The 86,340-nt window shown below is 56.4% G+C and carries 85 protein-coding genes; 10 read left to right on the top strand and 75 right to left on the bottom strand.

What is annotated here, in order from left to right; translation table 11 throughout:
* From VLY20_03290 to sucC, 20 genes are all read right to left on the bottom strand, one after another.
* Positions 1 to 760: DUF4388 domain-containing protein (locus tag VLY20_03290; GenBank protein ID HUK55664.1), on the bottom strand; the 760-nt coding region annotated here is incomplete at its 3' end.
* Between the two features lie 6 nt (positions 761 to 766).
* Positions 767 to 1,009, bottom strand: coding sequence for a phosphoribosylformylglycinamidine synthase subunit PurS (gene purS / locus VLY20_03285; GenBank protein ID HUK55663.1), 243 nt, complete (start codon positions 1,007 to 1,009; stop codon positions 767 to 769).
* Positions 1,006 to 2,301, bottom strand: coding sequence for an adenylosuccinate lyase (gene purB, locus VLY20_03280; protein HUK55662.1), 1,296 nt, complete (start codon positions 2,299 to 2,301; stop codon positions 1,006 to 1,008). The genes purS and purB overlap by 4 nt, the downstream gene beginning before the upstream one ends.
* Positions 2,298 to 2,807, bottom strand: a complete 510-nt coding sequence (locus tag VLY20_03275) for a M17 family peptidase N-terminal domain-containing protein (GenBank protein ID HUK55661.1) — start codon at positions 2,805 to 2,807, stop codon at positions 2,298 to 2,300. The genes purB and VLY20_03275 overlap by 4 nt, the downstream gene beginning before the upstream one ends.
* Before the next feature lie 20 nt (positions 2,808 to 2,827).
* On the bottom strand, positions 2,828 to 3,247 hold the full coding sequence (nusB, locus tag VLY20_03270; GenBank protein HUK55660.1) for a transcription antitermination factor NusB: 420 nt from the start codon (positions 3,245 to 3,247) through the stop codon (positions 2,828 to 2,830).
* Between the two features lie 38 nt (positions 3,248 to 3,285).
* Positions 3,286 to 3,756 carry a 6,7-dimethyl-8-ribityllumazine synthase gene (ribH, locus tag VLY20_03265; GenBank protein ID HUK55659.1) on the bottom strand — a complete coding sequence of 157 codons (471 nt, stop codon included), beginning with the start codon at positions 3,754 to 3,756 and terminating at the stop codon, positions 3,286 to 3,288.
* A gap of 27 nt (positions 3,757 to 3,783) precedes the next feature.
* Complete coding sequence (locus tag VLY20_03260; GenBank protein ID HUK55658.1) at positions 3,784 to 4,998, bottom strand: bifunctional 3,4-dihydroxy-2-butanone-4-phosphate synthase/GTP cyclohydrolase II; 1,215 nt, start codon at positions 4,996 to 4,998, stop codon at positions 3,784 to 3,786.
* A 194-nt stretch (positions 4,999 to 5,192) separates the two neighbouring features.
* A complete protein-coding gene (glnA, locus tag VLY20_03255; GenBank protein HUK55657.1) occupies positions 5,193 to 6,602 on the bottom strand; it encodes a type I glutamate--ammonia ligase in 1,410 nt (469 codons plus the stop codon).
* A 105-nt stretch (positions 6,603 to 6,707) separates the two neighbouring features.
* The gene (glnD, locus tag VLY20_03250; GenBank protein HUK55656.1) at positions 6,708 to 9,332 is read right to left on the bottom strand and encodes a [protein-PII] uridylyltransferase; all 2,625 of its coding nucleotides are present in this window, start codon (positions 9,330 to 9,332) and stop codon (positions 6,708 to 6,710) included.
* Positions 9,333 to 9,377: 45 nt separating this feature from the next.
* Entirely contained in the window at positions 9,378 to 9,716 is a 339-nt protein-coding gene (locus tag VLY20_03245) for a P-II family nitrogen regulator (GenBank protein ID HUK55655.1), read from the bottom strand.
* Positions 9,717 to 9,833: 117 nt separating this feature from the next.
* A complete protein-coding gene (locus tag VLY20_03240; protein ID HUK55654.1) occupies positions 9,834 to 11,234 on the bottom strand; it encodes an ammonium transporter in 1,401 nt (466 codons plus the stop codon).
* Positions 11,235 to 11,276: 42 nt separating this feature from the next.
* Entirely contained in the window at positions 11,277 to 12,113 is an 837-nt protein-coding gene (locus VLY20_03235; protein ID HUK55653.1) for a hypothetical protein, read from the bottom strand.
* A 289-nt stretch (positions 12,114 to 12,402) separates the two neighbouring features.
* Positions 12,403 to 12,630 (bottom strand): helix-turn-helix domain-containing protein, encoded by a 228-nt coding sequence (locus VLY20_03230; GenBank protein ID HUK55652.1) that lies wholly within the window; start codon positions 12,628 to 12,630, stop codon positions 12,403 to 12,405.
* 379 nt (positions 12,631 to 13,009) lie between these two features.
* A complete protein-coding gene (locus VLY20_03225) occupies positions 13,010 to 13,387 on the bottom strand; it encodes a hypothetical protein (GenBank protein ID HUK55651.1) in 378 nt (125 codons plus the stop codon).
* A gap of 165 nt (positions 13,388 to 13,552) precedes the next feature.
* Complete coding sequence (gene nifA, locus VLY20_03220; protein ID HUK55650.1) at positions 13,553 to 15,106, bottom strand: nif-specific transcriptional activator NifA; 1,554 nt, start codon at positions 15,104 to 15,106, stop codon at positions 13,553 to 13,555.
* Positions 15,107 to 15,119: 13 nt separating this feature from the next.
* Complete coding sequence (locus VLY20_03215) at positions 15,120 to 15,464, bottom strand: P-II family nitrogen regulator (GenBank protein HUK55649.1); 345 nt, start codon at positions 15,462 to 15,464, stop codon at positions 15,120 to 15,122.
* Between the two features lie 148 nt (positions 15,465 to 15,612).
* The gene (locus tag VLY20_03210; protein HUK55648.1) at positions 15,613 to 16,314 is read right to left on the bottom strand and encodes a hypothetical protein; all 702 of its coding nucleotides are present in this window, start codon (positions 16,312 to 16,314) and stop codon (positions 15,613 to 15,615) included.
* A 26-nt stretch (positions 16,315 to 16,340) separates the two neighbouring features.
* Positions 16,341 to 17,288: a succinate--CoA ligase subunit alpha gene (gene sucD, locus VLY20_03205; protein HUK55647.1), complete on the bottom strand. Its 948-nt coding sequence runs from the start codon at positions 17,286 to 17,288 to the stop codon at positions 16,341 to 16,343.
* 90 nt (positions 17,289 to 17,378) lie between these two features.
* On the bottom strand, positions 17,379 to 18,572 hold the full coding sequence (locus tag VLY20_03200) for a two-component regulator propeller domain-containing protein (GenBank protein HUK55646.1): 1,194 nt from the start codon (positions 18,570 to 18,572) through the stop codon (positions 17,379 to 17,381).
* Entirely contained in the window at positions 18,572 to 19,735 is a 1,164-nt protein-coding gene (gene sucC / locus VLY20_03195) for an ADP-forming succinate--CoA ligase subunit beta (GenBank protein HUK55645.1), read from the bottom strand. The genes VLY20_03200 and sucC overlap by 1 nt, the downstream gene beginning before the upstream one ends.
* A 306-nt stretch (positions 19,736 to 20,041) precedes the next feature.
* Between sucC and VLY20_03190 the strand changes: the two genes are divergently transcribed.
* From VLY20_03190 to VLY20_03180, 3 genes are all read left to right on the top strand, one after another.
* Positions 20,042 to 20,296, top strand: coding sequence for a hypothetical protein (locus VLY20_03190; GenBank protein HUK55644.1), 255 nt, complete (start codon positions 20,042 to 20,044; stop codon positions 20,294 to 20,296).
* A gap of 206 nt (positions 20,297 to 20,502) precedes the next feature.
* Positions 20,503 to 21,372 carry a carboxypeptidase-like regulatory domain-containing protein gene (locus tag VLY20_03185; GenBank protein ID HUK55643.1) on the top strand — a complete coding sequence of 290 codons (870 nt, stop codon included), beginning with the start codon at positions 20,503 to 20,505 and terminating at the stop codon, positions 21,370 to 21,372.
* Positions 21,373 to 21,516: 144 nt separating this feature from the next.
* A complete protein-coding gene (locus tag VLY20_03180; GenBank protein HUK55642.1) occupies positions 21,517 to 26,358 on the top strand; it encodes a multicopper oxidase domain-containing protein in 4,842 nt (1,613 codons plus the stop codon).
* A gap of 125 nt (positions 26,359 to 26,483) precedes the next feature.
* Here VLY20_03180 and VLY20_03175 read toward each other — a convergent pair whose 3' ends face one another.
* The 13 genes from VLY20_03175 to VLY20_03115 form a co-directional block, all read right to left on the bottom strand.
* On the bottom strand, positions 26,484 to 27,284 hold the full coding sequence (locus VLY20_03175) for a C1 family peptidase (protein HUK55641.1): 801 nt from the start codon (positions 27,282 to 27,284) through the stop codon (positions 26,484 to 26,486).
* Between the two features lie 505 nt (positions 27,285 to 27,789).
* Positions 27,790 to 28,539 (bottom strand): proteasome-type protease, encoded by a 750-nt coding sequence (locus tag VLY20_03170; GenBank protein ID HUK55640.1) that lies wholly within the window; start codon positions 28,537 to 28,539, stop codon positions 27,790 to 27,792.
* A gap of 69 nt (positions 28,540 to 28,608) precedes the next feature.
* Complete coding sequence (locus VLY20_03165) at positions 28,609 to 29,409, bottom strand: transglutaminase family protein (GenBank protein HUK55639.1); 801 nt, start codon at positions 29,407 to 29,409, stop codon at positions 28,609 to 28,611.
* Positions 29,409 to 30,341 carry an alpha-E domain-containing protein gene (locus tag VLY20_03160; GenBank protein HUK55638.1) on the bottom strand — a complete coding sequence of 311 codons (933 nt, stop codon included), beginning with the start codon at positions 30,339 to 30,341 and terminating at the stop codon, positions 29,409 to 29,411. The genes VLY20_03165 and VLY20_03160 overlap by 1 nt, the downstream gene beginning before the upstream one ends.
* Positions 30,342 to 30,344: 3 nt before the next feature.
* The gene (locus tag VLY20_03155; GenBank protein HUK55637.1) at positions 30,345 to 31,793 is read right to left on the bottom strand and encodes a circularly permuted type 2 ATP-grasp protein; all 1,449 of its coding nucleotides are present in this window, start codon (positions 31,791 to 31,793) and stop codon (positions 30,345 to 30,347) included.
* Positions 31,794 to 32,055: 262 nt separating this feature from the next.
* Positions 32,056 to 33,672, bottom strand: coding sequence for an FAD-binding protein (locus VLY20_03150; GenBank protein HUK55636.1), 1,617 nt, complete (start codon positions 33,670 to 33,672; stop codon positions 32,056 to 32,058).
* A 14-nt stretch (positions 33,673 to 33,686) separates the two neighbouring features.
* Complete coding sequence (locus VLY20_03145; protein ID HUK55635.1) at positions 33,687 to 34,391, bottom strand: 4Fe-4S dicluster domain-containing protein; 705 nt, start codon at positions 34,389 to 34,391, stop codon at positions 33,687 to 33,689.
* A 54-nt stretch (positions 34,392 to 34,445) separates the two neighbouring features.
* Positions 34,446 to 36,692, bottom strand: a complete 2,247-nt coding sequence (locus VLY20_03140) for an aconitate hydratase (GenBank protein ID HUK55634.1) — start codon at positions 36,690 to 36,692, stop codon at positions 34,446 to 34,448.
* Between the two features lie 111 nt (positions 36,693 to 36,803).
* Positions 36,804 to 38,630 carry a citrate/2-methylcitrate synthase gene (locus VLY20_03135; GenBank protein HUK55633.1) on the bottom strand — a complete coding sequence of 609 codons (1,827 nt, stop codon included), beginning with the start codon at positions 38,628 to 38,630 and terminating at the stop codon, positions 36,804 to 36,806.
* On the bottom strand, positions 38,627 to 39,910 hold the full coding sequence (locus tag VLY20_03130; GenBank protein ID HUK55632.1) for an ATP citrate lyase citrate-binding domain-containing protein: 1,284 nt from the start codon (positions 39,908 to 39,910) through the stop codon (positions 38,627 to 38,629). The genes VLY20_03135 and VLY20_03130 overlap by 4 nt, the downstream gene beginning before the upstream one ends.
* Positions 39,911 to 40,041: 131 nt before the next feature.
* Positions 40,042 to 41,283 (bottom strand): hypothetical protein, encoded by a 1,242-nt coding sequence (locus VLY20_03125; GenBank protein ID HUK55631.1) that lies wholly within the window; start codon positions 41,281 to 41,283, stop codon positions 40,042 to 40,044.
* A 52-nt stretch (positions 41,284 to 41,335) separates the two neighbouring features.
* On the bottom strand, positions 41,336 to 41,620 hold the full coding sequence (locus VLY20_03120; GenBank protein ID HUK55630.1) for a GYD domain-containing protein: 285 nt from the start codon (positions 41,618 to 41,620) through the stop codon (positions 41,336 to 41,338).
* A 201-nt stretch (positions 41,621 to 41,821) separates the two neighbouring features.
* Entirely contained in the window at positions 41,822 to 44,053 is a 2,232-nt protein-coding gene (locus VLY20_03115; protein HUK55629.1) for an NADP-dependent isocitrate dehydrogenase, read from the bottom strand.
* Positions 44,054 to 44,276: 223 nt separating this feature from the next.
* Between VLY20_03115 and VLY20_03110 the strand changes: the two genes are divergently transcribed.
* Positions 44,277 to 44,636, top strand: coding sequence for a hypothetical protein (locus VLY20_03110; protein ID HUK55628.1), 360 nt, complete (start codon positions 44,277 to 44,279; stop codon positions 44,634 to 44,636).
* 1 nt (position 44,637) lies between these two features.
* Positions 44,638 to 44,892, top strand: a complete 255-nt coding sequence (locus VLY20_03105) for a hypothetical protein (protein HUK55627.1) — start codon at positions 44,638 to 44,640, stop codon at positions 44,890 to 44,892.
* Positions 44,893 to 44,899: 7 nt separating this feature from the next.
* Here the strand turns inward: VLY20_03105 and VLY20_03100 are convergent, their stop codons facing one another.
* The 6 genes from VLY20_03100 to VLY20_03075 form a co-directional block, all read right to left on the bottom strand.
* Positions 44,900 to 45,823, bottom strand: a complete 924-nt coding sequence (locus tag VLY20_03100; protein ID HUK55626.1) for a phosphoribosylaminoimidazolesuccinocarboxamide synthase — start codon at positions 45,821 to 45,823, stop codon at positions 44,900 to 44,902.
* Positions 45,824 to 45,921: 98 nt separating this feature from the next.
* A complete protein-coding gene (locus VLY20_03095; protein HUK55625.1) occupies positions 45,922 to 47,289 on the bottom strand; it encodes a transketolase C-terminal domain-containing protein in 1,368 nt (455 codons plus the stop codon).
* A 75-nt stretch (positions 47,290 to 47,364) separates the two neighbouring features.
* The gene (locus tag VLY20_03090; GenBank protein ID HUK55624.1) at positions 47,365 to 48,129 is read right to left on the bottom strand and encodes a carbon monoxide dehydrogenase beta subunit family protein; all 765 of its coding nucleotides are present in this window, start codon (positions 48,127 to 48,129) and stop codon (positions 47,365 to 47,367) included.
* A gap of 18 nt (positions 48,130 to 48,147) precedes the next feature.
* Positions 48,148 to 48,447, bottom strand: a complete 300-nt coding sequence (locus tag VLY20_03085; protein HUK55623.1) for a 4Fe-4S dicluster domain-containing protein — start codon at positions 48,445 to 48,447, stop codon at positions 48,148 to 48,150.
* 26 nt (positions 48,448 to 48,473) lie between these two features.
* A complete protein-coding gene (locus VLY20_03080) occupies positions 48,474 to 49,181 on the bottom strand; it encodes a 2-oxoacid:acceptor oxidoreductase family protein (protein HUK55622.1) in 708 nt (235 codons plus the stop codon).
* Complete coding sequence (locus tag VLY20_03075) at positions 49,178 to 50,071, bottom strand: thiamine pyrophosphate-dependent enzyme (protein HUK55621.1); 894 nt, start codon at positions 50,069 to 50,071, stop codon at positions 49,178 to 49,180. The genes VLY20_03080 and VLY20_03075 overlap by 4 nt, the downstream gene beginning before the upstream one ends.
* A gap of 279 nt (positions 50,072 to 50,350) precedes the next feature.
* Here VLY20_03075 and VLY20_03070 point away from each other — a divergent pair, with 279 nt between their 5' ends.
* The 3 genes from VLY20_03070 to VLY20_03060 are packed head-to-tail and all read left to right on the top strand — an operon-like array spanning position 50,351 to position 54,106.
* Positions 50,351 to 51,448, top strand: coding sequence for a long-chain fatty acid--CoA ligase (locus tag VLY20_03070; GenBank protein ID HUK55620.1), 1,098 nt, complete (start codon positions 50,351 to 50,353; stop codon positions 51,446 to 51,448).
* Complete coding sequence (locus VLY20_03065; protein ID HUK55619.1) at positions 51,445 to 52,875, top strand: acyl-CoA reductase; 1,431 nt, start codon at positions 51,445 to 51,447, stop codon at positions 52,873 to 52,875. The genes VLY20_03070 and VLY20_03065 overlap by 4 nt, the downstream gene beginning before the upstream one ends.
* Before the next feature lie 10 nt (positions 52,876 to 52,885).
* A complete protein-coding gene (locus VLY20_03060) occupies positions 52,886 to 54,106 on the top strand; it encodes an aspartate aminotransferase family protein (GenBank protein HUK55618.1) in 1,221 nt (406 codons plus the stop codon).
* 6 nt (positions 54,107 to 54,112) lie between these two features.
* On the opposite strand, the gene VLY20_03055 is transcribed toward VLY20_03060, so the two are convergent.
* The 17 genes from VLY20_03055 to VLY20_02975 all read right to left on the bottom strand — a co-directional run bounded on the left by VLY20_03055 (position 54,113) and on the right by VLY20_02975 (position 69,082).
* Entirely contained in the window at positions 54,113 to 54,445 is a 333-nt protein-coding gene (locus VLY20_03055) for a hypothetical protein (protein ID HUK55617.1), read from the bottom strand.
* A 35-nt stretch (positions 54,446 to 54,480) separates the two neighbouring features.
* Positions 54,481 to 55,278 (bottom strand): 3-methyl-2-oxobutanoate hydroxymethyltransferase, encoded by a 798-nt coding sequence (gene panB / locus VLY20_03050; protein HUK55616.1) that lies wholly within the window; start codon positions 55,276 to 55,278, stop codon positions 54,481 to 54,483.
* Between the two features lie 5 nt (positions 55,279 to 55,283).
* Entirely contained in the window at positions 55,284 to 56,129 is an 846-nt protein-coding gene (gene folD / locus VLY20_03045; protein ID HUK55615.1) for a bifunctional methylenetetrahydrofolate dehydrogenase/methenyltetrahydrofolate cyclohydrolase FolD, read from the bottom strand.
* Between the two features lie 66 nt (positions 56,130 to 56,195).
* Entirely contained in the window at positions 56,196 to 56,789 is a 594-nt protein-coding gene (locus VLY20_03040; protein HUK55614.1) for a 5-formyltetrahydrofolate cyclo-ligase, read from the bottom strand.
* Positions 56,790 to 56,886: 97 nt separating this feature from the next.
* Positions 56,887 to 57,312: a hypothetical protein gene (locus tag VLY20_03035; protein ID HUK55613.1), complete on the bottom strand. Its 426-nt coding sequence runs from the start codon at positions 57,310 to 57,312 to the stop codon at positions 56,887 to 56,889.
* A 28-nt stretch (positions 57,313 to 57,340) separates the two neighbouring features.
* Positions 57,341 to 58,441 (bottom strand): hypothetical protein, encoded by a 1,101-nt coding sequence (locus tag VLY20_03030; protein HUK55612.1) that lies wholly within the window; start codon positions 58,439 to 58,441, stop codon positions 57,341 to 57,343.
* Between the two features lie 42 nt (positions 58,442 to 58,483).
* Positions 58,484 to 59,293, bottom strand: a complete 810-nt coding sequence (locus VLY20_03025) for a hypothetical protein (GenBank protein ID HUK55611.1) — start codon at positions 59,291 to 59,293, stop codon at positions 58,484 to 58,486.
* A 110-nt stretch (positions 59,294 to 59,403) separates the two neighbouring features.
* Complete coding sequence (locus tag VLY20_03020) at positions 59,404 to 61,110, bottom strand: HD domain-containing phosphohydrolase (protein ID HUK55610.1); 1,707 nt, start codon at positions 61,108 to 61,110, stop codon at positions 59,404 to 59,406.
* A 36-nt stretch (positions 61,111 to 61,146) separates the two neighbouring features.
* Complete coding sequence (gene trpA, locus VLY20_03015) at positions 61,147 to 61,953, bottom strand: tryptophan synthase subunit alpha (GenBank protein HUK55609.1); 807 nt, start codon at positions 61,951 to 61,953, stop codon at positions 61,147 to 61,149.
* A gap of 5 nt (positions 61,954 to 61,958) precedes the next feature.
* The gene (gene trpB, locus VLY20_03010) at positions 61,959 to 63,152 is read right to left on the bottom strand and encodes a tryptophan synthase subunit beta (GenBank protein ID HUK55608.1); all 1,194 of its coding nucleotides are present in this window, start codon (positions 63,150 to 63,152) and stop codon (positions 61,959 to 61,961) included.
* A 59-nt stretch (positions 63,153 to 63,211) separates the two neighbouring features.
* Positions 63,212 to 63,820, bottom strand: coding sequence for a phosphoribosylanthranilate isomerase (locus VLY20_03005; GenBank protein ID HUK55607.1), 609 nt, complete (start codon positions 63,818 to 63,820; stop codon positions 63,212 to 63,214).
* A 12-nt stretch (positions 63,821 to 63,832) separates the two neighbouring features.
* Complete coding sequence (trpC, locus tag VLY20_03000) at positions 63,833 to 64,615, bottom strand: indole-3-glycerol phosphate synthase TrpC (protein HUK55606.1); 783 nt, start codon at positions 64,613 to 64,615, stop codon at positions 63,833 to 63,835.
* Positions 64,616 to 64,649: 34 nt separating this feature from the next.
* Positions 64,650 to 65,663 (bottom strand): anthranilate phosphoribosyltransferase, encoded by a 1,014-nt coding sequence (trpD, locus tag VLY20_02995; GenBank protein ID HUK55605.1) that lies wholly within the window; start codon positions 65,661 to 65,663, stop codon positions 64,650 to 64,652.
* A gap of 116 nt (positions 65,664 to 65,779) precedes the next feature.
* Positions 65,780 to 66,253 carry a phosphate-starvation-inducible PsiE family protein gene (locus VLY20_02990; protein HUK55604.1) on the bottom strand — a complete coding sequence of 158 codons (474 nt, stop codon included), beginning with the start codon at positions 66,251 to 66,253 and terminating at the stop codon, positions 65,780 to 65,782.
* Between the two features lie 13 nt (positions 66,254 to 66,266).
* Entirely contained in the window at positions 66,267 to 66,830 is a 564-nt protein-coding gene (locus tag VLY20_02985; GenBank protein HUK55603.1) for an aminodeoxychorismate/anthranilate synthase component II, read from the bottom strand.
* 42 nt (positions 66,831 to 66,872) lie between these two features.
* Positions 66,873 to 68,417, bottom strand: coding sequence for an anthranilate synthase component I (gene trpE / locus VLY20_02980; GenBank protein HUK55602.1), 1,545 nt, complete (start codon positions 68,415 to 68,417; stop codon positions 66,873 to 66,875).
* An 89-nt stretch (positions 68,418 to 68,506) separates the two neighbouring features.
* Positions 68,507 to 69,082: a response regulator gene (locus VLY20_02975; GenBank protein HUK55601.1), complete on the bottom strand. Its 576-nt coding sequence runs from the start codon at positions 69,080 to 69,082 to the stop codon at positions 68,507 to 68,509.
* 117 nt (positions 69,083 to 69,199) lie between these two features.
* On the opposite strand from VLY20_02975, the gene VLY20_02970 reads away from it, so the two are divergent.
* Positions 69,200 to 69,907: a DUF420 domain-containing protein gene (locus VLY20_02970; protein ID HUK55600.1), complete on the top strand. Its 708-nt coding sequence runs from the start codon at positions 69,200 to 69,202 to the stop codon at positions 69,905 to 69,907.
* Between the two features lie 63 nt (positions 69,908 to 69,970).
* On the opposite strand, the gene VLY20_02965 is transcribed toward VLY20_02970, so the two are convergent.
* The 14 genes from VLY20_02965 to VLY20_02900 all read right to left on the bottom strand — a co-directional run bounded on the left by VLY20_02965 (position 69,971) and on the right by VLY20_02900 (position 82,265).
* Complete coding sequence (locus VLY20_02965) at positions 69,971 to 71,047, bottom strand: patatin-like phospholipase family protein (protein ID HUK55599.1); 1,077 nt, start codon at positions 71,045 to 71,047, stop codon at positions 69,971 to 69,973.
* A gap of 71 nt (positions 71,048 to 71,118) precedes the next feature.
* Positions 71,119 to 71,901 carry an enoyl-CoA hydratase-related protein gene (locus tag VLY20_02960; GenBank protein HUK55598.1) on the bottom strand — a complete coding sequence of 261 codons (783 nt, stop codon included), beginning with the start codon at positions 71,899 to 71,901 and terminating at the stop codon, positions 71,119 to 71,121.
* Between the two features lie 9 nt (positions 71,902 to 71,910).
* The gene (locus tag VLY20_02955) at positions 71,911 to 73,122 is read right to left on the bottom strand and encodes a 3-hydroxyacyl-CoA dehydrogenase NAD-binding domain-containing protein (GenBank protein ID HUK55597.1); all 1,212 of its coding nucleotides are present in this window, start codon (positions 73,120 to 73,122) and stop codon (positions 71,911 to 71,913) included.
* Positions 73,123 to 73,144: 22 nt separating this feature from the next.
* Positions 73,145 to 74,350 carry a thiolase family protein gene (locus VLY20_02950; GenBank protein HUK55596.1) on the bottom strand — a complete coding sequence of 402 codons (1,206 nt, stop codon included), beginning with the start codon at positions 74,348 to 74,350 and terminating at the stop codon, positions 73,145 to 73,147.
* Positions 74,347 to 76,032, bottom strand: coding sequence for a long-chain fatty acid--CoA ligase (locus VLY20_02945; GenBank protein HUK55595.1), 1,686 nt, complete (start codon positions 76,030 to 76,032; stop codon positions 74,347 to 74,349). The genes VLY20_02950 and VLY20_02945 overlap by 4 nt, the downstream gene beginning before the upstream one ends.
* A 294-nt stretch (positions 76,033 to 76,326) precedes the next feature.
* Positions 76,327 to 76,731: a hypothetical protein gene (locus VLY20_02940; GenBank protein HUK55594.1), complete on the bottom strand. Its 405-nt coding sequence runs from the start codon at positions 76,729 to 76,731 to the stop codon at positions 76,327 to 76,329.
* A 32-nt stretch (positions 76,732 to 76,763) separates the two neighbouring features.
* Positions 76,764 to 77,288 (bottom strand): hypothetical protein, encoded by a 525-nt coding sequence (locus VLY20_02935; protein ID HUK55593.1) that lies wholly within the window; start codon positions 77,286 to 77,288, stop codon positions 76,764 to 76,766.
* A 7-nt stretch (positions 77,289 to 77,295) separates the two neighbouring features.
* Positions 77,296 to 78,318 carry an adenosine deaminase gene (add, locus tag VLY20_02930; GenBank protein HUK55592.1) on the bottom strand — a complete coding sequence of 341 codons (1,023 nt, stop codon included), beginning with the start codon at positions 78,316 to 78,318 and terminating at the stop codon, positions 77,296 to 77,298.
* Positions 78,315 to 78,731, bottom strand: coding sequence for a CBS domain-containing protein (locus VLY20_02925; protein ID HUK55591.1), 417 nt, complete (start codon positions 78,729 to 78,731; stop codon positions 78,315 to 78,317). The genes add and VLY20_02925 overlap by 4 nt, the downstream gene beginning before the upstream one ends.
* A gap of 49 nt (positions 78,732 to 78,780) precedes the next feature.
* Positions 78,781 to 79,590 carry a class I SAM-dependent methyltransferase gene (locus tag VLY20_02920; protein ID HUK55590.1) on the bottom strand — a complete coding sequence of 270 codons (810 nt, stop codon included), beginning with the start codon at positions 79,588 to 79,590 and terminating at the stop codon, positions 78,781 to 78,783.
* 51 nt (positions 79,591 to 79,641) lie between these two features.
* Positions 79,642 to 80,307, bottom strand: coding sequence for an MBL fold metallo-hydrolase (locus VLY20_02915; protein ID HUK55589.1), 666 nt, complete (start codon positions 80,305 to 80,307; stop codon positions 79,642 to 79,644).
* A gap of 5 nt (positions 80,308 to 80,312) precedes the next feature.
* Complete coding sequence (locus VLY20_02910; GenBank protein HUK55588.1) at positions 80,313 to 80,627, bottom strand: antibiotic biosynthesis monooxygenase; 315 nt, start codon at positions 80,625 to 80,627, stop codon at positions 80,313 to 80,315.
* A 40-nt stretch (positions 80,628 to 80,667) separates the two neighbouring features.
* Complete coding sequence (locus tag VLY20_02905; GenBank protein ID HUK55587.1) at positions 80,668 to 81,696, bottom strand: LOG family protein; 1,029 nt, start codon at positions 81,694 to 81,696, stop codon at positions 80,668 to 80,670.
* Between the two features lie 89 nt (positions 81,697 to 81,785).
* Entirely contained in the window at positions 81,786 to 82,265 is a 480-nt protein-coding gene (locus tag VLY20_02900) for an acyl-CoA thioesterase (protein ID HUK55586.1), read from the bottom strand.
* A gap of 130 nt (positions 82,266 to 82,395) precedes the next feature.
* Here VLY20_02900 and nadA point away from each other — a divergent pair, with 130 nt between their 5' ends.
* Complete coding sequence (gene nadA / locus VLY20_02895) at positions 82,396 to 83,505, top strand: quinolinate synthase NadA (protein HUK55585.1); 1,110 nt, start codon at positions 82,396 to 82,398, stop codon at positions 83,503 to 83,505.
* Positions 83,506 to 83,668: 163 nt separating this feature from the next.
* Here nadA and msrA read toward each other — a convergent pair whose 3' ends face one another.
* The 5 genes from msrA to VLY20_02870 form a co-directional block, all read right to left on the bottom strand.
* Entirely contained in the window at positions 83,669 to 84,199 is a 531-nt protein-coding gene (gene msrA, locus VLY20_02890; GenBank protein HUK55584.1) for a peptide-methionine (S)-S-oxide reductase MsrA, read from the bottom strand.
* Between the two features lie 42 nt (positions 84,200 to 84,241).
* A complete protein-coding gene (locus VLY20_02885; protein HUK55583.1) occupies positions 84,242 to 84,709 on the bottom strand; it encodes a thioesterase family protein in 468 nt (155 codons plus the stop codon).
* Entirely contained in the window at positions 84,710 to 85,147 is a 438-nt protein-coding gene (locus tag VLY20_02880; GenBank protein HUK55582.1) for a hypothetical protein, read from the bottom strand. It lies immediately after the preceding gene.
* A gap of 65 nt (positions 85,148 to 85,212) precedes the next feature.
* Positions 85,213 to 86,007 (bottom strand): sulfide-dependent adenosine diphosphate thiazole synthase, encoded by a 795-nt coding sequence (locus VLY20_02875; protein ID HUK55581.1) that lies wholly within the window; start codon positions 86,005 to 86,007, stop codon positions 85,213 to 85,215.
* 104 nt (positions 86,008 to 86,111) lie between these two features.
* The coding region (locus tag VLY20_02870; GenBank protein ID HUK55580.1) for a phosphomethylpyrimidine synthase ThiC at positions 86,112 to 86,340 on the bottom strand (229 nt) is incomplete at its 5' end.

Genomic DNA, 86,340 nt, shown 5'->3' with positions numbered 1-86,340 from the left:
TCATGGAGGTGAGGAGTGTTAGATCTTTGCGTTGCGCTGCCGGCCCCGAAGCCATTCCGGAAAGAGTCGCGGATATAATTTCTTCCGGCGGCTCCGCTTTAGGTAAAGGGGTTGTGGATGGTTTTGATGAGGGCGTCGCATCGATCGAGGGACGGGAGGAAATGCTCTCGGAAGGTCGTACAGACGGGACGACTTGCGTCTTCTCGAGATCGTCGGGGACATTCTTTGCAGGAGCCGCCGCGGCCGATTTGGGTGGCGCCGGCTCCGCCATTGGCTTCTGTTCTTCATCCTGGAGCCGGGCGCCTTCTAATAACAGGAATTCGGTGTTCAGCCCCTTCCGGAGAACGACTTCTTCATCCGTCGCCGGCCCGAGTTCAAAATGAAACGATCCGGTATTCCAACTCAGCAGATCTTTGACGATCAAAATAATATGCTCACGGATTTCTCGTTCAAGAGTTTCCTGATCGATGGCCCCCATCTCCATCAGAAGGGTCCCGATCGGTTTCATGGAGCCGCGGCCCTTCTGAATCCGCAGAGCATATTCAAGGTCATCATTGGTGACGAGGCTTTTTTTGACGAGCGTATAACCGAGTCGGCTGCGGGTATCCGAGGTGGCATAGATAACCTGGCCTTGATTAAACACCAGCCGTCCCGTTCCCTCTTTTCGAATCAGGTTCAGCACGCCCGACCGCTTGCTCAAGCTGATTATCTGAAAGATATCGCTCAATCCCAGATCTTCTAATCGTCCTTCAAGGCTCATGCGCCGTTATCCCTCGACATCAAAACGAAAGTCTTCGATCACGGTATTGGCTAATAATTTTCGACACATCTCGGCGACCTGCCGTTTGGCATCCTCAAGAGGCATGGACGACAGCTCCATTTCGATATATTTCCCGAGCCGAACATCTTTGACACCCGTATACCCCAGATGGTGGAGCGATTGTTGAATCGTTTTCCCTTGAGGATCCAAGATACCGTTCTTTAAGGTGACGTAAATTCTGGCCTTCATGAAGAGAACACCCGTTTATAAATCAGATCAATATGCCGCAGGTAATAGGCCGGTTCAAAACAATCGTCGATCTCCTGCGCCTTCAAATACTTTTGAACAAAACGATCCGCCTTAATCATATCCCTAAAGCGACCTTCTCCCCGCCAAGCGGCCATGGCCGATCGTTGCACCGCTTCATAGGCCTCTTCCCGCCCAGCGCCGTGCTTGGCCAGTTCCAAAAGAATCCGCTGAGAATAGATCAGGCCCCCCGTCCGTTCCAAGTTGGCCTTCATATTTTCAGGATACACCAACAACGTATCGATGATTTCCGTCAATCGGTTCAGAAGATAATCGACCAAGATCGTGCTGTCCGGAATGATGACCCGTTCAACCGATGAATGGCTGATATCCCGTTCGTGCCATAAGGCCACATTTTCCATGGCGGCCTGGGCATTTGATCGAACAATACGGGCCAATCCAGACAGATTTTCGGCCCCGATCGGGTTCCGCTTGTGCGGCATGGCCGAAGAGCCCTTTTGCCCTTCTGAAAAAAATTCTTCCACCTCTAGAACTTCGGTCCGTTGAAGATGACGAATCTCCGTGGCAAATTTATCCACGCTGCTGGCCACGAGGGCCAGGGTCGATAGGTAGTGGGCATGGCGGTCCCGTTGAATGATTTGATTGGAGATCGGATCCGGTTTTAATCCGCAGCCCTGGCAAACAAACTCTTCGACGGAGGGGTGGATGTGGGCATAGGTTCCCATTGCACCCGACAATTTTCCATAGCGGGTCAATTCTTTGGCCTGCGACATCCGCTCCAGTTGACGCTGGATTTCGGCGTACCAAAGCGCGAGCTTCAAACCGAAGGTGATCGGTTCACCGTGCACACCGTGAGACCGGCCCACCATGACGGTTGATTTAAATTCCATGGCTCTACGTTGCAATACATCCCGTAACCGCTCCAGATCCTCAACGATCAGATCCGCCGCTTCCTGCATGAAAACAGCCATGGAGGTGTCCAGGATATCCGACGACGTAAGGCCCAAATGAATAAAGCGGGATTCCGGTCCGACTTGTTCAGCCAGCATGGTTAAAAAAGCAATGACGTCGTGTTTGACGACCTGCTCGATCTCCTCCATGCGTTTTGGATCCACTTTGGCTCTTTGACGAATGACCGAGACGACCTCCCTGGGAACTTCTCCGCATTGGGCCAGGCCCTCACAAGCCAGGAGTTCGATCCGCAGCCATGTTTCCAGTTTATGCCGGGTCTCCCAAATGGCTTTCATCCGGGGCAATGTATACCGATCGATCATGCGCTTCCTATCAGGTCGAAGACGTGTTGACGAACCCGTTGGGCTTTCTCTTCATCGGAAACGAGAAGGGACATTTCCAAGGGGCGGTCCGGATCCGCACGAAGGCTTTCCAAAATCACCTCCAGGGCCTTGGCATCTTCCAAGGCTCGGCCGGTTTGGCCGAACAATTCTATGGCACAGTCTTTGATATGAAGTTGAGAGAGGGTCCGCCCGATGTGTGAGCAAATATCGTGAAGAACCTTCTGTGTCAATTCCTTTCTCTTCCCTAATCCGATGATGAGAACCTTGTGGGCGTGCAACTTTCGCTGCGCGGCCAACAGCGTCGTCTCTTTTAAACCACCGCGGATCCGGTCGCGAAGGATCAAGCGAGAAAGGATTCCATTGTAGATCCAGTCCAATTCGGCGGCAAGACCGGTCAAAGGACGGTCGTCTTGAAAGAATCCCGCCACAAGCATCTCGGCATTGACCTTGGTGACTTTTTGGGCAAGGACCTTGATCGGCGACATGGGCGTTGTTCGCGGGAGTGTCAGACCCCCTTTTTTGCGAGCGACTCCTCCTTGACGATATGATCCAGAATCCCATTCACGAATGCGCTCGATTCCTCATCCGAATACCGTTTCGCAATCTCAATCGCTTCGTTGATCGTTACCTTGATTGGAATATCCGACAACATCAACAACTCGAAGATGGCGCACCGAAGGATGTTCCGGTCGACGATCGACATCCGGTTGAGGGCCCAATGCAGCGTGTGCTTTTGAATTAACCGGTCGATGTCGGGCTGATGATCGAGAACGCCTTTCACCAAATGGTCCGCAAAGGTTTTGGTTTCCATCGGTGCGGGATGGAGATCCCAGAATTGTTTCCGCCAATCCGGGCCGTCTTTATTCACATCCAGCTGAAAAAGCATCTGGAGGGCCAGCTCTCTTGATTTCCTTCGATAACCCATGCGAATCTCAAAGAACCTACCGGATCAATCGGCCCGCTCTATTTTAAATCCTTAAGGAGCCCCACCATCTCAAGTGCCGTCTCGGCTGCGTCCCCCCCGCGGTCGAGTCGTTTGGGATCGGCCCGTTGCATGGCCTGTTTCTCCGTATCGGTGGTCAATACGCCGAAACTAATCGGAATGCCCGTTTCCAGCATCACCTGCAACAAGCCCTGGCTCACGGCCCGACTGATGTATTCAAAATGGGCGGTCTCTCCGCGGATGACCGCGCCTAGGCAAATGACGGCATGGAAAGCTCGGGAATGAGCCAACCGTTTTGCCGTCAACGGGATCTCAAAAGCGCCCGGAACCTTGGCGATCTCGATGTCTTCTTCCCTGACACCGCGCTTGCGCAAGTTTCTTAACGCGCCTTCCAAAAGCTTTGCGGTTACTTCGGGGTTAAATTTACTGACAACAATTCCGAAGCGATGACGATCACCTTTGAGGCGACCTTCATGGATTTTGACCATCATCCGACCCAATCGCCAACGGCGGGTATATTACACCTTGTCCAAGAGATGGCCCAGTTTCTGTTTCTTGGTTCTCAGATATCGCACATTCCGATCATGCGGGGCCATCTCGATGGGCACCCGTTCGACCACGTTGAGTCCGTAGCCATCGACCCCGACAATTTTCCGGGGGTTGTTTGTCATGAGACGAATCTTGCTCAATCCAAGATTGACAAGGATTTGCGCTCCGATTCCATAATCTCGAAGATCGGGTTTAAAGCCGAGTTCCAAATTGGCTTGAACCGTATCCATCCCTTGGTCCTGCAGACCGTACGCCTTAATCTTGTTGAGGAGACCGATCCCGCGTCCTTCCTGATTGAGGTAAAGGAGCACTCCTCGGCCAGCCTGTTCGATCATCCTCAGCGCCCGATGAAGCTGCTCGCCGCAATCACACCGATTGGATCCGAAAACATCTCCGGTCAGACAACCCGAGTGGACACGAACCAGCACCGGTTCCTCCGTGTCGATCGTCCCTTTGAGCAGAGCGATATGGATGCCTTGGTCAAGTTCGTTTTCGTAAGCGACGAGCTTGAACTCCCCATAACGGGAGGGAAGCATGGCCTCGCTGACCCTTCGAACAAGGGATTCCCGCTGCATCCGATATTGGATCAGATCCTTGACCGTGATTATCTTCAGATCATAGTGCCGTGCAAACTCCATGAGTTGGGGGACCCGTGACATCGTTCCGTCCTCGTTCATAATCTCGCACAGCACCCCGGCCGGATAAAGATCGGCCAATCGGGCCAAATCAACGGAGCCTTCCGTCTGTCCCGCCCGCTTCAGAACGCCTCCTTTTTGGGCTTTGAGCGGGAAAATGTGACCCGGTCGTGCCAAATCCGAAGGCTTCGTCTTGGGATGAATCGCGGCCAGGATTGTTTTCGACCGATCCGCGGCCGAGATTCCCGTGGTGACCCCTTCTCTCGCATCGATCGAAACCGTAAAGGCCGTTCCGAAGGTAGCTGTATTCTCAGTAACCATGGCAGGAAGTTGCAATTCGTCCGCCCGTTCCGGGGTAAGGGTCAAACAGATCAACCCACGGCCGTATTTGGCCATGAAATTGATCGCATCCGGACTGACCATCTCGGCGGCCATGACTAGATCGCCCTCGTTTTCGCGATCCTCATCATCTACAAGGATCACCATTCGACCCTGTTTAATATCGTGTATCGCCGAATCAATCGGATGAAACTTGAAATCGGAACTCATGTTTTTTTGAAGACCGCCTCGAACGTTATTCCAATCTGTTGTGGAAAATTTTCCCAATGACTTTATAACTATATAAGATAAAAGGCGTTTTGTCAAACAAAAAATCCCCTGGAACGGTCTTACTTCCAGGGGATTTTTCCCGTGAGCGGCCAAGTTGGGTAAATGCCGAGTCCTATCTTCCTCAAGCGACTGTGTTAAACGTCGTAGTAAAGGAAAAACTCGTAGGGATGAGGTCTTAATCTCATTGTATCGACTTCCTTTTCCCGTTTGTACTGAACCCATGTCTCAATAACGTCTTTCGAGAAGACACCGCCCTTCAGGAGAAAGGCATGATCCTTTTCCAGATTCCTCAAGGCGTCATCCAGGCTGCCCGGCATGGTCGGGATTTTGGCGGCCTCCTCGGGCTCCAGGTCATAGAGGTCTTTATCCATCGGAAGGCCTGGATCGATTTTGTTTTCGATGCCATCGATGCCCGCCATCAACATCACCGCAAATGCAAGATAGGGGTTGCAGGAGGGATCCGGGAAACGGACCTCGATCCGTTTAGCCTTTGGATTGGCGGAATACATCGGGATTCGTACGGAGGCCGAACGGTTCCGGCTGGAATACGCGAGAAATACCGGAGCCTCAAATCCCGGTGTGAGACGCTTATAGGAATTCGTGGTCGGATTGGTGAAGGCCGCGATCGCGGGAGCGTGCTTTAGTATCCCGCCGATGTAATGCAGACATGTTTTGCTCAGCCCGGCATATTCTTTGCCCGCGAAAAGGGGTTTTCCATCTTTCCAGATGGATTGATGCGTATGCATTCCCGTGCCGTTGTCCCCAAAAAGCGGCTTCGGCATGAAGGTCACTGTCTTCCCGTGTCGCTTGGCTACGTTTTTGACGATATATTTGTACAACAGCATCTTGTCCGCCATTCGGACGAGGGAATCATACCGGATATCGATCTCGGCCTGTCCGGCCGTGGCCACCTCGTGATGCTGCTTTTCGACCTGAACCCCGGCCTTCTTCATCTCGACGATCATTTCCGTCCGGATGTCCTGCTGACTGTCCGTGGGAGGAACCGGGAAATATCCTTCTTTATGGCGGGGTTTATATCCCAAATTGACTCCGTCTTTTCCGGCGTTCCAAACGCCTTCTTCCGATTCGATAAAGTAGTACCCGCTGTGCGTGTTCTGATCAAAACGGGCGCCATCGAAGATAAAGAATTCCGCTTCCGGACCAAAGTAGGCCACGTCCCCGAGTTTGCTTTTCAAAAGATAGGCCTCGGCTTTCTTGGCAATATATCGAGGATCACGACTATAGGACTCTTGCGTAATCGGATCCAGAATATCGCAGACCATACTCAGGGTCGGCGTCTGACAGAACGGATCGATCATCGCCGTATTCGGATCCGGAATGACCAGCATATCGCTGTTGTTGATGGCCTGCCAGCCCCGGATGGACGAGCCGTCAAAACCGGACCCCTCTTTAAAAAGGGCCTCCGTCATTTCCTCCACCGGGATGGTAAAATGCTGCCACGTTCCGGGAAAATCCACAAACTTTAAATCCACCGCTTCGATGCGATTTTTTTTGGCGAATTCTAATACTTCTTTGACGTTCATGAAAACCTCCTTCGATTATATTATTCTGGCTCCTAATCCAATCGCTTCAGGGTCGTCGTCAACCCCAAGGGACCGTTGTTTACCATTACCCTTTCCTCGGGATCGTCATTGAACCCGAGAGGTTTCCAAAAACCGTTCAATGCTCTGCGACAAAGTTTCTTTAAGATGCCGGATTCTATCAGGATCCACTATCTTTTGTCCAGTCTGGTCCGCCACGTGAAACACGTCCACGATCTGGTCCAGATGCGTTGCCACTTTGGCCGTCTGAATGGACAGGCCGAGAACAAAAAGAGATTGGGCAATCACGGACAGCAAGCCCGTTCGATCCGGAGCGAATACTTCGATGACGGTGTATTTTTCGGATGAGCCGTTATCCACCGCAATCTGAACCGGGGCGATCACCGGAAAAACCTGCGAGTTCGAGCGGATTCGGGTTACGATGTTCGCGGGTTGTTCCGGCTGTTTTTCGCCAAGGAGCACAAGGGTGATCTCATCTTGGAGCTCCCGAAGACGATCGGGAGCGGCCGGACCTGGAAAATCCGGATCCTGAACTTGAAAAGTGTCCACAACGACATTGTTCGACCACGTGGTGATCGTCGCGCCAAGGATTTGGACACCCTTGGCGGCGAGAACGGACGTGATCTTGTAGAAAATACCCGGCGTGATGTGGTTGAACGTGTAAACGCTGTACTCGGTCAAATTTCGCTCAAAATTATTTTCGGCGAAAACCGCGACGCTCTGCGGTTGAAGTTTATAAACCCGATCGAGGTCCAACGCAATGCGATCCGGAGGTGTCGCGATGAGATACCGCGACGTCATAGACGCCAATTGGCTCTCCAGCCAGTCGGGTTCATAAAGGTTCCGGAGCCGGAGTTGAAGGGTCTGCCGGATCTGTTTGATTTTTTCTTCTTCGGCGACCGGCGTGGCTTCTCCGGTCAAAATCTCCAACGTTTTTGTAAAGAGTTCGGAGAGCAGATCCTTTTTCCAGGCGGTCAGGGTACCGGGTCCGACCGCCGTAACGTCGGCCATCGTTAAAACGTAAAACATCCGGAGGGTCTCCGGCGTTCCGACCGTTTTTGCAAACTGCAAAAGCACATGATCATCGGCCAAATCCCGGCGAAAAGCCACATGCGTCATTAATAGATGCTGACCCACCAGAAAAACGAGTTGCTCCGTTGCGGCAGGATCAAACCCCAGCCGTGTCCCGGTTTCCAAGGCAAGCGACGCGCCGATTTGCGAATGATCACCGCCCAAACCCTTTCCGAGATCGTGCAGCAGCAGAGCTAGAAAAAGAACCTCTGGAGGACGGCCCTCCCGGAAAAACGGGGCTGTTCCACTTTCCTGAAGCAAGAATCTTTCGGCCTCTTCGACCGCTCGAAGACAGTGCTCATCCACTGTGTATTTATGGTAAAGGTTGAACTGCATCAACCCTCGAACCCGCTTGAATGCCGGCAGGATTTGCTCGAGGATCCGGAACCGGTGGAGACCGCGAAGCGTCGCGGAAATTTTTCCGGAAGACGATAATATCGAAAGGAACGCTCCGTACGACTCCGGGTTGGAAAAATGAGTCGGATCCCACTGTCCCATCATGTCCGTGAGTTGGCGCTGGGTTTCGGCGGATAACCGAGCATTATTTTCCTGGGCAAGACGGAACAGCGTTAATACCTGATCGCCGTGACTTAGCACCTCCAAACGAAATTCGGAAAGGATCGAAATCTCTTCTCCGGAAAGGAGGAAGCGGCGGTCGATATGCCGACGCGACCATCGGTTACGAAGCCGATCCCAGATGCCTTCGGACACCATTCCGTCAAGGTATCTTCCGGTGATCTCCGCTATGGCGCCCGTCTGGTCATAATATCTTTGCATGAACTGTTCGACGCCCAAAAGATGAAGGTTGTCGTGGTACCCCCAGTTCATCGCCAGGCGGACCTGCTCGTCAAATGTGAGGGTATCCTGACAACGACCGGAAAAAAAATGAAGTTCGTTCCGGATACGCCACAAAAACTCTTGGGCCTCCGTGAGCGTACGGAAATCCTGTTTCGACAAGATGCCGTGTTCCTTCAGTTGCTCAAGAGAAGACGTTCCATGCCGGGCCTGTGCCGCCCATCGGAGCAAATGCAGATCCCTTAATCCGCCCCGACTTTTCTTGATATGGGGCTCGAGAAGGTGAATCGTGGTGCCGTATTGTTCGCATTCGATATCCCGACTCCGGATTTTGGCCTTGACAAAAAGAGTCGGGCGGTTGTGCACCACCTTGCGCCGATATCGCGACCGGAATTGGTCGAACAGTGCCCGGCTCCCCGTCAAAAAACGGGCTTCCATTAACGACGTGCGAACCGTCAGATCGGCCTTGCCGATCGCCACGCAGTCGTTCACGGTTCGCGTGCTGTGTCCCACCTGAAATCCGACGTCCCAAAGATTTTGCAGGATGGAGCCGGCGATGCGCTGGATCGGTCCCCGAATGGAAGACCGGTGGAGGAACATGATATCGATATCGGAATAAGGAGACCGCTCTCCCCTCCCGTACCCCCCCAGCGCCGCGATCGCCAACCCATCTTCAATCTTCCAGCGTTCCCGCGCAGGCACGCCACCCAAAACATCCCGGCAGATCCGTTCAATCACTTCGTCCGTCAGATCCGTCAAGGCCGCAATCACCTGCTCGCCGGTCGCACCTTGGGCATGGTGCCTCTGGATTTCAACGAAGCGTTCTTTCAGAGAATTCTTAAGCATGTCTATTTCATTTTAAGCCTCCGCGGTCATCATATCACAAACCGATTACAAAGCGGAATCTCCCGACTCGCCGGTCCGGATGCGAACCGCCTGGGACAGATCGGTGACAAAAATTTTCCCGTCGCCGATGGTTCCGGTCTTGGCCTTGCTCATAATGGATTGGATGGCCCGATCCGCCACCGCGTTGCTAACCACCACCTCGATCTTGATTTTGGGGACGAATTCGATCGTATACTCCGCCCCACGGTAGGTTTCCTTGTGGCCTTTTTGACGACCGAACCCCTTCACTTCGCTAACGGTCATTCCCTGGATACCGATCTCCGACAGAGCCTCCTTCACTTCATCAAGTTTGAAGGGCTTGATGATGGCCTCGATTTTTTTCATCGCGTTTCTCCTTTAGTTAGCGTCGACCCGTTGGACACAGGCACTTCATGATCCTCCGGACCGCCCACGCATCCGGCATCCGCACGGGCAAGCCGGATGCATGCTTTTTTATCCATGTTAGAGGACGTAACCGTTTTCGTTGTGCTGACTGAGATCCAACCCCATCCGCTCTTCATCCTCCGAGACCCTGACGCCCATGATTATATCAACTACCTTGAGAATAATAAAGGTACCGACGATGGCCAGGATCCAGGTCGCGGCGACGCCCATGATCTGCGGAATCATTTGGTGGGCGTTTCCATAAAACAGGCCGTCGTTCCCACCCGAGTTTATGGCTTTGGAAGCGAAAAGGCCCGTGGCGAGCGCTCCCCATGTTCCGCCGATTCCATGGACACCAAAGACATCGAGTGAATCGTCATAACCCAGCTTTCCTTTCAGAATGACCGCGGCAAAGTAACAGAAAACGCCTGCCCCGATTCCGATGATGATCGAGGGAATGGGCCCGACGAATCCCGAAGCCGGCGTGATGGCCACCAGCCCCGCCACCGCGCCGCTGGCCGCACCCAAGACGGTCGGCTTTCCGCGATGAGCCCATTCCGTAAACATCCAGCCCAGAGCGGCCGCGGCGGTGGCGGTATTCGTGACTACAAACGCGCTCGTGGCCAATCCGCCCGAGGCGGCGATGGCGCTTCCGGCATTGAACCCGAACCAGCCGAACCACAGCATAGAGGCTCCTATTAAAGTTAAGGGTATATTATGGGGAGCCATTACCTCTTTTCCATACCCCAAGCGCTTACCGAAGTAGAGGGCACAGACCAGACCGGAAACCCCGGAGCTGATATGCACCACCGTTCCCCCTGCAAAGTCCAGCGTTCCCATGTTGTGCAGGAAGCCCCCGATACCCCAGACCCAGTGGGCCAGCGGATCATAGATAAAGGTGGCCCATAACAAAATGAAAACTATAAAGGCGCTGAATTTAATTCGCTCGGCGAAAGACCCCACAATCAGCGCCGGTGTAATCACGGCGAACATCGCCTGGAAAATCATGAAACATTGATGGGGTACGGTCGCACCATAGTCCGGATTGGGGTCGAACCCAACGCCGTTAAGGCCTGCCCATGCGAGACTCCCGATGATATGTCCCTTGTCCGGTCCGAAAGCCAGGGAATACCCGTACAGGACCCATTGCACGCTGATCAGACAGAGGATAATGAAACTGTGCATCATGGTTCCGAGCGCATTCTTTCGACGCACCATTCCTCCATAGAAAAGGACCAGACCGGGAGCGGTCATGGCGAGAACTAAAGCGGAAGAAGTCAGAACCCATGCTGTATCGCCTGAGTCGACTTTAGGCGGCGGCGCAGGCGCCGCTGCGGGCGCCGCGGCCAGCGGCGCTTCAGAGGGGGCGCCTGCTGCTCCCGGTGTTGAGGGAGGCACTGTTTCCTGGGCCGAGCCAAGCCCGGGGATGAGTGCAAAAACAACCAGGAGCAGCAGGACACCAGTGAGTCCGAACAACATTCTGTGATTTCGCATGACTTGGTTCTCCTTTTTTGTCATTTTTTAGAAATTGATGTCGAGTTGGGTGGACCATTTCCACTTGCCGTTGATGGTTTTGTCGTTGAAAAAGACCGGACCGGTCAGGATATCGATATCCTTGGTCCAGTTGATCCCCAGGCCAACACCCCACCCGCCAATGAAGTTCTGTCCGCTCGCATAATCCGCCAAGGCCGTGAACTTGCTGTACTCGTTTCCTGCCGCGTCCTTCACGTTCCAGAATCCCCGGTCCCACGCCGCCATGACGCCGCCGGTCTGTTTATCATTCGCAAGATCTCCCTGCTTATGCAGGAGAGCCGAACCCGGATCGCCCAGGTAACCGCCGATATGGACCCGCCCCAGAACGGGGATCGTCTTCCCAATAATCAGATCGCCAATATTCATATTGGTTATCTGCTTGACGGTCCCGATATCAAACATCCCCGCGTTAATGCCGGGCGAGCCCGCAAAGAGGGCCCCTTCCGGGATACCAAACTTAAAGTTAAACAACAGGCCATCGGCTCCGGAGGGACAGGTCTTGATTGGAGACCCGTTGTCAAAGGCCCCGGCACAGATAAGAGGGTTCATCGGTTCCAGAAGGTCAGCCCCAACTTCCAGGTTTATTTTCTCGAATGGAAGGACCCCCACCGTTAACCCGACATCCGTGGGGAAGTTCCCTGTTTTACGGCTTCCCCCAACGGTAAAGTAGTTGTCGATCCCCAGATGCCATACCCCATACGGCTGAACATCCATGATGGCCGGGGTCCAGAATTCGGTTGAAGGAGTGGCGTGAGCCAATCGAATGCCTATCCCCAGAACAAAAACAGCCACCGATAGCGAAAATATTAAATTGAGACGCTTCATGGTTCCTCCTTCGTAGTCGGTTAATGAACGAATCGAACTGTCTTAGGTTCTTAATAATATGCCCCGGTAGGCTTCGTTGCCGAGGGGAAGATGTAGGATACGGCACCGTATCCGACGGGTGTTCCTGAGTCTTTAACTAAGCAAGACAGATGCCATCACACCACAAGAAACATTTATTTTAAAAACTCTTTGATATTACGATTGTTTCGAAGATCATAACCCGGGAACCGAATGACATATATTTCGACATTCTTGTTTGGGTTTCCATTGTAAAAGCTTTTGTCATTGACTAACCTTCTGTTTCTTTTACGGGAATCAATTGATCGACAATTATGTCTCTGTTCGACAATTTTGTCTTTATCTGCAAATGATATTTTTTCATTTTATAGCGAATAACTCTTTCGCTGATTTTAAGTTCCTTGGCCGCACGAGCTTGAACTCCATGAGTCTTTTCCAAGGCAGCCGAGATCATCCGTCTCTCCAGGTTTTCCACTTCTTCTCTCAACCCTTTAGGCACTTGATATAACCTCCATCTCGACATCCCCGCCGGTCGACAAACCTTTCTGGGTTTTGACATGACGAAACGAGTCCGATGTCGAAATTTTTATAAATAAATGGAACTAGGATAAGGAATATCAAAGTATCAAATAAAATTCAAAAAGATCCGGGAACTTATTAGAGTTCGGTTTTAAAGAACGTCAGTGCGCTGCCGACTCTTCAAATAACCCAGAGCCTTTCCAAGGGAACTACCGGTAAAGGCCCAGACCGCCGTCAAATACCGAGCCATCAACGGGAAGCCCTGGTATTCCGCTTCAAGTAACTTTAGAGTCAATGAGTAAGTCGTAAAGATCACGTTCATGGTAAGTGGATTAAAAAACATCTCTTCACGAATCAACTTAAAGGACGGCATCATCATGTTTATGCCCCAGAACGAACGTCGATATTTCGTTCATGGGTCCTTCTGGTATCGTGCATACAAATCCCATCGAGGAAAGCTCCTGTTCAAGACGCCGGCAGTTTCGTTCCGGAACGCCGATTAAAATCTGCCAAGACGCGTGGCTCAAATGCACGATCGCTTCGGCCTGATGTGCCAACTCGATAATACGAACAAGTTCTTCGCCTTTTAGTCGATCGGCGGAATCCTGGAGGACAAAGTGAATTGCTCTTTCAACCGCCTCGGATGTAGATATCATCGTCGCACCTCCTTTTGATTTAGTGATAAAAGCAACTCTCATGCCAATCAACACACGAGTGAAAAATAAACAGGATTCCATGAAAAACCGATTGTATGTCAATGAGTTTTGACGGAACGGGACAAAAAAATGGGCTGACGGGATTTAAGGGGTGAGGTTACGTTTTTGTTTTGGGAATGACCAATGGATTACAAAATGGTAGGTATGATAACCCATGGTCCAATACTCAGACAATCGTGATCATGGTCACCCCGCTTCTATTTTATATTTCTTCATTTTGTACCCGATCTGCCGTGGAGTGATGCCGAGAATCTTGGCCGCTCGGGATTGGACCCAGCCGCATTTCTTCAGAGCATCGATCATCTGTTGGCGCTCCAAATCCTGGACGGTGGTGCGAAGCGTCGGTCGGTCCATCGGAGCCGAACGCGTCACCTCACGGACATCCCGAAAATAGGTGGCGATGCTGGAAGGCATCGACTGGAACGTGATTTCCATCGACTCGGCCATGATCACCATCCGTTCGATGCAGTTCTCCAACTCGCGGACATTCCCGGGCCAATGATACTGAATCATGACGCGGAGAACCTCCGGCGCGATCCGGACCTGCTTGTGATGCTCTTTGTTGCAGCGCAGCAGAAAATATTCGATCAAAAGCGGGATGTCCTCCTTCCGCTCGCGCAATGACGGAAGAAAGATGGGCACGACATTCAGCCGGTAATAAAGGTCCTCGCGGAAGCTGCCCTCCTGGATCGCGGCTTCAAGATTCCGGTGGGTCGCGGCGACCAGGCGGACATCCACCGATAGGGTTTGCGATCCCCCAACGCGCTCGAATCGTTGTTCCTGCAGCACCCGTAAGAGTTTGACTTGCGTCGGGAGAGGGATGTCGCCGATCTCGTCCAGAAACAGCGTTCCTCCATCGGCCAACTCGAACCGTCCCTTCCTCAACTGTGTCGCGCCGGTAAACGCCCCGCGTTCGTGTCCGAACAACTCGCTCTCAAGCAGGGTTTCGGGCAATGCCGCACAGTTGACCTTGATAAACGGCCGGTCGGCCCTCGGACTGTTATAATGGATCGCCCGTGCGATCAATTCCTTTCCGGTCCCGGATTCGCCCCGTAGCAACACAGTCGCCTTGGATTTGCAAACCTGGAGGACAGACCGGAACACTTCGTCCATCACTTTACTCTGACCGACAATATTGCCGATCCTGTAGCGGTTTTTCAGTTCGCTCTGCAGCTGAATGTTCTGTTCGAGAAGTTCTCGTTTTTCTCGCGAAACGGTCTGCTGCAGTTTTACGGCCTGGCCGATCAGCGACGCCACCACGGTCAGGACGCGGATGTCATCGTCAAAATCGGGCGATTCGTCCTTAAAAAGGCGGTCCACGCTCAAGACCCCGATCGTTTCAGCATGGGCCTTTACGGGCATGCACAGAAATGCGATCCGTTCCTTCGTCAGATCGCCGCGAGAACGTGTCCGGTTCAGAAAGAGCGGTTCCCGACCCACATCCGGGACAATCATCGGCTCGCCTTTCTCGAAAACGCGTCCGGTCACTCCTTCACCGATTTTGAATCGGCCGCGGGCGATCTCCTCCGGTGTAAGTCCATGCGCGGTTTCGATCACCAATTCGCCCGTCTCGGGATCGAGCAGGGTCAAGGTGCCGCGACGCATATGGAGGACGGAAGCTAGAATTTCAAGAATCTTCTGGGAAATTTCCTTCAGGTCCAGCGATGAAGCCAGTGCGCGGCTGATCTCGTAGAGAGCCGTCAATTCCGCAATTTTGCGGGGGGTGCTTTGAGTATTCATTCCATTCCGCCGTTTACATGGAAACAGCGGCCTCGCCGCGCTCCTGGGTCCGGATACGGACGCCTTCCTCCACGGGGAGCACGAAGATTTTTCCATCCCCCGTTCGGCCGGTCGAGGCCGAGTGGATCAGCACCTCCACCACACGCGGGGCGTCCTTGGCCGGCACAAAAACCTCGATCTTCATCTTTGGGACGAAATCGAGGGAATACTCCGCCCCCTGATAGACCTCGATATGGCCGCGCTGTCGCCCGAAACCTCGAACCTCCATGATCGTCATGCCCTGGATGCCGATCCGGATCAAACCTTCCTTCACTTCACCCAGTTTTTCCGAACGGATATATGCCTCGATTTTTTTCAATGCAATGCCCCCCAATTAAAAAGGCGCCCTCTCAAAGATCGAAGAAGACGCCCTTGTCCTTAACACATCGTTGTGTCGTATGCTTTATAACACAGGAATCGAAGTTCAGTCAAGAAGTTTATGGATGGATCGCCTTGGAAGCGTCCGGTTAGAACAGGAGGCCGACACGGATCATGACGTTGTTGCAATCGCCGGTACCCAGCTCGGTATCGATCCGAAAAATTTTCCGATCGGAAAAGTCCATCCCGATAATTCCCCCCAGTGAAGAGTCCTGTTTGAGTTTGCTTCCGGGTTGGTTTTCCGACGTCCGCTTATCGTTCCGGCTTGAAAATCTCACGCCGGTGTAAAACCGGAGATCCGGTTCGGGATCACGGATCAGATCTTTGGATCCGATGAATAGACGGGCGTCCGCTTCCGACCATCGGTCCTCCAACGCGAGCGTCGAGTTATTTTGATCGAAGGTTGAAACCTTGCCGAACTGATACTGTGCCGAGACACCGGCGAAATATCCACCCCCGAAAAGAGCCGAGCTCCGAAAGCCGATTCCCGAGAGCGGGCGCATTCTGCTGTCCAAGTCGGCTTCTTCAAATGTGATGTTTCCCAGACCGACCTTTGCATAGAGATCCAGTTGTTCCAACAGACCGTAGCTCAACTCAACCGCCTGACGGGTCACCCGCTCCCGGTCTTTTTGACCGTCGACTTTCATGTCCCGGCTGGAGAGTTCGCCTTCAAGATCGACTCCCAGGCGCCCTTTCCCCGTCATCAGCGGTGCACTCTCGGCCCAGGCGATGTTCCCGCTGAACAGCAGTCCCAAAATCACGCCAGCCCACCGGCGTCTTGTACGGCCCACGGGTTTTTCGTCCTCGCAAATGGAGGTTACTTACGCGGCTTCCGTCTCGGCCGACCGGTTTTCGCCCGGCGGACCTTTCCTTTTCTAAGAAGACCTTTCACGGTTTCCCCGATCACGGCCGGATTCTGGACGACGGTTACGCCGGCCGCTTCCAACGTTGCGATCTTCTGGGCCGCGGTTCCCTTTCCACCCGAGATAATCGCGCCGGCATGACCCATTCGGCGGCCGGGTGGAGCCGTCACCCCTGCGATAAATCCGACCACGGGTTTCGTGACGCCATCCTTGATATACTCGGCGGCGCGCTCCTCGGCATCTCCGCCGATCTCGCCGATCATCACGATCACCTCGGTGTTCTTGTCCTTTTGAAACAGTTCCAGGACATCCACGAAATTCGTGCCGTTGACCGGATCTCCGCCGATTCCAACGCAGGTGGATTGACCCAATCCGAGGCCGGTCAACTGCCAGACCGCTTCATAGGTAAGGGTGCCGCTGCGCGAGACCACGCCCACCCCTCCTTTTTTATGAATGAAGCCCGGCATGATTCCGATTTTGCATTCATCCGGAGTAATGATTCCGGGACAGTTGGGCCCGATGAGCCGGACCAACCGATCCGGGATGCCCCGAACCGGTTTCCCTGCGATGAAGCGCTTGGCGCGGATCATGTCGGCCAGCGGGATGCCCTCCGTAATGCAGACGATGAGACCGATGCCCGCATCCGCGGCTTCCATGATCGCGTCCGCCGCAAACGCCGGCGGCACAAATATCATCGAAACATCCGGTTCCGTCGCCTCGACCGCTTCGAACACGGTATTGAAGACCGGGACCCCTTCAAACTCCGTATTCCCTTTGCCCGGGGTGACACCGCCCACGATTTTCGTTCCATATTCGCGACAGGCCGCGGCATGGAAGGATCCTTCCCTTCCGGTCATTCCCTGAACAATCACCTTTGTGTTTCGATCAACCAGAATGCTCATACCCTCTCCTCGTAAGGCGTAAAGGCTAAGGCCTGAAAATTGAAACGATCGTGGAACTATCGACTCGTCTCTGCGTTTCCCCCCTTACGTCTATCGCCTTGCGTCTTTGTTCCCCTCCACCGACTTTGTCCCTAATTCCACGACGCCGCCCCGCTGGGCGATCCAAACATTCCCATCCGGGTCCGGCGCGACCGCATAGACATCGTCGCCGATCAAACCGTCCGCCCGGGTATGGCTTCTCCATTCGGTTCCGTTGAAACGGGACAGCCCATGATTCGTCCCGGCCCAGATCACGCCCGACCTGTCGCGTTCAAGCGCATATACAATGTTTCCGGCAAGTCCCTGCCTGGTGGAATAATTCGTCCAGTGCTCTCCGTCAAAGCGGCCGACCCCTCCACCCCAAGTTCCGAACCACTTGTTTCCTCGCGGATCGATCAGGATCGCAAAAATATAATTTTCGTTGTAGGTCTCTTTACCTTTTTCATCCAAGACGCTTAGGTCATGAAAATGACCCGCATAACTGCGATTTGGAGGAAGCTCGACGCCGCTATTTTCCCGCGAGGCCTCCAAAGCCTCCCCGGCAGTCTGCTTGTGCGCAAGCGCCAGCTCGTTCGGGGCACCCAAGCCGTCTTTGTGCGTATAGGTGACCCAGCCTTTCCCCTTCGGGGCCGTGGGATCAAAATGGTTCGCGCCCTCTTCGGTGCCGAACCAGAGCGAGCCGTCCCTGTCGACGGCCAGACTGTAAACCCACTTGTTGACCAGTCCGTCTTTGACGTCGTAGGTTACGAAGCGGGAGCCTTCCGGGGCTCTCGGATCGTAGCGATTCACACCGTTCCAGGTGCCGATCCACATCGAGCCGTCCGGATGGAAATCGATGTCATACACCCAGGGGTCCGCCAACCCGTCCGACGTGCCGTAGGCCATCCAGCGCTCTCCGTCCAATCGAAGCAACCCGCCGGCATCGGTCCCGAACCAGGGCGTGCCCTTGGGATCCACATTGATCGTGAAGATATAGTTGCTCGTCAGGCCGTCCGCTTTGGTATAGGTTTTGACGAGAGTGGCGTTGAGACGGTTCACTTTGAGGATTCCGGCCGAGGTCCCAACCCAAAGAAAGGAACCGTCCACTTTCAGCGCGCGGACCACGGTTCCTTCGCCCGTCCCAAAACTGGCCAATACCTTGTACTCTTTGAGCGGCGGCGTTTTGGCCGCACAGCCCCCGATGACGGCCGCGCCGGTCAAAATCGCGAACGGCGCGACCCATTTCCACCGCGATGGAAAAAGCATCAGCCCCGGATGAGGCTGGCGATCTTTTGGGCCCCCTCCCACATCGTTCGCGCCACAACAAGGTTCAACTCGGATGCGGCCAGCATTTGCCGGGCCTCTTCGGCGTTCGTTCCTTCCAGTCTCACAACGAGGGGAACCCGGATCGAGACCTCCTTGGCCGCATCGATCACCCCGCCCGCAATCCGCTCACAGCGAACAATTCCGCCGAAGATGTTGATGAATACGCCTTTGACATGCGGATCGGACATTAAAATCGTAAAGGCCTGCTTTACGGTTTCCTTCGAAGCGCCGCCGCCGACGTCCAAAAAATTGGCCGGAAAAGAACCGGCCAGTTTAATGGTGTCCATGGTGGCCATCGCGAGGCCGGCCCCGTTAACCATGCAACCGATTTCACCATCCAGCTTCACATAGTTTAGACCGTACTGGGAGGCCCGGACTTCAAGAGGATCTTCCTCATCGAGATCGCGGAGCGCCTTGATATCGTCGTTTCGGTAGAGCGCGTTGTCGTCAAACGTCACCTTCGCGTCCAGGGCGATCAGTTTTTGATCCCGGGTGATCACGAGCGGATTGATCTCGATAAGGGAAGCGCTTTTTTCCATGAAAAGACGGTAAAGGCTCCCCATCATCTGATTAAACGGGACTTGAACTTCTCTTTCGAGGCCCAAGCGATAAGCCAGCATCCGGCCGTGAAAGGCCTGGTAACCGGATGAGGGATCGATCGCGGCTTTATAAATTTTCTCCGGTGAATGCGCCGCGACTTCCTCGATTTCCATTCCTCCCGCACGGCTTGCAATAAAAACCGGCCAGCCGGAGGTCCGGTCCACCAGAAGGCTTACGTAAAGTTCAGTCGCGATGTCGGCGCCTTCCTCGATCAGGAGACGCTGCACCTTCCGGCCTTCCGGACCGGTTTGATGTGTGACAAGGACCTTCCCCAATAGTTGTCGTGCCAGGATCCCAACTTGGGCGCGATCCTTGGTCAGTTTCACTCCGCCGGCCTTGCCCCGTCCGCCGGCATGGATCTGAGCTTTGACGACATATACGGGGGACCGGAGTTCATCGGCCCACGTTCTTGCCTCTTCCGCCGAAGCGACGCTTCGGCCGCGGGGCACCGGGATGTTGTATTGGGCGAACAACTGTTTGGCCTGAAATTCGTGGATGTTCATCGGATGATATCCTGGGATTAATCCTGATTGTTTATGTTAACGGGACGGCATTCTATCAGAGGATAAGGGCCGAAAGCAACTGGGATTCTCGGGCGGATTCGAAACGCGATTTTTTTCTTTCCATCGCTCCTTACAGTAACTTACAACGATAAAAAGGGATGATGATCCCAATGTGATTTCGGGTTTGCGACAAACCATGGCCGTTTGGATTTCCGCCCCGCCGGTGCTCACCAAACCGAATCGGCCGGCCTCCGCTTAGATGCCCTTGTGGATATCTTTGACCTTCAGATAAGGAACCGCTTTGGCATGAAAGAAAATCCCATATCGATACCCCTGCGCTCGCCTATTCTAAAGGTCCGGACGACGCAGTTCACCGCCGGCGCGTTCGCCGGAGGTCTGGTCGGCTGGCTTCATAACGGAACGGCGTACCCGACGGCCATGACCATCGCGGGTGTCAGCCCGGCCGGCGGGCTTCGCCTGCTGGTGTCTTCCTGGCTGTTGGCAAGTGTTTGCCGTCGATTGTTATTTCAACCTCAAAATCCTCCTTCGAAAACCCATTAAATTCAACACGAACCACCATTGAAAATATAATAATTTTCCACTCAAACATTTCTCTTGACTTGGGAAATAGCCTGTGATGTAATGCATTTATTTTGCACACAAAATAATTTCCCTCCTGATCCAATGCGTCATTGCCGGCACGGCGGGGTCTTCATGCAAACGTGCCTCGGGGCATGGATCCGTAAGGTTTATCCGGGAAAAGCGCCATGAAAAATATTCTGTCCCTTTGCATCGCTCTGACAGTGGCAGTGGGGACTGTCGGATCTCACGCCCTGGCTTATGAAGAAACACCTGTAAAAAACGGCGGGACCATCACGGGCCAGGCGATCCTCAAAGGTCCCGTTCCCTCCCCTCGCATTTTCCTGTTGTCCCTCTCCCCGTTCGGATCCTATTGTCAAAAGATTTCGGACGGCCACGGCCGGATCGTTCTGGAGGAATACGCCGTCGGACCGGATGGGGGAATGCGGGATGTCATCATCGCCGTTCAGGATGTCAAGGCCGGAAAACCTTTCCCGCCCATCACCGGTCGGTTTGAAGCGACCGATTGTATGTTCCACCCTGCGGACGTTCCCACCAACGAGCTCTACACCACGGATGAACACGGTCATACCCAACATATTCATCCCATGGTCGGCGTGATCGAGAATCATCGACCGATCTCGGTCGTCAACAAGGACCCTATCTTTCACAACGGGCAATTCTTTCAGAGGGAGCGGGGCAATATCCTGCTGAACTTTCCGCTCCCCGTCTCCGGTAAGCCCCGGGGAGGAGTTTTGAATTTCGGCCCCGGCATGAAGATCGGCCAGATGATCTGCGGGATGCATGAATTTATGCAGACCTGGGGTTTTGTCGTGGACAATCCATATTACGATAAAACGAGCACCGATGGAAGATTCAGCATTGATCAATTGCCTCCGGGAACCTACCGGGTCCTGGCCTGGCACCCGCATTTCAAGCCGATTGAAAAGATTGTGCAGGTGCCGGCCAACGCCGCGGTCACGGTCGATTTCGAGTTTGATGCCGCCCAAATCAAACGTCGGACCTTTGAAACCGATCAAGGGCTCCGTGTTCATTAAACAGCGCAATGCCGATTTACTCAGGGCCAATATGTCATTATGAAAGGAGCATGTATGCTAGGGGCATGGGTTAGGGTCGCGAAAGGGGTCTCTGCGCTTTTATTCGTTTTTCTCCTTCAACAAATCGCCATTGGGGCGGAAGACATGCCGAATACATCCGAGCCACCGCCGGATCAGAGCCAGACCAATCCGGCATGGATGCAACGGCTGAAGGCGCAGTTCATGGTCGAGGACGCCATCGAAGGGCGACCGGACAGCATGACGCAGATGGACACGCTCGAAAAGATGGACATGCAACAATCCGGGCACGACCCCCTTGGAAAAACCAAAGGGGCCTTTACGGCGATGGAAGGTCCAGGCCACCAACTCGACATGTTCACCGGCATGTTGAAACAGGGCGTGCTGCTGGGTCCGACCGGAAATAACGAGGAGACCGTTACGCCCGGCGGCCGCTGTCCCGAAACGGCTCCGGTGAAGACCTTCAACATCTCAGCGATCAATGTCGAAATCACGTTGAATCAATGGCTGGATTATTATCCCGGCTACATGTACGTCCTCGATGAAAACCTGCCCAAAGTTCGCGAGGAAGAGGCCCGGAACAAGGCCGCGCGAGAAAAGGAAAACGATCACGGGGCCGTGTCCAACGGGCTTCAGGGCGATGTGATCCAGCCTCTGACGATACGCGCCAATCAAGGCGACTGCGTCATCATCACTCTTAAAAATCAAACCACCGGCGGAGATCCCGTGGGACTGCACATACACGGCTCCAGCACGATCATCCAAAAAACCGGGAAACCGGCCATCGCGACCAATCCAGACACATCGGTTCCTCCGGGTAAGAGCCAGACTTATGAATGGTACATTCCTCCCGACTTCCAGGAAGGCGCCCTCACCTTTCACAGCCACGGAAACCGGGAACAGACCGGCCTCGGTATGGTCGGCGTTCTGGTTGTGGAGCTGGCCGGCTCGACTTATCTTGATCCGTTTACGGGTGAGCCGCTCAAGAGCGGGTGGGAAGCCATGATCGCGAACTCGAGGATTCACGATTTCCGGGAATACATGATTATGTACCATGAAGTCGGAGACGAGGCTTTCCGGCCGCTGAGCAAAAACGGCGAGATGATTCCGCAGCGCGACCCGATCACGGATGCCTATCGACCCGCCGCCCGCGCATTGAACTACCGCAGCGAGCCGTTCGGGACCAACAACCTGGCCAATCAGAAGGCGCGCTTCGGATTTGAAGATGAGGCCGAGGCCTATAGCGCCTACGTTTTCGGAGATCCCGCCACACCCATCCCGAGGGCTTATCTGGGCGATCCGACCAAATTCCGCCTGGTTCATGGCGGCTCGGACATTTTTCATTCCCACCATCCGCACGGCGGCACGATCCGATGGCCGCGGGATCCGAAGGCGGAACAGAGCGAATTTGATTACGGTCGAATGGGACCGATAAAATTTCCACGAATGCGCGGAAAGAGCGAGCTGGTGGATGTCCAGGTCATCGGACCTCAAACGGTCTTCAATCTGGAGCCCGAATGCGGCGCCGGGCTTTGCCAGCATCTCGCGGCCGATTTTCTGTACCACTGTCACGTCGCGCATCATTATGTCGCCGGGATGTGGGGATTCTGGCGGGTCTACAATACCCTGCAGACCGCAGGATACCAGCAGGACATCATGCCGCCGCTTCAGGAGCTGCCGGACCGAAAAGGAAAGGTGAAACCTGCGGTGGATTCCATCCAACTGATTGGAAAAACCGTCGATTGGTTCGGGAAGAAATACACGATTACGCAGGATCGGACGGACTGGTCCAGCGATCCGGTTGAGGTTTCCATCCGTGACTGGGTCACGGCGATGCTGCCCACCCAGGGTCAGCCCGGCCATGTCTCGGATGAACGGGGTCAGATTCTCGCCCATGATGCGACGGTCTTGGATTGGGCCTGGAGCGAGACGGCTAAAGGTCTCCTGGCGATGACCGAGCCTGAAACGACCCAAGTATGGCCGAAGTACCGCCCGCCAACTGAACACATGGGCATCAAGGTCGGCCCGGGCCAGCGGAGAAAGATCGCGTTTGATCCGGTCACCGGGAAGATCGCGTGGCCGGCTCTGCAGCCGCATTTTGGAAAACGGCCGCCGTTTGCCCGAAATCACGGACCGGCCCCGTGGCTGGAGCCCTTCCATGTCAAAAGCGGCGGGATGGTCGAAAAGGACGATGTGTTCAACCCCTACGCCGATCCCGGGGGCCCCAAGGGCGCGGGCGGCGTCGGCGGCATCGAGACGACCCGGCCTGCACGGCCGGGTGAGCAAGGTCCGTGGAGCCTCTGTCCGATTCAAAGCGATAATATGGCCCAACGAAAGCTTTATCGGATCAATGTCATCGGACAACTCCCGATCACACTGGCAAAGGGCGACGGAAAGAATCCTCCGGTCGTGGACAACGACGGCTTGCTCTACGTATTAAAAGAGGAGGAGGCGGCCATCCGGGCCGATGAGAAACTCCGGGTTCCGCTGGTGTATCGAGCCAACGTCTACGATTGCATCGATGTGATCCTGACGAACGGCGGCTGGAAAGACAACGAGGAAAACGGCTATGCCAGCAAGCTCAATATCCATCCGCATTTCTGGCAGTTTGACAACCAAGCATCGGACGGAGTTATTACCGGCTTCTCCTATGAACAGGCGGTTCGGCCGTACAAAGATGAGTTGATCGATGGGAAAAAGGGCCTTCCGCCGGCGATGAATGGAAACCTGGCGGATCGGGTCAAGCCAGGGGCGAGTTCCGTCGTTCTCACAAGCGAGAAGGCGGCGGCGCGCTATCATGTGGGAACCGATCTCGGTGTCGGAATGGATCAGGTGACGACGTTCGAAATTCGAAGGATCAAGTCGATTTCAGGGAAAAAGATCACCTTTACGGCTCCCCTATCCTACACTCATGCCAAGGGCGAAATCGTCAGCGTGGAATTCGTCCGCTATCGGTATTACCCCGATGCCGATTTTGGGACGACCTACTGGCACGACCACGCCTTCGGGGCCATCACGTGGCAACATGGAGGATTCGGGAGCACGATTATCGAGCCTCCGGGATCGACCTATCACGACCCGGTCACTGGAAAACTCAAGCGAAGCGGTTATGTGGTGGACATTCACACCAACGAACCTCACTCAACCGACGCCATCGGCAGCTTCCGCGAGATGGTCCTACACATCCAGGACACCGTGTTTTCCACGGCCAACACCGTCAGCACCGGGAGTCCCCCGGAACTCTTGAAACAGGCGGCCGCCGCCGCGAACACCCTGCTCTATCCGATAGAAAAACAGAAAAACATCAAACTCACCCCGAATATCTATATCAACGGCGGTTCGCACACCACGGGCAGCGCCTTGAACATGCGGGTGGCGCCCATCAGCCGACGATTAGCGGTCAATCCGGACCCGTCCCTGCTTTTTTCCAGTCGCGTGCATGGAGACCCGGATACCCCGCTACTGCGGGCCTATTTGGGCGATCCGATCATGATCCGGGCCTTGGTCACGGCGACCAATGAAACCCATACGCTTCACGTCACGGGTCATTGGTTCCGTTTCCAGCGGTATAATTCCGATTCCCAACCGCGAAGCGCAATCCATATCGGGATTGCGGAACGGCACGACCTTTCCATTCCGGAAGCCGGCGGCCCGCAACATTTGCCCGGAGACTACCTCTATTACAACGGTCGGATTTCCCACCTGACAGAGGGAAGTTGGGGAATTATTCGGGTCCTGGACAAGGAGAGGAAAGACCTTCAGCTGCTGCCCGGGCACGAAGATATTCCCCCGGCCGCCAAATCGGTCTGTCCGGATAAGGCCCCGGTGAAGAAATTCGAGGTGCTTGCTATCGACAAAGGACTTGTCTATAACCCGCGAGCGCAGGACCCGATCGAGGTTGACTTCGACCGCAAAGAACAAGTCTCCAATCCGAATGGTAAAATCTTCGTCCTTGCCAATGAAAAAACCAAGGTCGCCGCGGCCGGATTCCAACCCATGCCGCTCACGCTGCACGTCAACATCGGTGACTGTGTGCAGGTGACGTTGAAGAACGAACTCAAGCGGGGCAAGGTCTCGTTTCATGCCGATAACCTGGCTTACGACCCTCTCGACTCTCAGGGAATCAACATCGGTTTCAATCCGGGCGACCAGACCGTGGCTCCGGGAGCTTCCAAAGTTTACACGTTCTACGCCCCTCCCGAACTGGGGGAAAATGCGGCCTTGGTCCAGGACTGGGCGGACGGCACGATGGCCCAGCAACGCGACGGGCTTTTCGGCGCGATCGTTATCGGCCCGAAAGGATCCGTCTACCGCGATCCGGAAACCGGAACGGATATCTCCATGGAAAACAGCTGGAGGGCCGATGTGATCGTGGACAGGTCCATCCCGGAAAATCGCAATCGACCGAACTACCGCGACTTCGCCCTGTTCTTCCAGGACGAGGACAACATCCTGGGAACAAGCTTTATGCCTTATCTTGAAAAGGCCGCCGGCCTTGTGGGGATCAATTATAGAGCGGAGCCCTACGAGTTGCGTTTGGACAACGGTTGTGACCAGACCAATTTATTCACCTGTGTTTCCGACGGAAAAACGGGAGATCCTGTGACGCCCATTCTTGAGGCCCATGCGGGTGATCCAATCGCCATCCACGTTTTCGGAGCGTTTAACGAGCAGAACGGCGTCTTCGGAGTGGAGGGCCATCAATGGCCGGAGGAACCGTTCATGCCCAACGCCTCGATGGTCAGCAACAACGAGTTCGGCGGCGGGGAACTTCTCAACGCCTATTTCAACGCCGGAGGACCTTACCGTCTTCCCGGGGATTACCTCTATATGAATCACCGGATGGCTTACATGGAAGGTGGGGAATGGGGTTTCCTTCGGGTCTTGCAGTCCGGGGACCCGCGGATCCTTCCGTTGAACGGAGGGGTTAAACCCGGCCCTCCAACGGCCGAACTTAAACTAAATTAACGGCTTGAAAGACAACAGGGTGGGCGCTGCATTTCTCGCGCTCACCCTGTTTTATTATCCGCACCAATCATCCGCCGGTGAAAAACTCAACATGGCTTTCAGGAGCTTTCCGCCAGGCCCGTTCTCTACATCCGTTCTCCGCGCCGGATGGTCCAAAAATCATCCGAAAGATCCCGATCCGCCACGTATTCGTACGGCAAGGTAAAATACCCCTTCATTCCCCAGTCGGCGCCCCAGGAATTGCGAATGAGAAGCCTCCTTTTGGTATCGTCGTATCCCACCGCAAGCACCGCATGTCCGCCGATCGCACGTTCCCCGGATATCGGCATGTTCACGAGGCCGGTGTGCGCCACGGCGGTGGATTCGAAGCTTTCATAAACCGTAAAACCGAATACAAACGGAAATCCTTCGGCCAGGCAAGCCCGCATATCGTTCACGGTGAGGAGACGATGGTAAGAGGTAATTTGATGATCCACCGCTTCTTTATAGCAGACGGGGCTCGGCTTCACGGCGAATTTTGAAATAATGTACGGCCATTTCTTCTCCGAACAGACCCCTTGTCTCTTAAGGGTTTTGATCCCGTCCCGGATCATCGCCCCGGAGTCCGATTTCGTCGAATGCTCGATCCGGCGCTCGTTGTAGTAAATAAAAAGCCGACTCAGGTTCACAAAGAAGACCTTGTCTTTTTTCTCCAAGAACTCCAGCGCACCGGCCAGGGCGTTGCCGGTGCAACTGCCTAATGCGCCCTGATTTTCGACAGGCGAACAGGCATGCCGTAAATCGACGACCGGAGGGAGGACCGCCGGTGCCACACGAATCGCATTGAAGAGATAGTCGCGGTGGTCCGGCAGATCGGGCATCCAGCCGTAGCCGAGATCTTGTGTTTTGACTTTGGTTGTTGGAAGCGCTTTCCTTTCTTTGGCCATGGAAACCCTCCTTTAAGTCGTGAAGACAAACCGGATAGAACAATACCTGTTGATGGTATGAAGCGGAAACATGAAATCATATGCGCAGCAGAAATCGTATCCGCCTTTTATCATCGCGGATGAACGGCTCAATCGGAAGGGAGAATCAAAAAGGGTGTTCCACGCGAGTATTTTAGAACAGCGGCAAGAAAGGTGACGGGCCATGAGGCTCTCCTCTCCGTTCGGCGGATGGGATCGTGTTTGTTCTGGAAGGCAGGACGACCCGCGCCGGGGGAACGATTTACGAAGAATTATACCGATTTTATTTGAACCGGTCAATATGCTTCATTAACGTCGACCGGGCTCGGACAAAAGTGCCCGGAACTATTTTAATGAAAAGGAGTTCAAGGAATGGAAGGGCGGATGGATCGCGTCAACCGAAGGTGCTTCTTGCCGGGCCGACTTTCAGGCGGGCATCGACCGCGGGCTGCCGGCGGTTCCGTCTTTAAGCCGTTTTAAATGAAAATCAAACCGGATCAAGCCGTTCTTGCCAGGACGGGTCCGGCATGGTGGCAAAGGCTTCCCGCAGACCTTCGCCCCAGAGCCGTTTGATCTCGTTGAAGTACGGATCCTGTTGATCGATGCAGCGTCGGAAATCCACCCGAAGCCGATCGCGCTCGTAGCAGAGCAAATCGATCGGGAGGCCGACCGAAATGTTGCTCCGAATGGTGGAATCAAACGACAGCAGCGCACATTTGGCCCCCTCCGTCAGAGTACTCTGACGGGTGATGAGCCGATCGATGATCGGCTTACCGTACTTGATCTCGCCGATCTGGAAGTAACAGGTTTCCGGCGTGGATTCGATGAAGTTTCCGGCCGAATAAATATGGAACAGGCGCGGCGCTTCGGCCCGGATCTGGCCGCCCAGGATGATCGCGGCATTGAAATCCTCGCCGTGCTGTTTCAGATGGCTTCCGTCCACGTCGTACACTTTCCGCAGGGCCCCGCCGATGATTCGAGCTACGTGGAACAGGGAGGTCGCGGTCCAAATCGTCTCCTGGCCGTTGGAGACATGGGCGTCTTCGCTCAAGATGTTGATCACGCCTTGGGTCACGGACAGATTGCCGGCGGTCAGCATCACGAGCACACGGTCCCCCGGTTTTTCGTAGACCGTCATTTTCCGAAAGGTGGCGACGTGGTCCACACCACCGTTGGTACGCGAGTCCGAAGCGAAAACCAGACCCGACTCAAGCCACATCCCGATACAATAGGTCATGCGATTTCCTTTCTATTTTTATAGGGGCGGAGCCTTTCCTTCTCGCCCACCGGAGGAATCGTCGCCCATTTACTGCTGCGCCGTCGCCACATGAACACGGACTTCCATCCGTTCGTCCCCGCCGCCGAACCGGACTCCTCTCACGGGACACGCGTCCAGATAGTCCCGTCCGATCGCGAGACGAAGATGCATTTCGCCTGCCGGTCGTCCGTTCGAAACATCGAAACTGAGCCAGCCCATGCCATCGACCCACGCTTCGGCCCAGGCATGCATCGCCACTTCCGGGTGATGATCGGGATCGGAGTAGACATACCCGCTTACGTACCGCGCCGGAACCCCGAGAGCCCTGCAACAGGCGATAAAAAGATGGCTATGGTCCTGACAGACTCCGCTTCCCTGCGATAAAACATCGGCCGCGGTCGTCTGAACATGCGTGGTTCCTTTCACGTAGCGGACGCGGCTTCGGATCCGTTCCATCAGGGTCTGGAGAGCGGCGAAGGGATTCGAACCGATTTCGTTCCGGTGTTGATCGGCAAAATTTCTCAGCGGCTCGTCAACCGCCGTCAACGGTGTTTCCGTCAGAAATATTTCCGGCGGAAAGCGCTGATCCACGGCCGAAGGAAAGGTGACGTTTCCGGACGTCTCGACCAGACCTTCAACGCCGATTTTGATCTCGTCATGCCGTCCCTCCATGATGAGCAGCCGGGTCACGTTTCCATACGCGTCAAAATATTCCGGCGCGTCGGCGGGCAGACTGAGCCTCCATTCCTGAACCCGCTGCCGCCGGTCCGAATGCGGAATCAAACGGAGAAGCTGAATGCTGCGTGTGAGCGGAGCGCTGTAACGATAAATGGTCTGGTGACGGATCATCAGACGCACGGCGTCCCCTGAAACCACCGGTCGATTTCGCCCGCCAGCCCATGGAGCTTCCGGGCGACCTCGGCCAGATGGACGCTCAGCTCCTGCCCGAAGAGGTCGGTGTCCCGGGTTTCATGAAACAGGATGTGCAGATCCGTCGCGACGTCCGCCGCTTTCCCGCCCGTCCCGTTTGAATACCCGCAGAGGAAGGTGTTGATCCGCTCCAGGCAGGCATGCAGGGAACACTGGGTCTCTTCATTTAAGACCAGCAGTTCGATCACCTGCCGCGGCGTGACCCCGTTGCGATACAATTTCCGGTAGGCGTCCACGGCCCCGGCCCACCGGAGAAGAGCCATCGATGAATAATAGGCCGCGTCCCCCTTGGCGCTTTTGAACAGAAACGGATATCGCGCGTGCAGGATCCGGGTGAGGTAATCGGCGCGCTCCAGAAAAATCCCCAAGCCGATCCATTGGAACACTTCGTCGCGATCGAGCTTGGTCTGGATCACGCTCCGGAATAGCTGGGTCCCTTCATTCACGCGAGCCAGAAGGGGCAGGGTCCCGTTCGATATCAGACGCGACGGATCGATCTCGCTCAGGTCGAGCCAGAGGGCGTTCAGGCTTTCCCATGCCTCGAGGGAGATCGTTCCGCATGTGGCGCGGCCGTTTTCCCGGGCCGATCGGAGGGACGACAGAATGCTGGATGGATTTTCAAGATCGAGGATCACGAACCGTAATAGTTCGAGCGTGGAGGCGGAACCGCAGGGTTCCGGAAACCGGTCGCGCTGGCCCAGCATTTCCAGCAGGCTTTCCCATTCCTCAAGGGCATATCCCTTGGGAAGGAGAGCGGCGTGGTAAGCCCCCTCCACGGCCCGCGCGGTATCTTCCGCCCTCTCGATATAGCGTCCCATCCAGTAAAGGTGATCGGCTATCCGGAGGAGCATGGCTCAGTCCTCCAGCACCCAGGTGTCTTTCGTGCCCCCGCCCTGGGAAGAATTCACAACAAGGGAGCCCTCTCGCAAGGCGACGCGGGTGAGACCCCCGGGCACCATCTGAATTGTGCGGCCGCTCAGGATGAATGGGCGGAGATCGATATGGCGCGGGGCGATTCCGGATTCCACGAAGGTGGGACAGGTTGAAAGCGCCAGGGTCGGCTGGGCGATGTAGTTCTCGGGATTTCGAAGGATCCGTTGGCGAAAAACCTCTCTCTCCTTGACCGAGCTGGCCGGTCCGACCAGCATACCGTATCCTCCCGAACCGTGAACTTCCTTCACGACCAGTGCATCCAGATGGGCCAGCACGTAGGCGCGCTCCTCCGGATCGCGCAGCTGATACGTCGGCACGTTTTTCAAAATGGGCTCCTCTCCCAGATAAAAACGAATCATCTCCGGGACGAAAATGTAAACCGCTTTATCGTCGGCCACGCCGGTTCCAACGGCGTTGACCAGGGTCACGCCACCGGAACGATAGACCGAGAGAAGCCCCGGCACACCCAAAATTGAATCGGGTCGGAAAACAAGGGGATCCAGAAAATCGTCATCGACCCTCCGGTAGAGGACATGAACCCGAGCCGGCCCTTCCGTCGTCCGCATATAGACCGCGTTTCCCTTGACGAAGAGATCCTGCGCCTCGACCACTTCGATTCCCATTTGCTGCGCCAAAAACGTGTGCTCAAAATAGGCGCTGTTGAAGGGACCCGGCGTGAGGAGCGCCGCACGAGGATCCCGAACCCCTTCCGGCGCGACCGAGCGGAGAGTCTCGAGCAGGAGGTTGGGGTAATGTTCCACCGGCGCGATCGGCTGGCGCGCGAAGAGATCCGGCAAGAGCCGCATCATGATGCGACGGTTGGCCAGCATATACGAGACGCCGGAAGGGGTCCGGAGATTGTCTTCCAGGACATAAAACTCGTTCTCACCCGTGTGAACCAAGTCGACGCCAGCGATATGAATGTAGAGGTCGCGCGGCACGTCGATGCCGTACATTTCAACCCGGTATTGCGGGTTGCGGAACACCATCTCGGGCGGGATCCGCCCCGATTTGATGATCTCCTGCTGATGGTACACGTCGTGTAGAAAGGCGTTGAGGGCGCAAACCCTCTGACGGAGGCCGGCCGCGAGAATCTTCCACTGTTTCGCCGGAATGATCCGCGGAATGATGTCGAACGGGATGAGCCGTTCGGCGCCGGCGGATTCGCCATATACCGAGAAAGTAATTCCTTGACGGTGAAAAAAACGATCCGCTTCCCGCCGTTTCTGCGTCCGCTGCGATGCGGAGAGCGCCCGGAGGCTCTCATCCAAAAGACGATAATGATCTCGAACCGAACCGTCCGGCGCATGCATCTCGTCGAAAGGACGCGACGGCGAGGTGGATTTCCTCGAACGAGGTTCCGCCTTCATTTTTCCCACGAGCACGGTCGTTTGCTCCGGGTTCATCGCATCCTCCCTGGCTCCAAATTATGCCGCGCAGCTGACCACTACTATTAAGAGCAAAAGTCATGCCCTGATTTGCCTCGAATAGAATCGCGAAAACGGCTCCTGAGCGACAAAACTGTCGCGGGCAAGACAAATTTGAATGGAGAGGGACAGGTATTGTATTGGTTAATGCAAGGGAGGAATATGCCGGTTTAGACCGAACGGGCAGGAAATCGGTCGGGAGGGATTACGGCTTGACGGCCGCGGCGGGGGCGGTTTCTTCCCGACGGACGTAATCGGGAAGGATGATCGGCGCCACCCGGGTCGGTTTGATGTTATTCTTCTCCAGTTCCTTGCGGAACCGCGTCACATGGGACAGCGTCAGCGTTCCGGCCGGCATCTTATTGGCGCGCTTTACGGCCGCCAGACCCGCCCGCTTTCCAAAGACGATCAGGTCGAGCAGTGAATTTCCCATCAAACGGTTTCGTCCGTGCAGCCCGCCGGAGGCCTCCCCGGCGACGAACAGGCCCGGAACCTGGGACTGCCCGTCCACGTCGATCGCAACGCCGCCGTTCTGATAATGCAGCGTGGGATAGACCAGGACCGGTTCTTTCCGGATATCGATTCCGTAGCGCTGGAACTGTCGCACCATCGCCGGGAAGCGTTTGGAAATGCTTCCCTCGCCCATGAGCATATCGATCATCGGCACGTCCAGCCAGACACCGACGCGTCCGGCCGGGGTCTTCACCCCCCGGCCCTCGGCGCATTCCCGAATGATCGCGGCGGCGACGACATCACGGGTGTCCAGTTCGTTGATAAACCGCCGGCCGTCCCGGTTGACGAGATGCCCGCCATCGGAGCGGATCCCTTCCGTCACCAGCGCCCCGGCCAACTGCTCCGGATAGACCGAACCGGTGGGATGGTACTGAAAGGTATCCATATGGCTGAGCCGTGCGCCGAGCCGGTAGGCCAGAACGAGCGCGTCGCCCGTCGCGCCGAAATGGTTGCTCGTCGGAAAACCCTCGATATGGAGACGTCCGCTTCCGCCGGTCGCCAGAATGACCGATCGGGCCGCGACCACGATGAGCTGTCCATTGTCCATATTCTTGAGCACCGCGCCGGTGCAATTTCCATCGGCATCCGAGAGCAATTCGACGACGGGCGAAAACTCCAAAACCGGGATCTGCCGATTCAAAACCTCGTCCTTCAGCACGCGCATGATCTCGAGACCGGTATAATCACTGCAGGTCAAAAGACGGGGTTTGGTGCTGCCGCCGCCCTTCTTCGTTCTGAGATTTCCGTTTTCGTCCCGGTCGAACAGCACCCCAAGCTGGATCAGCCATTGGGCGGCCATCGGGCCTTCTTCCACCAAAACCTTGAGCAGGTTGGGATCGTTTTTATGATGCCCGCCGCGAAGGGTATCGAAGAAATGCGTGACGGGCGAGTCGTCGTCCGTGATTGCAACCTGCATCCCTCCTTGAGCCATGACCGTGTTGGAGTCGCCCAGTCGCAATTTGGTCACGAGCATCACCTCCGAGCCCTGCGCCTTGGCGGTCAGGGCCGCGGTCGCCCCGGCCCCGCCTCCGCCAACGACGAGAACATCGACCCGATACCGGGGCGTCAGCTCCAGATCGTCCGGAAGGAGGCTGTCCGATTCCAGAAGCTCGGCCACCTCCCGTACGGTCCGCTCGCCCGCGTTGGGGCCGATTCGGATGCGGTGATACTCTTCCTTTTTATAATCCGGGTGGAAGGCATGGACCAGCCGGTCCTTTTCTTCCGGTGTTTGGCTCGTGATCGTCTGCTTCCGGCGCTCATCGCGTCCCTGGAACACTCGATCCTTCGATTCGGCGATCATCTCGGTCATGCGCTGGCTTTCTCTTACTTTGAGGGTTGAGCGGCGGCTTTGAGGTCTTCTTCGTTCATCGAAAGGATCCGTTTCCACTCCGGGGCATACTTCCCGGTCTGAATTTCGGTAACCCGTTTGGAGAGGTTTTCCGGCGGCTTGGTCAGCAGGGCGCCCTGCACCCGGCTGGCATAAAGAGCGACATGATTGGGCGCGATATCGGCAATGCAAACCGGAATGCATTGTCCGCACATCACGCAGTCCATGAACATTTCCGAGACCTTCTCGAAATCGCCGAAGACCGATTTCCAGACGCCGTCCCGGACGTCGATGCCCTGCGGGCAGGCCTCGGTGCAGGCGTTGCAGTTCCGGCAGAGCGTCGCCTCGGGATAAATTTTGAAAAGGTCCTGTTTGGGATCCTTGAGTTGATCGAGATCGTAAAGCGCCTTGCGGCCGGGATAATAGGAAAAATTCAGATAGAAGGACATCCCGTCCTCGACCACCGTCTGGCAGGCCAGGCCGTTGCGGAGGCGGACATCATCCCGCGTCCGGTACGTCACGGCGCAGGCGCCGCAAAAACCGCCGAGGCACCCCGCGCCGCGGACGACCTCGTGGCCGGTGTACCACATCGCCCGCAGCATGGTCAGCCCCTCCGGCACGGAGTAGGGCCGTCCCATGATTTCCACCGTGATCGTCCGCCCGTGGGCGCCGATCGTGCTTTCATTCACGCGTTCAGCCATGATTCCTTCCGATCCGCAAGCGGCCACAATTCCCGGTCGTGAGGCGGCGCGTCCTTAACTTAATGCATTCAATGCCGATCCGGCCTTGAACCAGTTGATCTGTTGCTCCGTCAGACTGTGGTTGGCCTTAATCTTTACATCTTTTCCGTCCGCATTGTGAATGATCACGTCCACCGGTTTTGCCGGCGCGAGACCGGTCAATCCAATGACGCTGACCCGATCGTTCTGCATGAATTTATCGTAATCCTTCGGATCGGCAAAAGTAAGCGGCAGGATGCCCTGTTTCTTCAAGTTGGTCTCGTGAATTCGGGCGAAGCTCTTGACCAGCACGGCCAGCACGCCCAGAAACCTTGGAGACATCGCGGCATGCTCGCGGCTGGAACCCTCGCCGTAGTTTTCATCTCCGACCACGATCGAGCCTATCCCCTTCGCCTTGTACCGCCGGGCGATCGCGGCGATGGTGAGATTGGATTCCCCCGTCAGAACGTCCGCACCCCTGCCGGGCTCGGTGCCGAAGGCGTTGTTCGCGCCCAGGAACATGTTGTCGCTGATCTTGTCCAGGTGGCCGCGGTACTTGAGCCACGGCCCGGCGGGCGAAATATGATCCGTCGTGCATTTTCCCTTGGCCTTGATCAGGATCGGAAGCTTTGCGAAATCCTTCCCGTCCCAACGGGGAAAAGGCTTGAGCAGTTGGAGCCGCTCGCTCGTGGGAGGAACCTCGATCTGAAGCTTGTCGCCGTTTTCGGCCGGGGCTTCGTAGCCCTCCTCGCCCTTCGCGAATCCCTTGGCCGGCAACTCCTCACCGCGAGGCGGCTCGAATTTGATCTTCGTCCCGTCCTTCGCCGTCAGCGTGCCGCTGACCGGATTGAAGTCGAGCGTTCCCGCAAAGGCCAGCGCCGTCACGATTTCGGGACTGGAAAGGAAGGAGAGCGTCTCGGCGTTTCCGTCGTTGCGCCCGGGGAAATTGCGGTTGTACGAACTGATGATCGAATTCGACTCCTTGGGCTGTATATCGGAACGCTTCCACTGTCCGATGCAGGGCCCGCAGGCGTTGGCCAGCACCGTCGCACCCATCTCTTCAAAAGTTTTCATAAAGCCGTCTCGGATCATCGTATGGTAAATCCGCTCCGATCCGGGGGTGACAAGGAAACTTGTCTTGGCCTTCAGTCCGGCCTTGAGTCCCTGCTGCGCGATATGCGCCGAACGGCTGATGTCCTCGTACGAGGAGTTCGTGCAGCTCCCGATCAACGCGGCCTTCAATTGGACCGGATAGCCTTTCTCTTTGGCCTCGGTCATCAGCTTGGAGATCGGCCGGGCCAGATCCGGGGTGTGTGGACCGACGACATGTGGCTCCAGTTCGGACAGGTTGATCTCGACAATCTGGTCGTAATATTTTTCGGGGGATTTGAAGACTTCAGGATCGGCCGTGAGACTATCGCGGTGGGCTTGTGCCAGCTTGGCCCATTCGGCCCGTTCGGTCAGATTCAGATAAGCCGCCATCTTGTCGTCGAACGGGAAGATCGAGGTGGTCGCGCCGAGCTCGGCGCCCATGTTCGTGATCGTCCCCTTCCCGGTGCAGGAGATCGTTTCTGCGCCCGGCCCGAAATATTCCAGGATCTTGTTCGTACCGCCCTTCACCGTCAAGAGGCCGCAGAGATACAGGATGACGTCCTTCGGGGAACTCCAGCCCTGCAACCGTCCCGTCAATCGGACACCGATCAACTTCGGATGCAATACCTCCCACGGCAACCCCGCCATCACCTCGCCGGCGTCCGCCCCGCCGACGCCGATCGCCAGCATGCCGAGGCCGCCGCCGTTCGGGGTGTGGGAGTCCGTTCCGATCAGAAGCGCGCCCGGAAAGGCATAATTCTCAAGAACGACCTGATGAATAATTCCGGCCCCGGGTTTCCAGAACCCGATTCCGAATTTTCGCGAGGCCGAGCGAAGGAAATTGTAGACCTCTTTATTCTCGTCAATCGCCCGCTGAACGTCCTCCTTCGCACCGCTCTGGGCCCGGATGAGATGATCGCAATGAACCGTGCTGGAAACAGCCACCTTTTTCTTTCCGGCTTGAATGAACTGGAGCAGCGCCATCTGGGCCGTCGCATCCTGCATGGCGACGCGGTCCGGTCTTAACAAAAGCTGGGCCTTGCCCCGTTCCCAGGCCTGCGTCTCAAGATTATCGGCATGCGCGACCAAAATTTTCTCGGTCAGCGTCAATGGACGGCCGAATTTCTTCCGGGCCTTCGTCAGCTTATCCGGCATGGAGGCATAAAGTTTTTTGATGACTTCAAGCGACATGAAAAGATCCTCCCTCGTCGTTATGTGGAAGCTTCATTTTACGGTCCGCCGCGGCGCTAGTCAAGCCGTTTGAGAAACGGCTCCGTCGATGGAATCAGACTTCCAGAGACGCTATTTGAGCGGCGGGACTTCCTTCTTTTTCGGGGCTGCGTAGTTTACCAGATAATCAAACAACCGGATCAGGCGGCTGCCCTGCTGTTTCTGATCGATCCAGTGTCCGATAAGGCCAATCGTTCGCGCCAAAATAAAAAAACCGTTTAGGCTTTCGACCGGGAAACCGAGGTCGACCAAAACGGCCGCGATCGTCCCATCGACGTTCAGGATCAGGGTGTCCTTCTTGGCCGTGGTGACCTTTTCGACCTCCAGAGCAAAATCCAGATGCGGCGTGAAGAGATTCTGACTCTTCACGTAATTCACGAGCTCTTTGACCCTTTTATCAGGATTCTTTACACTTTTTACACGGTGACCTATCCCGGGAACGGGGCCCACGTTGGATTTCATATAGTTTAAAAAATCGTCGACCGAAAGCTTGTTTTCGACGGCGTACTTGAACCATTTGCCCGCATCCGTAACGGCGCCGCCGAATCGCGGCCCGATCATGATCAGGCCGGCCGCCACCGCCTGGGACATTGAAATCCCGGCGCAGGCCGCGATGATCGTCGTGAGCGCTCCGGAAACAGCCGGTCCATGGTCGGCCGACAGCATGACGATCCGCTTGACGATCTCGGCCTCCTGCGGGCTGATCAGTTTTTTATTCCAGAGCAGGCCGATGACGTGGGGAATCTGGTAGCCCTTGTTGATCAGCTCGGAGGCGGCGTACCCGTAATAGAGCGGCTCCTCGCCGCGATCATCCGAGATCGTGGTTTTGACGAGCGGTTCCACAAAAACCTCGCCGCTCTTGCGGGATTCCTCGATCGTCTTGGGAAGCTTGGGCAGGGCCTCCGGCTCCGCGGCGGGAGCTTCTTTGACAACGCCTTTTGCGATGAGTTCCTGATAGACTTCCTTGATCGCGGGACCGAGCCCTCCGAAAGTGGCCGGCACGATCGCCCCGGCCTCCCGCAGTCGGTCGGCTTTGTTCCGCGCGCCGCCCTCGCCCTTCATCCCTTCCTTGGCGCCGGCATGGCCGAACTTCATTCCCTTCGGCAGCACTTCCTGACAGAAGCCCGAGATGACCGCCATCAGCTTGATCCTGCGCTTCTTCGCCCCATACCAGTCGGCCGCGCGCTCTTCCAGGTCTCCCCCCATCTCGCCCACGATCACAACGGCATGGGTTTTCGGGTCCTTCTCGAACATCTCGAGGTAAGTCACGTAATCCGACCCCGGATAGGCGTCCCCGCCGATTCCGATCGCGGTCGTGATCCCATCGGCGAACTGGCTGCAGATCCAGATGATCTCGTTGGACAGGCCTCCGGATTTTGTGATCACCCCGAAGGAGCCGGGCCGGTAAAGCTTGCTCAGCACCAAATTGTCGAACGCGCCGCCGATCACGCCGAGGCGGCATTCGCCGGCCGAGATGATCCCGATGGCGGACGGTCCGTTGAAAACCTTTCCTTTTTCCCGGGCCGCGCGCGAAAGAAGCTTGGTGTCCTTCTCGGGAACCCCTTCCGTGATCATTGAAACCAGACGGATCGAATCGATGTTCAGCGCCTCACGGGCCGCGCCGAAAGCCCGGTCGGGACCGACATAAACCAAGCTGGTGTTAATGTCCGGATGATCGGCAACCGCATCGGCCACGGTCTTGTAAACAGGGATCGAGACGATCTCGCTTCCGAAAGGGACTTCGTTGATCTTTCCGGCATCCGGAGGAAAAACGAAGGCCTGGACCGTCAGCGGGGCCTTGGCCAGATGACAGAACTCGGCCATCCGGCGGGCCGCATTCACACCGGCCGGTCCGCCTTGGATCACCACGCGCGTCGTGCGATCGGCTATGATGCTCATTGTCGCGCCTCCCCGGCCTTCGCGCTTCGCACGGCCGTCGATCCGGCTTTTTTATGGGGGGAGGAGCCGGACGTCGTCGCTTCTTTCTTCAACGACATGTCCACGATGTCCGTCAGGGGCGTATTGCGATCAAAGACATGGATCAAAAATCCCTCGACCTCCAGTGCCTTCATGGCCGCCAATCCCTCTTTTTCAAAGGGACCTCCACGGCGAACCCAGATCTCGACGCCGTCAAGCTTTCCATCGGCCTTCGCTTTTCGGAATCCGGCGATGATGCCGGCAAAAGTCTTTTTGACGTTGGTGAAATTGGCGATCGCGCCGCCCACGATGATCCGCTTGATGTTGGGTAGAGCGCAGACCTTCTCGGTCAGAACCTCGACGGCCCAATCGGGAGGATCGCCGGAGTACTCGGAATAATTCGCCGGTTTTCCACCCAGGGCCACGACCGCGTCGGTGTAGAAGACGCTGGCGCCGCCTCCGGCCGGAAGCAGGGCCGTATCACCGCCTGGGATCTCGATGAATTTGACCGAGCCCTTGATCTTGGAATCCACTTCCATCACCGCCCGCTCATTCTCGGAATAAGGCCGGCCGAACTCGGCCGCGAACGCAAAGTCCCAGTCCGGATGACGGAACCGGGCATCCGCGTCCAACAAGGTCACCGCATCGAGCGCCACGAGCTCTTGGTCGTTCGAACGCAGTACGAGCGGATTGATCTCAAGGTACTGAGCGTCCTCATGGTCATAGCATTGGTATAGCTTGGCGGAAAACTCCGCAATCTTCGGGGCCAGATCTTTGCCGAACCCGGCCCGCTTGGCCAAATCCGCCAGCGCTTCTTTGGAGGGATTCTCCCCGATCGGGATGGGGAGTTTCTGGATCCGTTCCCAATTTGACTCGATCTCGATTCCGCCCACGTTGGCCAGGAGCAGTTCCGCCCCTTCCCGCGTCGACTTGACCGAGATATAATATTCGTCCTTGTGAGGAATCATTTCCGAGACGATGACCTGAGAAACGGTCATCCCCCCGCCGAGGCCCTTCCCCAGCATTTCCTTGGCCGCCTGCTTCGCTCCCGACCAATCCAGGTCCACCTTCACCAGGCCCTGCTTCATCCGGGATCCGATCGCCTCATGGGCCTTCACAACCAAACGGGACTCTGTAAGCCATGTTCCGTTGGAAGCCGCCTGGTCGAGTTGGTTCGTGGAGGTGACAACCACATAGCCCGGAACGGTCATCCCCCACTTCTTCAACAAACCCATTCCCGGGCCTTCAAGCACCTTTGCCATCTATTGTCTCCTCACGCTTTAAGCTTTTCATGAGTTTTGATCGATCGGTTCGGAAGCTCGGTATCTTTGAAAAAAGTGATTTATTATAACCAGTTTTGTTTATTTCCTCAACAGAAAAAAAGACCTAGAGGTTAGGACGGGGATAGGTCTTTAGACCCATTGAACAGGAAGGATTTTTCATTGGATGATGAGACAAAATCCGACAGTTGTTTCGCCAAGCGGGCCAACGTTTCATCCAAGGACTCCCGGACCAGTGCTGCGGGAAGTTCCCAAGTCTTCAGCATCCGATCGATGCCGTCCTCCGCCTGCCCCTTCCATATGACTTTTCCGCTTTGGGTCTCGATGAGTTCAACATCCTCGAACCGGACCAGGGCCGTCGCTTTAAAGAGCCGCGGATACCCCATTCCTCCGCTCCAAATGGGGAAGGGCCGTTCGTCACGCGGCGGAATTACCAACGCGAATAAACGGGTCAAGCGGCTTGTCAGAACGGCATCGAGTCCCTCCTCGGACCATTTCCGCAACGCCTCGGATCCTGCCCCGCGGTCATGAACGCTCACGACCTCTCCAAAAATTTGCAGATCCCTGAGGTTTTTCGCCCATTGGTTGGGCACCTCATCAAGCATTTGAACTCCGCCGGCCGGATCGTTGTACAACGCATAGTTCTGATCGCCCTTGAGTTTTCGATCACGGCCGTCCTTTTCCTCCGGCGGCCGGGCATCTTCGGGCCGCGGCACCCCGACGCGCCAGTGTCGCATCTCGGGCCGATCGGATAAAGACGTTTGGGCGTCGGAAAATGCTTGGGCCGCCAGTTGCATGGCCAACTGATTGATCGCCCCGCGAAGCGCCTCGGCGGCGTAATCCCTTGCCAGGCGCGGTTGCTTTTCCTGTCGCCGCAACAACTTATCCGACGTTCCTTCCCAGAGAAGTTGTCCGGATCGCGTGCCGAGCAGCCTCAGGTTTACGAACTGGACATGCCCCTCGATCCGACCGTTCGAATCGGTCTGGCCATAGAAATGAACCAACTCACCGAACAGAACGGCGTCGATCCCCTGCGAACCGAGGTCACGAATGCGATCGGATGAGGACGGGTTAATCGGTCCGGACGCCTCTTGGATTTGGCTAAAGACGTGCGAGACCCGAAGATGTTCAAGCATCCGTTCCGTCACGATTTCGGTGAGATTGGAAGGCAGGTTCCGTTGGGCGGCCCAGGCTTTCTCTTCCGCGGAACGCCGGTCTTCCAGCACCGCGACGGCGACATTCAAGAAGTGCGTGTGGGACGCGATGAAGATTTCGCCGTCTTGCAGCGAATAAGACGCGGGCTGAACCGACGCGCAGCCTCCCACGACGAAGGCGGACCAAACGGCGGCCAGCATCCCGCCCAGCATCAAACGGCGACGAATTGAACCCTCCCCCGACCGGTCAATGCTACTTGAGCGACGCGATGAACTCATCGATCGGGATCGCCGGCATGGTCAGGAATTGGACCGAGCCTCGTGAGCCTAACTCCACCGAAATCTTGGCAATGGCCTTGTTGTCCTTGGCTTCGATGATGTTGACAAAGTCATACGGGCCCAGAAGGGCGTACTGGGCGATCACTTTGGCCCCCATCGACTCAATTTCTTTGTTCACCTGGTTGATGCGGCTGGGTTTGGCCTTGATGGTCTTCCGGCCCTGATCGGTCAACGTGCTGAGCAAGACATAGGTCGGCATCGTGAATCCTCCTGATGGTTTAACGCCGGTGGAAGGAATGAACGGACGGGTTTAGATTACTCCGTTCGGGAAAGTTTTTCAAGATGGGAGGATCGCAAGAATCTTTGGAGGCTTGCGAGAACTCCCCCCGGAGGTTGACACCCCCGGGGGAGTTTGAAAATATTTAGCGGAGGTGCGATGATGATGCCGTGCGTTGGTCCTTTATGCGATCGCATCCACGATCGCATTGAAGGTTGAGCTCGGACGCATGGCCTTGGTCGTTTTATTTCTATCGGGATGGTAATAGCCGCCGAGATCAACCGGTTTTCCCTGTGCGCCAAGAAGTTCGGCATTGATCTTGGCCTCGTTCTGGGCAAGCTGTTGGGCGACTCTGGCAAAACGCGCTTGAAGGTTCTTGTCTTCCGTCTGCTCGGCCAAGGCCTGCGCCCAGTACAACGCGAGATAAAAATGGCTTCCTCGATTATCGATCTCCCCGACCTTGCGGGCCGGCGACTTGTTGCTCTCCAGGAACTTGGCGGTCGCCCGATCCAGCGTATCCGCCAAAATTTTTGCGGTCGGATTGTTGGACGCTTTGCTCAGATGATCCAACGAAGCGGCCAGCGCCAAGAATTCGCCGAGAGAATCCCACCGTAAATACCCTTCTTCCTGAAGCTGTTGGACGTGTTTGGGCGCGGAACCGCCTGCTCCGGTCTCAAACAGACCGCCGCCGTTCATCAAGGGGACGATCGAGAGCATTTTTGCGCTGGTCCCAATTTCAAGAATCGGGAAAAGGTCCGTGAGGTAGTCGCGCAGAACGTTGCCTGTCACGGAGATCGTATCCATCCCCTCCTTCATCCGTTGCAGCGAGAACCGCGTGGCTTCGGCCGGAGACATGATGCGGATGTCCAGACCTTGGGTATCGTAATTCGGCAGATAGCGATTGACCTTTTTGATCAGCTCCGCATCGTGGGCTCTGTTTTTATCCAGCCAGAACACTGCGGGGGCTCCGGTGGCTTTTGCACGAGTAACGGCCAGCTTGACCCAATCCTGGATCGCCGCATCCTTCACCTGGCACATCCGCCAGATATCCCCCTCTTCCACCGCGTGTTCCAGCAAGGTCTGTCCTGATGCGGTCACCACGCGAATCGTTCCGCTTCCCGGAACTTTAAAGGTCTTGTCGTGCGATCCGTATTCCTCCGCCGCCTGCGCCATGAGACCCACATTGGGGACACTCCCCATGGTTTTCGGATCGAAGGCGCCGTTCTTTTTGCAGAATTCGATGACTTCCTGATAGACGGGGGCGTAACTGCTGTCGGGGATGACCGCCTTTGTGTCTTGAAGCTTGCCGTCGGGCCCCCACATTTTTCCCGAGTCGCGAATCACAGGCGGCATGGAGGCATCGATAATCACGTCACTCGGGACATGCAGATTCGTGATCCCTTTATCGGAGTTCACCATCGCCAGTTCGGGCCGGGTCTTGTAACAGGCCTGGATGTCCGCCTCAATCGCGGCGCGTTGATCCTCCGGCAAGGACTTGATTTTTGCATACAGGTCGCCCAAGCCGTTGTCGGGATCAACGCCCAGTTTTGCAAACGTGGCTTTGTGTTTTTCAAACACGTCTTTAAAATAGACGGACACGGCATGACCAAAAATCTTGGGGTCCGATACCTTCATCATCGTGGCTTTAAGATGGATCGAAAACAACAGGCCGCGCTTTTTTGCGTCCTGGATCTGCGCTTCTAGGAATTCACGCAGGGCGCGGCGGCTCATGAACGTGCCGTCGATGACCTCGCCGACCTTCAGGGATATCTTGGGCTTCAGAACCGTGGTCTTTCCGGATGGATCCACAAACTCAATTCGCGCGTCCGTCGCCTCAGTGATCGTGACCGCTTTCTCATTCGAACGGAAGTCTCCTTGCGTCATATGCGCGACATGGGTCCTGGAGTCGGGCGTCCACGCGCCCATTTTATGCGGATGTTTTTTAGCGTATTGTTTGACCGAGAGCGGCGCCCGGCGATCCGAGTTGCCTTCCCGCAGCACGGGGTTGACGGCGCTGCCCTTGATTTTGTCATAACGCGCCTTGATCTCCTTTTCCTTGTCGTTTTTCGGATCCTCCGGATAGTCGGGGATCTTGTAGCCCTGGGCCTGCAACTCCTTTATGGCCGCCTTCATCTGGGGGAGTGACGCGCTGATATTGGGCAGTTTGATGATATTGGCCTCCGGGGTCTTGGCGAGCTCTCCCAATTCGGCCAGATCATCCGAGTGTTTCTGACTCTCCGTGAGATATTCAGGGAAGTTGGCGATAATTCTGCCGGCGAGCGAAATGTCCCGTTCTTCAACCGCTACACCGGCCGCTTTTGTAAAAGCGCCGACGATCGGGAGAAACGAGTAGGTCGCCAGCATCGGTGCTTCATCCGTGTACGTATAAAGTATCTTCGATTTTGGGGTGGACATGCCTTCTCCTCGCTTGTTTTACGATCCTGTTTGTAAATGCAACATTGCCGGGGAGTTTATGAGTATATTTAGTCCATCGCGTTCTTGTCAACCAATTTTTAACGTTTTCAGTTCTAAATAGCCTTTTTCAGACACAATACGGCCTTGGACAAGGGGGTGCGGTTCAAGTTGCGCAGGAAGATTGTGGTCTGTTATACTGATCAGACTTCATGGAGGAGAGCCTGTGACCACGACGGAGGCCATACAAGAGCGGCTGGGTACAATTGCCTGTCCGATTTGCCGAAAACAGGAATTCCTCGTCCGGATCAAGACCGAAAGTCCGGATGGAGAAAATGTCTACACGGCGATGTGCGCGGGTTGCCGGTACAGCTTTCCCGTCAGCACCGAGCTCAAACTTTACCAGTTATCGAATCCCGAAATCGTTTCATGGTTGAAGGGATTCCCATGTCCGCAGTGCGGGTTGCGCGGGGCCGAGATGGATTTTCGCTGCACCGTAACCGTCCGTGACAGTCGTCTTTTTCTCCGATGCAAAAATTGCCGTTTTGAGTTCAACGAGTCCATGCCGGCGGAGGCTTACGAATAAAATGACGCCCCAAATGAAACAGGCTCTGGCCGACGTCGCCGGCGCGCTGGAAAAACTGAATCGAACGCTGTCGGACGAACTGGCCGAGATCGAACGCAACGGCGCCACACCTTCGATGATCCAGCATCTCAAGGACGGCATTCGGGCGATCCGGGACAGTGGAAACATGGTGCTGATCTGGGCGGATTACATCGCCCGCGGAGACCTGGAAGACCCCGAAAACCCCGACGTGGTCCGGGATCCGAACCCCCGCTGAGGCGGATTCAAACGGCTCGGCTTGTCAAACGAGCCATCGCCTCGAAATATTTATCGCTGGTCTTTTGTATCACTTCCTTCGGCAGGCTAGGCGCCGGCGGACGGTGGTCCCATGGCAAGGAATCCAGATAGTCGCGAACGAACTGCTTGTCAAAACTGGGTTGAGGTTTTCCGGAGGCATAGCCGTCCGCCGGCCAGAACCGGGAAGAATCCGGGGTCAGAACCTCGTCGATCAGCATGAGCCCCCCCGTCCGCGTATCGAGGCCGAACTCCAACTTGGTGTCGGCGATGATAATGCCGCGGGTGCGCGCGAACTCCGAGGCCCGTTTGTAAACGGCCAGGCTCAAGGACCGCGCCTGTTTCGCGACGGCTTCCCCCACCGCCTCCTTCATTCGGTCGAATGAAATATTCTCGTCATGACCCTCCGCGGCTTTGGTGGACGGCGTGAAAATCGGCTCGGGCAGTTTATCGGACTCCTTCATTCCGGGAGGGAGCGGCAGATCGCAGATCGTCCCGCCCCGGCGGTACTCCTTCCAACCCGAGCCGGACAGGTACCCACGAACGATGCATTCGACCGGAAGGGGCTCGGCCTTCCGCACCAGCATGCTCCGTCCGTCCAAAATCTCTTTAAATCGCCGACAGGGTTCCGGAAATTCCGCGATTTCGGTGGTGATCAGATGATGCGAAAAAGTTTTTTCGGCCGACGCGAACCATTCAAACCAGAATTTTGAAAGTTGAGTCAGAACATATCCTTTTCCGGGAATTCCGTCCGGAAGGACGACGTCGAAGGCCGAGATCCGGTCGCTGGCCACCAGAAGGAGCGCGTCTCCCAGATCGTAAATATCCCGGACCTTCCCCTGTTTTCGGGGTCCCAAAACTTCCAGGTCTGTTTCCAGGACCAACGGACCGTTCCATCGGTTTTGTTTTTTCATAAGGCCTTTCATCGCGTTAACGGAAACAACGGACAGGAACAAACGAAGCCCTCCGGATCACCGGAGGGCTTCGTCATTTCGAAATGGGCAGAAATGGCTCAGATGTTTTGCATAAACCGATTGACGTCTTCCTTGGAGACTTGTTTCGCGGTTTCGGTGGAAGTGGAAGGCGCTCCGCCGATATTGGCCCCGACCGGCACCCGCGTCGGATCCACTTGGTGCAGTCCTCCGAGCACACGCTCGACGATCAACTCCACCGGCATCGTCATCCCGCCGAACACGCGGGGACCGGCGACGATCTGGGCTTGGCACTCCCCGTACAACGCGGTCGAGACTTCCCGGGCCATCCAACCCGGATAATTGAACTCCGGAATTACGATCAACTTGGCCCTGCGGCAGGCCTCCTGCAATTCGAGCGTCGGGAAGGGACGCAACGACCGGATCTTGATCAGTCCGACATGAACCCCCTGTTCATCGAGCAGCCGAACCGCTTCGCGGGATTGCGCCGCCGCGGAACCGGAGGCGATCAGGAAGATATCCGCATCCGGATTGTTCACTTCCAGAAGACCGTCCATGTACCGTCGGATATATTTCTTGGCCCGTTCCTGCGCGGCCCAGATCTCCTGCTGCCAGACGGCATGGATGTTGTAAGACATAAAATTACTTTTTTGAACCGGGGCATCGCGGGAAAGACGCGCCGGCGGATTCTCGGCATCCAGCACCGGGACCGCCCCGTGATAGGCTTCGCGGGGGGGAAGCTTGATATCCTTGGGTGGCATCATGACATAACCGCGCGCGTGAGTGACGAAAAAACCGTCGTAGGCGATGCCCACCGGCAGTGTCACGTCGTTCATTTCCGAGATGATGAACGACTTCAAAATAAAATCGAACACGTCCTGCTGGTTTTCGGCGTGGAACAGGATCATCCCGGTGTTCAGCAAATAGGAGATTTCAATATTGTCCGGCTGGATCGCGAGCGGCGCGTTCACGACGCGGCACGTGAAAATGGCCACGAGGGGAAGACGGTGTCCGGGCCAGGATGCGATCGCTTCGATTCCCCGCAAGGTGCCCGGTCCGGCCGTGGCCGTGAAACACCGGACGCCGGCGCGCGAGGCGCCGGCCATGGCCGACATCACGCCGTACTCTTCCTCGCCGCGATAGTATTCCTTGACATACCCTTCGCCATAAAGCACGCCGATGAGCTGCATCGTCTCGCTTTGAGGGGTGATTGGATAGGCCACGGAAAAATCGACGTTGGCCCGGCGTATCGCTTCCTTTCCGGCTTCCGAACCGGTGATGAAGACCCGCTCCCGGGGGGCTTCGAAAAACAAATGCTCGGGTGAAACCACTCGCTGCTTTTTGGCCTCGGCATGCGGGTCTTTTCCGGCTTGCACTTTCACCGCCGCCGATGTGATCGGATCCCCCTGAGGGTTGGTCTTCTGTTCGGTTTCTGTCGGCTCGCTCATCGTTTTTCCTCCCTTGTCATAGGGGCTCGCGTCGCCCCCTCCCGTCCGCGTCCTCGCCGGGGATCTGCTCAACTTCTAAAACGTGGGCATCTGGCCTTCGCGCAACGGCATCCCCTGTGGCGATCCCGCCATCGACATGGCCAAACCATGGGCCCGAATTCGGGTCCATTCCTCCGGCGTTACAATTTCGCGCTTTCCTCCGCCGTAGGGAGGCCGGGTGGGCGCTGGAATTCCCATGGACTCACGCACTTTCCGAACCGTCTGGGCCAGCCTCCGAATTTTATTCTCATCGGAGTCCCGGGTCGTCAGCATCGCGTCCTCATGCCCCTGCTCTGCGCAGACCGCCACCGTCAGGCAATTGGTCCCGGCCCGGATCATCTTGAGCGTCAGATTGGCGTAGTGGCAGTGCACGCCGATGAAGATGCAGACCTCGATCTTGTTATGCCAGATCGTCAGATTGGGATGATTGGGATTGATTTCTTCTTCCGGTTCGATTTTCGGATATTTAGGGCGGTAGTCCGGCATGGGAATGATCATCACGTCCGGGATCTCGCTGGCAAGTTCCAGCACCGCCTGGCCCTTGATCTTGGCGTGTTCGTTCCAGGCCCACAGGACCAAAGGTCCCGGAAAAATAGTCGGGTTTTTTCGGGTGAGCATCTGTTTGGCAATCTCTTCCATGACGGCCTCTTCGTTCGTTTTCCGGCCGTAGAACAATCCCTCACCCGGATCCGGCAGTTCGATTCCCATCGATGCGGCCGCCGGCGGAACGTAACCCTCCGGTCCAGGTTTCAGCACGTATTGTTCATCTTTTTTTAGAAGATGCTCTTTTTTCAGGTACATGGCTCTCCGCTCGTCGCTTTATTTATTGATGGGTGAGGGTTTGAGGTCTTCCTGCTCGTACGACATGTTCTTAGTGACTTTGGACGTAAACTCCTCAGGCAATTGATCGATCATGACCATCTTGATGGCGTTGTGCTTTGCCATATTGTCGCAGACCCAAACGCACTGTGCGCATCCCTTGCACCGATCCACCGAGACGAAAGCAGTTTTACGGACTTTGTCGTACTGAATCGTATTGGCTTCGGGGCAGAACTGGGTGCAAAGCGTGCAACTGGTGGCACCGCAGATTTGCGGATCGATATTTGCGACAAGGTACATGGGGCTCCTTCGTTTTTAAGTTCGGGTTATTTCCGTCCGGCCTGGGCCGGGACCGCCTTTTCCTTCTTGCCCATCTGCCAACCGTGGGCTTCGGCATAATCCCAGGCGGCATTCACGGCGGCGATGTTTTTTTCGAGCAGCTCTTGTTTATGCTTGAATTTTCTCTCAACGACCGAATCCAGAGACGCCGTGCCGCCCGATACCACGAAGCCCTTTCCCAGGAAACGCTCCTTGACCGCTTGGGCCACCGCTTCCCGTGTCGTCAGTCCGGTAATCCCGGCAATCGCTCCCACCATGGCCATGTTGGTCGCCAGATCCGTCCCGGCGACGTCCAAGGCCATTTGAGTCGCCGCGATATACCGGAATTGGACCCCCCGCTTGACCAGATCGGACATTTCATCCCCGGGCAACGGAATTTCTTCTTTGGAATTGACCAGGATCGTTCCATTGTCCTTGATGCCGAAATGAAACGGCATGGTGTAGGACTTGCCATGGGTGATCACCTGGGGATGAAATACCATAATGATATGGGGAAACATGATCTCGCCGATCTCGTAGATGCGGTCGCTCGAGACCCGGACGTAGGATTCGACCGGGGCCATCCGCTTCTCCGACCCGTAGAAGGGAACGATCGTGCTCTCGCCGCCGGCGTTGATCACGGCGGTCGAGAAGACGTGAGAGGCGGTCACAACGCCCTGACCGCCGACACCGGCCATGCGGATATTGAACCTCATTTCGCCACCTCCGTCGTTGGGATGGCCTTCTTGGCGTATTCCTTGTATCCCCACTTGTCGGCCAGGTACTGTTTGGCTTCTTCGGTGATATATTCCTTGAATTGGTAGCGGTCGTTCTCGACGTTCTTGGCGTCTTCCATGACTTTATCAGTGGGAATGGCGTACTCGATGTTGCAGGAAGTATAGGCCTGAATGTAGGTCGGGCCGACTTCCCGGGCGATCAAGACCGCCTTCTTGATGGCCTGCTCAACCCGCCGCGGGTTGTTGGGCACGACGATCGCGACGTAAGCGCAGCCGGCCGTCTTGGCCAGATCCGGCATATCGATTTTTTCAAACTTCTTCCCCAAGGGGGCCATCTTCAGGACCGACCCGATGTTGGTCATGCCGCTTTCCTGGCCCCCTGTATTTCCGTAGACTTCATTGTCGAGCATGATCGTGGTGAACTTTTCTTTTCGAAACCAGGAATGCATCAGCATCGAAAACCCGATATCGGCCAACCCGCCGTCGCCGGCCATCACCACCACGTCCTTGTGCTTGTCCGGAAAACGGGTCATCAGCCCTCGCTTTAAGCCGGAGGCCACGGCGTTCGTGTCGCCGTAATTGCCGTACACAAACGGGATCGCGGCCTGGGAAAGGGCGAGACGGCCGCAGCCGGCGGTGCCGACGGTAATGGTGTCTTCCGGATTGGGCAAGGCGATGAGAGACAGGCGGATGAAGAGGGTCATGGCGCAGCCGGCGCACATCGGATGCTCTTCGAGAACCTCTTTGAACGTTCCGACCTGTGCGACGGAGACTTTTTTCCCGAACGGACCGTGTTCAACCAGGTCGCGGTAATCCTTAGGCATGTACTTCTCAAAACCTGGAGTTGTCTTCACATAATCTAGACTCATCGCTTGCCTCCTTTACGACGGTTGCGTTTCTTGAAATGCCGGGAAATTTGTGATTATCCTATCGAACTTTACATTTTTCGTCAATGGGCCAAAAGACCTATTCGGCCTTTTATAAAGACCCAGCAGATCCGTCCATTCCCTTATGTTATGGAATAATAAAGACGGAATATTGATCAACCCATTTACTATAGAACACCTGCCATCCCCTAGTCAATATAAAATACGCCGATGCCTCAGTTGCCACACAGGCGGCCCTGGCGTATAATACGCCTCATCGCCATGAACCGGAAAACAGACAGTATTTACGACGAGGTTCTGGAATTCATCCGGCAGCCCGTCCATGGAAAATTTGAGCCGTTGGCGCTCCGGGTTTTTGCGTTTCAGTTCGAACGAAATCCATCCTATCGCCGATACTGTGAAGCCAAAGACAAAACACCGGCCGGCGTCGGGTCCTGGCGCGAGATCCCGGCGGTCCCCACGGCCGCGTTCAAAGAGATCCATTTTGCCTGTGATCGACCCGAAAAGGTGTTCTTCACCAGCGGGACTTCACAGGGACCGGCCAAACGCGGCCGGCATTCGGTCCCGCGGTTGGAAATTTATCGCGCGGCGGTCCTGCCAAATTTCGCGGCTCATCTGCTGCCGGACGGGCTTCTTCCGAGGATGCTGTTTCTGACCGGATCTCCGGAAACATGGCCTCATTCTTCCTTGGCGCACATGATGGAGCTCGTCCATCAAGAATATGGAAGCGGACGCGCGGACTATTACATCGACGGATCCGGCCTTAATATCGACCGCCTTCTCCATTCGTTAAGCGAAGCCTGCGAACGAGACGAGCCGGTGATCCTGACGGGCGTCACGCTCGCCTTCCACCAGATCCTCGAACAGGTCCGGAATCACCGCTTGTCTTTCCGGCTGCCGCCGGGAAGTCGGATCATGGACACGGGAGGGTTTAAAGGCCGGAAGATCGACCTTTCCAAAACCGAGCTCTATCAACGGTACGAAGAGTCGCTGGGAATTCCTCAGACGCATATCGTCAACGAGTACGGCATGACCGAGATGGGCTCGCAGTTTTACGACAACGTTCTGGCGGACCACATCAACGGCGCCTCGGACGATTTCGTCTTCCCGCGACGCAAACGGGTGCCGCCCTGGGTCCGAACGCGGGTGGTGGACCCCGAAACGCTGGACGACCGGCCGCAGGGCTCGACGGGGGTTTTGCGCCATTTTGATCTGGCGAACTGCGGTTCGGTCTCGGCGCTTCAGACGGAAGACATCGGTCGCACGTTCGCGGACGGCTTTGAGGTCACCGGGCGGGCCTCCGGCAGCGAGGCCCGCGGCTGTTCGTTGCTGGTCGAAGAAATCCTGAGGACCCAATGACCGGTCCATTCACGTTCGACGGCTTTTTTCTTCCGCCTCCGATCAAAATCTCGAATTTTTCGGCGCTGTCATTCGGACCGGTTCAAGTCCGACTACCTGTTTTGACCGCCACCACTCTCTCGGACGTCGTTAATCAACTTCTGGCCGCCCAGGATCGGTATCTTTTGGGACAACCCACCGCGGCCCTTGTGGAGATCATTGACGCCGCCGTGGCCCGGTGGCTAAAACCGGACGACCCCGCGCGAAAAATCGCCGAGCGTGTCCTGCCGAATATTACCGGACTTTCTCCCGCCATGGTTCGGGTGGGCCTCACCCGAATGTTGGAGGGCTACCGCAAAGACGCGCTTTACAGGGTGCTCCGTCAGGAGCTGGGGGACGACCGTATTCTGGACGAGTTTAGGCCGAGAATAGAAGATCCGACCCGCCTGACCCGTGCCGTCGGACCCCGAGTCACATCGAATATCCTCGCCGGAAACATCCCCGGCCTCGGAATCGCCGACGTCATTTCAACCCTTCTCACAAAATCGGCCTGCCTCTGCAAGGTCTCTTCCCATGAACCGGTTTCGTCGGTCCTGTTCGCCCAGACGCTCGTTCAGATCGAGCCCCGTCTCGCGAATTGTCTTGCGATGGTTGCCTGGTCCGGAGGCCGTCCCGAATCCCAAAGCCTCGAAGAGGTGGCCATCGGCCGGAGCGAGCTGGTCGTGGCCACCGGAAGCGATGAAGCCGTCGCGGATGTTCGGCTCGCCGCGGCCCGGCATCAAACGGTTTCGGGCCGCTTCATCGGCCACGGGCATCGCGTGAGCCTGGGCCTGATCGGGCGCGAAGCCCTGGACGATCTCAAGCCGGTGGTCCAAGGCGCCGCCGTCGACGTCGCGATGTATGATCAGCAAGGGTGCCTTTCCCCGCACCTGTTTTATGTCGAAACCGGAGGCAACCATTTCCCGCGCCAGTTTGCCAAAACGCTGGCCGAAGCGATGGCCCGGCTGGAAAAGGATCTGCCGCGGGGAACGGTCGACACCCCGACATCCGCACAGCTTCATCAGATCCGGAGCGTGGCCGAGATCAAACAGGCCGACGGGGAGGAGGTGATCGTCTTTGGAAGCGAGACCGGAACGCTCTGGAGCGTCATCTACGAGGCCGATCCGACCTTCCTTCTCTCCCCTCTCTATCGAACCGTCCGGGTCAAACCGATCGATGACCTGGCGCATGTCCCTCCTCTTCTGGAGCCCTGGCGGCCGTATCTGCAGGCGACCGGGCTGATGGTTTCCGAATCCCGCCGTCTCCCCCTGGCCGAGGCCCTGGGACGCGCCGGCATCAACCGGGTCTGCCCGATCGGCCGAATGCAGGAACCCCCGGTTGGATGGCCGCAGGACGGAAAGCGCTTCATCGCGGACCGCCTGCGGTGGGTCGATCTTGAAAAGACGTAAGGAGCAAGGCATGAGGGAAAGAAGGGGAAAAATATTAAAGGACGATTTCTTACGCTACGTCTGCCAGACCTCTTCCACCCCGGCGGGAATCGAGGTGGACCGCGCCGAGGGCTGTTGGATCACCGACCGATCGGGCAAAAAATATCTGGACTTTATCTCCGGCATCGGGGTGGCGAATCTGGGTCACGCCCACCCGGCCGTGGTCAAGGCCGTTGTCGATCAGGCCGCCCGCTATCTTCATGTCATGGTCTACGGCGAGTTCATCCAGGAGCCGCAGGTCCGCCTGGCCGAACGATTGGCCCAGGTCGCCCCCCGGCCGCTGTCGGTCACGTACTTTACGAACAGCGGCACGGAAGCCAATGAAGGCGCGCTCAAAACGGCCAAGAAATACACGAAGCGGAAAAAAATCGTCGCGTTCAAGGGCGGCTTTCACGGCGATTCCCAGGGTTCGCTCTCCGTGACGGGTCGCGAGGTGTATCAGAAACCGTTCCGTCCGCTGCTGCCCGATGTCACCTTTCTCCCGTTTAACAGGTCTCAATCGCTGAAGGTCATCGATCGTCGGACGGCCGCCGTGATCATCGAGCCGATCCAGGGCGAGGGCGGCGTGATCGTGCCGGAGGATGATTTCCTCCCGGCCCTCCGAAAACGCTGCGACGAGACCGGCGCCATTCTGATCTTCGATGAAGTGATGACCGGCATGGGCCGGACCGGAAAGCTCTTCGGCTGCCAACACTGGAACATCGTGCCGGACATTCTCGTTCTGGCCAAGGCCCTCGGCGGCGGAATGCCGCTGGGCGCCTTTGTGGGCCGACCGAAAATCATGAAGACATTGTCTGAGGATCCGCCTCTCTCCCACGTGACGACGTTCGGGGGCCATCCGGTCTGCTGCGCCGCGGGGCTGGCCTCGCTGGATTTTCTGATCGAGAACAAAATACCGGAACGCGCCGGACGGCTCGGTCAATACCTGACGGACCGATTAAAAGAACTGTCGGGGATCGGCGGCGTGAAGGACGTGCGGGGCAAAGGATTGTTAATCGGTCTTGAGTTGAACCATGCCAAGCTAACGGAACGGTTTGTCGCAAACTGCCGCGAAGCCGGCTTGATCCTTGGCTGGACGCTTCATTCCGATACGGTCATCCGGCTGGCGCCGCCCCTCATTATGATTGAACACGAAATGGATCGCGGAATTGGCATTATGCGGACCGCGCTCTCCAAGGCCTTGGACGAATAAACCGCCTTATCCGAACACCTCCCGCCCGCGTCGAATCACCTCGTCCAGTTCCTCCGGGCTCAACGGCTTCTGATCCAGATAATCGTTGAAGGCCAGGATGAAAGCCCGGGGCACGTCGACGGTCTTTTGAAGCCGGCGGAGCATCTTCTTTTCAAAGCGTCGCGACTCGTTCGGGGAAGGCCAGTCACGAAAAAGAAGCTGGCAGGCTTGACCGAAGGCTCCCCGCCACGGCTGCAGTGCCTCGGACGTGTTCTGCCGGGAGATTTTGAGGAGGAAGCGGTAGGCCGAGACCAATCGCGAAAGATCATCCTTTTGTCGCTTTTTAAACAGTCGCCACACGATAGGGATGGAACCCGCCGATCCGGGATGGAGGTTTATTTATAACTTTCTTCTTCGGAAGGAAACTTTCCAAGCTCGACTTCTTCCTTGTACCGCCGGATGGCCTCAAGAGCCTGGGACTTGAGATTGGCGTACGTCTTGACGAAGGTGGGATGAAATCGCTCAAACAGACCCAACAAATCATGCAGCACCAGGACCTGCCCGTCGCAGTGAGGTCCGGCCCCGATTCCAATGGTGGGGATCGAAAGGGTCTTGGTGATCTTCCGGCCCAGTTCCAGAGGGATGCCCTCAAGGACGATCCCGAACGCGCCGGCCTCTTCGACCGCACGGGCGTCGCTCATAATGCGCTCGGCCACCATCGGCTCCCGGCCCTGGACCTTGTAACCTCCCATGCGATGGACCGACTGCGGCGTCAGGCCGACATGGCCCATGACGGGAATATCCATTCGGGCCAACGCCCGGATGCGATCGACAACTCCTTCGCCCCCTTCCAGCTTCACCGCCGAGGCGCCGGCCTGAATAAAACGGCATGCATTGCGGACGGCGTCCTCGATGCCGGGCTGAAACGACATGAAGGGCATGTCCCCGATCACCAGCGCATGCTCGACCGCGCGGGACGAGATTCGGGTATGGTACAGCATCTCGTCCATGGTCACCGGAAGCGTGTTGCTGTTTCCCTGAACCACGACACCCAAGGAATCGCCGACTAAAATCATGTCGATGCCCGCTTCGTCCACGATCTGGGCGAACGGGAAATCATATGCGGTGAGCATGGTGAGCTTTTTGCCCTCGCGTTTCTTTTTAAGCAGATCGAGTACCGTGATCTTGGACATAGGCGCTACCGGCTTCTCCCGGCCGCTTCCAGGGTGTTCTGCAGCAACATGGCGATCGTCATGGGACCGACCCCGCCGGGCACGGGCGTGATCCAACCGGCTTTTTGGGAGACCGGCTCGTAATCCACATCCCCGACCAGCTTGCCGTCCGGGAGGCGGTTGATGCCCACGTCGATCACGGCCGCGCCGTTCTTGACCATGTCGGCCGTGATGAACCTGGGCTTGCCGATCGCGGCGATCAGGATGTCTCCTTCCCGACAAACCGCTCCGATGTCGCGGGTTCGCGAGTGGCAGACCGTGATCGTGGCGTTCCGGTGCATCAATAACAGTCCGACCGGCCGGCCGACAAGATTGCTCCGTCCGACGATCACGGCCCGTCGGCCTTCGATCGGGATCTTGTGATAATCCAGGATTGCCATGACCCCCGCCGGCGTGCAGGGCACGAACACCGGCGAGCCCATCGTGAGATGGCCCACGTTGTTGGGATGCAGCCCGTCCACGTCCTTCTTCGGGGAAACGGCATACAACACCTGTTCGGTATCGAGATGCTTCGGCAGCGGAAGCTGCACCAGGATGCCGTGGATCTTCGGATCGTTGTTGAGCTGAAGGATCAGATTGAGCAGGTCTTCCTGTTTTGTGGAGGCCGGAAGTTTGTGCTCTTCGGAATAGATTCCGACCTCCTCGCAGGCCTTCCGTTTGTTCCGAACGTAGATCACCGAGGCGGGGTTGTCGCCGACCAGCACCGCGGCCAGTCCGGGCGTTCGGCCCTCCGCCTTTAACACCGCCACGTTTTCTTTAATCCGGCCTTTGATTTCGGCCGAGATCTTTTTACCGTCGATGATTTCGGTCACATATCCCTCGTGCTTCCCGTTGAAGGGGAGCGGGTGCCATGCGCCCCGGGTTCATCCGCCATGACATCACGCTTTTCTACAATCCATCGTTCGTTTCTCCGTGATGACCCAGTTCATCCGGACATCATGATCGTCCGTTGGAAGCGCTTCAACCAGTTGCAGTTCGAACGCCAGTCCGATGATCGGAACCCGTTCCGCGACCGGCGTCAGAAGCCGGTCGTAATAACCCGCGCCCTGTCCCAAGCGGTTGCCGCGCGGGTCAAAAGCGATCCCCGGCACGACGAACAGATCCATCCGCTCGAACCCGACCGGCCGAAAGGCGCCGGACACCGGTTCCGGAATTCCGATCGGTCCCGGTGAAAGTTCTCGGACCGGATCCTTTAATTCGGAGAGCACCAAGCGTCTGGATGCCGGATCCATTTTCGGCACGGTGACGTGTTTTCCGCCCGACAAGGCATGCGCGATCATGCCCGTCGTCTCGACCTCGCTGCCGTATGAGACGTAGAAATGAATCCATCCGGCGCGACGCACGGCTTCCAGCTCAAACAGTTTTTGAAGGATATCGGCGCTCCGAACGACCCGCTGGCCCGTCGTGAGTTTGTTGCGGAGGGCCAGAACCTCTCCGCGCAGCCGCCGCTTCTCCTCTTCAATCGTCGACACCTTCGTCTTGGGGCCTGAACCACGGGTAGGATAACAGTCGGGCTGTTTGCTTGTCAATACGACGGATCGGAAAGCGGGCATGTCCTGCGACGCATTCCTACGGCAGGAGGGTAAACTCATGGTATCCAGAGGTCTGGTTGTCCGCCTTTGTTACGGTAACGCGGTACGTAACATTGGTTTGCAGATCAACCTCTGTTTGTACGATTGGCGTAACGATCGTGGAGAGCGAGCCCTGCTGCCATGGGGATTGAAGCGCATCTGTATTAGTATTGGTTGCGATTCCCCAGACAATGGTATTCAGGTCCGTCGTCCGGGCCACCGTAATGGTCGCGGCGTTCACAGCAGTGCCGGTAATGTCCGTCCAAAGATAGAGGGGTCTCGATGCGGGGTTGCCCGGCGCCACCGTGACCACAAGATCCCCACCGGCCGCTCCCTCCTGAACGTTGCTGTTGGAATTATTATCTTTACCGCAGCCTGCCAAAAGAGCAGGAATCAATAGAATAAGAAATCCGAACTTACCCATCCGCGCAAATCTCCGCATGCAACTTCGATCAAAATCCCATCGAGACCTGGGCGATGTTCCGCCGATCCGGCCGTTGTCCCGCGTAGGCCCCGATCTCTTCAATGTAGTAAGCGTAGCTGGCCTTCAGGACCCAGAGGTCCACCGTAAAACCGTAACTCGGATATCCCTGATGCAACCCGGCGCGAAGCGCGACGAGCATCGGGAGTTTGTATTCTACTCCAGCGTTGATCCGTTTGGCAAGATCGTGGTCTTCCCCCAATTGATTTGTCACATCGATGACGTCCAAAGCCAGGAGCAATTTCCCGAAGCCGACCGGCGGGTGGAGGGCGGCGCCCAGATTCAGCTGCTGCTCCAGTTTGCCGGCGTCCCCCAGATTCACATTCCCGATGTTTTGAAGGGAAACGCCGAACGCCGGCTCAAGAAAGACCGGCGGCGCATAGATCGCCCCCAGATCCACGCCGACGCCGTTGCCGCTTTGAAGATCCCGGCTCAGATCGATCCCGTCCTGCTCGACGAGATCACTGGTGGTATAGGTCTTGTCGAGCATGCGGCGGTTGATCAGCTTGCCGGTCATTCCGACCTGGAGCGGGGCGTTGAACAGATTGAACCCGTAGGCGCCGGAGGCCACCAGGGCCAGATCGTAGCCGCCGCGCAGCTGCAGCGTATTGACGCCGAGCGGGTTGTGGACCTCGCCGTCGAACGTCGCCTGGCCCAGGAATCCGATCCCGAAATTATGCATCGTGACATTGGGGAATAATCCCGTTCGAAGATGGAGATGTTGTCCAAGCCAATTTTCGAGCAAGGTGGCGGCCAGATCGGCCTGTTCCGTATCGGACTGGGCATTCGAGACGTCCTTGACGTCGTTGTAAAAGGATTTGATGTTTTTGCTGGCCTCCACATAGGGATTCAGGATCCCGACGCCTCCAAACCCCTTGATGCTGTTGAGACCGGCCGGATTGTAGAACATCGCATTTTCATCGTCCGCCACGGCCGTGAAGGCCCCGCCCATACCCAGCGGCCGGATGCCCTTGTAGAAAATGGGCAGCTCGTCCGCAAGAACATCATCCGCGAGGAGAATTCCGCCGATAAGTATGATCGATACCCATGCGGTTTTTTTCCGGTTCAGCATCGGTCCTCCTCATTATGATAATTGCATTTTGGGCTCATCCGGTCAGGTGCAGGTCGCCTGCCCGGCCGAAACAATCCCCTGATTTTGAAGGTATTGCAAAATATCGGGACAACTGATGGGATCCGATGGAGTCGCGCTGTTCATATCGGTCAGAACGGTATTGACCGAATCGGTCACATCCGATGCGACTCCCAGATCGGTCAAGGTTTGAGCCGAATCCTGCAAGGCGTTGATGATGTCGGTCGCGTCCTGGGGGGAAATCTGACAGTTCGCGAAGGCGTTCGATCCCTGCTGCTGGACGCAGTCGGCGACGCCGTCGGCATAGTTTAGAATATCGACGACGGTCAGAACCGCCTGGACCAACGAAACAATAGACAGCTTAAATCCCGCATCCGGATTATTTTTAAAGGCCAGGGGGGGATGCGCATTCGGATCCTGGGCCAACAGCCCCTTGGCCGTCGAAAGATCCGCGGGCCAGGTCGAGCTGATCGTCTCCACGGCCTTATCCGCAATGGTCTGGAAGAGTTGATCGTTGGTAATCGTTCCGGCCCCAAAGTCGGCCGCGACGTGGATCAATGCGGTGACATTGAATCCGGCCCGGCAGGTATACGCGGCGGCCAGGTTGATCCGCGCATCGGCATCGTTCGGATCGTGGTCAAAGACTTCGGTGAAGTTATCGATCGCGGTTTGGCAATCGCCCCGGTCCAGCGCCGTCTGGCCGTTCTGAATCTTGGCCTGAATCGAATGGTCGTCCGCCAACCCTCCGAGAACGTTATTGTGGTCTCCGCAACCGGAGAGCCAAAGCACCGTCAGACCCGCCAACACAACGGACCGCATTTCAAACACGCGCATCGCGATTCCCTCCCGTCAGCCGTGAGCCGGATTTCGATGGATTCTTGAAATTGATTATAGCACAGGATTGGCCGGGTACCCGGGCGGAGGAAGGGTCCCGGCGGTCAAAATCAGTCCACGGGCACAGAAGACGAGCCGGACTCGATGGTCATGCGAAGGTCGCCGGCCCGATAGGCCCGGAGGAAGGCGGCCACGACTTTTTCATCCAACTGAGTCCCCGCGAGCTTCAGAAGCTCCTCCACCGCCGTCGGGACGGAGCGTCCCTTTCGGTAGGGCCGATCGGTCGTCATGGCATCGAAACAATCCGCCACGGCGATGATGCGCGCGATGAGGGGAATCTGATCGCCCTTCAATCCTCCGGGATAACCGGTCCCGTCGTATTCCTCGTGGTGATGCATGATCCCGGGAACAATTTTGCGCAACTGCTTCACGTGATCGACGATTTTAAACCCGATGGTGGTGTGTTCTTGCATGCGCCGACGTTCCGCGTCTTCGAGTTTGCCCGGCTTTTGAAGGATGCTGTCCTCGATTCCGATCTTGCCGATGTCGTGCAGCATCGCCGCGAGCTTCAGGTTGTCCAGTTCCGGACCGGAGAGATGGAGCAGCTTTCCCATCGCCATCGAATAAGCTAAAACGCGACGCGTATGGCCCGCCGTATAGGCATCCTTCGCCTCAATGGCATCCCCCAACGCCCCGGCCGTTCCGAAAAAGGTCTCCCGCAGTTCCTTGTAGAGATTTGCGTTGTCGACGGCAATGGCGACCTGGTCGGCGAGGCTTTGGAATTCCTCCAGATCCCAATTGGAGAAGGTCTGCCGGTCCAATTTATTGATCGCCTGCAACACGCCGATGATCCGATCCCGGATCTTGACCGGAACGCAAATCATATTGCGGGTCACGAACGCGCTTTTTTCATCGACCTTTCGAACAAAACGCGGATCCTTCTGCGCATCCGCCACGATCGCCGGTTCCCCGGTCTTGGCCACCCAGCCGGCGATGCCTTCCCCGATTTTGAGACGGATCTCTTTGACCCGCTTACCCCGGTCGCCCAGGTCGACGTCAAAATACAACTCGCCGGTCGCCTCATCGATCAGGAGGAGGGATCCGACCTCCGCCTCCATCAACCGCGTAGCCGCCTCCACCGCCCGCTTCTTGACCTCTTTTTCGTCGAGCGTCGAATTGAGCAGCCGGCTGATCTCTTTCAAGGTCCTGAGTTTCCGGACCTTGCTGTCGTATTTTTCAAAGAGTCTCGTGTTCTCGATCACGGTGGCCACCTGGACCGCGATCGCATCCAGAAGATTCAGATCCTCCCGCCGAAACGGCCTTCGGTCTTTTCGATTCAAGATTTCCAGGACGCCCAGCACCCGTCGGGAGATTTTCAGCGGCACGCAGAGTATATTTTGGGCGGCCGACCCGATTTCCGGACCGAACTCCTTTTTGACCATCCGTTCATGTTCGGTGTCGCCCGTAAAGTACCGATAACCGGTTCGAACAACCCAGCCGGCAACTCCTTCCCCGACCGGGAGATGCTTTCCGACGCGCCCTTCCGACCCTTTTCCTTTGCAGGCCACGAAGACCAGGTCGTTGGTGACCTCATCCCGCAGAAGGATCGATCCGGCCTTCGTCCGGGTCAGTTTCAGAATCACGCCGAGGTAGTAATCGTAAAGTCGATCGGGGGACTGAGCCTCCAACGGTATGCGGCTAAGGCCCTGAAGAACTTCCCGCTTGGCCCGCTCGAGGGATAATTCTCTTTTCAACCGCAGCACGGCGCCGGTTTGATCCGTGCTCCGCCTTCCTTTGGAGGCCCGTTTCGTGATCATGATTATGGCCTTTTACTGGATGGGTCCGACTATGTCTTAGAAGGATCGGCCGGTCATGGCCTGCTTTAAGCGCTTCACAAACGCCGAGACTACGAATGGAAGCTCGGGGTCTTCCAAATGCTGCTCGATCAGCCGAACAATCGCGCTGCCCACAATCACGCCGTCCGCCATTTCCCCCAGGGCCTTGGCCTGCTCCGGAGTCGATATTCCGAAACCGATGGCAACCGGCTTATCCGTCATACGGCGGATCATCGACAGCCGGGTCCGGACCTCGGAAAGGTCTTTAAGCGATGATCCCGTGATGCCGGTCAAGGAGACGTAGTATAGAAACCCTTGGGTCTGTTTGGCTAAAAACTTGAGCCGGTTCACCGGGGTGGTGGGCGCGGACAACAAGATCCAATTCAATCCGCATCGGCGGCTCTCCTCCAACACGGCGCGACCTTCTTCCGGTGGAAGATCCGGAATGATGAGCCCGTCCACGCCGGCCCGTTCCGCGGCCTTGAATAAATTCTCGACGCCGAGTTTAAGCACCGGATTGTAGTAGGTCATCAAAATCAGAGGAATGTTCGTCTTCTTACGAAGATCCGCGACCAAACTTAAAATATCCTTCAAAGATGTTTTGCATTTCAAGGATCGCTGACCGGCCCGCTGGATCACGGGGCCGTCCGCGATCGGATCGGAAAACGGGACGCCCAGTTCGATCATGTCGGCGCCCGCTTTTTCCATCGCCAGCACCATCTCTTTCGTCCGTTCCAACCGGGGATCTCCGGCCATAATATACGGGATAAGCGCTTTTTCTTTTTTGGACCGTAACTCTGCAAAAATTTTATCGATGCCGGACATGGCGTTCAGAGTTGCACTCCTCTTATCTTGGCCACCTGCATCACGTCCTTGTCGCCCCGGCCGGAAAGATTGATCAGGACGATCTGATTTCGTTTCAGTTGGGGGGCCAGCTTCGCGGCATGGGCCACGGCATGGGCCGATTCCAGCGCCGGCATAATCCCCTCCACTTGACTTAAGAGATCAAACGCGGCCAGGGCTTCCTGGTCCGTCACATGCGTAAACCGGATCCGGCCCCGATCATAGTGGTAGCTGTGCTCCGGACCGACAGCGGCATAATCCAGTCCTGCCGATACGGAATGCGTAAGCCGGATCTGACCGTCGTCGTCCTGCAGGAGATAGGTCATGGTTCCGTGAAGGACTCCGAGTGATCCATCGGCAAAACGCGCGGCGTGTTTCCCGCTCTCGATTCCATGACCGCCAGCCTCCACGCCGATCATCTGGACCGTCCGATCGTCCAAGAAAGGATAAAACAGCCCCATGGCGTTGCTGCCTCCTCCGACGCAGGCGACGAGATAGTCGGGAAGACGGCCTTCCGTTTTATGGATTTGCTGACGCGCTTCCATACCGATCACTTTTTGAAAATCCCGGATCATGGCCGGAAAAGGATGGGGACCGAGAACCGAACCGAGGATATAATGGGTGGTGCGTACATGGGTGGTCCAGTCCCGCATCGCTTCGTTGATCGCGTCCTTGAGCGTCCGGCTCCCGGAATCGACAGGGGAGACTTTGGCCCCCATCAACCGCATCCGGTAGACGTTGAGCGATTGACGCTCCATATCTTCGGTTCCCATGTAAACTTCGCATTCCAGGCCGAATACCGCGGCGACCGTCGCCACGGCCACGCCGTGCTGGCCCGCGCCGGTTTCAGCGATTACCCGGCGTTTGCCCATCCGCTTGGCGAGCAAGGCCTGGCCGATCGTGTTGTTGATTTTGTGCGCTCCGGTGTGACACAGGTCTTCGCGTTTTAAATAGATCTTGGCCCCGCCGAGCTTTTTTGTTAAGCGCTCGGCGTAATAAAGCGGCGTGGGCCGGCCTGCAAATTCTTTAAGATATTTCTTAAAAGAAGATTGGAATCTTTTGTTATTCTTTGAGAATTTATAGTGTTTTTCCAATTCGGTTAGCGCCGGCATCAACGTCTCGGGGGCAAACCGTCCGCCATAGATGCCAAAGTGACCGCTCTGATCAGGTAAGGTCGTCATTTGAAAACCGTCATTTAAGCAGGAGCGGACTTAAGTCCGATCCCCCAGCCATCCAGTTTTTACGCCTGTTTGGCAAGTTCAATGAACCGCTTCAGCTTTGTAAGGTCTTTTTTGCCCACACGCTCTTCCACTCCGCTGCTGACATCCACGCCGTAGGGCCGGACCTGTTCGACCGCCTGTTGGATGTTGTCCGGCGTGAGCCCTCCGGCCAGGATGATTTTTCCGAATTTTTTCGCATCCATTGCCAGATTCCAGTCAAAGGTTTCGCCCGTCCCGCCGAGCTGTCCATCCCGAAACGTGTCCAGGACAAAGGCCCTCACCTTGTAGGGAATCATCCGGTTTAGACTGAATTTGTCTCGGATGCGTATCGCCTTGATGACGCGGCTGCCCAAGCGACGGCAGAGGTCCGCCGGTTCATCCCCCTGAAGCTGGATGACGTCGAGTCCGCATTCATTCACCGTCGAAAGGATTTCCCGTTCCTCCGCGTTGGCGAAAACGCCCACCGTCGTGACAAACGGCGGCAATTGCGCGATGATGTTCTTGATCGTCTTGAGATCCGTATAGCGGGGGCTGCTTCGGTAGAGGACAAAACCGACGGCATCCGCCCCGAACTCCGCAGCGGCCAAGGCGTCGTGAACGTTCATGATCCCGCAAATCTTGACTCGCATCCCCATCCATCCTCAAATTTTCCCGAAAAGCTCACGAATCTTGGCCTGAATGTCCGGACTCCTCATAAACGTTTCGCCGATCAGGACGGCATCCGTCCCCGCTTCAAACAAGCGATCGAGATCTTTTCTTTGACCAATCCCGCTTTCACTCACCACCACCCGATCGTCCGGAATTCCCGTAATCAACCGGAACGTGGTCTCCAGGTTGGTTTTAAAGGTCGCCAGATCGCGGTTGTTGATACCGATCAGTCGGGCTTCCGTCTTCAGGGCCCGATCCAGCTCGGCCTCGGTATGGACCTCGATGAGACTGTCCATGGCCAGGTCTCGCGCGAGGGCCTGGAAATCCTTTAGCCGACCGTCGTCCAGGATGGCGGCGATCAGCAAAATCGCATCGGCGCCAAACGCCCGTGCCTCGTAGACCTGATATTCATCGATGAGAAAATCCTTCCGCAGCAATGGACGCGTCACCGCGGAGCGAACCCGGGCCAGATCATCCAGGGACCCTTGAAAGAACCGTTCCTCCGTCAACACCGAAAGGGCCGCCGCGCCCGCTTCTTCGTAAATTTTTGCGATCGAGACCGGATTGAACGCCTTCCGGAGAAGGCCTTGCGAAGGAGAGGCCTGTTTCAGCTCGGCGATCAGTTTCAGGTTGGATCCGTCTGAAAAGGATTCCGCAAAAGGCCGCGCCGCCTCGCGATCCCTGCATCGGCGTTTCATATCGGCCGGCGGACGCTTGAGTTTGGCGGTCCGTACCGCCTCTCGCGTCGAGGCCACGATGTCATCCAGAAATGTCACAGCCCGTAAATGGGTCAAGATTCGTTGCTCTTTTTCAAGACCGATTCGTCATCGCGCGAAGTCGTTTTAATTTTTCCATCGCCGCCCCGCTGTCGATCGATTCCGCCGCCACGCGGACTCCGTCCTGGAGTGTGCGCGCTTTCCCGGCCGCCACGACCGCCGGAGCGGCATTCAGCAGGACGACGTCCCGCCTCGGCCCCTTCTGTCCGCCGAGGACGTCCAGGACGATCCGGGCATTGTGATCCGGCATCCCGCCGACGATGTCTTTCACGCGGGCGGTCGGAAGATCAAAATCGCCGGGTTCGATGTGGTAGCACTTGACTTTTCCCTCTTTCCCTTCGCAGATCTTGGACTTCGTCGTGATCGTGATTTCATCCAAACCATCGAGCCCGTTCACACAAAAACAGTGAAGCGACCCCAGGTTCATCAGGACCTGCGCCATTAAATCGCTCAGATTCTGGTCGTACACCCCCAGCACCTGGATGGAGGCCTGCGCCGGATTGGTCAGCGGACCGAGAATGTTAAAGATCGTCCGAATTCCGACTTCCTGTCGCGGTCCGATGGCATGTTTCATCGCGCCATGATAAAGGGGGGCGAACAGGAATCCGATCCCGATCGTATTCAGGCATTCTTCGACTTTCTCGGGCGGATAATCGATTTTAATCTCCAACGCTTTTAAAACATCGGCGCTTCCACAACTGCTCGAGACGGACCGATTCCCGTGCTTGGCAACCGTGATTCCGGCGCCGGCGACCACAAAGGCCGTGGTGGTCGAGATATTGAACGTGTTCATCCGGTCGCCCCCCGTTCCGCAGGTATCCACCGCAAACGGATCGTTCACATGGATCCGGACTGCCTTTTCGCGCATGACGCGGGCCGACCCGGTGATTTCCTCGACCGTCTCACCCTTCATCCGAAGCGCGGTGATGTAGGCCGCGATCTGAGCGGAGGTCGCCTGGCCCTCCATAATTTCGCGCATCACGGCCTCGGCCTCGGCCTCGGTCAGGTTGACCTCGTCCACCACTTTTGCGATCGCTTCCTTGATCATTTTATGCCATTACCCGAACACGGAAATGTATCATATTCTAGAATGAAATGGTATCCCTTGGAAACAAGAATCCGCGCATCCGTCGCCAACACTATGAATGAAAAAAACGGCACGCGTCACCCCTTGACCATGTATTCCGCCTTGATGCCGCGGACACGGTAAAGATAAAGGGCGAAAACCAAGGTGAGTATCACACCGACATTGACCAGCGCATCGAGCAGGTACTGGTTGAAGCGAACCGGCGAAACCTCGACCTGAAGCGTAATTTCGGCCCCGATCGTCAGAAGACGCCGAACCGATGCGATGATGCCGACGTGGAGAAAAGGCTCGAGGCTGATCGTTCTACTTTTGAGGAAGTTGATGATCGTCCGAAAGAGCTCCAGCAAGATAACCACCAACAGGAGCTCGTTCATTAAGACCAGAACGGCCTTTGGGAGGCTCTCCCTAACACCCACCAAGAATTCGACCCAGCCGAAAACGAAAACAACCATACCGAGAAAGAGGAAACTGACCCCGGCCGTGACATAACCGTATTTCTCAAGCCACTCCATCACACGCATCTGCAGATCCGTTCCGCCGGTCGTACTCATACGGTGGTTTCTCCTATAACCTCAAGAAATTTTTCAGAAGATCCATTCCGGCCTTCGTGAGGATCGATTCGGGATGAAATTGCACGCCTTCAACGGGGTGATCCTGGTGTCGAAGTCCCATGATTTCACCCTCCCGCGTCTCGGCCGAGATCCTCAAGACGCCAGGAAGCGTCTCTCGTTTTACGATCAAGGAGTGATACCGCGTCGCCTCAAAGGGATTCGGAAGCGATTTGAAAATCGTCTGTCCATCGTGGTGAATCATCGAGGTCTTTCCATGCATCAGACGGGGCGCCCGCACCACCTCGCCGCCGAAGGCCTCCCCGATCGCCTGATGACCGAGGCAGACCCCCAGGATCGGAACCCGTCCGGCAAACCGTTTGATGAGCTCGATCGAGACCCCGGCCTCCTTCGGCGTGCAGGGTCCGGGCGAGATCACGATCCGATCGGGTCGGAGCTCCGCGATCTCGTCCAGCGTAATCTGGTCGTTTCGGTAAACACGCACATCCTGATCCAGCTCCCCGAAATACTGGACCAGGTTGTAGGTGAACGAGTCATAGTTGTCGATCATCAAAAGCATATCGCGTCACGCCACGAGCGTCATCGATAGGGCATCCCTTATTTAGTCCAGGCCCCCTTGGGCCATTTCGATCGCGACCAGCATCGCCTTGGCTTTATTGACCGTCTCCTGATATTCACGTTTGGGATCGGAGTCCGCCACGATTCCGGCCCCGGCTTGAATATAGGCCCGCCCCCCTTTGATCACGATCGTCCGGATATTAATGCAGGTATCCAGGTTTCCGGAAAAACTGAAATAACCCACGGCGCCTGCGTACGGGCCTCGACCGGTCGGCTCCAATTCCTCGATAATTTCCATGGCTCGGATCTTAGGCGCGCCCGAAACGGTGCCCGCGGGAAAACAGGCCCGCATCACATCGTAAACGTCCTTGTCCTTTTGGAGCCGTCCTTCGATTTGCGAGACGAGATGCATCACGTGCGAGTACCGTTCGACGGCCATCAATCTTTCCACCCGAACCGACCCGACATCAGAAACGCGTCCGACATCGTTTCGCCCCAGATCCACCAGCATGATGTGTTCCGCGCATTCTTTTTGATCGGACAGGAGCTCGCGCTCCAGCAACCGGTCCTCCTCCTCGTTCCGGCCCCGCGGACGGGTTCCGGCGATCGGCCGGAGTTCGATCTTGCGGTCTTCGCATCGTACCAACACCTCGGGCGAAGAACCGACCAGCTCGAGGCCGTCCAATTGAAGATAATACATGTACGGCGACGGGTTGATGACCCGGAGGGACCGGTAAATATCGAAGGACGCGGACCGGGACTCGGTTTCGAATCGCTGGGAGAGCACGACTTGAAAAATATCCCCCGACCGGATGTATTCCTTGGCCCGGCGCACGATCTTCCGGAAGGCGGGAGGGGTCATATTTGAAGCGATCCTCCATTCCGAATTCTTCGCGCCGTTACGACGTCTCTTCTTATCAAGGCGATCTGTTTTCTTCAAACGGGCGATGATCGCCTCGATTTTATCAATCGCCTCGCGATACGCCCGCCGCGCGCCGTCCGTTCCGCGCCCGCCACGGTCGGACAGATGGACGTTCGAAACCACTTTAATGGTCTGCGCCATGTTATCGAAAATGAGCAGGGTATCGGTCACCATTAAATACATCACGGGCAAGTCCAAACCGTCGTGGTGAAAGTCGGGAAGCCGTTCGATGCTTCGGATCATATCGTACCCGAGATAGCCGACGGCGCCTCCGAAGAAGCGCGGCACTCCCTCCACTTCCACCGGTTGGTAATCGGCCATGATCCCCTTGAGCGTCTCCAAAGGGTCCGTCTTGACTTTAACCCGCTCGACACCTCCGGGCCGGATCAACGTCAATTCATTAAGCGATCCTCTGATGACCAACGCCGGACGGCTTCCCAGGAAGGAATAACGCGCCCATTTTTCCCCGCCTTCCACGCTTTCCAGAAGATACCCGTAGTGTTCATCACGGATTTTAAGAAACGCGGACACGGGTGTCTCCAGGTCAGCCAGGATTTCGCGATAAACCGGAATCAGATTTCCCTGTTTGGCCTTGCGGATGAATTCTTCCAGCGAGGGGTGATACGCCGGCATGCGCTGGATCGTTCTCATCGATTTAGGTTTCATTCCGCTCACTCTTCAAGTTTTTTTGACGTTACCATGCGGGAGGGTAAAAGTCAATGAATCTTGTCGAAGGACTCTGAATAATCAGGGGGTTAGGAAGTAGGCGTTTTGCGATTAATCATGAAATAGCCGATCAGGAGATCGATGCGTTCCAAGAGTTTTTCCGGATCGGAATCGCTTCCCTTATTGACATAACTGGCCGGTTTGAAGAGGGAGATTTGCCGCTTCAAGTTTTCATCGCATTTGTGCGCGGAGAAAAAAAGAATGGGCACTTTGGCCTTTCCGTATTGGCCTTCGACCGCGCGCATCATACGCGCAGCCGTGATGCCGTCGATGACCGGCATCTCCACATCCAAAATGACCAAATCGACGGACTGATTTTCGGCCAGCCTCCGGGTAAACGACGTGATGAATTCCTGACCGTTCTTGGACGAGAGCACCGATCGGGCCATTTTCTTCTTCAACAACGACTCTCTGATAAGGTCGCGCGTCAGATCCGAATCGTCGGCCGCAAGAATGCAACCGGCCAGCCCCCTTTCTTCCTCCATCGCCACGTCCAGAACAAAACCGCAATAGACACAAGTCGTTTCAAGTTTTCCATCTCGTTGGACTTTATTGACCGGCACCGATTCGCCGCAACAGAGACAATATTTGTTTTCCGTCTTCACCCAATTCACCCTATCACACCGCATTCCGACTGTCAATGAAGCTTGACGGGGTCTGAAGGGAGTGTTATAAGAACCTTAGGCCATGCATAACAACCGACCCTTCGAAAGGATCCAACCATGAAAGAGCTGTTGGGCAGACCCGGTTTTCTGCCGGCCCATGGGACCCTGGGCGCAGACCTGAGTTTTCTCATGGCCATGGCCTTCACGATCCTGTTCATGATCGGCTGGAGAATGGGCAAGAAAAAACAGGGAAACCGCCACCATGCGCTGACTCTCTGGGCGATGGTCAGCATGCTGGGCTATTTTACGCTGTACTATCTGGCTCGAGGACTCGGCGCATTGGCGACGGAAGGGAAGGAGGGTTTTGGAGGGCCGGAGTGGCTGTATAATTATCTTTTTACGCCATTGCTGACGATTCATATCACGGTCGTAAGCACCGGGCTGGTTTCCGCGGTTTATATGATCGTCTTGGGTTTCCGCGTCGCGGTGAAACGATCGGGGCTGCGCGTTCTTCAGAACGGCCTTCTCACCATGACCCGGTCGGCCTTTTTAACCGTCACGGGTGCGGTTTTTCTGTTCTTCGGCCTCATCGCCGTCGTGCGATGTCGTTCGACGGCCTGCTGGATCGTTTATATTTCCGGTTTTCTTCTCGTCTTGTTCGTTCTCTTTCTGGAAAAAGGAATCGAACGGCTCATCCCGGATGGGGAACGTCGTCACCGTATCATCGGCACGTTTACGATGGTGCTGTTCCTTATCGCACTCTGCACCAGCTCCGTCACCTATTTGATGCTCTACGTCATCTGGCCCCCCAAATTACCCGGATAAACCCATCCGGTCCTCAAAAGCGTCCGGATCAATGAGGCCTCCGGCCGGAGACGTGACCGCGGCTCATCGAAAACGTTTTAATGTGACCTTGACGCCGTGCTTGGCAAAGTATTTCTCGAAGGACGTAAACTGAGATTTCAGAACGTTCACGGTCGAGACATAACCGTAGTTGAGAATCTCCAGACGGGCCGCCAGGTTGATGACGTTGTACAAGAACATCAAGGCGTCGGACGGGTCGGGTTGGACCAGAAGGAAATCCTTGTCGGGATGTTCCGCCTGATAGCGCTTCAGGCCGAGATAAATCCGGGTGCCCGTGCTGATCCGGTTCCCCTGGTCAAAGATATACGACATCCCCTTTTCTTTCAGACCTCCGCAATAGCCGTACAAGGTCGGCAAGCAGAACTTGCTCCGGTCGTTGACGATGTGAACAATGGGGTTGATCACGAACACGAGAGAAGCGCCATGATTGATCGCGATGTCCATGTACGCGACACGGCCGACGCCTCCGTCGATATAGTCCCGCCCCTTGATCTGGACCGGCTGGAAGACGATCGGAATCGCCGACGAAGCCGTGACGGCCTGCGAGATGGGTACATCGGCGAATTCGCCCTCCCCGAAAACATCGTACCGCCCCAGGTCGACGTCGATCGCCGGAATGTACAACTCGCGCTTTAATTTTCGGAAATCGTTGGTATAACCGGGTTGGGATAAAAAAGACCCCAGGTAATCGTCAAAATTTCGAAGGGTGAAGAGTCCGGAAGGGAGGTATTCCTCGAAAAGGTGGACCAGATCCATTGTGGAGAACCATTTCCGATTCCGCCACAGATAGCTTATCATCGGTCCCAGTGACCGGACCAGTTTCTTGAACAACTGCCACGTTTCCTGATAACCGAAGCTGTAAATATTGCTGCTTTTGAAATTAAAGGGGCTGTCTTTGTTTTCGCGGATCGCCTCGAATATTTCGATCGGCCTGACCTGGTTGGCGACCAGGGCCGCCACGCCCGCACCCGCGCTGGTTCCAACGTAAATGTCAAAATCATTTACGGTAAAACCATTGTCAAAGAACTCGTCCAGGGCCGAGAGACAGCCGACCTCATACATCCATCCGGGGAAACCTCCTCCGGCCAATACGAGGGCCATCTTTCCCTCCCGAACGGGGTATTTTGATGGGTTGTCGCCCACACGGCCTCCGTTGATCACCGGGTCATCCGTCACGCATCCCGGAACCGGGCCGGACGTTTCTGCAGGAACGCATGGAGGCCCTCCTTCATATCCGCCGTCTCGCAAAGTGAGCCGAACAATTTCGCTTCCAATTCCAGCCCGGACTCCAGCGATTGGGTACGGCCATCTAGAACCGCCTTCAGCGCCGCGCGGACCGCCAACTGACCCATCCCGGCGACTTTCTTCGCCACCGCACGGGCCCGGCTCAAAACCTCGGCGTCCGGAACGACCTCATTCACCAGCCCCATCCGGCGGCCCTCTTCGGCCTTGACGCGATCACCCGTCAGGATCAACTCCAGCGCCTTCGCGGTTCCCACCAAACGGGGCAAGCGCTGGGTGCCGCCGAAACCCGGAATGATGCCGAGCGTGATTTCGGGAAGACCCAGCCGGACCCGGTCGCCCGCGATCCGGAGATGGCAGGCCATGGCCAGCTCCAGCCCGCCTCCGAGACAAAACAGGCCGTTCACGGCCGCGATCATCAATTTGTTCATCCGTTCGATCCGATCCATGATCGCCTGGCCCCGAGCGCTGAGCTGCCGGCCCCGCTTCCCGGATTCAATATCGGCGATTTCCTTGATATCGGCGCCGGCCGCGAAAACCTTTCCGGCGCCGGTGATCACGATCGCCTTCGCCTCCGCATTTCGGCCCATTTCATCGATGACCCGGTTCAGCTCATCGAGAAGGGCGCTGCTTAAGGCATTGGCCGGCGGGTTGTCCAGAGTCACGGTGGCCACGTCGTCTTCAATTTGACATGCGATCAGTCGTTGCGACATGGGCATCCTTTAATACGTAAAGAACCCCCGCCGGGACTTTAGGCCGATGTACCCCGCCCCCACCATTCGCTTGATGATCGGCGCGGGCCAAAAACGAGGGCCGAGCGACGCCGCATGGCGTTGAAGCTCTTTTAACAGCACATCGAGTCCCACCTGATCGGCGTAATGAAGCGGACCGCCCTTCTCGCGCGGGAAACCCGTTCCAAAAACCATGGCCAGGTCCAGATCGCCGGCCGTCGCCGTTCCTTCCTGAAGACAGATCGCGGCCTCGTTGATCATCAAAAGAAGCAGCCGCTCGGGAGCGAACCCCGTTTCGGCGACCCCGACATTCTTACGGACTTTTTGAAGGATTTGGGTCATCTGTTCATCATTTTCGTCATCGTATCGATAGACCCCCGCGCCGCTCTTCCGACCGAAACGCTTCGCCGCAACCATCTCGGACAGGATCTCGGCCACCGCCATGCGGGGACCGTAGGCGTCATAAAGGATCTGCGAAACCTTTTCGGCGATATCGATCCCGATCATATCCAACAGGGTGAACGGTCCCATCGGCATACCGAAGGCCTTCATCGCCCCGTCTATCTCGTTCGCCGAGGCCGCCCCCTCCTGAAGAGCAAGGGCGGCCTCGTTTAGGTACGGCATCAGCAACCGGTTCACGACAAATCCGGGGCACTCCCGGACCCGGATCGGAGTCTTTCCCAATCGTTCGGCCAGCGCAACGACGTCATGGACCGTTTCCGGAGAGGTATCCAAACCCGGGATTACCTCCACCAGCTTCATGGCGTATACCGGATTAAAGAAGTGCATTCCGATCACTTGCTTGGGCCTGCGGGTGACCGACGCGATCGCCGAAATCGACAGGGAGGATGTGTTCGTAGCCAGCACGGTCCGCGGGGGACAGGCGGCATCCAGCGCCGTGAAGACCTTTCGCTTGACCTCCATTTCCTCAAAAACAGCTTCGATAACGACATCCACGTCGCCGAATCCGTCATAATTCGATGCCCCCACGACCAAGGCCGCTTTCTGTTCGGCTTCGGCGGCCTTCATCCTCCCCTTGTCCACGCGGGTCTGATAAATCTTCCGAATGGTCTCAAGGCCGCGCGCGACGCCGTCCTCATGGATATCCATGAGAATGACCGGAACCCCGGCATGACTGATCACCTGGGCGATCTGCGCCCCCATGGTTCCCGCTCCGATCACGGCCGCTTTTTTAATGTTCATGGAATTCTCCAGATAACGTCCATTATTTTCGTTCGAGAACCATCGCGGCGCCCAGCCCCCCTCCCACGCACATGCTGGCGACTCCGAGGGAAAGATCCCGCCGTTTCATTTCACGCAACAACGTCAGGATGAGACGGGCTCCGGTCATCCCGACGGGGTGGCCCAGGGCAATCGCCCCTCCGTTGACGTTGACGATCCCGCGGTCCAGCTTCAACACCCGCTCCACCGCAAGATACTGCGCCGCGAACGCCTCGTTGATCTCGAACAGCTGAATATCGCGAAGGCTCAATTTGGATTTTCCGGCCCCGGCCTTTTCAAGAGCCTTCGGAATCGCCGCGGCCGGCCCGATCCCCATCCGCTCGGGCTCCACGCCGACAAAGGCGTAGGACCGCACATAGCCCAGCGGCTCGTAGTTCAGAGCACGGGCCTTCTCGGCCGACATGACGAGCAGCGCCGCCGCTCCGTCGTTCAATGGACAAGCGTTGCCGGCCGTCACCGTGCCGCCTTCTTTGAAGATCGCCGGATTTTGGGCCAGGCGCGCGCCGTCCAGTTTCGGATCGGGGGCTTCGTCCCGCTCAAACGGCGGCGGAGCCGTTCGGCTCCGGGCGCCGGTCCGGACAACGGTGACGGGAATGATCTCATCGGTGAACTTACTTTCTTTAAGGGCGATGAGCGCGCGCCTGTGACTTTCAAGCGCGTACGCGTCCTGCTCCTCGCGAGAAATCTTAAACTCCTCGGCCAGATTCTCGGCCGTGGAGCCCATGACCTGACCGCAAAAGGCGTCCGTCAGACCCTCCCAAACGCTGTCGATCACCTCCCCGTGCCGAAGCCGTTTTCCCCAGCGCATCTGCCGGATGATGTACGGCGCCAGGCTCATGTTCTCGATCCCGCCCGCGATCTGGACGTCGGCGTCCCCGCATTGGATATTCTGGAAGGCGTTCACGACGGATTGGAGCCCGGAGGAGCAGTTTCGCTGGACGGTGTAGGCCGGAACGGGGATGGGAAGACCCGCCATCAGGCTTACGACCCTGGCCAAGTTCGTCGCGTCGCTGTTTTGCAGGACGCAGCCGAAAATGACCTCCTCGATTAAATCAGGGCCGAGCCGAGTTCGCTGGAGAAGCCCCCGGACGACCTGCCGCCCGAGTTCCTGGTTCGTCACATCCTTGATCGTTCCGCCGAAATTCCCGATCGGGGTTCGGACTCCATCCACGACGACAACTTCTTTCACCGGACGACCTCCGACCTTTTCCGGCCCAACTCTTCTTCAAGCAGGATGCGCCGTAAGACTTTGCCCACCATCGTCTTGGGCAGCTCCTTCCGAAATTCGACCCACTTCGGGACCTTGAACTTGGCCAACTCCTTCCGGCAGTAGTCGCGGATCTCTTCCTCGGTCGCGTGCTCGTGCTCCTTCAGCACCACGTAGGCCTTGATCAGCTCGACGCTGAACGTGTCCGGGATTCCGATGACCACGGCCTCTTTGATCTTCGGATGTCGGAACAGGACCTCTTCCACCTCCCGGGGATAGACATTCTCGCCGCGGGTCTTGATCATGTCTTTTTTCCTGTCCACGATGTAGAAATAGCCGTCCTCATCCATCCGGGCCATGTCGCCGGTATACAGCCATCCGTCGCGGAGAACCTGCTTGGTCTCGTCGTCCTTGTTCCAGTACCCCTGCATCACTTGGGGCCCGCGGACCGCCAGCTCGCCGATCTCCCCGATCGGCAGCTCTTGCCGGCCCGTTTCTCGATCCATGATCCTGGCATCCGTGTCCGGAAACGGCAGGCCGATGGAGCCTTTCTTCCGAAGGCCGTGGATCGGCGTGCAATGTGTGACCGGCGAGGCCTCGCTCAATCCGTAGCCCTCGACCAGCTTTCCGCCGGTCAGTTCCTCAAATCGGTCCTGGACCTCCCGGTGAAGCGGCCCCGCGCCGCTGATGCAGATACGAATCGATGAAAGATCGAACTGACCGATGCGGGAATAATTGTTGATGGCGACGTACATCGCCTGAACGCCCATGAAGATGGTGACCCGGTGCCGGACGATCGTCTTGAGTACGTCATCCGTTTTGAAACGGGGAAGGAGGACGATGCAGGACCCGGTCAATAGACCGAGGTTCATGCAGGTGCTCAGGCCGTAGACATGAAAGAACGGAACCACGCCGAGAAAGACTTCCTCCCCGTCTCGGAGCGAGGGCATCCAGTGTCGGCATTGAACGGCGTTGGCCATTAGATTGTTGTGGCTCAACATCACGCCCTTCGGAACGCCCGTGGTTCCTCCGGTGTATTGAAGGAGGGCCGTGTCATCCGGTTTGACCGGAACGATGGGCTGGACGCCTTCCGAGCGTTTCAACAACTTCCGGAAGTCGTAAACCGGCGGTTGATGGGAAACCCGGACCCACTGCCCCTCTTTCATCGCTTTGATGGGATAGAACAACCGGAGTAAAGGAGGGAGATAATCCCCAACGCCGGTCAGGATAATCCGTTTGAGAGGAACCCGGTGGCGGATCCGGGATATCTTTTCGTAAAAGATGTCCAGCGCAACGATTGTCTCGGCCCCGGAATCGTTCAGTTGTTGTTCCAGTTCCCGCTCGACGTAGAGCGGGTTGGTCTGAACCACGATCGCGCCGGCCTTCAAAGCGCCGAAGTAACCGATGAGGCACTGGGGAACATTCGGGAGCATGATGGCCACGCGATCCCCTTTCTGCACCCCCATTTCGATGAGGGCATTGGCCAGTCGGTTGCTCAGGAGATCGAGCTGTTCGTAGGTGATGGTATTGCCGTAATAGATCAATGCGGGACGTTTTGGGAATCGCCGGACGGTTTCGAACAGAAGTTGCTGCAGGGTAATATTGGCATAATTAATGCTCGCCGGAACGCCACGCTCGTACGATTTGAGCCAGAGCTTCTGCATCCGCCTCCTCCTTGGAAGAGTGATTTCTCCGGAACAACGGGATCAATCGCGCCGTTATCAAACTTTATACGAAAGTGAGCGAATTGTCAAGAAAACCCGACGGTTTTACTATCGGTGACATGGGGATAGCGAAACAGGATATTTGTCGATGCGGATCTTTTCGGACACCGATTTCGGCTATTCTAATTTGCCGACAACGGACAGATCGGATGGACGGTTTTTACACCTTCAAACGGTCTGATCTTGCGAGGGGCTCGGGATGTTCACCGCGCTCGTGTTCCCATGGGTCACCCCCTACGGATCAAATACATCGAGGGTCATCCGGGAGGTGAGGCTGTCCTTTGAATTCGGACTTTTCGTTTCCGCACCGGACGGCGACGTCAACATGCCCAGCCCGGAAAGCTTGGACATAAAATAGGCCGACTGATCCCGCGGCAACGAGAGCTCTATGCGGATCGTCTGTGGCCGACTTCCTTTCAACAGATTGGATTTCGACGTCCCTCCTAAAAGCTCCACAAGATCTTTGATCGTCTTGTTGGCCATCCAATGATTTTTCGCACGCAGCGTATAGACGTTGTTTGAGGTTTCGGTTTTTGAAACCGGCGGTGACACCGCTTCCGCGGCCGTCGCCGCAGAAACCGGCCAAGTCAGACTGACCAAAACGGACAACAGACCGATTATGCCGATGGCAGGTTTCATCCTGTAGACTATATCGGGGAGAAAATCAGAAGTCAAGGAAACGAAGGCGTTTTGGTCGACCGGTCGGATGGCGGTTGCTCCGGGGACTTCGCCACAATGGCGAAGTCGCCTTGTGCAATGATCCGATCTTTAAGGTATTTGACGCGATAGACATGGCGATTCACACCCGTCTCTTTCGGAGAGAGCGCCCAGAAGGCCTGCGTGGTCGTGAAATTGTACAGGCCGATATCCGTCGGGGCCACCGTCATCTTGTTCCGATCGAGTGGAATTTCCCGTCCATCGGGCCCAATTTCGGAAAGGGAGACGATTAATTCTTTCGCTCCGGCATTTTTTTGAAAGTGAACAACCCAGGCCACGTTTTCACCGAGGCTGAATGTCGTCGCGGGATCGACGACGAACCGGCCGCTGGGATCAAGCGCCTTCCCAAACGTGATGGTCGCCTCCATGGAATTCGGCTGCATCGCATGGATAAAATCGGACACCTCCTGATGATAAAACACCGCCCCGACGCCCAGAAGCACAACCGTAGCCCACCCAACCCCCGTTCCGGTCTTCATCGTTGAATCAGCGGCTTTGTTGCTCCGTTCGGATAAAGGTGTAGAAGCGGGCGTTTTGATGGATCATCGCCAGCTGGGAAACAGTAAGCCTTCGGACGAGTCGTTTATTTTCCAGGTTTTGATTGGTGCCGGAGACGGTCGTGTTGTCGGTACAAATCGCGACCGGGATCCCGTATTCCAGAAACGTGAAGATCGGGTGCATACGGCCGCGTTTGACCGCGCCGGTCTGGTAGTTGGACGTTATGCAGCATTCGATCAGGATTTTATCGCGGGCCAGTCGGCGCAACAACACTTTATCGCGCACCGATGAACATCCGTGGCCGATCCGGGTCACGCCCAACTCGTCAATGGCCTGCCAGACGGCATGCGGCCCTTCATCTTCACCGGCATGGATCGTAAGGCCCAGGCCGCCGGTGCGGGCGATGGCATAGGCTTCTTTAAACAAACCGGGCGGATTCCCGCGTTCGAGACCGGCCACGTCGAACCCGATCACGCCCGACCGTTCGTGAAACTGTTGGCCTTCCGCGACGGCGGATCGGGCCAGGATCTTGGCGATGTGAGGACCGTGCTGGCGCATGGCGATCACGATCAACCCGGCCCGGACGGAAAATCGTTTTCGAGCGCGGTTGATTCCGCTCAAGGCCGCGCTGATCGTCTGCCGCAATGTCAGACCCGCATAGGTATGGATGACCGGTGAGTATCGGAGTTCGAGGAGCCGGACCTGATTCCGATAGGCCTCTTCCACAATGGCCTCAACGACGAGAGCGATGTTTTCGTAAAATTGGGTGATCCAAAGAGGGTAATGAAACTTGTCCAGATAGCGCAGCAGACTGCCCATTTCCTCATCCTGGAGAATCAGGAGTTTTTCCATTTGGGTCAGCGATTCGACCGGGTTGAGTCCGTGCCGCTTCATAAGCTTCCAGGCCAGCCCGACGGGAATCGAGCCGTCCACATGCTGGTGAAGCTCGACTTTTTGGATACGGCTCGGATCGGACCTTACCGGATTCTGCCGCGATTTTCTAACGCTCATGGTTGTTTTTTAGCCTTTAAAGTCCCGATCCCATCGTAGTAGACCTTGAAATATCTCAGCAGGTCGCGCACCGAGATGATCCCGGTCAATCGCCCCTCCTCCGTGATGCCCAGATGCCGGATTCCCTTTTCCTTCATCAAATCATTCGCACGCTCCGGCGTCTCGGTGATTTCGATCGAAATAATCGGACTGCTCATGATGGACGAAATATGGGCCTGCTCGGGATTCAGCCCTTCCGCGACGGCCTTGCGGGCCAAGTCCGTCTCGCTGATGATCCCGACCGGACGACCGCCCCGGGTCACGATTAGAGAGCCGATTCGATGATCCCGCATCCGTTGGGCGGCGGTTTTCAGAACAGCATCGTGTTCAATCGTCTCGATTTTCTTATTCACGAGCATATTCAGCAAATCCATCGCTTCCGCTCCTTGGTATCGGTTAATCGGCTCCTGGATCGCCGAGCATCTAGTTTTTCCGGGCGATGACCATGATATTAAACCCGAAACGGTTAAACGGATACATTCCAGAAACCGCGAGGTCGATCGTTCCAAGCCATACGGCCAGCGATCCCAAAAACGTCCGCCGATACTGCTCCAGTACATAACGATCCGGAATAAGAGACGCCAAAATATTGTGGCCGTGAAACCCGGTCATTTTAAACCCGTGCCGGTTCAAGAGATCCGCCAGTTCCCGATGCGTGAAGGTCTTAAACCGCATTCCTTCCCATTCCCGGGTGTCATGGCCGCGGCCCCGCGTCCGGATCGCGTCCCGAAGCTCACGGGGCTTGTAAAGGAGCCCGGCGTTCCACTTATTGTCCACCTCGAACGAGATCAAGGCCCCGGTCCTGGAGACACGGCTGATTTCGGACAGGGCCCGCTCATATCCGTCCGTAATATGACTCAATACGTCGCCGTACGACAGGACGCAATCGAAGGTTTGATCCGGAAAGGGCAGTTTACGCGCATCCTCTTTCATGAAACGGACATTCGGAAAATCGCGACACCGCTCTCGGGCGACGGACAAAAGATCCTCGGCAATGTCCACGCCGATCACTTCATCGCCGTATCGGGCCAGCCGAACCGTTTGGGCCGCGTTGCCGCACCCGACATCCAGAATCTTTTTGTATCGTTTTCCATCCAGGATGTGATGCAGGAGTTTATCATAGAGGCGATAGGCGTTGATAAAAAAGGGTTGGCGTTCAATGATGCGATCATAATCTTCGGTGAGGCGCTTGTAGGCCAACGCCACTTCGTGATTCTGCAAAGGCGGCTCCATGGACGGTCGCATATTATACGGCAAACAAAATGAATCTGACAAGCAACGCGATCAGCGTCCCATCGTCCGTCGGAGAAATTCCTCGATGGAGCCGCTGGTCAGAAATGGGTTTTGGCGTTTCTCATCGCCGAGGGTCGAGACCGGCACGGGGGCGTAATGATGACCGGGATAAACCTTGATGTGATCATCCAAACGTCTAAGGGTGCCGGTCAGGCTGTGATACATTTCTTCCGGACTCCCTCCGGGAAGGTCGCAGCGCCCGCACCCGTTGATAAACAGCGTGTCCCCCGTGATCAGTCGGTCGCCCACATAGAAACACTGCGATCCCGGGGTGTGACCGGGCGTATGGATAAAGGTAATGTTCAAATCACCCACCTTGACCGCATCTCCGCTCTCAATCTTCTTGATGTTGCCGCCTCCGTACCGGAGCGCGGCGGCCTCCTTCTTATGGACAAAAACACGGGCGTCCGTTTGCTTCAGAAGTTCTTCCACGCCGTTGATATGGTCGAAATGGGTATGGGTCAGAAGGACCGTCTTGATTTGGAATCCATGGTTCTTCGCAATCGCGAGGATCGCCGGAACATCCCAGGCCGGATCCACCACCGCCGCCTCGCGCGTCTTCTCGCAGCCGATCAAATAGACGAAGTTTTGCATGGGACCGAGCTCGACCTGGTGCAAAAACAGGGCCGGCTTGTTCTTTTCGAGGACGTTGGCCATCGGGCTTACATCTCCCTCACGCGTTCCGATATCCCGATCACTTCATGAAGATCCATCTGAACCGGTCCCGACAGAAAATCGCGATTCATCTTCCGGGCCTGATTCTTCTGATAGCCTTCGCTCTTCACCCAGGCTTCGAACTCCTCGCGGCTTTCCCAATAGCTTAACACGACGTAATAATCGTTGTTGAGCGGCTTCAGAAATTCGTTTCGGATAAACCCCGGCATCATATCGGCCAGTTTAGGCCTTCCGAGAAACTGTCTTTCAAACTCCTGTTCGCGGCCTTTCACGACCGGAATCCGATTTGCAACGACGATCATTTCATGTCCTTCATCGCCATGAATCCGCAATCTGGACGGGCTACTCCGTGTTCAACGTTTCGATCAAGTTACGGAGGCGGCCAAAGCTCTTCCGATTGAACCGGAACGCCAGCCGCGGCAAGTGGTTCAAATCCGGTTCATCGGACTCTTCCGGGGCGGCCGACTGTCTCACAAACCGTCCTTGAGTTAGAATGTCGTTAAAACTTCCGTTGAGCTTGTCCAACAGCGCATCGGAAAGGGGCCGTTGCAGGCGAATGATCAATTGATCCCCGATATACCGGGAGGAATGATAATTGTGATAAAAGCCGGTCACCTCTTTGACCGCGACATCCACATCATCCGTAATCTTGAAAAAATGCATGTCTTCGGGCGCGATCAGTCCCCGCTTCAAAAGATTTTTTTCAAGGTTCCGACGCCACTCCGACCAGTAGGTCCCGCCCGGGGCGTCGATCAGCACAATCGGCATGATGTCGCTCTTTCCGGTCTGGACCAAGGTCAGCGATTCGAACATCTCGTCCAGGGTTCCAAATCCCCCCGGGAAGAGGGCGATGGCGTCCGTTTCTTTAACAAAGATCAGCTTCCGGGTGAAAAAATATTTAAAGGTCACCAGTTTCGGATCATTCTCGATATACACATTGGGTGACTGCTCGAACGGGAGCTGGATGTTCACGCCAAAACTCATTTTCCGGCCGGCCCCTTCTTGCGCGCCCTTCATGATGCCGTCTCCCGCGCCGGTAATCACCATGTACCCGCGGCGAACAATCTTGTGGGCGAAGCTGGCGGCCTGCAGGTAAGTTGGATCGGTCTCGGCCGTACGCGCCGAACCGAATATGGTCACCTTGCGAATATGACGGTAGCCGGAGAAGAGTTTAAAGGCAAACCGCAACTCCCTCAACGCCGCATTCAGGATTTTGACGTCGATGCGGGCGGCCGGGTCTTCCACCAACTTCAAGGCCGTCACGATGATCTCCTTGATCAGATCGGCATGGGGGGACCCGCCGCACATCTGAATCAGGTTCATGATGTGGTCGTCAAAACTGCCCTGCTCAAGACTGTAGCGTTTGCCCATTTTCGCCGAGATGGATGGAAATAGAACGGCCCCGAAAGAAGGGGCCGATCATCGATCGGATTCTATTTTAAACAATGTCTGTCCGCGTGTCAACGCCCGGGCCCTCGCTGCTTTCGCCCCTGATAACGCTGTTCGGCCTCCGCGTAACGACGCTTCTCGTCCGGCGTCTCCGCATGCAACGGGGGAACCGGCGTCGGTCTTCCCGCGTCATCGAGCGCCACGTAGGTTAGGATCGCGCTGCTGGTGTGGTGCCGTTGGCCGGTTCTGAAATCCTCCGCATAAACTTCGACTCCCACCTCCATCGAGGTTCGACCTGCATAATTCAACGCCGCTTTCAGAATGGCGATCTGGCCCAACCGGATGGGGGAATGGAACTCAAGCCCTTCCATCGACGCCGTCACAACCGGTCGTTTGCTGTGTCGGACGGCCACCACGGCGGCGATCAAATCAATCCAGTGCATCACCCTCCCTCCGAGAACGTTACCCAACGGATTGGTGTCGTTGGGCAGGACGACCTGGACCGCTTCCGCAGCGGAGGCTGAAACAGAATGGCCTTTGATATCCTTCATAAAAAACATCCTAACATAATTTCCCGATAGGAACAAGGTGTTGCCGGTGGATCGGTTCCGCTCCCCTCTTGATTTAACGGACCTCCTCATTTTATAATAACACACCAACGGATATGAGAAACGTGACGTTATGGACAATGCGATTCAATTAAAAACCCCGGAAACCGGTCTTGAGGAGTATTACCGGCTTTCGCCCGATATTCTTGATGAACGGATTTCGGACGTGAAAGCACGATTAGGCGATCGGCTGTTGCTCCTGGGGCACAACTATCAGCGAGACGAAGTGTACAAGTTCGCCGACTACACCGGCGACTCGTTGAAACTCTCGCAGTATGCCGCCCAACGGAAGGATCGGGAATACATCGTCTTCTGCGGCGTCAAATTCATGGCCGAGACGGCCGATATTCTAACAACATCCGAACAAAAGGTTATTCTACCGGATCTCGCTGCGGGTTGCTCGATGGCCGATATGGCGGATATCGAGTCGGTAGAGACAGCCTGGCAGGAAATCACGCATCTCGTTCCGGAGAATACCATCACCCCTATCACCTACATCAATTCAGCGGCTGACCTTAAGGCGTTTTGCGGCGAACGGGGAGGTCTGGTCTGCACCTCCACCAACGCCGAACGGATCATCCGCTGGGCCTTCGAGCGGCGCGAGAAGATCCTTTTTTTCCCCGACCAACATCTGGGCCGTAATACCTGCAAACGGATGGGCATTTCCTTGGACGAAATGGTTCTTTGGGATCCCCTGCGACCGAACGGGGGCAATCGTCCGGAAGCCGTCCGGAAGGCGCGGGTCTTTCTCTGGCAGGGCTTCTGCAGCGTCCACCAGATGTTCCAGCCGCAGCACGTGGACCTCTTCAAAAAACAATACCCGGGAATCCAGGTGATCGTTCATCCCGAATGCTCCATGGAGGTGGTGGACAAGTCGGATCTCATCGGCTCGACCGAATACATCATCCGAACCGTCACGGCCGCACCGGCCGGATCCCGATGGGCCGTCGGAACCGAGTTGAATCTTGTCAACCGTCTCAAGCGGGATAATCCCGAAAAGGAGATCTATTTTCTTTCACCGATGGTCTGCATGTGCTCGACGATGTTCCGGATCGACGCTCCCCATCTCCTCTGGTCGATGGAACGGCTTGAGGGCGGCGCCATCGTCAATCAGATTATCGTGCCGGAGGCGGACCGCACCTGGGCCAAAGTGGCCCTCGATCGGATGCTCGAATTAGCATAGACCGAATGTTCGAGCTGGCATAATCGAATGCCCCGATTCACGTAGTCCGGATGTTTAATCCCGCAAGCGCTGTTCGTACACGCCAAGTCATCAGAAGAAAAATCTTTTCTCCGAAGTGGGATTGGTGATCGGGTTCTGATCCGGGGCACTTCATGAATCGCCCCTACTTCTTCAATTTATCAATATACTGTTTTCGGAATTTTGAGACTTTGGGCGCAATCACCAGTTGACAGTACATCTGTTCCGGATGATTCTTGTAATACTCCTGGTGATAATCTTCAGCCTTGTAAAATACGCTGACCGGGGCGATCTCCGTCACGATGGGCGCATCCCAGATTCCCGACGCATTGACTTCTTTGATCGTCTGCTCGGCAATCGTTTTCTGCTCCGGAGTATGGTAGTAAACAGCCGAACGGTACTGTGTACCCACGTCAGATCCCTGGCGATTGAGTGTAGTTGGATCGTGGATTGAGAAGAATACTTCAAGTATTTCTTTAAAAGAAACGACCCTGGGATCAAACGTGACACGGACCACCTCGGCATGGCCGGTCGTTCCGGCGCACACCTGACGGTACGTCGGATCGACGGTCGCGCCGCCGGAATATCCGGACTCGACCTTCTCGACCCCTTTCAGATCCGCAAAAACCGCCTCAAGGCACCAGAAACAGCCGCCGCCAAGCGTCGCGACTTCCATGTTTCCTCCCGACATGGATACGTTTCTTTTCGGAAACTCTTTCTAGCGAAATCCCCAATCCAGCGGATCAAACGGAATGATCATGGCGCGGCCGGCTTCGACGATTTCCTTTGGAAACGGGCAGGATTTTCGTTTGGCCGTGTCCATATGGACGGAAGTCACGATCATCATGGCCGACCGCTCGCCGGTCTCGTCGTTCCGCATCTCGTGAACGTAGCGGATCACTTTTTCCTTCATCTCGAGAACGCCGGATCGGATCGAGACGACGTCGCCCGCTCTCAGCTCGCGCTGATAGGAAACTCGTTGCTCCAGTCCGGCCATGCCCCGGCTCTGTTTGCGGATGTAGGACGCTGTAATTCCGAGTATCGAGAAGAGTTGCCAGGTGGCCTCATCGAACTTCCCGACGAACCACATCACGTTCATATGGCCGATATGATCGCAATGCCACGGAAAAACGGTGCCTCGATAGGTCGGCACCCAGCCTTCTTTGTCGTTTTCAACCTTGTTCATCTATAAGGCCGCAGTCCCCGCGTCATGGCCACCGCGCGGCGGCGTGACCGGAGAGGCCAGGATCGCGCGCAGCCAGGTTTCGGCCTCCGAACGGGTTCGGAACACGGCCGTCTTCCAGCCCGTGCTGTCGGCCAGCACCTCCCACATCCGCGCATGACCGAAGGTAAGGTCATTGGCGGCCACGACGGCCACCACGACATTGGACGTCACCTTGGCGAGGCGTTCATCTATTCTTGCAAGCTGACGGATCTCGTCGGTCGTGACACGGAGGTCGGTCACATCCGCCAGAAGGACCATCGCATGGCGGATGCGGCGAAGGCGAGTCTCCTGATCAAGAAGCGCTCCCTTCGCATCAAGGATTTCATCAGCCGTCACGACGCCGGATCCCACGAACAGCAACCCCTGATGGTTATCCACGAACTCCGTAGAGAACGGCATGACACTTTCCCCGATGGGCGGGACGAATCAAGCCCCTACAGAATGAACGACCTTGTAAAAAGGATTTAGGACCGCGCCAGTTTCTTCCCAATGAGGTCCGCGCCGATCTGACCCGACATCAGCATCGCGCCGAAGGCCGGGCCCATGCGCGGGGTGCCGTAGACCGCGGCGACCGACAGCCCGACGATGAAGACGTTGGGATAAACTTCGCCCGTGTTGTCCAGGACAAGCTGTTCGGATTTCTCAACCCACATCGCGCCGTTCCCCGGAACGGTCTTGTACAGTCCCCGTTTGTTGAGATACTGCAGCGCCACCGCGTCATGGCCCGTCGCATCTACGACGATCTTGGACTCCAGTGCGATCGGGTCGACATGAACGAGATCGTGCCCCATGTTCTCGACCGGGGCCCAGTTCACGACGACGCCTTCCACTTTGTTGTCCTTGCGAACGATCAGGTCCACAACTTTTGTCAGGTTCAAGACCTTCACGCCGGCGTCGTACGCCGCGCCGATCAGCTTGGCGCAGGCGTGCGCCGCCTCGACGATATGCATCCCGGGCTTTACCTCGGTGCAATGGACGCCCAGCTTGACCAGAAGCTCATGCGCCGGTGCGGCGATCGCCGCCTTGGTCATGAGATACCCGCCCGACCAGAAGCCGCCGCCGAGGTGCGCGTTTTGTTCGATGATCAGGACCTTGAGCCCGGCCGTCGCCAGCTCACGCCCGCAGACCAGACCGGAAGGACCGGCGCCGATGATGACGACATCGGACTCGATGATCTGATCGAACTGTTTATAGAACTCCTGCGCGATGCTCCGCGTAATGTCGGCCTCGCGCAACGGTGTTATTTTTCTTGGATTCATACGTCACCTATGTTTCGTGGGGCCCAAAACGTGAGGCGCAAGAAGCAAAAGATCGGATCCACAACGTTTCCCTCCCACGCCTACCGCCTCTCGCCTCACGGATTCTATTGATATATCTTGAGCCCGGCCTTCTTGAACTCCTCGGCCTTTTCCTTCATCCCGGTCTCGATGGCGGCCTGCTCGTCCAGCGCCTTTTCCTCGGCGTACTCCCGGACATCCTCGGTGATTTTCATGGAGCAGAAATGCGGGCCGCACATCGAGCAGAAATGGGCGATCTTGGCGCCTTCGGCCGGAAGCGTCGCGTCATGATAGGCCTTTGCGGTTTCGGGATCG

It is taken from the genome of Nitrospiria bacterium (assembly GCA_035517655.1).
Taxonomy (GTDB): Bacteria; Nitrospirota; Nitrospiria; order JACQBZ01; family JACQBZ01; genus JACQBZ01.
Note: the sequence above shows the minus strand (reverse complement) of the source record. Positions and strands in the feature narration are given on the sequence as shown.

Bases quoted from the DNA above. Each gene is read 5' to 3' on its own strand.
- purS (HUK55663.1), bottom strand. From the start codon at position 1,009: ATGAAGGCCAGAATTTACGTCACCTTAAAGAACGGTATCTTGGATCCT.
- purB (HUK55662.1), bottom strand. From the start codon at position 2,301: ATGATCGATCGGTATACATTGCCCCGGATGAAAGCCATTTGGGAGACC.
- VLY20_03275 (HUK55661.1), bottom strand. From the start codon at position 2,807: ATGTCGCCGATCAAGGTCCTTGCCCAAAAAGTCACCAAGGTCAATGCC.
- nusB (HUK55660.1), bottom strand. From the start codon at position 3,247: ATGGGTTATCGAAGGAAATCAAGAGAGCTGGCCCTCCAGATGCTTTTT.
- ribH (HUK55659.1), bottom strand. From the start codon at position 3,756: ATGATGGTCAAAATCCATGAAGGTCGCCTCAAAGGTGATCGTCATCGC.
- VLY20_03260 (HUK55658.1), bottom strand. From the start codon at position 4,998: ATGAGTTCCGATTTCAAGTTTCATCCGATTGATTCGGCGATACACGAT.
- glnA (HUK55657.1), bottom strand. From the start codon at position 6,602: ATGAACGTCAAAGAAGTATTAGAATTCGCCAAAAAAAATCGCATCGAA.
- glnD (HUK55656.1), bottom strand. From the start codon at position 9,332: ATGCTTAAGAATTCTCTGAAAGAACGCTTCGTTGAAATCCAGAGGCAC.
- VLY20_03245 (HUK55655.1), bottom strand. From the start codon at position 9,716: ATGAAAAAAATCGAGGCCATCATCAAGCCCTTCAAACTTGATGAAGTG.
- VLY20_03240 (HUK55654.1), bottom strand. From the start codon at position 11,234: ATGTTGTTCGGACTCACTGGTGTCCTGCTGCTCCTGGTTGTTTTTGCA.
- VLY20_03235 (HUK55653.1), bottom strand. From the start codon at position 12,113: ATGAAGCGTCTCAATTTAATATTTTCGCTATCGGTGGCTGTTTTTGTT.
- VLY20_03225 (HUK55651.1), bottom strand. From the start codon at position 13,387: ATGGAATCCTGTTTATTTTTCACTCGTGTGTTGATTGGCATGAGAGTT.
- nifA (HUK55650.1), bottom strand. From the start codon at position 15,106: ATGAATACTCAAAGCACCCCCCGCAAAATTGCGGAATTGACGGCTCTC.
- sucD (HUK55647.1), bottom strand. From the start codon at position 17,288: ATGAGCATTCTGGTTGATCGAAACACAAAGGTGATTGTTCAGGGAATG.
- VLY20_03200 (HUK55646.1), bottom strand. From the start codon at position 18,572: ATGCTTTTTCCATCGCGGTGGAAATGGGTCGCGCCGTTCGCGATTTTG.
- sucC (HUK55645.1), bottom strand. From the start codon at position 19,735: ATGAACATCCACGAATTTCAGGCCAAACAGTTGTTCGCCCAATACAAC.
- VLY20_03190 (HUK55644.1), top strand. From the start codon at position 20,042: ATGAAAGAAAATCCCATATCGATACCCCTGCGCTCGCCTATTCTAAAG.
- VLY20_03185 (HUK55643.1), top strand. From the start codon at position 20,503: ATGAAAAATATTCTGTCCCTTTGCATCGCTCTGACAGTGGCAGTGGGG.
- VLY20_03180 (HUK55642.1), top strand. From the start codon at position 21,517: ATGCCGAATACATCCGAGCCACCGCCGGATCAGAGCCAGACCAATCCG.
- VLY20_03175 (HUK55641.1), bottom strand. From the start codon at position 27,284: ATGGCCAAAGAAAGGAAAGCGCTTCCAACAACCAAAGTCAAAACACAA.
- VLY20_03170 (HUK55640.1), bottom strand. From the start codon at position 28,539: ATGACCTATTGTATCGGGATGTGGCTTGAGTCGGGTCTGGTTTTCGCT.
- VLY20_03165 (HUK55639.1), bottom strand. From the start codon at position 29,409: ATGATCCGTCACCAGACCATTTATCGTTACAGCGCTCCGCTCACACGC.
- VLY20_03160 (HUK55638.1), bottom strand. From the start codon at position 30,341: ATGCTCCTCCGGATAGCCGATCACCTTTACTGGATGGGACGCTATATC.
- VLY20_03155 (HUK55637.1), bottom strand. From the start codon at position 31,793: ATGAAGGCGGAACCTCGTTCGAGGAAATCCACCTCGCCGTCGCGTCCT.
- VLY20_03150 (HUK55636.1), bottom strand. From the start codon at position 33,672: ATGACCGAGATGATCGCCGAATCGAAGGATCGAGTGTTCCAGGGACGC.
- VLY20_03145 (HUK55635.1), bottom strand. From the start codon at position 34,391: ATGGCTGAACGCGTGAATGAAAGCACGATCGGCGCCCACGGGCGGACG.
- VLY20_03140 (HUK55634.1), bottom strand. From the start codon at position 36,692: ATGTCGCTTGAAGTCATCAAAAAACTTTATGCCTCCATGCCGGATAAG.
- VLY20_03135 (HUK55633.1), bottom strand. From the start codon at position 38,630: ATGAGCATCATAGCCGATCGCACGACGCGCGTGGTGATCCAAGGCGGA.
- VLY20_03130 (HUK55632.1), bottom strand. From the start codon at position 39,910: ATGGCAAAGGTGCTTGAAGGCCCGGGAATGGGTTTGTTGAAGAAGTGG.
- VLY20_03125 (HUK55631.1), bottom strand. From the start codon at position 41,283: ATGCTGGCCGCCGTTTGGTCCGCCTTCGTCGTGGGAGGCTGCGCGTCG.
- VLY20_03120 (HUK55630.1), bottom strand. From the start codon at position 41,620: ATGCCGACCTATGTCTTGCTCAGCACGTTGACCGATCAGGGCCGGAAG.
- VLY20_03115 (HUK55629.1), bottom strand. From the start codon at position 44,053: ATGTCCACCCCAAAATCGAAGATACTTTATACGTACACGGATGAAGCA.
- VLY20_03105 (HUK55627.1), top strand. From the start codon at position 44,638: ATGACGCCCCAAATGAAACAGGCTCTGGCCGACGTCGCCGGCGCGCTG.
- VLY20_03100 (HUK55626.1), bottom strand. From the start codon at position 45,823: ATGAAAAAACAAAACCGATGGAACGGTCCGTTGGTCCTGGAAACAGAC.
- VLY20_03095 (HUK55625.1), bottom strand. From the start codon at position 47,289: ATGAGCGAGCCGACAGAAACCGAACAGAAGACCAACCCTCAGGGGGAT.
- VLY20_03090 (HUK55624.1), bottom strand. From the start codon at position 48,129: ATGTACCTGAAAAAAGAGCATCTTCTAAAAAAAGATGAACAATACGTG.
- VLY20_03085 (HUK55623.1), bottom strand. From the start codon at position 48,447: ATGTACCTTGTCGCAAATATCGATCCGCAAATCTGCGGTGCCACCAGT.
- VLY20_03080 (HUK55622.1), bottom strand. From the start codon at position 49,181: ATGAGGTTCAATATCCGCATGGCCGGTGTCGGCGGTCAGGGCGTTGTG.
- VLY20_03075 (HUK55621.1), bottom strand. From the start codon at position 50,071: ATGAGTCTAGATTATGTGAAGACAACTCCAGGTTTTGAGAAGTACATG.
- VLY20_03070 (HUK55620.1), top strand. From the start codon at position 50,351: ATGAACCGGAAAACAGACAGTATTTACGACGAGGTTCTGGAATTCATC.
- VLY20_03065 (HUK55619.1), top strand. From the start codon at position 51,445: ATGACCGGTCCATTCACGTTCGACGGCTTTTTTCTTCCGCCTCCGATC.
- VLY20_03060 (HUK55618.1), top strand. From the start codon at position 52,886: ATGAGGGAAAGAAGGGGAAAAATATTAAAGGACGATTTCTTACGCTAC.
- panB (HUK55616.1), bottom strand. From the start codon at position 55,278: ATGTCCAAGATCACGGTACTCGATCTGCTTAAAAAGAAACGCGAGGGC.
- VLY20_03035 (HUK55613.1), bottom strand. From the start codon at position 57,312: ATGGGTAAGTTCGGATTTCTTATTCTATTGATTCCTGCTCTTTTGGCA.
- VLY20_03030 (HUK55612.1), bottom strand. From the start codon at position 58,441: ATGCTGAACCGGAAAAAAACCGCATGGGTATCGATCATACTTATCGGC.
- VLY20_03025 (HUK55611.1), bottom strand. From the start codon at position 59,293: ATGCGCGTGTTTGAAATGCGGTCCGTTGTGTTGGCGGGTCTGACGGTG.
- VLY20_03020 (HUK55610.1), bottom strand. From the start codon at position 61,110: ATGATCACGAAACGGGCCTCCAAAGGAAGGCGGAGCACGGATCAAACC.
- trpA (HUK55609.1), bottom strand. From the start codon at position 61,953: ATGTCCGGCATCGATAAAATTTTTGCAGAGTTACGGTCCAAAAAAGAA.
- trpB (HUK55608.1), bottom strand. From the start codon at position 63,152: ATGACGACCTTACCTGATCAGAGCGGTCACTTTGGCATCTATGGCGGA.
- VLY20_03005 (HUK55607.1), bottom strand. From the start codon at position 63,820: ATGCGAGTCAAGATTTGCGGGATCATGAACGTTCACGACGCCTTGGCC.
- trpD (HUK55605.1), bottom strand. From the start codon at position 65,663: ATGATCAAGGAAGCGATCGCAAAAGTGGTGGACGAGGTCAACCTGACC.
- VLY20_02990 (HUK55604.1), bottom strand. From the start codon at position 66,253: ATGAGTACGACCGGCGGAACGGATCTGCAGATGCGTGTGATGGAGTGG.
- VLY20_02985 (HUK55603.1), bottom strand. From the start codon at position 66,830: ATGCTTTTGATGATCGACAACTATGACTCGTTCACCTACAACCTGGTC.
- trpE (HUK55602.1), bottom strand. From the start codon at position 68,417: ATGAAACCTAAATCGATGAGAACGATCCAGCGCATGCCGGCGTATCAC.
- VLY20_02970 (HUK55600.1), top strand. From the start codon at position 69,200: ATGAAAGAGCTGTTGGGCAGACCCGGTTTTCTGCCGGCCCATGGGACC.
- VLY20_02965 (HUK55599.1), bottom strand. From the start codon at position 71,047: ATGGCCCTCGTATTGGCCGGAGGAGGTTTCCCCGGATGGATGTATGAG.
- VLY20_02960 (HUK55598.1), bottom strand. From the start codon at position 71,901: ATGTCGCAACGACTGATCGCATGTCAAATTGAAGACGACGTGGCCACC.
- VLY20_02955 (HUK55597.1), bottom strand. From the start codon at position 73,122: ATGAACATTAAAAAAGCGGCCGTGATCGGAGCGGGAACCATGGGGGCG.
- VLY20_02945 (HUK55595.1), bottom strand. From the start codon at position 76,032: ATGCAGAAGCTCTGGCTCAAATCGTACGAGCGTGGCGTTCCGGCGAGC.
- VLY20_02940 (HUK55594.1), bottom strand. From the start codon at position 76,731: ATGAAACCTGCCATCGGCATAATCGGTCTGTTGTCCGTTTTGGTCAGT.
- VLY20_02935 (HUK55593.1), bottom strand. From the start codon at position 77,288: ATGAAGACCGGAACGGGGGTTGGGTGGGCTACGGTTGTGCTTCTGGGC.
- add (HUK55592.1), bottom strand. From the start codon at position 78,318: ATGAGCGTTAGAAAATCGCGGCAGAATCCGGTAAGGTCCGATCCGAGC.
- VLY20_02925 (HUK55591.1), bottom strand. From the start codon at position 78,731: ATGGATTTGCTGAATATGCTCGTGAATAAGAAAATCGAGACGATTGAA.
- VLY20_02920 (HUK55590.1), bottom strand. From the start codon at position 79,590: ATGGAGCCGCCTTTGCAGAATCACGAAGTGGCGTTGGCCTACAAGCGC.
- VLY20_02915 (HUK55589.1), bottom strand. From the start codon at position 80,307: ATGGCCAACGTCCTCGAAAAGAACAAGCCGGCCCTGTTTTTGCACCAG.
- VLY20_02910 (HUK55588.1), bottom strand. From the start codon at position 80,627: ATGATCGTCGTTGCAAATCGGATTCCGGTCGTGAAAGGCCGCGAACAG.
- VLY20_02905 (HUK55587.1), bottom strand. From the start codon at position 81,696: ATGGGCAAACGCTACAGTCTTGAGCAGGGCAGTTTTGACGACCACATC.
- VLY20_02900 (HUK55586.1), bottom strand. From the start codon at position 82,265: ATGAAGGATATCAAAGGCCATTCTGTTTCAGCCTCCGCTGCGGAAGCG.
- nadA (HUK55585.1), top strand. From the start codon at position 82,396: ATGGACAATGCGATTCAATTAAAAACCCCGGAAACCGGTCTTGAGGAG.
- msrA (HUK55584.1), bottom strand. From the start codon at position 84,199: ATGGAAGTCGCGACGCTTGGCGGCGGCTGTTTCTGGTGCCTTGAGGCG.
- VLY20_02885 (HUK55583.1), bottom strand. From the start codon at position 84,709: ATGAACAAGGTTGAAAACGACAAAGAAGGCTGGGTGCCGACCTATCGA.
- VLY20_02880 (HUK55582.1), bottom strand. From the start codon at position 85,147: ATGCCGTTCTCTACGGAGTTCGTGGATAACCATCAGGGGTTGCTGTTC.
- VLY20_02875 (HUK55581.1), bottom strand. From the start codon at position 86,007: ATGAATCCAAGAAAAATAACACCGTTGCGCGAGGCCGACATTACGCGG.